The sequence below is a fragment of the Mycobacterium sp. 1274761.0 genome (assembly GCF_001668615.1).
Classification (GTDB): Bacteria; Actinomycetota; Actinomycetes; order Mycobacteriales; family Mycobacteriaceae; genus Mycobacterium.
This window is the reverse complement of sequence record NZ_LZMC01000109.1, coordinates 1-113,486: the sequence shown is the minus strand read 5'-3', so window position 1 is coordinate 113,486 and position 113,486 is coordinate 1. Positions and strand designations below refer to the sequence as shown.

The window sequence follows — 113,486 nt, the reverse complement described above, 5'->3', positions numbered from 1 at the left end:
CCGCGGCAGACCTGATCGCCCGCAGCGCACCGAACGCCAGGGTCACCGTGCAGCAGCTCGACCTGACATCGCTGGAGTCGATTCGCTCCGCGGCCGACGAGCTTCGCGCCACCTACGACTCCATCGACCTGTTGATCAACAACGCCGGGGTGATGATGACGCCGCGATCCACCACCAAGGACGGCTTCGAATTGCAGTTCGGCACCAACCATTTGGGCCACTTCGCGCTCACGGGCCTACTGCTCGACCGAGTGCTGGCCGCGCGCGGTGCGCGGGTAGTGACCGTCAGCAGCGTCGGCCACCGCTTCGCCCGGCACGGAATCCGGTTCGACGACCTCCAGTGGGAACAGACTTACAGCCGGGTCGGCGCCTACGGGCAGGCCAAGTTGGCTAATTTGATGTTCACCTACGAACTGCAGCGCCGGCTGCAGGGCACCGACACCATCGCCGCCGCAGCGCACCCCGGCGGCTCGCGCACCGAGTTGGCCCGGAACCTGCCGCCGCTGGTTCGTGCCGTCGAAGGCGTGCTCCAACCGCTCTTCCAGGGCGCCGAAATGGGTGCGCTGCCCACGCTGCGTGCAGCGACCGATCCCGGCGTGATCGGCGGGCAGTACTTCGGCCCCGACGGGGTCGGCGAGCAGCGCGGCTATCCAGTGGTGGTCGCCTCCAGCCGGGTCTCCCATGACGTCGCGGCGCAGCGTCGATTGTGGGCGGTTTCGGAGCAGCTGACCGGCATCACCTATCCCGTTCCCGCGCACGTCTGATGTGGCAGGGTGGGTAGGGATGTCACTCTGGGATCCCAGCAAGGTGCCGCCCTATCCACCGCCGCGCTACACGAAGAACGAGCCGGAGGTCAGCGCCTGGGCCCGCCGCGGTGACGAGCCCGCGGACTACGAGTCTTTCGGTTTGGTGAAGTACCACTACCTGGCCGACCAGCAGGCCACCGACGGCGACTACGGGCTCTACCGCGTCGAGATCGCACCCAACGGCGGCGGACCGGGCCCGCATTTCCACCGCGCGATGTCCGAGGCGTTCTACGTGTTGTCAGGCGCGGTGCGACTGTTCGACGGCCACGACTGGACCGACGGGCGTGTAGGCGACTTCCTCTACGTCCCGCCCGGCGGCATCCACGGCTTCCGCAACGAATCCGACGCACCGACGTCGCTATTGATGCTGTTTGCTCCCGGCGCCCCACGTGAGCACTACTTCGAGGGCCTGGCCCAGCTCGGCGACTTGGCCGAGGACGAGCGCCGGGAGTGGTTCATCGCCAACGACAATTTCTTCATCGACTGAGCGCGACACGGAGCCCTGCAGAGATGCAGACCCGTAATCCGTTGCGCTAGGCTGCTGTCCGATCAGTTGAGGAGTCTTTGGGTGCGGGCTAATGCAGCGCCCGACACCCAGGCTTTGCGGAGCTGGCAGCGTCGGGCATTGGTGCGGTATCTTGCCGCGCAGCCACGCGATTTTCTGGCGGTGGCCACCCCCGGGTCGGGTAAGACGGCGTTTGCCCTGCGCGTCGCCGGCGAGCTGCTGGCCGACGGCGTCGTCGAGCAGATCACGGTGGTGGTGCCCACCGAACACCTCAAGGCGCAGTGGGCGATGTCCGCCGCCCGCGTGGGCATCGCGCTCGACCCGAAGTTCAGTAACTCCGCTGCACACACGTCATCGGAGTACCACGGCGTCGTCGTCACCTACGCGCAAGTCGCCAGCCACCCGACGCGTCATCGCGTGCGCACCGAGAACCGGCGGACGCTGGTGATCTTCGACGAGATCCACCACGGCGGCGACGCCAAGAGTTGGGGCGACGCCATCCGCGAGGCGTTCGACGATGCCACCCGGCGCCTGGCGCTCACCGGGACTCCGTTTCGCAGTGACGACTCCGCGATCCCGTTCGTCACGTATGCCCCCGACAGCGATGGCCTGATGCGCTCGCAGGCCGACCACACCTATGGCTATGCCGAGGCGCTGGCAGACGGCGTGGTGCGACCGGTGGTGTTTTTGGCCTACTCGGGTGAGGCGCGGTGGCGCGAACGCGCCGGCCAGGAGGACGTTGTGCATGCGGTCCGCCTCGGCGAACCACTGAACGCCGAGCAGACGGCGCGGGCATGGCGCACCGTGCTCGACGCCAAGGGCGAGTGGATACCGGCGGTGTTGCAGGCCGCCGACACCAGGCTCACACAGCTGCGCAACGGCGGCGTGCCGGACGCGGGGGCGATGGTGATCGCCAGCGACCAGAAGGCGGCTCGCGCCTACGCGGCGGTGCTGACGAAGCTGACCGGCGAGGCGCCGACGCTCGTGCTGTCCGACGACCCGGGCTCGTCGGCGCGCATCGCCGAGTACGCGGCGGGAACCGGGCGGTGGCTGGTCGCGGTGCGGATGGTGTCCGAGGGCGTCGACGTGCCGCGGCTTGCGGTCGGCGTGTACGCCACCAGCGCGTCGACGCCGCTGTTCTTCGCCCAGGCGATCGGCCGGTATGTGCGCTCGCGGCGGCCCGGCGAGACGGCCAGCATCTTCCTGCCGTCGGTGCCGTCGCTGCTGGACCTCGCCAGCGAGATGGAGCGCGTGCGCGACCACGTGCTCGGCAAGCCGCACCGTGAGGCGCAGGGCTTCGACGACGAGGCGCTCATCGACGCGGAGCGCAAGAAGTCCGAGGCCGACGAGGACGCCGGGTTCGAGTCGCTGGGCGCCGACGCCGAGCTGGATCAGGTGATCTTCGACGGTTCGTCGTTCGGCACGGCCACGCCGGCGGGCAGCGACGAGGAGGCCGACTATCTCGGCATTCCCGGGCTGCTGGACGCCGATGCAATGCGGGACTTGTTGCGGCGCAGGCAGGAAGACCAGATCACTAAGCGCACCGCCTCCGGTGAGGTGCCGCGGCTGTCGACACACGGTCAGCTGCGCGAGCTACGCAACCAGCTCAACGCGCTCGTCTCGGTCGCCCATCACCGCACCGGCAAGCCGCACGGCTGGATCCATAAGGAGCTGCGCCGCATCTGCGGTGGACCGCCGATCGCGGCGGCCACCACCGAACAGCTCAAGGCCCGCATCGAGGCCGTCCGCGAGCTGCGGGCCTAACGCGCTTCGGCCAGCTCGGCCAGATTCTTCAGCGAGTTGTGCAGATGCTGGAGATCGAACGGCGGGAACTGGATGTCGCGCATCTGCGGCACCACCCCTGACCAGTCGTAGCTCAGCGTGACCTCGGTGCGGTCGTCCGCGAGCGGCGTGAGGTCATATCGCCAGATCCATCCTCCGAAGACGAGCTCGGAGTTGCCGCTGAGGTTCCCACGCTCGTCGGGTCCCTGGCCCGGCTGCCATGCGATGGCGTGCGGCGGCTCGAACACGTCGACCCGGTTCGCCATCTCGTAGTAGCCCTCCGGATGGTTGTCGTGGTGCATCCCCATCCGGAAGATCTGGCCGGCTTCGGTGATGGGTCCGCCGTCCAGCGACTCGCGCACCCAGCCGGTGCCGTCGATGGCCTGATGCGTCGTCGGGTCGGCCAGGATGGCGAATACCGCGTCGGCAGGAGCATTGATGGTGGCGCTGACGGCCACTTTTTCTTCGGTCATGCCGGTACAGACTGCCGTCGGCCCACAAACTCATCGAAACTGCACACAGATCGTCCTTCGAGCGCGAATCGCGATCTCTCAGCAGAGCCGGGGACTGGGTTTCACCGAGCCGCGCTACAGGCCAAGCACAGTCGGCAAGTCGGCGACCGAGTCGATGACGTGGTTGGGCTGCATCGCGAACTCGTCGGCGGCCCACCGGTCCAGGGTGTCCTGGCGGAACTTGCCGGTGCGCACCAGCACCCCCGTCATGCCGACCACCTGCGCGGCCAGCACGTCGTTGTTGAGGTCGTCGCCGATCATGTACATCTCGTCGGGATCGACGCCGAGACGTGCTGCGGCAGCGAGAAATCCGGCCGGTGCCGGCTTGCCGACGGCGGTCGCCTTGCGGCCGGACGTCTCCTCCATCCCGATCAGATACATGCCGGTGTCGATGCGCAGTCCCTCGGTGGTGGTCCAGGATGTGCTGCGGTGCATGGCGACCACCGGAACACCCTGGGCCATCCAGTCGTACACGCGGCTGAGCGTCAGGTGGTTGTACTCCGGCCCGGCGCCGCCGAGCAGCACCACGTCGGGGGTGTCGGGCCCGGGGTCGTCGGGGCCGTAATCGCCCGCGTAGACGATGTCGACGCCGGGCATGTCCTCGGCGATCTGCCCGCTGTTGACCAGAAAGCACCGTGCGTGGGGATACTCGCCGCGGACGTACTCCGCCGTCAACGCCGCGGCGGTGATCACCTCGTCGGCGGCCACCTCCATGCCCGCCTCGGTGAGCAGATCTGCGATCTGGCGGCGAGTCTTGGTCGTGGTGTTCGTCAGATATGACCGCGCAATCTGGTTGTCCGCCAGGACCCGAAGCGTCTCGGCGGCGCCCTCGATGGGCTGCCATGACGTCACCAAGACGCCATCGATGTCGAACAGCACGCCACCGACCGCCATGGTGGGAACAGTAAACGCCTCGCTAGCGTCGCGCCCACCGACTGTCGGCCACCCACGGCGATGCCTCACCGGCGATCGACCAGCTCAGCTCGGCAGGAACGTCGATCACCTGATAGTGCTTGGCCCCGGCTGCGGTCGCCACGACTAGCGTGGCCACCCCCGCCCGGCGCTGGAACAGGGTCTGCCGCACCGTCCAGCCGACGATGCCCTCGGCCGCAATGCAGTCCCGGCGGCGCTCCAGACTGCCAGTGCGCGCGACCAGCCAGCGCGCGTCGACGCGATGCCCGAGCGCGCGGGCGCGGTCGGCGGCCAGCAGCGCGCAGCACAGCGCCAGCACCGCCACCGCGAGCCACGCCCACACCGGCACCCGAACGAACGCCACCGCGACCGCCAACGCGACGGCCGTAACGGCGGGCACCGCGAGCCCGCGCGTCCAGCGTCGGCGTACCGCGGCGGGCCCGTGACCGCGGACCGGGCCGCCCACCGCGTTGACGTCGTCGATCAGCTCGGCGAGCACGGATTCAGCCTTAGCGACCGGGCACGGCGGCAGCAGCAGCGACGCCTCCCCCGCGCCGGCGACGCCCGTCATCACCGCGTCCAGCCGCGCGCCGCCGAGCAGCCGCACCAGCAGCGGCTGACGCAGCGAGCCGCCGCGCAGGCGTCGCATGTCGAAGGTGTGCGCGCGCTTGCGCAAAAGGCCGTGCTCGAGATGCAGCACTCCGCCTTTGTCAGCGTTCTCGCGCCGAGCCAGCGTGAGGTTGCCGAACGTCAGCAACGACCGCAGCACGGACAGGACAACCGACAGCACCACCACGGCAGCGACGACCGCGGCGATGCTGGCGGCCACCCCGAACCGCTGTGCCGCGTCGCGGCCCGACTCCGCGATCCGCGAATGTTCAAGCGCCGCACCAAGACCCGCCTGATACACCACACCAACAGCGGCGGCTACCATCGCCAATCCGGTGAAGCTCAGCGGGCTGTAGCGCAGCCACGACGGATGCCAGCGGGCCAGCACCCGCTGTTCTCCTTCGTCGTCGGGTGCGGCCAGCGAGTCGGTCAGCAGGATGGCGCGCAGCCGCGGCACCTCGTCGGTGCGCACCGCGTCGAGCGTGAACTCCGTCGCCTCCGACGCCTGCTGCCCGGTGCTGACCCGCAACACCGTCAACCCCAGCAGTTGGTGCAGCAGCCGTGCTTCGGTCTGTACCGACCGAATCCTGTTGCGTGGCACCGCAACCGTCTTGCGTTGGAGCACACCCGTACGCAATTGCACCTCATCGGGCTCGATGCGGTAGGTGGTGGTGAACCAGCGCAGGACGCCGAACCCGATCGTCACGCCGAGCGCGGCCACGGTCCACAACGCGTTACCCGTTGCCGAACCGACCACCACCGAACCCACCAGCAACGGGATTTGACGCAACACCTCATGAACAGGATGTACCAACAACATTCGTGGGCTCAGCCGTTGCCACACCGGTTCTGCGGTCATGTGGCGTCCTGCTCGCCGATCGCGGCGATGTCGGTGAGCTGCTCGACGATGCCGTCAGCGACATCGGCGTCCAGGGCGACAATGCGCACCGCGCCGGCCGATGACGCCGTCGTCACCGTGACGTTGGCCAGCCCGAACAGCCGGTCCAGCGGTCCCCGATAGGTGTCGACGGTCTGCACTCGCGAGATCGGCGCGATACGGCGCTCCTGCACGAACCAGCCGGAGCGGGTGTACACCGCCTGCGGGCTGATGTCCCACCGGTGCACGCGGTAGCGCCACAGCGGAACCACGCCGACGAAGACGGCCGCCCCGACGCCGGTGACGGCCGCTGCAGCGGCATGCAGCCAGACCGGCCGGCTGTCGACGAGGAACCACACCACCTGCGCAGCCGCCAGCACCAGCCACGGAATGGCGGCGCCGATCGCCCACACCAGCGGAGCCTTGCGGCTCGGCGGATTGGCCGGATCGACCAACGCCACCCGCGGTAGTTCCGACATGGAAACGACGGTAACCGCCCGTGGGTACTCTGCTGATCATGAGCCAGAAGTGGACGTCTGCCGATATCGGCAACCAGTCCGGCCGCATCGCCGTGATCACCGGCGCCAACTCCGGCCTCGGATATGACACCGCCGCCGTGCTCGCCGACAAGGGCGCGCACGTCGTGCTCGCGGTGCGCAACCTCGATAAGGGCCGGCAGGCCGCCGACCGCATCAAGGCCGCCACCCCCAACGCCGTCGTCGCCCTGCAGGAGCTCGACCTGACGTCGCTGGACAGCGTCCGCAAGGCGGCAGACGAACTGCGCGCCGCGCATCCCCGCATCGATCTGCTGATCAACAACGCCGGCGTCATGTACGTGCCGACCCGCGAGACCACCAAAGACGGCTTCGAGATGCAGTTCGGCACCAACCACCTCGGCCATTTCGCATTGACCGGCCTGCTGCTGGACAACCTGCTGGGGGTCGACGGTTCACGCGTGGTCACGGTCAGCAGCGTCGGCCACCGCATCATGGCCCGCATCCACTTCGACGACCTGCAATGGGAGCGCAGCTACAACCGCATCGCGGCGTACGGGCAGTCGAAGCTGGCCAACCTCCTGTTCACCTACGAATTGCAGCGGCGCCTGACGCAGAAGGCCGCACCGACCGTCGCGCTCGCGGCGCACCCTGGCTTCGCCGACACCGAGTTGATGCGCTACATGCCGGGCTTTCTCCCACGCTGGACGTGGAAAAGCCTTTTGCAGCCGGCCGATAAGGGGGCGCTGCCGACACTGCGGGCCGCCACCGACCCCGACGCGCAAGGCGGCCAGTACTACGGGCCCGACGGCATCGGCGAGATCAAGGGCCACCCGAAACTCGTTGGCTCCAGCGCACAATCGCGCGACGAGGCGCTGCAGCAGCGGCTGTGGGATGTGTCCGAAGAGCTGACCGGCGTGAAGTTTTCCGTCTGATGCGTTCCGTCGAGGAGCATCGGCGCGTCGTCGCCGCGTTGATAACGCCTCGCCCACCGGTTGCAGTGGCGCTGGCCGACGCGCTGGGGCTGGTGCTTGCCGAGGACGTGGTGGCGCCGCTGTCGTTGCCGGGATTCGACAATTCGGCGATGGACGGTTATGCGGTGCTGGCCGACGACGTCGCGGGGGCCAGCGACGACTCGCCGGTGCTGTTGCCCGTCGCCGAGGACATCCCCGCGGGTCGCACCGACCTCCTGACACTGAAACCCGGTACGGCACACCGCATCATGACCGGGGCACCCGTTCCTGCCGGCGCCACCGCCGTGGTGCCGGTGGAAATGACCGACGCCGCGACGGACACGGTCGCGATCCGGGCGACCGCGTCAGCGGGCCAGCACATCCGCCGCAAGGGCGAGGACGTCACCGCGGGTACGCCGGTGCTGCGAGCGGGCCAGGTCGTCACCCCCGCGGTGCTCGGTCTTGCTGCGGCGCTCGGCCTCGGAGCGCTGAATATTGTTCCGCAGCAACGGGTTCTGGTGATGTCGACCGGTGAGGAACTGGTCGCGCCCGGTCAGCCGCTGAAGCCGGGGCAGATCTATGAGTCGAATGCCGTCATGCTCGCCGCGGCCGTCCGTGAGGCGGGCGCCGAGGTAATCGCGTCGCCGATGGTAGGCGACAACGTCGAGGCGTTCCGCGCCGCGCTGCAGAGCCATATCGGCGACGCCGACCTGGTCATCACCACCGGCGGGGTCAGCGCGGGCGCGTACGAAGTCGTCAAGGACGCGTTCGGAGCCGGATCGCCGGCGACATCGGGCCTCGGAGCCGGATCGCCGGCGACATCGGGCCTCGGAGCCGGATCGCCGGCGACATCCGATCTCGGAGCCGGATCGCCGGCGACATCCGGCGTGAGCGGGGACATCGAGTTCGTCAAGGTAGCGATGCAGCCCGGCATGCCGCAGGGCGCGGGACGCCTGGGCGCAGGAACGGGCACGCCGATCATCACGCTGCCGGGCAATCCCGTCAGCGCGCTGGTGTCGTTCGAGGTGTTCGTCCGGACGCCGCTGCGCGCGGCCATGGGTCTGCCGCAGCCGGCACGCCCGCGGCTGACGGCGACGCTCGCGGACAGCCTGAAATCACCGCGCGGCAAGCGCCAGTTTCGGCGCGGCATTTTGGACGCCGGCGAGGTGACGAGCTACGGACCGCCGGCATCGCACCACCTGCGCTGGCTGGCGTCGGCCAACTGCCTGCTCGAGATCGACGAGGACGTCACCGAGCTGGCCGCCGGATCACCAGTCCAGGTTTGGGACATGTCGAGCGGGTAGCCACCCGTAGAATCGCGACACGATGGCCAGACGCCCCGACCTCAGATCAGGCCCCGCGCGACTGGTGGCCTTGGCGAAAACCACGATTCCCCCGATGCACCCGGCCGGCCTGCCGTTCGTCGGCGCAGGTCTTGCGCTCGCGGTGGCGGGTCGCCGCAACCGTTGGCTGCGCCGCGCCGGTCTGGTGGCCGCGGGAGCCAACGCCGCCTTCTTCCGTCATCCGCCCCGGGTGCCGCCGAACCGTCCCGGCGTCGTGGTGGCCCCCGCCGACGGGCTGATCTGCCTCGTCGAGGACGTGGTGCCGCCGGCCGAACTGAACCTGCCGCAGCGTCCGCTGCCGCGCATCAGCATCTTCCTGTCTATCTTCGACGCCCATGTGCAGCGCGTCCCGGTCAGCGGCGAGGTGGCCGCCGTCGTTCACCGGCCAGGGCTGTACCGATCCGCCGAGCTGGCCGCCGCCAGCCAGGACAACGAACGCAACTCCGTGCTGATCCGCACGCCCGACGGGCATGAGGTGGTGGCCGTGCAGATCGCGGGCCTGGTGGCGCGACGCATCGTGTGCGACATCAAGATTGGCGAGAAGGTGACGATCGGCGACACCTACGGCCTGATCCGGTACGGCTCGCGGTTGGACACCTACCTGCCGGAGGGTTCGCAGATTCTCGTGCTGCCGGGTCAGCGGGCGGTCGCCGGCGAGACCATCCTGGCGGAGCTGCCGCGATGAAGCCACGAGTCAAACGCCCTGTGCTCAGCGCGAGGATGCTGCCGAGCGCGATGACCGTCGCGGCTATCTGCCTTGGGCTGTCGGCGGTGAAGTTCGCGCTCGACGACCGGCCGACGGAATCGATGGCGTTCCTGGCGGTGGCCGCGATCCTCGACGCGCTCGACGGCCGCATCGCTCGCATGCTCAAGGCCACGTCGAAGATGGGCGAGGAGATCGACTCACTGGCAGACGCCGTAAACTTCGGTGTCGCACCGGCTTTCATCGTTTACGGCACGCTGCTGTCGCACTCGCGGGTCGGCTGGATCGTCGTACTGCTTTATGCCGTGTGCATTGTGTTGCGCCTCGCCCGCTACAACGCGATGCTGGCCGGCGACCAGCCCGCCTACACCAAGGAGTTCTTCGTCGGCATGCCCGCACCGGCAGGCGCGATCGGTGCGATCGGGCCGCTGGCGGCCAAGATGCAGTTCGGTGACGGTTGGTGGACGTCGGAGCCGGCCGTGGTGATCTGGATGATCGGCGTTTCGCTGTTGGTGGTCAGCACCATCCCGATGCGTAAGATCCATACCTTCGCGGTCTCGCAGAACATGGTCGTTCCGCTGTTGGCGCTGCTGGCGATCGGTGTCGCGGCGTCGATCCTGTACGGCTACATCGTGATCATGTTGATCATCGTGGGCTACGTGATCCACATCCCTTTCGCGGTGCGCACCGAGGCGTGGTTGAAGAAGCATCCCGAGGTGTGGGGCGACAAACCCAAGGAGCAACGGCAGGCGCGCCGGGCGATTCGCCGCGCCCACCCGCGCACCGCGCGCCGTTCGATGGCGCGCCTGGGCCTGCGTCGGCCGCCGGGTCCGTGACATGCCGGGGCCCCTGACATGACGGCGTTCGACGTCGCGGACCGTCCCGCGCCGCGGCACCAGCTTGCACTGACCGCACGGCTGAACACCTCCGCGCTGGACTCGCGACGCGGAGTCGTCCGCCTTCACCCGGAAGCCATTGCGGCGCTGGGCATTCGGGAGTGGGATGCGGTTTCGCTGACCGGTTCGCGGACCACCGCCGCGGTGGCCGGGGTGGCACCGGCCGGTACGCCGGCGGGCACCGCGCTGCTCGACGACGTAACGCTGTCCAACGCCGGCTTGCGGGAGGACGCCACTGTGCTCGTCGCGCCGGTGACGGTTTACGGCGCCCGGTCGGTGACCGTTCGCGGCTCTAACCTGGCCACCCAGTCGATCTCATCAGCGACGCTGCGTCAGGCGCTGCTGGGCAAGGTGATGACGGTCGGCGACACGGTGTCGCTGTTGCCGCGGGAGCTCGGCCCCGATATCCCGACGACCGCGGCGAGCAGCGCCTTGGCTTCGGCCGTCGGCATCACGTGGACGTCGGAGCTGCTGACCGTCACCGGTGTCGACCCGGCGGGACCGGTGAGTGTGCAACCGAATTCGGTTGTCAGCTGGGGAGACGCCGTAACTCCTTCGTCGACCGCTCCGTCGAACCAGTACACGGTGTCGGCGCCCGACAAGTCGGCGACGGTGAACATCGACGACCTCAAGGGCTCCCACGCCCAGGCGAGTCGGCTGACCGACTGGCTCAAGCTGGCACTCGACCAGCCGGAGCTACTGAAAACCCTTGGGGCGACGCCGAATCTCGGCGTGCTGGTGTCAGGACCCGCGGGCGTCGGAAAGGCCGCGCTGGTGCGCGCGGTATGCGCCGACCGGCGACTGGTCGAACTCGACGGCCCTGAGGTCGGCGCGCTGCGCGCCGAGGACCGACTCAAATCGGTGGCCTCGGCGGTGTCGTCGGTGCGCGACGGCGGCGGGGTGCTGCTGATCACCGATATCGACGCGCTGCTTCCGACGGCCGCCGACCCGGTGTCGACCCTGATCCTCACCGAGCTGCGCAACGCCGTCGCCACGCCGGGAGTTGCGTTCATCGCGACGTCGCAACGTCCCGACGACCTTGACCCCCGCCTGCGGGCGCCCGACCTGTGCGACCGTGAACTGGGTCTGAGCCTGCCCGACGCCGCGGTGCGCAAGCAGCTGCTCGAGGTGTTGTTGCGTGATGTTCCGGCGGGCGATCTGAATCTCGACGAAATCGCCGAGCGCACACCGGGTTTCGTCGTCGCAGATCTCAGCGCGCTGGTGCGGGAGGCGGCCCTGCGCGCGGCGGCGAGAGCCAGCGAGGACGACAAGCCGCCCGCGCTGACCCAGGACGACCTGACCGGGGCACTGAGCGTCATCCGGCCGCTGTCCCGAACGGCTGCAGAGGAATTGGCCGTCGGCTCGGTGACGCTCGACGACGTCGGTGACATGGCCGAGACGAAACAGTCGCTGACCGAGGCGGTGTTGTGGCCGCTGCAGCATCCGGAGACGTTCGAGCGGCTCGGCGTTGAGCCGCCGCGAGGCGTGCTGCTCTACGGGCCGCCGGGCTGCGGCAAGACGTTCGTGGTGCGGGCGCTGGCCAGCTCGGGCCGGCTGTCGGTGCACGCGGTCAAGGGCGCCGAGCTGATGGACAAGTGGGTCGGCGCGTCGGAGAAGGCGGTTCGCGACCTGTTCCGCAGGGCCCGCGAGTCCGCGCCGTCATTGATCTTCCTCGACGAGCTGGACGCGCTGGCGCCGCGGCGCGGACAGAGCTTCGACTCCGGGGTCACCGATCGCGTGGTCGCCGCGCTGCTGACCGAGCTCGACGGCATCGAGCCGCTGCGCAACGTCGTGGTGCTCGGCGCGACCAACCGCCCGGATTTGATCGATCCCGCGCTGCTGCGGCCGGGCCGGCTGGAGAAGCTGGTGTTCGTCGAGCCGCCCGACGCCGACGCCCGCCGCGAGATCCTGCGCACCGCAGGGAAATCCATTCCGCTCAGCGATGACGTCGACCTCGACGCATTGGCGGCCGACCTCGACGGTTACAGCGCCGCCGACTGTGTAGCGCTGCTACGGGAGGCGGCGCTGACGGCGATGCGGCGTTCGATCGACGCCGCTGACGTGACGGCCGCCGATGTCGCCAAGGCCCGCGAAACGGTACGCCCGTCGCTGGACCCGGCGCAGGTCGAGTCGCTGCGCGCGTTCAGCGCAGCGCGCTAGGTTGCGACGCGTTCTACGGCCTGGCCTCTAAGACGAGGTTGAACGGAGTCTCGGTAGCCCGCCGGAAGCGGGTGAAGCCTCCGCCGTCCACGACGATTTCACGCAGCCGCGCCTCGCCGGCCTGAGCCCCGAGCGCGGGTCCGTTGCGCGCTAACGAGACCGGCACGCAGATCTGGGTCGATGCGCCGTACATCACGCGACCCACCGGATTGAGGTTGTCCTGCAAGTCGTCGCTGGCGAACGGCTCGACGATCATCGCGGTGCCGTCGTCGCTGATCGCTTCGCGTGCGTGCCTGGAGACGCCGACGGGGTCAGCCATGTCGTGCAGACAGTCGAAGAATGCGATCAGGTCGAAGTTCTTGCCGGTGTAACCGACGGCGTCGGCCACCTCGAAGCGCGCATTGCCGGCACCGGCGGCAGCCGCTTTCTCGGTGGCGACCCTGATCGACTCATCGTGGTAGTCGTATCCGATGAATTCCGAGTCCGGGTAGGTGAGCGCCATCAGGATGGTGCTTGCGCCGTGTCCGCAACCGACGTCGGCAACCTTGGCTCCGCTTCGCAGTTTGTCGGCGACCCCGTCGAGGGAAGGCAGCCACGAACCAGTGAGGTGTGTGTTGTAGCCGGCCCGGAAGAATCGTTCCGTTCCCTCGAACAAGCAGGGGTGGTGGTCGCCCCACTCCATGCCGCGGCCGGATTTGAAGTTGTCGATCGTCTGCTCGAGAGCGTGAAACGTCGCCTCGACGATGTTGTAGGCGCCGGGCATATCGACCGGGCCGCGCGGATCAGCCAGGCACAACGCCTGTTCGGCGGTCATCGACCACTGATCGGATTGGGAATCGTATTGAACGTATCCACCGGCGGCCTGGTTTCCGAGCCACTCCCGCACGTAGCGCTCGTTGGTGCCGGTGCGTTGGGCCAGTTGGTCGGCGGTCATCGCGCCCTTCGCCAATTCCCGGTACAGGCCGAGGCGGTCGCCGACAAGCATCAGCGTCGCGCTGATCGCGGCTCCGAGGTCGCCGACCGCTTTGCCGAGGAACTCGTTCAGTTTGGCTTCATCGACAGGCATGGTCGTCCCCTTTCCCGGTCGGAACGCCGACCTCAATGATGCGACCGCCGACCACGCGTGGAGGCGGAAACAGACACAAGAGAAGGCATCTTGACAGTGACAAGTCAGTAGGGAATAGTGACTTTGAACTTGTCACTGTCAAGATTGAGGAGGAGGCCTCCCATGACCGCACCCGTTGTTGTCCGCGCCGGCGACCGCGAACGCGAACGGACCGCCGCCCAGCTCGGCTCAGCAATGGCCCAGGGCTATCTCGACGTCGACGAATACGACGCTCGCGTGAAAGGCGCATTCGCGGCCCACACCACCGAGCAGCTGCGCGAGCTCGTCGCCGACCTGCCGCTGGCGCAGCTCCGCCGCAATGACCCGCGACGCCGGGACGCCCGTCGCGCTGCCGCCCGCCGCGGCGTCCGCACCCACCTCGCGGGCTACCTCACGATGTGCGTGATCGTACTGACGGTGTGGCTCGCGGTCGGACTCACCGCGGGCGCCTGGTACTTCTGGCCGATCTGGCCCATCCTGGGCGCAGGGATCGGCGTCGTCGGCCACGCCCTGTCGACCCACCGCGCAGCGGGAAGGCGGCGATATCGGCCCACGTAGACTGGGCTGGACCAACGCCCCACTTGGCTGACGCGCCGTTGTTCCCCTGTGACGGCCGGCCACCCAGGATTCGGAGTTTCTTGCTCGTCGTCATCCTTGCCCACGCGGTGGCCACCGCGGCCGCGCCGCTGCTGGTGTACCGCTGGGGCAGACGGGCCTTCTACCCGCTGGCGCTCGTCCCATTGGCCTCGCTGGTCTGGGTGATATCGAACTGGCCCCGCCGTGGGCAATCGCACGACTTAACGCTGTCGTGGATTCCGGACCTGTCGCTGAACATCGCACTGCGGTTCGACGCACTCGCGGCGATCATGAGCGTGCTGGTGCTCGGCATCGGCGCGTTGGTGCTGTTCTACTGTGCCGACTACTTCCACCACCACGACGAGCACGCCGAAGAACGGCTACCCAGCTTCGCCGCCGAGCTGGTGGCCTTCGCCGGTGCGATGTTCGGCTTGGTCGTCAGCGACAACATGCTGATGCTCTACGTGTTCTGGGAAATCACCACCGTGCTGTCCTTCCTGCTGGTGGGTCACTACGCCGAACGTGTCGCCAGCAGAAAGGCCGCCGTGCAGGCGCTGCTGGTGACAACGGCCGGCGGGTTGGCGATGTTGGTCGGCATCGTGATCCTCGGCAGCATCTCGGGCACCTACCTGCTGTCCGAGCTGATTTCGGCGCCACCGTCGGGGGTGGCGGCGTCGGTGGCCATCGTGCTGGTTCTCATTGGGGCGCTTGCCAAGTCGGCGATCGTTCCGCTGCACTTCTGGCTGCCGGGCGCAATGGCCGCTCCGACGCCGGTGAGCGCCTACCTGCACGCCGCCGCAATGGTCAAGGCCGGTGTTTACCTCATCGCCCGCATGACACCGGGATTCGCTGACGCCCCGCCATGGCGCCCGCTGATCGTCACGCTCGGCGTGCTGACCGTGCTGCTGGCTGGTTGGCGCGCGGTCCGTGAATACGACCTGAAGCTGATCCTGGCCTTTGGCACGGTCAGCCAGCTCGGATTCATCTCGGTGATGGTGGGTGCGGGCGGTAGCGATCTGATGCTGGCCGGGCTCGCGCTGCTGTGCGCGCACGCGATGTTCAAGGCAGCGCTGTTCATGGTCGTCGGCATCATCGACCACTCCACCGGCACGCGAGACATCCGAAGACTGGCCTGGCTCGGACAACGGAACAAGCCGTTGCTGCTGATCGCCGGCGGTGCCACGGCGAGCATGGCGGCTCTGCCACCGTTTTTGGGCTTCGTCGCCAAGGAGGCCGATTTCGACACGCTTGCGCACAGCGCCTCGCTGGGCCCGTTCGGACCGGCGGTGCTGGCGGGAGTGGCTCTCGGATCGGTGTTCACCACCATCTACAGCTTGCGCTTCCTGTGGGGCGCGTTCGCACGCAAGGGCAGAGCCGAACCCAGCAAGCGCGTCGCCGAAATGCACGCGGTGCCTGCCACATTTCTTGCCGCTCCTGCATTCCTCTCGGCGGCAGGACTGCTGGCCGGGGTGTGGCCCGAACCGCTGGACAACGTGCTCAACGGCTACGCCGACGTGGTGCCCGGCGGATCGCACTACCACCTTGCGCTGTGGCATGGCGTCGGCCTCCCGCTGCTGCTGTCGGTCCTCGTGCTGGCGCTGGGCGCCGCCGCCTTCTTCGGCAGAACACGGTTGCGCCGCACGCGGCTGACCTATCTCCCGCTGGGCAATGCCGACCGCGTGTACGACGCGGTGATTCGCGGCGCCGACGTGCTGTCGGTTCGGCTCACCGGCGCCACGCAACGGGGTTCGATGCCCGCGACTCAGTCGATGATCCTGGCAACGCTTGCCGTGATACCGGTTGTGGCGCTTGGCCTCTGGGCCCGCGATCAACCCCAGTTCGTATTATGGGGTTCGCCGCTGCAGGTGATCGTCGGGCTGTTGATACTCGCGGCCGCGCTGGGGGCGGCGGTGATCCGTAACCGGTTGTCCTCGGTGCTGCTCGTCGGCGTGACCGGCTACGGCTGCGGGGTCATCTTCGCGCTCCACGGAGCGCCAGACCTGGCCTTGACCCAATTCCTGGTGGAAACCCTCACACTCGTCGTCTTCGTGCTGGTGTTGCGCACGCTGCCGGCGGAGTCCAGCAGCAACATGCGCAAACATCGGCTACCGCGGGCCGCGCTGGCCCTCGCCGTCGGTGCCAGCGTCACCACCCTTACCGCGTTCGCAATGGCCGCCCGCTCGGGCGTACCCATCGCCGCACTGCTGCCCGACGCCGCGTATCACCGCGGACACGGCGCCAACACCGTCAACGTCCTGCTAGTCGACATCCGCGCCTGGGACACCCTCGGTGAGATCTGCGTGTTGCTGGTTGCCGCCACCGGTGTGGCGTCAATGGTGTTCCGGCACAGACGATTCGGCGCCGCACCGCGCGTTGTCGACGCCGTCCAGGGCGACTTCGCGCACGGCCGTGCGTTCGCCAACAGCCCTGCCGCCGGCGAGATCACCTGGTTGCGGGGCAGCGAACTGCGTGACCCCGAGCACCGTTCACTGGTGCTGGAGGTCGCCACGCGGATGATCTTCCCGCTGATCATGACCCTGTCGGCATACTTCTTCATCGGCGGCCACAACACACCCGGCGGTGGCTTCGCAGGCGGGTTGATGGCGGGCCTTGCGCTCGTGCTGCGGTATCTGGCCGGTGGCCGCTACGAACTCGGTGAGACTCTGCCGCTGGACGCGGGCAAGATTCTCGGTGTCGGGCTGGGTCTTTCGGCGGGCACCGCGGTCGCCTCGCTGTTGGTCGGCGCGCCGGTGCTGTCGTCGGCGGTGCTGCAGTTCGATCTGCCCGTGCTCGGCCACGTCAAGCTCGTCACCGCGCTGTTCTTCGACCTCGGTGTCTATTTGATCGTCGTCGGCCTGGTGCTCGACGTCTTACGCAGCCTCGGCGCCAGGGTCGACGTCGACATCTCGCAGCGCCGAGCCCAGGCGGTGATGTCGCGATGACCACCTTCCTTGTACCCCTGCTGTTGGTCGGGGGACTCATCAGCGTCGGTGTCTACCTGCTGCTGGAGCGCAACCTGATACGAATGCTGTTGGGGCTTTTGCTTATCGGCAATGCCGTCAACCTGCTGATCCTGTCCGTCGGCGGTCCGTCCGGCAATCCGCCGGTGCGCGGAGCGGTCAGCGATGGGCAGACCGCAACCGCAGACCCGTTGGTGCAGGCCATGATCCTCACCGCGATCGTCATCAGCATGGGCATCGCGGCCTTCGTCTTGTCGCTGATCTACCGCACATATCGATTGACCACCGACGAGGAGGTCGAAAACGATCCAGAGGCCACGCGCGTCGCACAGATGACCGACGACGAGGCGGCCGCGGTGGACGAGGACCGGCCGGTTCCCGACAGCGCACGCGACACCGACGAGCCCGACGCACTCGACGCCTTGCCGGGTCTGGAGGGTTCGCGGTGAACCCCTCGGTGCTTATTCCGCTGCCCGTGCTAATCCCGATGCTGGGTGCGGCAGCCACGATGTTCGCCGGACGCCGGCCGCGGCTGCAACGGTCCATCACCCTGCTCGCGTTGTCGGCGGTCGTGACGGTCTGCGGCGTGCTGCTTTATCTCACCGATCGCCGCGGCACGCTGGCATTCCACGTCGGTGGCTGGGCGCAGAGCATCCCCGGGATGGGCCCACTGGGCATCACCCTTGTCGTGGACCGGCTTTCGGCGCTGATGTTGATGGTGTCGGCTATCGTCCTGCTCGCCGTCGTGCTCTTCGCGATCGGACAGGGCATCCGTGACGGCGACGAACGGCAGCCGGTCTCGATCTTCCTACCCACCTACCTCGTGCTGTCCGCGGGTGTGTGCAGCGCATTCATCGCCGGCGACCTGTTCAACCTCTATGTCAGCTTCGAGGTGCTGTTGGCGGCGAGCTTCGTGCTTCTCACGATCGGTGCGAGCACCGAACGGGTCCGCGTCGGAATCTATTACGTGATGGTGTCGATGGTGTCGTCGATGATCTTCTTGATCGGCATCGCGCTGGTGTACGCGGCGACCGGCACGCTCAACATGGCAGAGCTGGCGGTACGCCTCGACGGCATCTCACCGGGCACCCGTGCAGCGTTGTTCGCAGTCCTGCTTGTCGCTTTCGGCGTCAAGGCGGCGGTGTTTCCGCTGTCCACCTGGCTGCCCGACTCCTACCCCACCGCGCCGGCACCCGTCACCGCGGTATTTGCGGGCCTGCTCACCAAAGTCGGCGTGTACGCGATCATCCGAGCGCACACATTGCTGTTCCCGAGCAGTGGCCTCGACCGGATGCTGATGGTGGCCGCGCTTGCCACCATGCTGATCGGGATCCTCGGTGCCATCGCCCAGACCGACATCAAACGACTGTTGTCCTTCACGCTGGTCAGCCATATCGGCTACATGGTGTTCGGCGTCGCGTTGTCGAATCAGCTCGGGCTATCCGGCGCGATCTACTATGTGGCCCACCACATCCTGGTGCAGACGACGCTGTTTCTGGTCGTCGGGCTCATCGAGCGACAGGCGGGCGCCGCTTCTCTGCAGCGACTCGGCGGCCTGGCGGCGGTAAGCCCACTGCTGGCGTTCGTCTTCGTCGTGCCTGCCCTCAATCTCGGTGGTATTCCTCCGTTCTCGGGCTTCATCGGCAAGGTCGCCCTCCTGCAGGCCGGCGCCCAGGATGGCTCGATGCTGGCCTGGATCTTGGTCGCAGGAAGCGTGCTGACCAGTCTGCTGACGCTATACGTGGTGTCGCGCGTCTGGACACTGGCGTTCTGGCGGCCCCGCGCCGATGCTCCGGAAGGTGATCTGGCGGCTGCCGTCCCGTCAGCGTTGCTGGACGAAGCCAGGGACATCGCCGTGCTGGAACGCGAGGATGTCGGCCGGATGCCGATCGGCATGCTGGCCCCGACGGGGGCGCTCATCATCGTCGGCTTGATGCTCACGGTGCTGGCCGGACCGATCGTCTCCTACACCGACCGCGCCGCGGCCGAGGTGATGGACCGCGACCGCTACATCTCGGTTGTCCTGTCGGAGGTGCGGCCATGAGGCGTTACGCACTACGGGCGTGGGTGCTGTGCTGGCTGACGCTTGTCTGGGTGTTGTTGTGGGGCAGCATCTCTGCCGCCAATCTCATCGGCGGGCTAGCGGTCGCGGTGCTGATCACCGTGCTCCTGCCGCTTCCGGTGGTTCCTGTCGAGGGCCGGCTTCATCCACTGGCCCTCCTGCGGTTGGTCGCTGTCGTGAGCTACGAGCTGGTCGCCTCCTCTGTGCAGATGGCCTGGCTGGCGATCAGGCCCGGACCGCCGCCGCGCACCGCCGTGCTCCGCGCCGAGCTGACCATCGAGTCCGACCTGGTGCTCGCGCTGGCCGTCAACATCATCACCCTGATTCCGGGCTCGATCGTGTTGGAGATCGACCAGGAAAGACGGCTGATCGACGTGCACGTCATCGACGTCGATTCCCAGGAATCGGTGGCACGCTTCCACCGCAACGTCGCAAGGATCGAGCGACTGCTGGTGGCCACGTTCGCACACCGGGCGGGTAAACCCACGACTGCAAAGGAGGATGCATGACTTCCATTTGGATCATCGCCACGGTCATGCTCACCGCGTCCGCCGCCATCCTGATGTATCGGATCCTCGGCGGGCCCAGCACGCTGGACCGTATCGTCGCGCTCGACACATTGGTGGCGGTGGCGATGTGCAGCATCGGCACGTGGGCGGCCTACAGCTTGGACAGCACCGTGACCTACAGCCTGACCGCCCTCGCCTTGATCGGCTTCGTCGGCTCGGTGAGCATCGCCCGATTCCGGGTTCCCGACAAGAAGCGTCCCGAAAGCAGGTACAGGCGATGAGCATCGCCGACATCGCCACGGCCGTACTGGTGCTCGGCGGTTCGGCGCTGGCGTTGACCGCCGCGATCGGTGTCGTCCGCTTTCCCGACACGCTGTCTCGGGTACACGCCGCAACCAAGCCGCAGGTGTTGGGCCTGCTGCTGGTGCTGGCGGGTGCGGCCATCCGACTGCGCGGCCATGTGGACGTGGGCATGCTCATTCTCACCGGGATGTTCGCCGTGATCACCGCGCCCGTTGTCGCGAACCGCGTGGGACAGTTGGCTTACCGCGAGCAGTATGTACAGGAGCAAAGGCGGGACGAATGAACAGAACCGACGACGATTCGTGGGACATCACCGAAAGCGTCGGCGCGACCGCCCTCGGTATCGCGTGGGCGCGGTCGCAGGAGACGGCATCGGACTGCCCGCTGTTCACCGACCGATACGCGGAGATGTTCGTCGAAGAAGCCCTCGCCCGCGGCTGGGAGCGGCCACCGCGTCACGTGGCCGAGAGGATCCGGTCGATATCGGGATACGCGGCGTCGCGCACCAAGTGGTTCGATGAGTTCTTCATCGCCGCGGGCGCCAGCGGCATCGACCAGGCCGTGATCCTCGCCGCGGGGCTCGACGCCAGGGCTTGGCGGCTGCCGTGGAATGACGGCAGCGTGGTCTACGAGCTCGACCAGCCCAAGGTGCTGCAGTTCAAGAGCGAGGCGCTCGAGGCGCGCAACGTCAAACCCGCCGCACGCTATGTGGCGGTTCCCGTCGACCTGCGGCACGACTGGCCGAAAGCGTTGCGCGAGGCCGGATTCGACCCGACCGAACCGACGGCATGGGCCGCCGAGGGGCTGCTGCCCTATCTGTCGGCCGCCGACCAGGATCGGCTGTTTGATCGCATCACCGAGCTCAGCGCACGGGGCAGCCGTGTTGCCGTCGAGGCGTTCGGCGCGGACTTCTTCGACCCGGATCATCTCGCCGACCGCCGCGAGCGGGTACGGCGTCTGCGCGAGGAAGCCGGCGCTTCCGACGACGCACCCGACGTCGGCGATCTGTGGTACATCGAGGACCGCACCGACGTTGCCGACTGGTTCACGGCGCAGGGCTGGGGGGTGTCGGCGACCGAAGCCGCCGCGCTGCTGGAGCGCTACAACCGCACACCCGACGACGACACCACGCCGCGAACGGTTTTCGTCGAAGCGAGGCTTACCGGCTACTCGCCGGACAACTGAAACTCGACCAGTGCGCTGAGGGTCTCCACGGCGTCGCGGAGCGCCGCCAACCGCGCTGCGGCAGTCGGCGCCGCCAGCACCGAATAGCGGTCGGCCTGTCCGATCGGCAGCCGGGCCGTCAAGCCGTACAACCACATTGCCGCATCGGGTGCCGCGTCGGCGCCCGCCACGATGTCGCGACCGTCGACCTCCGCACCGCGGGCCCGGGCGATGCGCTCGAACAACGCGACGATGCTGTCCTCGACTTCGCGGATGGCCTCAGCACCGACCGCATCGCCCGGCTCGTCGGGCCACAGCTCGATCACCGCGCGGGGGTAGGGGTCGTCCGGCTGCCATTCCAGTACCCGAATCCGTTCAGCCATCACACAATTCAGCCGGTAACGGCCGTCGCCGAAGTCGGCCACCTCGGTGATGTGCGCCAGCGCGCCGACGTCGCTGCGGGTGTCGCCACCGCCCACCTCGCGGCCGGCCGCGATCAACACCACGCCGAACGCGGGGTCGTCCATCGCGAGGCAATCCGAGACCAAGGCGGAGTACCGCGGTTCGAAGATCCGCAGCGGCAGTTCCTCGCCGGGCAGCATCGTCCGCTCGAGCGGAAACATCGGAATGGTCGCCACGATCAGATGTCCAGCTCGCCTACCAACGCATCGACCACGGCCCGCAGGTCGCCGTCGTTGTCTTCAACGACGCGCCGCTGACGCTGATACGACGCACCCAGCCGGCAGATCTCCTCGATCTGGGCCAGCTCGTCGGTGCAGTGCAGCGACTTTGCCACCGGTTCCAGCCGGTTCAGCAGGTCGTCGAGGTCCTCGGTGACCAGGCGTTCATTGCTGTCGGAATCCAGGATGATCACCGCGTCCAAACCGTATCGCGCTGCGCGCCATTTGTTTTCCTGCACATGCCACGGCGGCATCGTCGGCAAATCTTCGCCGGCGTCCAGCCTGCGGTCCAGGTCGACGATCAGGCAGTGCGTCAGCGCGGTCAGCGCGCCGAGCTCACGCAGGTTGGACACGCCGTCGAAGATGCGGACCTCCACGGTGCCGAGATGCGGGGAAGGCCTGATGTCCCACCGGATCTCGTTCATGTGGTCGATGATGCCGGTCTTCTTCTGATCGTGGACGAAACCTTCCCACTGTGCCCAGGTCTGAAAATGGAAGGGCAGGCCGGCCGTCGGCAGCTGTTGAAACATCATCGCGCGATTGCTCGCGTAGCCGGTGTCCTCGCCGTCCCAGTAGGGAGATGACGACGACAACGCCAGCAGATGCGGGTACTGGTTGAGCAGCGACGTGATGATCGGCATCACCTTGTGCGCCGAGGAGACGCCGACGTGAACGTGCACACCCCAGATCAGCATCTGGCGGCCCCACCACTGGGTGCGTTTGATCAACTCGGCGTAGCGCGGTGCGTCGGTCAGCTTCTGGGCCGACCACTTCGCGAACGGATGGGTGCCCGCACAAAACAACTCCATGCCGCGGTCACGCACGATGCAGCGTGCGGGCACCAGCGTGGAGCGCAGATCCTCCATCGCCTGGCCGGCGTTGTCGCAGATGCCGGTGACGACCTCGACGGTGTTGCGCAGCAATTCCTTGTGCACGCGCGGGTTCTCACCGATCTCGGCGATCACCGCGGCCGCTTCGTTGCTCAGGTCGCGGGTCTGGGCGTCGACGAGGGCGAACTCCCATTCGACGCCAACGGTCGGCCGGGCCGAGCCGGCGAAATCTATCCGTGAGCTAGCCGGTACCGATAACACCGCACGCGACCCGCTTACCGGCGTCGCCCGTGGCCAGGGTGGCCGCATCGGGTGGCGGAGCGCCGTTGGTCTGCTGGTAACGCTCCGGCGGGATGTTGGCGAAGTTGTCGGCCTTCTCGTGGATGATGATCGCGGTCTTGGCGCCCGCCTGCAGATCCTCGGCGGTGAACGCGTCGGTGGTGGTCACCAGTTCGGCGGTGCCGTCCTCGCGCACTTGGAGCGAGGTGAGGTCGCCGCTGGCGGGATGCCCGTTGTGACCCGGCACCTGGAAATGTCCTCCGGCAGAGTTGAAGTCACCCGGTTCGCCGCCGGTGGGTGCCACCGAGTTGGCGTCGCACTTGCCGACCGAGTGGATGTGCATGCCGTGAAAGCCGGGCGACAGCTGGCCGGGGCCGGTGGTCTTGACCGAAATCGTCACGTAGCCGCTGGAAAATGCGAAGTCGGCGGTGGCGACCGGTGCCCCGCTGGGATTCTTGAGTTCTGCGGTCAGCTTCTGCTCAGCCGGTGGCGCTGGTTCGCGGCCCTCCACAGCGGGCGCGGCCGGCGCGGGCGAACCGGTCCACACTGACGGAGTGGTGCCCGGCTGCGACGTCGCGTGCTGGGGCGTACTGCAGGCGCTCATGGCGAGCGCAGGCACGGCGAACAGAGCAGCGACGGTTGCGGTTTTGTACGCACGCGAGGCAGGCATGCCGTGAGCCTATCCCGTCACCACCACGACGACGCCCGGTGGTTGGTCAGCCAAGCCCGGTGCCCTCGGCTCGACCGGAGCCTGCAGCAGCCGGCCCACCTCGTCGGCGGATTCCCGCTCGCCCGGCGCGTCGCTGAAGTACACCGTGGTCGCGGTCACACCTTCCAGGGTGAGATTGCCGGTGTCGGTGACGTTCCAGCCGGCGTCGCGCAGTTGGTTGGCGGTGTTCTCGGCGGCGCCCGCAGTCTCGGAGATGTTATAGACGCGCACGTCGGCCTTAGCAGCTGCGGGTTTCGCCGACGTCGCAGGCGTCGAGGTGGTGCTGACCGCGACCGGCGGGTCATCGGAGCCCGAGTCGTCCCCCGAGCCCATGGCCTGGAAACCGACCAGCAGAAAGACCACGCCCAAAAACAGCAGCACCATCACCATGGCGCGCAGGGGCAGCCCGGAGGAGTCGGAAGGGCGCTCGTTCATCAGGCCCACTGTATCGGCGTGTCGCGCGAACCCGCGAAAGGCTCAGGTCACGTCGAAGCCGAGGCGGCGCGCCGCCCGCGCCTTCTGCCTGCTGGCCCGCAGCCGCCGCAGCCGCTTGACCAGCATCGGATCGGCTGCCAGCGCCTCGGGCCGGTCCACCAACGCGTTGAGCACTTGGTAGTACCGCGTCGCCGACATCGAGAACAACTCCTTGATGGCGTCTTCCTTGGCTCCGGCGTACTTCCACCATTGGCGTTCGAACGCCAAGATGTCATGTTCGCGGCGGGTCAACCCATCGGTGAGCTCGGAGTCGTCCCCGGATTGCTCAGTCCGCGCCATGGCGCCGTCCGTGTTGCTCCCCATTACTCCCTGGCCCGTTTCCGCACTCGACCTCGCTAGCGATACGGCGAATATTGAACCACGGCTTCGGTTCATGGGCCGTGAGCCAACCGGGCGAGTCGGCTCACTTAAGCTTGCCAACCGTGGCAGTCGTTCCCATCCGAATTGTCGGAGACCCCGTCTTGCACACCGCGACCACACCGGTGCCGGTGGCCGACGATGGTTCGCTGCCCTCCGATCTCGCTGAGTTGATCACGGATCTATACGAGACGATGGACGCCGCGCACGGGGTTGGATTGGCCGCCAACCAGATCGGCGTGTCCAAGCGGGTATTCGTGTACGACTGCGCCGAAGACCGCGGCAAGACGGTGCGGCGCCGCGGCGTCATCGTGAACCCAGTGCTCGAAACCTCAGCGGTGCCCGAGACCATGCCCGACCCGGACAACGACGACGAGGGTTGCCTGTCGGTGCCGGGCGAATCGTTTCCCACCGGCCGCGCCGAATGGGCGCGGGTCACCGGGCTGGACGCCGACGGCACCCCGATCACGATCGAGGGCACCGGCTTGTTTGCGCGCATGCTGCAGCATGAAACCGGGCACCTGGACGGGTTCCTTTACCTGGACCGCTTGGTGGGCAGGCACGCGCGCAGCGCCAAGCGGGCGGTGAAGTCGCACGGCTGGGGCGTGCCGGGCCTGAGCTGGATGCCCGGTGAGGACCCCGACCCGTTCGGTCACTGACATGCCCGACGTGCCCGATCTGCCCGCGGTCGGCACCCGAGTCAGCCTGCGTTACCGCTTACCAGAAGGTTCGGTGCCGCCGCTGACCGACGTGATCGGTCATCTGCTCGGCGTCGGTTCTCACATCTCTGTGCGGACGAAAGCCGGTGCTGTGGTTGATATTCCGGCTGATGCGCTGGTAGCCGTGCGGGGGCTGACACCCGCGCCGGTCCGGACGTCTGCGATCCGCTCGACCGAGCACGCGGCCGCACTGGCCTGGCCGGGCACCGAACAGGAGTGGATCGGCGGCTGGCTGTGCCGAAGCGCCGGTGGGTACACACACAGGGCGAATTCGGCTGTGCCGCTTGAGATCGGCGCGAACACCTCCGCGGTGCCCGCCATCGTCGACTGGTATGCGCAGCGCGGCCAACCGCCGTGGCTGGCGGTGGCCGACCGCCTACTCGAACTACCCCGCCGAGCGGACAGCCACCTGGAGACCGTCGTGATGGTGCGCGACCTACCCTTAGGTCAGGCCGATGCGGCGGTGAAACTCGCGCCTCGGCCGGACGACCGGTGGCTGGCGCTCTACCAACGCCACGTTCCGGTCGAGGTGCTCACCGCCACCGTGGCCGGCGCGGTGGTGTTCGCCACCCGCGGCGACGCCGCGGTGGGCCGCGCCGCGGTGACGTCCGCACCGGACGGGCGCCGCTGGGCGGGTCTGTCGGCGGTTCGCGTCGCCGAGGGACACCGCAGGGCCGGGCATGCGCGTGCCCTGTGTTCGGCGCTGCTGGCATGGGCCAGCGAACAGGGCGCCGACAGTTGCTATGTGCAGGTGCTGGCCGACAACGCGGCCGCGATCGCGTTGTACGGACAGCTGGGTTTCGCCACGCAGCACGGGGCGCGCTACATCGACGGTGCGCACGTGAGGAGCGTTCTGGATCCGTAGCCTATAGGCCATGCGGCTGGCCACCTGGAACGTCAACTCGATCCGGGCCCGTGTCGACCGCGTCACCGACTGGCTGGAGCGCGCCGATGTCGACGTGCTGGCCATGCAGGAGACCAAGTGCTCGGACGTCCAGTTCCCGACGATGCCCTTCGCGGCCCTTGGCTACGACGTGGTGCACTGCGGCTTCAACCAATGGAACGGGGTGGCGATCGCGTCGCGGGTGGGCATCGACGACGTGCAGGTCGGCTTCGAAGGACAGCCGATGTGGAGCGACCGTCCCGACATCGAAGAGGCGGCCGAAGCGCGTGCGCTGGGCGCGACCTGTAACGGGGTGCGGGTGTGGAGCCTCTACATTCCGAACGGCCGCATCGTCGACTCACCGCACTATGGCTACAAGCTGGCTTGGCTTGCGGCGCTGCGGGATACCGCGCAGCGGTGGCTGGCCGACGAGCCGGACGCGCAGATCGCGTTGACCGGTGACTGGAACATCGCCCCTACCGACGAGGACGTGTGGAGCGTCGAGGCGTACCGAGGAAGCACGCATGTCACCGGACCCGAGCGGGCGGCGTTCAACGCGATCGTCGATGCCCAATTCACGGATGTGGTAAGGCCATTCACGCCTGGGCCAGCGGTGTACACGTACTGGGACTACACCCAGCTGAGGTTCCCGAAGAACCGCGGGATGCGCATCGACTTCATCCTCGCCTCACCGGCGGTGGCCGCCCGCGTGACACACGCCGAAATCGTCCGCGAGGAACGAAAGGGCAAGTCCCCCAGCGACCACGCACCGGTGCTCGTGCAGCTGGACTGACTTTCCGCTGTTTTGTCCAACAGCGACGCCGTGACGACCTACGCTGGGCGGGGGTGCTCAGGTGAAGCCCGAAGCCGAATTGCGCTTGGCACTGGTGTGCTACGGCGGTGTCTCGCTGGCCGTCTACATGCACGGTGTCACCAAAGAACTTCATAAATTGCTCTGTGCGGGAAGGGCGTTCGACGCCCATCCCGCCGACAACCCGTTCGGGGGCGGCACCGAGGCGGTCTACTTCGACGCGCTGACCGACATCGCCAGATCCGGGCCTCGTCTGATGGTGAGCGTCGACATCATCGGCGGTACCTCGGCCGGCGGAATCAATGGGATCGCGCTGAGCAAGGCCATCGCCTGCAACGCCGGCCTCGAGCCGCTGAAGAAGGTCTGGATCGACGAGGGCGACATCCGCAAGCTGCTCCGCGGTCCGCGGCTGTTCGGCCCGACCACACAGGTCCTCACCACCGTCGTGGGCCAGCTGGGCAGGCTGTTCGGCTCCTCGTCGCCGTTGCGCGGGGAGCACATGTCCAAGCTGTTGTTGAAGGCCATGAAGGATATGGACAACCAGCGGGGCGCCGAGGCGCCCTCGCTGCTTCCCGGCAAGGCGCCCGCGCTCGAGCTGTACGTGCCCACAACCGATCTCCGCGGCTTCGAGGTAGTTGTCCCATCCGGCGCCGGCGGTGCCAGCAATCGGGACCGCGACTACCGGCAGGTGCTGGTGTTTCACGGCGCCGGCGGCGAGCTGGAGCAGTTCGGGGCGGACTACACCGCCGATCTGGCGTTCGCCGGCCGGGCCAGCTCCAGCTTTCCCGGCGCGTTTGCACCCGTCAGCCAGTCGTCGTTCAAAGACGAGATCGGCAAACGGGACGCACAGGACGTTCGTCTGCACAACAGTGTGTTCCTCTGCCAATACGACGACGCCCGGTCCGAGGACGTCTACTTCGTCGACGGCGGCGTACTGGACAATGCGCCGTTCGATGTGGTGATCGACGCGATCGCCAGGCGGCGGGCGCAGTCGCGGGTGTACCGGCAGCTGGTCTACATCGAGCCGGACCCCGGGCAGGAACTCTATTCGGCCACGGCGAAACCGGTGAAAACCAAGAGGCGGTGGCTCAAGGACCTCGTCGCGGTCTCGACGGTGCGCAGCAGCCACCCGATCCTGACGGCGCTCGCCGAGCTACGCGACATGAACTGGCGGATCGAGGAGATCCGGGCGATCGCCGAAGAGCAGGAGAGCTACGTCGAAGATCGCACCAAAGACGTTCTGCGGCAGATGATATCGTCGGACAGTACCAAATCGGCTCGAAGCGCCGCGACCACGGCGGAACTCGTCGACGAGCTTGCCCCCGTAAATTCCGGTGTGCCGCCCGACGACGTGATCCGCGCCGTGTCCGACAAGGTGTACGAGAGCGCACGCAACGCGCTGGGTGCCACCTGGCCGACATATCAGCGGCTGAAGTTCGAGGCCGTGCTGACGCAACTCTCCGATCACATCGACGTGTGTCTCGGATATCCGAAGCCGTCGGCGAAGGCGGGCTTCGTCACAGCGACCTGGATCGCCTGGGCGCGTCAGCACGACGCGTGGAAGGCGGGCCGTACCCGGGCGCTCGGGGATCTGCTGCGCGACACCGACATGCCGTACCGCGAGCGGCGCCTGGTCTTCATCCTGGCGCGGATCAACGATCTGTACGACCTCGACGACGACAGGCCGCCCGCCGGCGACATCGATGCGCTGAAGTCCAAGGTGTGGTCGATGATCGCGGCGATCCGTCGCGGAACCCGCGCTGCGGTCGAGCAGCTCCCATTGGATCTTCTGCGCCTCAGCGATACGGACACGCTCGCCGATCCCGAGGTGTTCGCGCAAGATCACAGATCCGAACTGCAGACCATATTCGAACGCTACGCCGCCGGAGTGAAACCGTTATGCGGCGACAGCGCCGAACTATTCACGGCCTTCAAGACATACACCCAGGAGTGGGAGTCGGCACAGGCGCGCGACGCGTTGCTCAACCGCTACCTGGGGTTCGCGCTGTGGGACGGCATCCTGTTCCCGACGATCGCGTTGAGCGAGGTGCCGCAGCTCTCACCGATTCCGGTGGCGCAATTCAGCCCGCTGACCGCAAAGGCACTCACGCCGCCGGCCGACCGCAATGCCAAGCCGACCAAGCTGAAGGGCATCCCCGTCAAACACTTCGCGGCGTTCTTCAATGCGAAGTATCGCGAAAACGACTATCTGTGGGGCCGATTGGACGGCGCGGAGCTGATTCTGCGCATGCTGTCGGACGTGGCGGGCACCGGCGGTGAGACCTTCTCCCGCCACCTGCCGGACGTGCTGCAGGCCGTGCTCGACACCGAAATCGATCTGACCCGGGTCAAGGACCTTCGCGAGCATCTCGCACGTCAGGTGGAGGAGCTGCGACGGGACTAGCCGAACAGCGGAAGCGCGCGCTTGCGGGCCAGGGCATCCATCCCGCTCTGAATGCTCGCCTGGACCTCCGAGTATTTGCTCTCCACGTACTCCTGGTCGTCCGCACGGGCCGGGTCGTGGTCCAGTTCGACCGCCGGCATCAGGCGGGTTCTGATTTTGGCGGGCAACGGAAACTGCGGCAACGCTGCGGGAGCTATGCCCCACGGCAGCGACAGCGCCAGCGGAAAGACCTTGAGACGCAACATCTTGTCCAATCGCAGGGTCTTCGACAGCCGATCGCCGCGGATCAGCACCGGCATTGCGTCGGCGCCCCCGACAGTCGCGATCGGCACAATCGGAACGCCGCAGCGGATCGCCAGTTTCACGAACCCGCTGCGGCCCGCGAGGTTGGCCCTGTCCCGTTCATGCCAGGGGCGCAGCGAGTCGACCTCGCCGCCCGGCCACACCGCCACGTCGCGGCCCTCGGCGAGCGCGGTCGCCATCGAATCGGGCGCGGCGGGCAGCACGCCCATCGCGCGGAAGTAGCGTCCGATGCCGGGGATGGCCATCAACGCGTCGTGGGCGGTGCCATGCAGGAGACGGTCCTGGCCGAACCGCCGCCACCACTGCACGCCGACCGTCCAGGCATCCCAGACGAACGGCGCGCCTGAGTGGATTCCCACCAGAAGCACCGGCGGCTCGGGAAGGTTCTCCCAGCCGTCCATCTCCATCCGGAACCAGTAGTCGACGAGGAAGTTCCACAGGTACTTCTGGCGCTGCATCGTCGCCTCGTCGGGCCCCTGCAGATCCCACTGCCCGGCGCGCTCAGCCACCCAGGACGACAGTCCCCCGTCCTGCTCGCTGCGCCGAGCGGACATCTTGGCGCGCGCCTCGTCGGCGTGGCGCGCTGCTTGCTGACGGACCTCTTGGGTGCGGCGGTCGGTGCTTGTCATACCCGCCGGGTACCCAAAACGTCAGTCTTCGTCGACGCCTCCGTACCGGCCGGGATTGAACACCGAGGCGAGCGCGCCGATGACCATCATCACCGCCGCCGCGACGAACACCACGACCAGCCCGCTGTGGAACGGCTCGGTGATCAGGGTCGGGAAGAATGTCTTGCCGGTCAGGACCTCGGCGTTGACGCCGGGTTGCTGCAACGCGTTGTGGGGCGCGAGCAGCTCCTCGATCGGGTTGTACCCGAGGAACGCGGCGAACAGGCTGCCGACCGGCGGGGTGTTGGCCACCTCACCGGCGACGGCCGCCGAGACGCCCTGCCCTTGCAGGCCGTCGTGTAGCGCCGTCGGCAGCGTGTGGGCGAGCCCGACGATCATCAGCGAGAAGAAGATGCCGATCGACAGGGCCGAGCCCGCGTTGAAGAACACCGACCGCACGCCGGAGGCGGCGCCGCGTTCAGCGGCCGGGACACTCGACATGATCGCCGCGGTGTTGGGCGCGGTGAAGATGCCGCCGCCGAGGCCGTTGAAGAAGACCAGCACCGCGAATACCCAGTAGTCGAAATTCACCGGGATCATCACCAGCGCAATGAAGCACACCGCCATCAGCAGCATCCCGCCGACGGTGAAGTATCGGGCGCCGAACCGGTCGGCCAGCGACCCGGCCAGCGGCGCCGCGATCAGGAACCCGAACGTCGCCGGCAGCAGATAGATGCCGGCCCATAGCGGCGTGGACTCAAAGCTGTAGCCGTGCAACGGAAGCCAGATGCCCTGCAGCCAGATGATCAACATGAACTGCAGACCGCCACGGCCGCACGACGACATGAGCCCCGCGAGGTTGCCCATGCCGAACGACGTCGACCGGAAGAGCCGGATGTTGACCATCGGTTGCGGCACCCGTAACTCGATGAAGCAGAACGCAACCAACAGTGCCAGGCCGCCGATGATCGCCCCGAGCACCAACGGGTTGGTCCATCCGGTCGACGAATCGCCGTACGGCTGAATGCCGTAGGTGATGCCCACCAACAGTGCGGTCAGGCCGATTCCGAACGTCAGCGTGCCTGCCCAGTCCAGCCGGCCCGGGGTCCGCACGCCCAGCTCCCGCAGTGACCGGTAGCTCCACACCGTGCCGAGCACACCGATCGGCACGCCGACCCAGAAGATCGCCTGCCAGTGAATCTCGGCGAGCACGCCGCCGATCAGCAGGCCCAGGAACGAGCCGGCGACCGCGGCTGTCATGTTGACGCCCAACGCCATGCCGCGCTGGTTGGAGGGGAACGCGTCGGTGAGGATGGCGCCCGAGGAGGCCATCAGCATCGCGCCGCCGACGCCCTGGATCACGCGCCAGCCGATCAGCCACAGCGCACCTGCGTCGAGGTGGAAAGGGTCGAACGACAATGCGATGGCCGCGACGGTGAAGACCAAAAAGCCGAGGTTGTAGATGCGCACCCGGCCGAACATGTCGCCGAGGCGGCCGAAGAACACCACCAGTACGGCGGTGACGACCAGGTAGCCCATCAACATCCACAGCAGGTAGCTGACGTTGGCGGGGGCCAGCGGGTTCAACCCGATGCCGCGGAAGATCGCAGGCAGCGAGATCAGCACAATCGAGGCATTGATTGAGGCCAGCAGCATGCCCAGCGTCGTATTCGACAGCGCCACCCACTTGTAGAAGGGATGGTCGTGATCCATCCGCCTGCGCCTGCGGGCGATCTGCGCGGTGGCTCGGTTGGCATCCGCCACCACGGGGGGTTTTGTCATCTCGATCTCAGCAGTCATCAAGTTCGCTTACGTATCGTCGCGGCTTACGAAATGCATATATTAGCTATATAAACCAATGGCGGGCAATTTGTCTTCCATGCGCTAGCGTGGGGACGGCCTGAATACACCACGCGGGAGCGCGCTGGAAGTGCGCTGAGAGGACGGCTGGAGTGCCGTCGACCGTATGAACCTGACCGGGTAATGCCGGCGTAGGGAGATGCCATGAGTGCACCGTCGATCGACCCGTCCATCACCACCGGCCCCATCACGGGCAGCACGAAGATCTATCGCCACGGCGTGCCGTTCCGCCGGGTGAACCTGACGAACGGCGAGCATCTGGACCTGTACGACACCTCGGGTCCCTACACCGATCCGGACGCCCGCATCGACCTTGCCGCCGGACTGCCCCCGCGAGCCGGGGTGGTGACCGACCGGGGCACGCAGCTGCAGCGCGCGCGGGCGGGCGAGGTCACCGCGGAGATGGCGTTCGTCGCGCTGCGCGAAGGGCTTCCGGCCGAATTGGTCCGCGCCGAGGTGGCCGCGGGCCGTGCCGTGATTCCGGCCAACCACAACCACCCCGAATGCGAGCCGATGATCATCGGCAAGCGGTTCACGGTGAAGGTCAACGCCAACATCGGCAACTCGGCGGTGACCTCCTCCATCGGCGAAGAGGTGGACAAGATGGTGTGGGCGACCCGCTGGGGCGCCGACACCGTCATGGACCTGTCCACCGGTCGTGACATCCACACGACGCGCGAGTGGATCCTGCGCAATTCACCGGTTCCGGTCGGGACCGTGCCCATCTATCAGGCGCTGGAGAAGGCCAAGGGCGATCCCACGGCGCTCAGCTGGGACATCTACCGCGACACCGTGATCGAGCAGTGTGAGCAGGGTGTCGACTACATGACTGTGCACGCGGGAGTGCTGCTGCGCTACGTGCCGCTGACGGCGCGACGGGTGACCGGCATCGTGTCGCGCGGCGGGTCGATCATGGCGGCGTGGTGTCTGGCTCATCACGAAGAGTCGTTCCTCTACACCCATTTCGACGAGCTCTGCGAAATCCTGGCCAGCTACGACGTCACCTTTTCACTCGGTGACGGCCTACGGCCCGGTTCGATTGCCGACGCCAACGACGAAGCGCAGTTCGCCGAGTTGCGCACGCTCGGCGAGCTGACCGCAGTGGCGAAAAGCCATGGCGTGCAGTTGATGATCGAAGGCCCCGGTCATGTGCCCATGCACAAGATCGCCGAAAACGTGCGGCTGGAGGAAGAGCTGTGCGAGGAGGCGCCGTTCTACACGCTCGGCCCGCTGACCACCGACATAGCGCCGGCCTACGACCACATCACCTCGGCGATCGGCGCGGCGATGATCGCGTCCGCGGGCACAGCGATGCTGTGCTACGTCACACCGAAGGAGCACCTCGGCCTGCCCGACCGCGAAGACGTCAAGCAGGGCGTGATCGCCTACAAGATCGCCGCGCATGCCGCCGACCTCGCCAAGGGCCACCCGCAGGCCCAGCTTCGCGACGACGCGCTCTCGGCCGCCCGGTTTGAGTTCCGGTGGAATGACCAGTTCGCGCTGTCCCTCGACCCGGATACCGCGCGGGCGTTCCATGACGAGACCCTGCCCCACGAGCCGGCCAAGACTGCGCACTTCTGCTCGATGTGCGGCCCGAAGTTCTGCTCGATGCGGATCACCGCCGATCTGAAAGATGCCATCCGTGACGCGATGGCCGAGAAATCGGCCGAATTCGCAGAGGGCGGCAACCGCGTCTATCTACCGTTGACCGAATGAGCTTCCTTCCGCTGACACCCGGAGGCCAGACACCGCCACGGGTGATGACGATCGCGGGGTCCGATTCCGGCGGTGGCGCTGGGATCCAGGCCGACATGCGCACGTTCGCGTTGCTCGGCGTGCACGCGTGTGTCGCGGTGACCGCGGTGACAGTGCAGAACTCTATGGGCGTCAAGGGTTTTCACGAGATTCCGCTGGACGTCATCGCGGGCCAGATCGAGGCGGTGGTAGGTGACATCGGGATACAGGCGGCAAAGACCGGGATGCTGGCGTCGTCCGAGATCATCGCCACTGTCGCCGATAGCTGGCGGTCGCAGGGGCTGGGCGATGACGTGCCGCTCATCGTCGATCCGGTCTGCGCGTCGATGCACGGCGATCCGCTGCTGCACCCGAGCGCGCTGGATTCGCTTCGGGCCGAACTGTTTCCGCTCGCGACGCTGGTGACGCCCAACCTCGACGAGGTGCGTCTGCTCGTCGACATCGAGGTTATCGACGAGGCCTCGCAGCGTGACGCCGCTCGCGCACTGCACGCGCTGGGTCCGACATGGGCGCTGGTGAAGGGCGGGCACCTACGCTCGTCGCCGAACAGCCCCGACCTGTTGTACGACGGCACCGACTTTCACGAGTTCGGCGCCTCGCGTATCGACACCGGCGACGATCACGGAGCGGGTGACACGCTGGCAGCGGCCATGGCCAGCGCCATGGCCCACGGGTACACGGTGCCCGACGCGGTCGAGTTCGCCAAGTCGTGGGTGACCGAATGTCTGCGCGCCGCTTACCCGTTGGGACACGGACACGGCCCGGTCTCGCCGCTGTTCCGGCTGCACCCGTGAACCTCGACCATATCGCGGGCGTCGCGCACGAGCCGGCCACAACACCCAAGGGCGCCGCGGTGCTCACACACGGAGCGGGAGGCAGCCGGGAGTCGGCGCTGCTGAAGAAGATCTGCGACGAGTGGGCCCGTCGCGGCTGGCTCGCGGTGCGATACAACCTGCCGTACCGCAGGCGCAGGCCGAAGGGTCCGCCGTCAGGATCCGCGGCGACGGATCAGGCCGGCGTCGTCGACGCGATCGAGGCGGTTCGCGCGATGGTCAAGGGTCCCGTCATCGCGGGCGGTCACTCATACGGTGGCCGGATGACGTCCATGGTGGTCGCCGACGGCACGACGCGCGTCGATGCGCTGACGTTGTTCTCCTATCCGCTGCACCCCCCGGGAAAGCCAGAACGGCTCCGCACCGAACACCTGCCGCGGATCGAGACGCCGACGGTGTTCACTCACGGCACGTCGGATCCGTTCGGCTCCCTCGACGAGCTGCGCGCGGCAGCGGCGCTGATTCCGGCGCCTACCGAGGTCGTCGAGATCACCGGAGCCCGTCATGACCTCGGCTCGAAGACGCTCGATGTGCCAGTGCTGGCCGTCGATGCGGCGCTACGGTTGCTGTCGTGACCGTTCCGCCCGGTGGGTATCCGCCGCCCTACCACCCGCCACAGGGCGGCTATCCCCCACCCGGCTATCCACCACCGCCCGGCGGTTATCCGCCGCCGTACTACCCGCCGCAGCCGTATTACGCACCGCGCCCACCGGGCACCAACGGATGGGCGATCGCTTCGCTGATCTTCGGCCTGCTCGGCGGCGTTCTGCTGGGCGTTATCTGCGGTGTCGTCGGACTCAACCGGGCCAAACAGGGACAGGGCGGACGTGGGTTGGCGATCGCCGGGCTGGTGCTGTCCGCACTCTGGGCGCTCGGGATCGCCGTCGCGGTGGTCCTGCTGCTGGTCTTCGACGACGGCAGTGTCCGCGCCGCCGACGTGAAGGCGGGCGACTGCCTCAAGGAGCTGCCCGCCTCCGGGTTGGTACTCAGCGTCAACACGACACCGTGCACCGAGCCGCACACCGGCGAGGTCTTCTCGGTGATGACGATGCCCGATGGCGATTTCCCCGGCCAGTCCGCGATCGAGGCCTACCAGAACAAGTGCGGGCCCGAGCTCGTGGACTACTCTCCCGAGGCGGCCGAGGATCACGACGTCGGCCTGTTCGTGTTGTCACCCAGTGAGGACTCGTGGAGCCAGGGCGACCACGCTGTCACATGCGTCGCCACCACCGACTCGCCCCGAACGGGGACCCTCAAGAAGCAATGAGAGAAGCAATGAGAAAGGACTAGGCGTGCCGGAGAAGACTTCTACAGGATCCCGTTTCGTGTCACTCGCCGGCCTGGCGCTCGCGGGCGCCGGGGTTGCGCACTTCGTCAAACCGGAGGCGTTCGACGAGATCACCGGGCAGGCGTTCCCGAGCGACACCCGCACGCACGTCTACATCGATGGGGCCGCCGAGACCGCGATCGGCCTTGCCCTGGCCGTACCGAAGACCCGCAAGCTGGCCGTCGTCGGGCTGATCGGTTACGGCGCCTACCTCGGGGTCAATATCGCGCGCAACCGCTAGCGACCAGGCACATATCGGCCGAGTTCTGCTGGGAAAAACGCACAAAGGTCGCCGCAGCCGACGAACGGCCATTAACATAGTGGTCGGGTATCGGCTGGAACGGGGGTGCGGGTGTTGGGCGCGGTGCGTAAGGTGCTCAGCTACCGGGTCAGCATCGGTCAGCTGATCGTCGTCGCGATCGTGCTCGGCACCCCGTACCTCCTTGTGGGGGCTTTCTGGTCGATGACCCACACCGATCATCTGGCTCGGATGGGCGGCGCCGACCTGGTCGTGTCGTTTCTCGGCGCGATCGTGTCCTGGCCGGTACTGCTTTTCGCCGACGTCTGCATGACCTGAATACGGAAGGCACCACGTGCATCACCATCACCACCGCGCCTTTTACCTCGGCGTGCTGGGCGTCGTGCTGGTCGCGGTCGGCCTGCTGGCGTTGAACTTCCCTGTGTTCATCGACTCCTTTGACCAGTTCGGCTTCCAGATCAAGTGCGGCAACGGTTACTTCGCGAACCTTGCTCAGGCCACCGAGGCCGGCGGCGACCACGCCCACCAGTGCGAGACGGCGCTGCTCATGCGCCGACTCTGGACCATCCCGCTGATCGTCGTCGGAGCGGTCGTGCTCGGTGTGGTCGTGTTCATCGAGGCGACTATTTGGGGCCGCGAGTCGGCCTTCGGCGAGGACCCCGTCGCCTGACCTAATATCACCTCCGGTGAGCATGCCGGAGGATCCCGCGCTGCAACGACGGCTCGGCATCGCCGATGCCGTGATCATCGGGCTGGGCTCGATGATCGGCGCCGGGATCTTCGTCGCGCTGGCGCCCGCTGCCGCGGCCGCGGGCTCTCTTCTGTTGATCGGGTTGGCGATCGCCGCGGTCGTCGCGTACTGCAATGCCACGTCGTCAGCTCGCCTGGCCGCGCTGTATCCGCAATCCGGCGGCACCTACGTGTACGGCCGCGAACGGCTCAGCGAGTTCTGGGGCTACCTCGCCGGCTGGAGCTTCGTCGTCGGCAAGACGGCCTCGTGCGCGGCGATGGCCCTGACAGTCGGTGTCTATGCCTGGCCGGCCCACGCGCACGCCGTGGCCGTCACGGCGGTCGTCGTCCTGACCGCGGTCAACTACGCAGGCATCCAGAAGTCGGCATTTCTGACCCGCGCGATCGTCGCGGTCGTGCTGGCGGTCCTCGCCGCCGTCGTCATCGTGGTGCTGGGTTTCGGCGACGTCGAGGCCTCCCGGTTGATCGGTGGCGGTGCCGGGGTGAGCGGCGTGCTGCAGGCTGCGGGGCTGTTGTTCTTTGCGTTCGCCGGATACGCGCGCATCGCCACCCTGGGTGAGGAGGTGCGCGATCCGGGCCGCACCATCCCGCGGGCGATACCGATCGCGCTCGGCATCACGCTGGGGGTCTACGCGATCGTGGCGATGGCGGTGTTGGCGGAGCTTGGCACGGAGGGCCTCGCGGGGTCGTCGGCGCCGCTGGCCGACGCGGTGCGCGCGGCCGGCTACCCCGGCGTCGCGCCGGTGGTCCGGGCGGGTGCGGCCGTCGCCGCGCTGGGATCACTGCTGTCGCTGATCCTCGGGGTGTCGCGCACGACGCTGGCGATGGCCCGCGACCGACACCTGCCGTCCGGGCTGGCCGCCGTGCATCCGCGGTTCGCGGTCCCGCACCGGGCCGAGGTAGTCGTGGGCGTGGTGGTGGCGGTGATCGCTGCCGTGGCCGATGTGCGGGGTGCGATCGGTTTCTCGGCGTTCGCCGTGCTGGTGTACTACGCGATCGCCAACGCCTCGGCAATGACCTTGGGTCGCAGGGCTATTCCCGTTATTGGGCTAGCGGGGTGCGCGCTGCTTGCGGTGTCGCTGCCTGCCGCGTCGGTGCTGCTGGGCGGTGCGGTCACGTTGATCGGCGCGCTGGTCTACTGGGTGCGGCGCATGCCGTCTTAGCGCCGGATATCGATTGGGTCACCATCGCGCAACTATTCGCGGTGCCCCCTACGGATTTACGGCCCCCGCCGAGGAGACTTCGTGACGTGACCGAATCGCGGGGGGCCGGCATTGGCGCGTGAAATCTCCCGCCAGGCGTTTCTGCGGAGTGCCGCGGGAGCGTTGGCCGCAAGCGCTTTCCTGGGCTCGGCGCGAGCGCTCGCCGAGCCGGCCGCATCAGGCTGGGAGGCTCTATCGTCGACAATCGGTGGGCAACTCCTGCTTCCCGACAACGGCCAATTCGACTCGGCCAAAGCGGTTTTCAACACCAACTACAACGGCTTCTCGCCGGCGGCCATCGTGACGCCCACGTCGGTGGCCGACGTGCAGAAGGCCATGGCGTTCGCGGCTGCCAACAATCTGAAGGTCGCTCCGCGCAGCGGCGGGCACTCCTACACGGGTGCGTCGACGGCTAACGGCGCCCTGGTGTTCGACTTGCGTCAGCTGCCCGGGGATATCGCCTTCGACCCTGCCAGCGGGCGGGTGACGGCAACACCCGCGACCAGGCTCTGGGACATACACCAGGCATTGGCCGCGCAGGGTCGAGGCATCCCGACGGGCACCTGCCCGACGGTCGGTGTCGCTGGGCACGCCCTCGGTGGTGGTCTCGGCGCCCAGTCGCGGCATGCCGGGTTGCTCTCCGACGCGCTGACCGCGGCCACCGTCGTCTTGCCTGGCGGGCAGGCGGTCACCGCGTCGGCCGCCGAGAACCCGGATCTGTTCTGGGCGTTGCGCGGTGGCGGCGGCGGCAACTTCGGCGTGACGACCTCGCTGACATTGGCCACGTTTCCCACCGCCGACGCCGACGTCGTCAACCTGAACTACCCGCAAGAGGCATTCGCGCAGGTGCTTGTCGGCTGGCAGAACTGGCTGCGAGCCGCCGACCGCAGCCAGTGGGCACTGGCCGACAGCACCACCGACGCCACCGGTTCGCGCTGCCGCATCATGGCGACCGGCCCGGCGGGGTCGGCCGGCAGCATGACGAGCGCCATCACCGCGGCCGTCGGGATACAACCGGCCAGCAGCGACACGCACACGTTCAACTATCTGGATCTGGTGAAGTACTTGGCCGTCGACAACCTGAACCCCGCACCGGTCGGATATGTCGGTGGCTCCGACGTTTTCCCGGTAGTGAACGCGGGTGCGGCGCAGGGCATCGCCGCAGCGGTCAACGCTTTCCCGGCTGGGGCCGGCCGGTTGCTGGCCATCATGCACGCACTCGACGGCACCCTGGCTACGGTCGCGCCGGGGGCCACGGCGTTCCCCTGGCGTGGGCAGTCCGCACTTGTGCAGTGGTACGTGGAGAACAACGGTTCTCCCTCGGCGGCTGTCAACTGGCTCACCACGGCACACCAAGCGGTGCAACAGTATTCGGTCGGCGGTTACGTCAACTACCTCGAAGCCAACCAGCCGCCGTCACGGTACTTCGGCCCGAACCTGTCGCGGCTGTCCGCGGTCCGACAGAAGTACGACCCGGGCCGAGTCATGTTCTCCGGGTTGGACTTCTAGCGCCGGTTGCTGGCCGCGATTTTTTGTCGTACCCCGCTGTCATGATGGTGTTATGTCTTTGGTTGCAGCTCCGCTCACGGTTGATGACCGGTTGGAGGTGTTGTTCGAGGAGTTGGCGGAGTTGACCGGCCAGCGCAATGCGATCGATGCGCGCATTGTGCAGATCGTGGCCGAGATCGACGGCGATGGGTTGTGGGGTGGCACCGGTGCGCGCTCGATCGCCGCCTTGGTGGCATGGAAGACGGGTACCTCACCGACCAACGCCAACACGATCGCCACGGTCGCCGACCGGCTGGCGGAGTTCCCCCGCTGCGCGCAGGGCATGGCCGAGGGGTGGCTGTCGCTGGATCAGGTCGGGGTGATCGCCGCACGAGCCGGCGACGGGTCGGATACCCATTATGCGGAGTTGGCGCGCCACGCCTCGGTCACCCAGCTGCGCACCGCGGTCAGGCTGGAGCCGCGTGTGGAACCGGACCGCCGGCCCGACCCGCAACCGTTGGTTGCCAAGACTTTCAGCGATGATCAGTACACCTGTTGGCGGATCAAACTGCCCACTCTGGAGGCCGCGACGTTCGAAGCGGCGCTGAATTCCCATCGCGACGGGCTGATCGCGCAATGGAAACGCGACCACACCACCGACAGGGGCACTGACACCGACACGGGCACCGGTCCTGGGTCAGGGTTGTGGCCGGCGATACCCGGTGCCGCCGAGGCGTTCCTGAGTCTGGTCGAAGCGGGGTGGGACGCCGAGGCCTCGCGCCGACCCCACGATCACCACACCACGGTCGTCGTGCACGTCGATGTCGACAAGCCAATCGGGTCGCTGCATCTGGGTCCGCTGCTGAGCGACGCCGACCGGCGCTATGTCACCTGTGATGCCACCTGCGAGGTGTGGTTCGAGCGGGCCGGGCAACCCATCGGCGCCGGGCGCACAACGCGGGTGATCAACCGGCGACTGCGCCGTGCCCTCGAGCACCGCCACCCCACCTGTGCGGTGCCGGGGTGCGGGGCCACCCGCGGTCTGCACGCCCACCACTTGCGGCACTGGGAAGACGGCGGCCCCACCGAGTTGAACAACTTGGTGCTGCTGTGCCCGTTTCACCACCGGCTGCACCATCGCGGCGACATCACCATCACCGGACCCGCCGATAACCTGAGCGTCACCGACAGCGACGGCCAACCCCTCGACCCCGGATCCCTGGCACGCCCACCGACCAAACCCCCACCCGCCGTCGCCCCCTGCCACGGCTCCAGCGGCGAACGCGCCCAATGGTGGTGGTATGACCCCTTCGAACCCCAACCCCCACCGACGAACAACTGACAACCGCCTCAACTTCTAGCGCCGGTTACGGAAGTACTTCTTGTAGGCCTCGGCAGAAGCACGCAGTTCTGGGTCGGCATCGAACTTGGCCTCAAACTTCTCCCACGCCGCGGCCCGCTTGGCGGGCAGATACTCCGTGGGCCAGTACGGATGCTGCTGCGGCGAGTACTCGCGCAGCACACGCCGGGCGACGGTGGCCTTGTGTACCTCGTCGGCGCCGTCGGCCAGGCCCATCGTCGGCGCGCCGGCATACATCGCCTGCAGCGGCGTGAGGTCGGTAGTCCCGAGCGAACCGAGGATGTGCAGCGCGTTGAACGACACATCGCGCAGCACCTTGGCCATCGTGAACTTCACCGTCGCGATGTCCGTGCGCGCTTCCTTGGTGCTGGAATTGTCGATTTTCCAAGCAGTTTCGAGCACCAGCAGCCGCAGCATGCGGATGGCCGCGTACGAGTCAGCGATCTTCTCCTGCACCATCTGGTGCTCGGCGATCACCTTTCCGTGCGACTCCCGCGACAGCGCCCGCTCGCACATCATGTCGAACGCGAGCTTGCACTGCGCGATCGTGCGCATAGCGTGGTGAATCCGCCCGCCACCAAGCCGGCGCTGCGCCAATGTCTTCGCGCCATCCTCCGGCCCGAGCAGATGGTCGAGCGGCACACGAACGTCTCGGTAGATGATGTGGTTGTGGTTGCGGGGCTCCGGCTGGATCTCCACCCCCGGCGTCGTTCGCGGCACCACGAACATGCCGTTGGTGCACATGACGAACAGGATGTCGGCGACGCGGCCCGCGGAGGTGAACCACTTCTCGCCGTTGATAACCCACTCATCACCGTCGCGCACGGCGTGGGTCTTGAACAGGTTCGGGTCGGATCCGCCCTGCGGTTCGGTCATCGAGTACGCCGAGAAGATGTCCTGGTTCAGTAGCGGCTTCAGCCACCGCTCCTTTTGCTCCTCGGTACCGAATGCGGCGAGCATCTCGATGTTGCCGGTGTCGGGCGCCGCGGCCCCGAACATCTGTGGCGCGCCTTGGTAGCGGCCGATGATCTCGTTCAGCAATGCGAGCTTGAGCTGACCAAAACCGGGCCCGCCGAGATCAGCGTCGAGGAACAGCGCCCACAGCCCCTGGTCCTTGATCTGCTGCTGCAGCCCGCGGACGTACGCCTTCACCTTGGGGTCGGGTGAGCGGACCGCATACGGGAAGACGAACTCGAGCGGCTCGACTTCCTCCTTACAGAACTCCTCGACCCAGTCGAGTTTCTTCTGGAAATCTGGATCGGTCGAAAAGTCCCACGCCATGTCTTCCTATTCTGCCCCACCCGGATAGCGCTAGGGTGCGCGCCGGTGCCGCTGGTCGCGGGGTGGCACACCGTTTGCGCTCTCGATCGACTGCGCATAGGTGCCGACGGCGAACGCGACGCTGGGACCTGTCACCGCCAGCGCGTCACGGTTGACGTTGTCGACGGTGTCACCGGCCAGATGGTAGTTGCGGTCGAATGCGACTCCAGCCGTGCCGCCCCAGAGCCGCGCCTGCAGCTCGGTCTTCCGTTGCGCCCCACCGGTTGTCACGCCGCCGATCGGTACGCCCGCGGTGAGAAACGAACTGTAATCGCTGACCTTGCCCAGCGGCATATCCGCTGGCCGGACGCCGGCCAGGTTGAGGTAGCCGGCCAGCGTCCGCTCGATGCCCGCCGAGCCAGTCGGCACCGTGTCCGCCGGGACGGCCGGGTTGGCCTGACCGGACTGGTCGCCGTCGTAGGTGAAGTAGCCGGCGTTGGGTGAACCCAGCATGTCGAAGTTGAGGTATAGCGCGATGTCGTCCAGGTGGTCGCGGTCCAGCCCCGCAACGTATTTCGTCGACCCGGCGAGGCTGGCCTCCTCCGACCCCCAGAACGCGAAGCGCACGGCGTTGCTGACCTGCGGCTGAGATCCGAGCGCCGCAGCCGTCTCAAGCAGCGCCGCGATGCCGGTGCCGTCGTCGTTGATGCCGGGACTCGCGGCCACGGTGTCCAGATGCGCCCCCGCCATCACCACATTGCGGGTATCACCGGTCTTGGTCTGCGCCACAACATTTCGCGACTTCACCATTTGGGCCGTGGCGTCGAGCGTGAGCAGTACCGGCGCGCTGGTGCGACGCAGGGCGGCGTCGGCGTCGGCGTCGATCACCGCGACCGGCACCTTCAACGCCCGGTAGTAGCCCGTCGGGAGCAGGCCGCGCGGGCTACCGTCGGGGCCGGGCTTGCTCACGATGATGAGGCCGCGAGCTCCCTGCGCGACGGCGACGTTCTGCTTGTCGACAATCGAGCAACCGGTGTCGTCGACGACCGCGATCGCGTTGGTCATCCGCTGCGCGTAGTCCGCGGCCGAACAGCCGTCCGGGTTGTCCGGGCGCAGCGTGACCGCCCGCAGACCGCCTCTGGGCGTGGAGGTCAGCAGCGACGCCTGGTCGACGGGGAAGGCGCGGCCCGACACCGTCAGTGTCGGCTTGCCCGGCGATGGCTGCCCGAGGTGTTCGTACTCGGGCGTCTGCACGTCGAAGCCCTTGTCCCGCAGAGTTTTCGCGACGTAGTCGACGGTGGCGTCGTAGCCGGGCGTGCCTTCGGCACGGGAGTGATTGTTGGCGTCGGCGATCTCCTGCAGCTTGCGCAGGTGTGCGTACATGCCGTCGACGCCGACCTTCCCTGCGAGATCGCGCCCGAGGTCTTTCGGCGGTTGCGGCGCCGACGAGCACCCGGCGAGCAATGCGGCGACGAGGGTCACCGCGCCGAGGAGCGGCCTGGACATCATGACTCGGTCAGGATGTGGCGGGTGCGGTCGTCGCGGATCGGAACGCCGTTGCGGCCCCGCTGATCCTGGGCGTAGATGCCGACCACATAGGCGACGCCGCCGCCGTGGATCTCCAGCGCGTTGCTGTTGATCTGGTCGAGGGTGTCGGTCTTCTTGTGGTAGTTCGGGTCGAACGGCTCGTCGGCTCGTCCGTTCCACAGGTCGGCTTGCTCACGGGTCATCTTGTCCTCCGCTCCCGAGAACAGGCCGCCCGCAGGGACACCCGCCTTGGTGAAGCCGTCGTAGTCCGAGCGCCCTTCGAACGAGGTGTCCTGCGCCGTCTTGCCTGCGTCCGACAGATACGTGACGAAGTTGCGTTCGATTCCCGCCGACCCTTCGGGCACACGCGGGGTGGCCTCGCGAGGATTCGGCGGCGCCGACTGGTCGCCGTCATAGGTGAAGTAGCCCGGGTTCGGTGAGCCGAGCATGTCGAAGTTGAGGTACAGCGCGATGTCCTTGAGCTGATCGACGCTCAGCGACTGCACATAGTTGTTCGAGCCCTTCAGCCCGAGTTCCTCGGCGCCCCAGAAGCCGAACCGCACGGCGTTCTGCACCGGTGGCGCCGGGCCCATTTGCAGAGCGGTTTCCAGTGTCGCGGCCACACCCGATCCGTTGTCGTTGATGCCGGGCCCCTCCGGCACGCTGTCGAGATGCGCGCCGACCATCACCACGTCGGCGGTGGAGCCGGTCCGCGTCTGGGCGATGACGTTGCGGGTCTTCTCGACGCGCACACCGGCCTTCAATTTGAGCGTCGTCGGGCCCGGCCTGGCACGCAGCCGCTCCCCTAAATCCTTGGTGACGCTGACGACGGGGATCTTGGGTCTGAAGGTCTCGCCGAGCGTGCCGCCCATCTCGTCGCCTTCTTCGTTATTGGCGACGATCAGCGCCAGCGCGCCGCGCTCGGCGGCCGCCGACTGTTTCTCCGAGAACGGGCAGCTGCCGCGGTCCACCAGCACCACCGCGCCCTGCACCGGCAGGCCGTCGTAGTCCGCCGCGGTGCAGCCCGGGGTGTCCTCGGCGCGCGCAGCCACGAGCGGTCCTGACACGCCCTCGTCGGGCGTGCCGATGGTGAACTGCAGCGGCTTGGCCTCGAGCCTGGCGCCGCCGACGGTCAGCTCAGGATCTTCGGCAAAGGGCAGCCGCACCTCGAACTCGGGCGTCTGCACGTCGAATCCCTTGTCGCGCAGGGCGTTGGCTACGTAGTCGACGCTGGCGTCGTATCCGGCGGTGCCCAGCGCGCGGTTGCCGCCGTGGGCGTCGGCGATCTCCTGCAGTTTCGTCAGGTGCGCCATCATCGCGTCGACCTTGACGCGGTTCCGTAGTGCCACAGCGTAATCCGTGGCCGCACCCGATGCCGCGGGGGACGAGGGCGGCTTGGCCGCCTCCTTGGCGGGCCTGCCGCCACAGCCGCCGAGCGTCGCCACGACGCCCACCACGACGAGCACGGCGGCAACCCTTCGCAATGTGCGCCCCATCGGTCCCACGTTAGCGTTCCCTTCGCCTGGACTGCCGCTCGCCTTCGGGTCACGCGTCGCGTCGGTTGACGGTGACCAGCGCCGCAACGAAGACCACCGCCGACACCGCCGCGAAATAGACGATCGAGCCCAGCTCGCCCCACGGCATCGCGTACTCCGGGTAAAGCCATTGCACGCCTGTGAACCTGAACGCGTTGCCGAACGGCAGGTACGGGCCGATGTCGGGGCCGATGTTGGGCATGTTGCCCAGCAACGGTTCGACGACCAATGGCCACAGCAACAGCAGCGCAACGGCGCCCGCCGAGGCCCGGATCAACGCGCCGACGCCGACGGCGAGCACCGCCGCGAGCATCGCATACAGCGCGATCGCCCCAACCAAACGCCAGTTGCGGGGGTCGGACTGCGCGACCACGATCGCCGCCATCACCATGACGGCGGCATATGCGCCGGAGAAGACCGCCGCCACAACGGCTTTCGCCGCCAGCACCAGGCTGCGGTCGGGCACCGCCATGAACGTGGTGCGAATCATGCCGCTGCGGTACTCGTTGGTCACGCTGAGCGCCGACAGGATCATCAGCACCGGGATCCCGAACACAGCGACGCCCATCGCGGCCTTCTCGCCCTCCAGGGGCCCCGGCCCGTAGGCCGTCGACGCCTGCAGCGCGGCCAGGCCGATGCTGAGCACCGCCACCGCGATGACCGACCACAGCGACGAGCGCAGGCTCGACAGCTTGATGCGTTCGGCGTTGAGCACCGCGGCGGTGTTCATGTGGCCGCCCGCGGCCGTGTTCATGTGGCCGCCCGCGGCCGTGTTCATGTGGCCGCCCGCGGCCGTGTTCATGTGGCCGCCCGGTACTCGACGGCGTCCTCGGTGAGCTTCATGTAGGCGTCTTCCAGCGACTCCTGTTGTGATGCCAACTCGTGAAGCGTGATGCCGTTGCGGGCGGCCAGCTCGCCGACCACCTCGGCTGCCGCGCCCCGCACCACCAGCGCCGCGGCGCCGACGTCGTCGGCGACCTCGATGGCCGCCTCGGTGAGGACCTCCCGCAGCCGGTCCAGTTGCGGGCTGCGCACCCGCACGCTGACGGCTCGGCCGACGAAGTCGGTGACGGTCGTCGACGCCATCAGCTTGCCGCGGCCGATCACCACCAACCGGTCGGCGGTGGCCGACATCTCGGCCAGCAGATGACTGGACACGAACACCGTGCGCCCATCCGCGGCCAGCGTGCGCATCAGCGTACGCACCCAGCGGATGCCTTCGGGGTCCAGGCCGTTGACCGGCTCGTCGAACAGCAGCACCGGCGGGTCGCCGAGCAGCGCGGCCGCGATTCCGAGCCGCTGGCTCATGCCCAGCGACAGCGTGCCGGCCTTCTTGGCCGCCACCGCGGTCAACCCGACCATCTCGAGCACCTCGTCGACCCGGCTTTCGGGCAGCCGGTGCGTCGCGGCGATCCAGCGCAGGTGCGCGCGCGCCGACCGGTTCGGGTGGGTTTGCTTGGCGTCCAGCAGCGCCCCGACGTGGCGCAACGGGTCGACGAGCTCTCGGTAGGGCTTGCCGTCGATGGTCGCCACGCCCGACGTCGGGCGGTCCAGCCCGAGGATCATCCGCATCGTGGTGGTCTTGCCCGCGCCGTTCGGCCCGAGGAAACCCGTCACCACTCCCGGCTCGATGGTGCAGGTCAGGTCATCGACTGCGCGGGTCCGGCCAAATACCTTGGTAAGCCCGACCAATTCGATCATCGACCCCATACTGTCACGCGGGTGAGGCGAGCATCTCGACGATGAGGTCGGAGACCGCGCGCATGCCCGCCGCATTGGGATGCACCGGCGCGGGCCGGCCGGGCAGCAGGGGAAGGCCGAACCTCGTCGGCTTGGTGGTCCACGGCTCGGCCGACCACGCGTGGTGGTCGCGGCTGGCCTCGGCGGCCTGAACGAGGCCGCATCCGCTTTCCGCGGCGGCCTCGGCGGTCAACCGTTCGAGCGTTGCGGCGACCCGGCGGCCCAGGGCCGCGTCGGCACCGGACAGCGGCGAGGCGTCCTGTCCGGCGGGCGGCAACAGCGTCAGGTAGTCGACGAACAACACCCGCGCATGCGGTGCCCGCTGCCGGACCGTGCGCCCGACCGTCTTCAGTGACTCGCCAACCTGGACAAGCGCTCGGTCACGGGCGGTCGGGTCGAGCAACTCGCGTACTACGCCACCGACCACCGGCAGCCTGCGCACCGCGGCGGGCATGCCCGCGGCCGTCAGCAGCGGGACGTAGCCGACGTCGTTGCCGCCGATGGTGACCGTGACCAGCGCCTCGCTGCCGTCGAGCGCGTCGACCTGCGGCGGCTCACCGTTCTGCCGGTCGCTCAGCACGTGCGCCGTGGTGGCACGGGAGTACGTCACATCGACGAGATCCAGCCCTAGCCGTCGCGCCACCAGATGCGGGTAATTGACCGCAGACCGCCCGGCCGGCAGAGGCGCGGACGCGTCCCGCGGCCGGATGCCGGGCCCGGCAGCCATCGAACTGCCCAGCGCGACATAGCGTTTCGTCATAGAGGCGGGCTGGAGGGCTGCGCCCAGAACCGTTTCGGGATGCGGCCGGCCTGACGGGCGAGACGGCCGGCGGTGACGGCGGCGGCCATCGCGGCGGCCATCACCGGCGGATCGGCGGCCCTGGTCACCGCGCTGGCCAGAAGCACTGCGTCGCAACCCAATTCCATCGCCTGCGCGGCGTCGCTGGCGGTGCCGATGCCCGCGTCGAGGATGACGGGCACACCGGCCTGCTCGACGATCATCTCGATGTTGTGCGGGTTGGCGATGCCAAGACCGGTGCCGATCGGCGAGCCGAGCGGCATCACCGCTGCACAGCCGGTGTCCTCGAGCCGACGAGCCAGCACCGGGTCGTCGTTGGTGTAGGGCAGCACGACGAACCCGTCGTCGACCAATTGCTCTGCGGCGCGGACCAATTCGACGGCATCAGGCAGCAGGGTGCGCTCGTCGGCGATCACCTCGAGCTTGACCCAATGGGTCTGCAGCGCCTCGCGCGCCAGCTGCGCCGTCAGCACCGCCTCGGCCGCGCCGCGGCATCCCGCGGTGTTGGGTAGCGGCGTGATGTTCAGCTTGTTCAGCAGGCCGAGCACGCCGGTGCCGCCGTCGGCGTCCACCCGGCGCATCGCGACCGTCGTCAATTCGGTGCCGGACGCGACGAGTGCCTCCTCGAGGACCGCGAGGTTGGCTGCGCCGCCGGTGCCGAGGATCAGCCGCGACCCGAACTCGCGGCCGGCGATGGTCAGTTTGGAGTCAGCCACCTTGCACCGCCGTCACCACTTCGAGCTTGGCGCCGTCGGTCAACCTGCTCTGCCACTGCGAGCGGGGCAGCACCGAGAAGTCCAGCGCGACCGCGATGCCCTTCTCCGGAAAGCCCAGCTGCGCAAGCAGTCCCGCGACCGTGGTCGAATCGGCCACTTCCACGTCCTCATCGTTGACGATGACTTTCATCGAACCTCCAACAGGTCGGCGTCCGGCAGCGGGGCGCCGTTGAGTTCACCCGCAATCGCCTCGGCGGTCCACGGCGCCAGCAGAAAGCCGGACCGGCCGTGGCCCGCGGCCACCAGCGTGCGGTCGTCGAGGCGGCCGACGATGGGCAGGTTGTCGGGTGTCATCGGCCGCAAGCCCGCAGCGCACTCGGCGAGTTGGTATTCGCCGAGTGCGGGCACCACCGCGCACGCGTCGTCGAGCAGCTCGCGAACCCCGGTTACCGTCGGCGCGGTGTCGCGGCCGTGCTCATACTGGGTGGCGCCGACCACCACGCCGTCGGGACGCGGCACCAGATAGACCTGGCGGCCGTGGATGCGGGCCCGAATTACCCTCCGCGGCACCGGCATACAGCCGCGGCGCCACCGCAGCCGCAACACCTCACCCTTGACGGGGCGGATCGGCAGGCCCGGCCACAGCGTCGGCGCGTCGATACCGTTGGCGATCACCCGCACGTCGGAGTCCACCGTCGCCAGGTCGTGCACCGGCGGCGCCCACGCCACGCCGAGCCGTTCGCAGTGCGCGGCCAGCGCCAAGACCACCGCGCGGTTGTCCACGGCGAGCTCCGTCTCGGCCAGCAAGCCGTGCCGGATCCCCTGCGCGAGGAGGGGCTCGATATCGCGTGCCGTGGTGGTGGCCTTCACCGGATGGCCCTGCGCGGCAAGCCAGTCCCCGACGGTCTTGAGGTCGGCGACGTCAGCGCGGTCGACGGCCACGACCAGCGATTCACGGGCGGTGATCACGCTGTCCGGAAGCCCCGCCATGAAATCGTCGCGTCCCCCCCGATGCCACATAGCCAGCGACGCGAGGCCCAGCCGCAGCAGCCGCTCCTCGCGCGGCCAGCCCTCGCTGTGCGGGGCGAGCATGCCGCCCGCCACCCACGACGCGCATGGCCTTTCCTGTGCTTCCTGCGTGCGCGGGTCGGCGGCCCGGTGCACCCGCACCGACCAGCCATCCAACGCTGCGCGCCGCGCGACCGACAGGCCGATCACGCCGCCGCCGATGACGGCGAGTGTTGCCCGCGATCCCATGAGTTTCCCTCCCTTCGCCGGCATGACCCGGATCAGGTTCGACGGTAAGGGCAGGGGAAAACCCAGGTGAAAACCGCTGTGCCCACTCTCAGCCCGCTCTCCGGGCTCCCGTGTCGAGGTCCCACATTACTCTCGCGGTGTGCCGCAACAGCGTGATCTCGCTGCTCGCCTATCTGAAGCGCAGCTGTACCTGTGCACCGACGCCCGTCGCGGCCTCGGCGATCTCGCCGAGTTCGCCGAGGCCGCACTGGCGGGCGGCGTCGACATCATCCAGCTGCGCGATAAAGGCTCGCCGGGCGAGCAGCGGTTCGGGCCGCTAGAGGCCCGCGACGAACTCGCCGCGCTCGAGGTGCTGGCCGACGCCGCACGCCGTCACCATGCGCTGCTGGCTGTCAACGACCGCGCCGACATCGCCCGCGGGGCTGTCGCCGACGTCCTGCATCTCGGCCAGGACGATCTGCCGCTGGCCGTGGCGCGCGACATCGTCGGGGCCCAGACGCTGATCGGCCGGTCGACCCACGACCGCGACCAGGCCGCGGCGGCGGTCGCCGAACCCGTGGACTACTTCTGCGTCGGACCCTGCTGGCCCACGCCGACGAAGCCGGGCCGGCCCGCACCCGGCCTCGAGCTTGTCCGGTCCGTGGCCGAGTTCGGCACGGACAAGCCGTGGTTCGCGATCGGCGGCATCGACGAGCAGCGCTTGACCGAGGTGCTCGACGCGGGCGCGCGTCGCGTCGTCGTGGTACGCGCCATCACGACCGCCGACGATCCGGAAGCGGCGGCGCGGCGGCTCAAAGCTCGGCTTGCAGCAGCGGAATAGTCGCCGCAACGGCGCGAACCCGCGCCCAGCTGGCGGCGAAACCGGGATGCAGCGGCAGGGCGTCGACGTCGTCCTCGGGCACCCACCGCAACTCGGCGCTTTCCATGTTCGGCACGGTCGCCAGCTGCTCGAACGCGTCGGCGATTACCGTCGTATAGGTCCAGCGGGTTCCGCTGGAACCCGAGATCTCGGCGGTGACGACGGCGGCACGCACCACCAGCCGTTCGGTGGCAAGGCCAGCCTCCTCATACGCCTCGCGGACGGCGGCCTCTTCGGGCGTCTCGTGGCTGTCGCGCGCCCCGCCGGGCAGTCCCCAGGTGCCGCCCTGATGGCTCCACGGGGCGCGATGCTGCAGGAGGACGGCGGCCGCGCCGTCGGCGTGGGGCGCCCGCAGCAGCAGCCCCGCCGCGCCGTGCCTGCCCCAGTACGCCGCGCCGCTGTCGGAGATCACCCAGCCGTCACCGTCGCCACGCACGCATTCAGCTTAGGGAACACTCGCCGGGCCAGTGGGGGTCGAATGCCCGCACGTCACTCGGATAACTCTTAGAATTTGTTTATACAGTTCGCAAGTAGGTCGGAACAGCAGGCGGAAAGTAGCGAAAAGAATGAGGTTCGCGCACCGGTGACTGTGGAGCTGGCGCACCCGTCGACCGAGCCGCTCGCCTCGCGCTCGCCGACCACCCCGGCCCACCCACGGTGGTGGTTTCTGTGGACGACACCCGGCCGCATCCTGACCATCGGCGTCGTGCTGTCGGCTCTGGTGATCGCCAGCGCGTTCGCCAGCTCGACCACCGTCAACGACCGGCAGCAGGCACTGACGACCGTCCTCGACCACACCGAGCCGCTGGCGTTCGCGGCAGGCCAGCTCTACACCACGCTGTCGGTCGCCGATGCCGCCGCGGCGACGGCGTTCATCGCAGGCTCCGAACCGCGCGATGTCCGGCAGCGCTACGAGCAGGCGATCACCGACGCCGCCAGCGCCGTCACGCGGGCGTCCAGCGGGCTGACCGAGGAGCCGCTGATCCAGCTGCTGGGCCGCATCAACGCCAACCTCGCGATGTACACCGGGCTGGTGGAGACCGCCCGCACCAACAACCGGGCGGGCAATCCCGTCGGCTCGTCGTATCTGTCCGAGGCGTCGTCGCTGATGCAGCAGACGATCCTGCCCGACGCGCAACGACTCTACGAGGAGACCTCGGCGCGGGTCGACAAGGAGACGACGGCGTCGACGCACATACCGGCCCCGGTGATCCTGGTGGTGCTGGCGACGCTGCTGTTCGGCGTGTTCGCCAACCGCTGGCTGGCCCGCCGCACGCGCCGGCGTGTCAACATCGGCTTCGTCGCCGGCGGGATGGCCGTGTTGATCATGCTGATCTGGGTGTTCACGACGCTGGTCATCTCGACGATCGACAGCCGCAGCGCCAAGAACACCGCCGCGGAGTCGCTGAAGACCGTCACCAACCTGGCGATCACCGCGCAGCAGGCGCGGGCCGACGAGACGCTGTCGTTGATCCGGCGCGGCGACGAAAGCGTCCGCAAGCAGTCCTACTACCAGCGCATCGACACCATGCAGCAGCAGCTCTCCGACTACCTCGGCCGCGAAGACGCGATCGACAAGAGCGACCTGTCCGATGCCGAACAGCTGCTGCGTCGCTGGCGCGCCGCCGACGACCGGATCAGCTCCTACATCGCGGTCGGCAACTACCAGGCCGCCACACAGGTGGCGCTCGGCCGCAGCGAGGACGATTCGACGCCCTCCTTCGATCGGCTCGATGAGGCGCTGAACAAGGGCATCGCCGAAAGCCGCGAGCAGTTGCGCAGCGACATCCTCAACGCCAAGCGGGTGCTGTCGGGTGCGACGGTCGGCGCGGCGGTGCTGTCTGTCGTCGCGGCGATTGCGGTGGCGCTGGGACTGTGGCCACGATTGAGCGAGTACAGGTGATGGGTGTGCAGCGGGCCTGGGTCGTGGTCGTCACCGTGGTCGCCGTGGCGGCCGCGCTGGTTGCGTGCGGCCGCGCCGAGAGCGTGGCGCCGACGCCGACGCTCACGCTCGCCCCGCCCTCGCCGGCAGGCATGCAGGAGCTACCGCCGAAACTCGTGCCCGTGCCCAAGGACACCGACGACGAGTGCGACGTAACCGCGAGCCTGCGGCCGTTCCCGACGCGGGCGCAGGCCGAGGATGCCGTCGAGAAGATCAAGGCCCGCGGACGGTTGATCGTCGGGCTGGACATCGGCAGCAACCTGTTCAGCTTCCGCGACCCGATCACCGGGGAGATCACCGGATTCGACGTCGACATCGCCGGCGAGGTGGCGCGCGACATCTTCGGCACCCCGTCGCAGGTCGAGTACCGCATCCTGACCTCAGCCGACCGCATGACCGCACTGCAGAACGATCAGGTCGACATCGTCGTCAAGACCATGAGCATCACGTGCGAACGCAGGAAGCTGGTCAACTTCTCGACGGTGTATCTGATTGCCCACCAACGCATTCTCGCTCCGCGCGACTCTCCGATCTCGCGGGCGAGCGATCTGTCGGGCAGGCGGGTGTGCGCAGTGACGGGCACGACGAGCCAGCAGCGGATCCAGGAGATCAGCCCGTCGCCGATCGTCATCGAGGTGGTGACGTGGGCCGACTGCCTGGTGGCGTTGCAGCAGCGTCAGGTCGACGCGGTCAGCACCGACGACTCGATCCTCGCCGGGCTGGTGGCGCAGGACCCGTACCTGCACATCGTCGGGCCAAGCATGAACGAAGAGCCCTACGGAATCGGCATCAACCGGGACAACACCGGGCTGGTCCGGTTCGTGAACGGCACGCTGGAACGCATCCGCAACGACGGAACCTGGAGCACGCTGTACCGCAAGTGGTTATCGGTGCTCGGTCCGCCACCGGCTCCCCCCGTCCCGAGGTACTCGGACTGATGTCGACAGCTTCCGAGAACCCAGACGACTTCGAGGGTCCGGGCACTCAACCCGCGAGCCTCGACGAACTCGACATGGACTCCATGTCGACGATGCGGCCGATGGCCACCCAGGCCGTCTTCCGTCCACACCTCGACGACTCCGATGCCGTCTCGGTGGGCACCGCCGAGACCGAGCCCGAGGACGGGTCGTCGCTGACACGCGCGTTGTCGCCGACGCGGCGGCTCGGCGGCGGCCTGGTCGAGATCCCGCGGGTGCGCGAGATCGACCCGCTGTCGGCGTTGATGACCAACCCCGTTGTGGCCGAGGCGAAGCGGTTCTGCTGGAACTGCGGCAAACCCGTCGGCCGGTCATCGTCGGACGGCCGGGCGCTGTCGGAGGGCTGGTGCCCGCACTGCGGCAGCCCGTATTCCTTCCTGCCGCAACTGGTGGCCGGCGACATGGTGGCCGACCAGTACGAGATCAAGGGCTGCATCGCCCACGGCGGGCTCGGTTGGGTATACCTGGCGTTCGACCACAACGTCAACGAACGACCGGTGGTGCTCAAAGGCCTGGTGCATTCCGGCGACGCCGAGGCGCAGAAGATCGCGATGGCCGAGCGGCAGTTCCTCGCCGAGGTGACGCACCCCGGAATCGTCAAGATCTACAACTTCGTCGAGCATCCCGACCAGCACGGCAACCCCGTCGGCTACATCGTGATGGAGTACGTCGGCGGAAAGTCGCTCAAGCAGGCCAGGACCAAGAAGCTGCCAGTCGCCGAGGCCATCGGCTACATGCTCGAGATCCTGCCCGCACTGGGGTACCTACATTCGAACGGGCTGGCCTACAACGACCTCAAACCCGAGAACATCATGATCACCGAGGAGCAGCTCAAGCTCATCGACCTCGGCGCGGTGTCGCGGATCAACTCGTTCGGATACCTGTACGGCACACCGGGTTACCAGGCGCCCGAGATCGTGCGCACGGGACCGACGGTGGCCACCGACATCTACACCGTCGGCCGCACCCTGGCGGCGCTCACGCTGAACCTGCGCACCTACAAGGGCCGCTTCGTCGACGGCCTGCCCGAGGACGATCCGGTGCTGACCGAATACGACTCGTTCGGCCGGTTGCTGCGCCGGGCCATTGATCCCGATCCGCGCCGCAGGTTCGTCAGCGCCGACGAGATGGCCGGCCAGCTGCTCGGCGTGCTGCGCGAGGTCGTCGCCCAGGACACCGGCACGCCGCGGCCGGGTCTGTCGACCGTGTTCAGCCCGACGCGGTCGACGTTCGGAATCGATCTGCTCGTCGCCCACACCGACGTGTATCTCGACGGACAGGTGCACTCGGAGAAGCTGACGGCCCAGGAGATCGTCAGGGCGCTGCCGGTGCCCCTTGTCGATCCGACCGATGTCGGCGCCCCGGTGCTGTCGGCAAGCGTGCTGAGCCAGCCGGTGCAGACGCTGGACCAGCTGCGCGCGGCGCGGCACGGTGCACTGGACTCTGAGGGCATCGACCTGTCGGAATCGGTGGAGCTGCCGCTGATGGAAGTGCGCGCCCTGCTCGATCTCGGCGACGTCGCCAAGGCCACCCGCAAGCTCGACGACCTGGCCGGCCGGGTGGGCTGGAAAGCATCCCCCCGCGAGGTGTCACATCAATGGCGGCTAACTTGGTTCCGCGCTGTATCGGAGATGCTGACCGCCGACCTTGCCTCGGCCGCAAAGCATTTCAAGGAGGTGCTGAACACCCTGCCCGGTGAGCTGGCGCCCAAGTTGGCGTTGGCGGCGACGGCCGAACTGGCCGGTGACGCCGACGAGCGCAAGTTCTACAACACGGTGTGGTCCACCGACAACGGCATCATCTCGGCGGGCTTCGGCCTGGCGCGCGCGCAGTCGGCGGCCGGTGACCGCGACGCCGCCGTCAAGACGCTGGACCGGGTGCCCGCCACCTCACGCCACTTCACCACGGCACGGCTGACCAGCGCGGTGACGCTGCTGTCGGGCCGGTCGATGAACGAGATCACCGAGCAGCACATCCGAGACGCCGCCCGGCGCGTGGAGGCGCTGCCCGACTCCGAGCCGCGGGTGCTGCAGATCCGGGCGCTGGTACTGGGCACCGCGATGGACTGGCTGGCCGACAACACCGCCAGCACAAACCACATCCTCGGGTTCCCGTTCACCGAACACGGCCTGCAATTGGGCGTGGAGGCGTCGCTGCGCGGGCTGGCACGGGTGGCGCCGACGCAAGCGCACCGCTATGCGCTGGTCGATCTCGCCAACAGCGTGCGACCGACCAGCACGTTCTAGACTCGCCGCCGTGAAGAGCGGCGATAGTGCAACCATGGCGCTGAATGTGTATCAGCGTCGGGATTGTGGATGAATTCCCGCCCTGGACGCACACTCGATCAAACGTGTCGGCTTGCGGGATCACTGTTCGCCTATGGACATGCCCTTCATCGGCAGCGAAGCCTTGGCCAGCGGATCTCTGAACCGCCACCAGCTGCGAACGCGATTCACTGCGCTCTGCCCCGACGTGTACTTCTCGAGCCAAGCTTCACCGGTGCTCCGCGACCGGATCACCGCGGCGTGGCTGTGGTCACGGCGCACCGGAGTGGTGGCCGGTCTGTCGGCCGCCGCACTGCACGGGGCGAAGTGGATCGCAGACGACGCGCCGGTCGAGCTGGTCTGCAGCAATCCTCGGCCGCCGCACGGCGTAATCACGCGACGTTGCCGACTTCTCACCGGCGAGTCCCAGCTCGTGTCCGGGCTACCCGTGACGACCGCGGCGCGCACTGCGTTCGACGTCGGCCGTCAAGGCCGGGTGGACAAGACGGTCGCCCGAATCGACGCGCTGATGCAGGCGACGAACGTCACCGTCGCGGAGATCACCGAGCTCGCGGCACGGCATCCCGGGGTGCGTGGATTTCGGCAGCTCGAAGTCGTGCTCGAGCTCGCCGACAGCGGTTCTCAGAGCCCGCGCGAGACATCATTGCGGCTCTTGCTGATGCGCAACGGGTTCCCAAGGCCGCAAACACAAATACCCGTACTGGCCCAGGACGGGCGGCCGCTGGCGTACCTCGACATGGGCTGGCCCGAGCTCATGGTCGCCGTGGAGTACGACGGCGACCACCATCGCAGCGACCGGCGGCAATATGTGAGTGACATTCGGCGTTACGAGCTCTTGGAGAAGATGGGCTGGATCGTGGTGCGGGTCGTCGCCGAGGACCATCCGGCTGACATCCTGCGACGGGTGCGCGATGCCGTCGCGGTCAGGCGATCGTGAGCCGGACCTCCGTACACTCACCCGTGTGGAGACGTTCAAGCGCTACCTGATGTTTCAGGGAATGATGTTCGTCTTCGGGATCGTCGGGCCGATCTTTCTGATCGGTTACTTCGCGTCGCAGCCGGATCCGTCACTGAAGTGGATGTACTGGTGGGGTCTGGTCATCACGTTCATCGATATCTTGATCGCGCTCGAGCTCACGAAGAGCTCGAAATAACCGACGCGCACGCGCGTGCGATGGCGAGCTCTTCGTCGGTCGGAACAACCAGCACCGTGATCCGCGACGTGTCGGCGGAGATGCGACGAGCGTTTCGGTCGTCGCTTTCGTTGCGTTGCTCGTCGACCTCGATGCCCAGCGTCGTCAGGCCGGCCAGCGCGTCGCGGCGCACCGCCGCGTCGTTCTCGCCAACGCCGGCGGTGAACGTGATGACGTCAGTGCTGCCGAGCAGCGCGAGGTAGGCGCCGATGTATTTGCGCAGCCGGTGGATGTAGACGTCGTAGGCCAATTGCGCTGCCGCATTGCCCGATTCGATGCGCTGGTGCAGCACGCGGAAGTCGATTTCACCGCCGAGGCCGCGGACACCGGAGCGCTTGTTGAGCATGGTCTCGATGTCGTCGACGCTCATATGGGCGGTGCGAGACAGATACGTGATGACGCCGGGATCGACGTCGCCGCCGCGGGTGCCCATTACCAGGCCCTCCAGCGGGGTTAGCCCCATCGACGTGTCGACGGGCTTACCTCCCGCGATCGCCGACGCTGATGCACCGTTGCCCAGGTGCAGCACGATCTGGTTCAGCGAATCCAGCGGACGGTCGAGGAAAGCCGCGACCTGCTGGCTGACGAACTCGTGCGATGTCCCGTGGAAGCCGTAGCGTCGAATCTGCCACCGCTGCGCCACATCCCGGTCGATCGCATACGTCGCCGCGGCGGCGGGCAGGTCGTGGAAGAACGCCGTATCGAATACCGCCACGTGCGGCAGGTCGGGCAGCGCTTCGCGGGCGACCTTGATGCCGAGCAGGGCGGGCGGGTTGTGCAGAGGCGCCAGCGGCGAGAGCTCTTCGAGCTTGGCGATCAGTGCGTCGTCGACCAGCGTCGGCTCGTAGAGGTCAGGGCCGCCGTGCACGACGCGGTGGCCGACCGCCATCAGCCCGAGGCTGTCGAGCGGCCGGCCCGATTTGGCGAGTTGTCTGAACGCCTGCTGCAACGCCTGTGCATGGTCGCCGACCGGTCCGTCGCCGATGCGCTCGACGATCCCGTCGGCGACCATTTCTCCTGAGTCTGGCTCCACAACAGCGTATTTCAGCGACGATGAGCCTGAGTTGATGACGAGGACGGTCATCGCTGACCCTGTGCCTGGATGGCGGTGATCGCCACGGTGTTGACGATGTCTTCGATGAGCGCACCGCGCGACAGGTCGTTGACGGGTTTCTTCAACCCCTGCAGCACCGGGCCGATGGCGATGGCGCCGGCACTGCGCTGGACGGCCTTATAGGTGTTGTTGCCGGTGTTGAGGTCGGGGAAGATCAGCACGGTCGCCCTGCCCGCGACCAGCGAATCGGGCATCTTGGCAGCCGCCGTGGTCGGGTCGACGGCAGCGTCGTACTGGATGGGCCCGTCGACCAGCAGATCCGGTTCACGTTCGCGCACGAGTTCCGTTGCCGCCCTGACCTTGTCGACATCGGCGCCGGTGCCAGACGTACCGGTCGAATAGGACAGCATGGCCACCCGCGGGTCGATACCGAACTGCGCAGCCGTACGCGCCGATGAGATCGCGATGTCGGCCAGCTGCTCCGACGTCGGGTCCGGCACGATCGCGCAGTCGCCGTAGGCCAGCACGCGATCGGAGAGGCACATCAGGAAGATGCTCGACACGGTGGTGATGCCGGGTTCGGTCTTGATGATCTCGAACGCGGGGCGCACGGTGTGCGCGGTCGTGTGCATCGCACCGGAGACCATGCCGTCGACCATGCCGTTGTACACCAGCATGGTGCCGAAGTAGGACATGTCGTGGATGATCTCGCGGCCCTGCTCGACGGTGATGCCCTTGTGCTTGCGCAGCTCGGCGTACTGCTCGGCGAACTGGTCACACAGTTCGCTGGTCTTCGGGTTCAGCACCGTGGCCGCCGACAGGTCGACGCCGAGTTCTGCTGAGCGGGATCGGATCTGCGGCTCATCACCGAGAATGGTCAGCTCCGCGACGTTGCGTTGCAGCAGCCGGCCGGCCGCCTTCAAGATCCGGTCGTCCTCGCCTTCCGGCAGCACGATGTGTTTGCGGTCGCCGCGTGCCCGGTCGAGCAATTGGTAGGTGAACATCTGCGGTGTGACGACCGTGGGGATCGGAATCGCCAACTGCGCCAAGAGATCTGTGGTGTCGACGTGGGCATCCATCAGCTCGATGGCGGTGTCGATCTTGCGCTGCGACGTCACGGTGACGCGGCCCCGGGTGGCGGCGACCTTGCTGGCCGTCTCGAACGTGCCGAGGTCCGTTGCGATGATCGGCAGCCGCTGATTGAGTCCACTCACCAGCTTGCCGATCGACGGGTGCAGCTCCAACCCACCGTTGAGGATGATGCACGACAGCGACGGAAAACCTTCTGCCGCATGCGCACTCACCACTGCGAGCACGACATCGGAGCGGTCGCCCGGCGTAACGACCGCGACGCCGTCGGTGAGACGTTCGAGCACGTGCTCGGCCGTCATGCCCGCTACCAGCACGCCCATCACCTCACGCCGGAGCAGCTCTTCGTCGCCGCTGACCTGAGTGCCACCAACGGCAGCTAGGAGGTCGCCGACGGCCGGTGCGACCAGCAGCGGCTCCTCGGGAATCACATAGGATTTCGGCTCGAAGCGCTTCAATGCATCGGCGACCTCGGTCATCTGCACCGGGTCACACCGGTTGGCAACCACGGCGGCGGTGTGCGCGTGCTGGCCGGAGATTTCGATCAGGCACAGCTCGACCACCTGGGCCACCTCGGTGGGCGTACGGTCTTTCGCCTTGACCGCCAGCACCACCGGCGCCCCGAGGTTGGCGGCGATGCGGGCATTGGTGTCCAGCTCGCTGGGCGTTGTCACGTCGGTGTAGTCGCTGCCGACGATCACCACGGCGTCGCACTGGTCAGCCACCTCGTGGTAGCGGTCGACGATATCCGCGATGGCCGCGTCCGGATCGTCGTGCAGTTGCTGGTAGCTGACCCCGACGCATTGGTCGTAGCTCAGGCCCGCGGTGGTGTGGTTCAGCAGCAGATCCAGGATGTAATCGCGGTCTTCACCCAACCTGGTGATCGGCCGGAACACCCCCACCCTGGCGACGGTGGCCGTCAGCCGGTGCAGGATGCCGAGCGCGATTGTCGACTTGCCGGTATCGCCCTCTGGCGAAGCTATGTAGATCGCGCTGGGCACGCGGCCAAGGTATCAGCTACAGGCGGCGCAGCCGCGGTTCCAGATCGTTCTTGAACAGCTCGAGGAACCGGCGCTGGTCGTGGCCCGGCGCGTGGAACACCAAGTGGTTGAGGCCCCATTCGACGTACTGGCCGACCTTTTCGACGGCCTCGTCGGGATCCGAGGCGACGATCCACCGCTTGGCGACCTGTTCGATGGGCAGTTCGTTGGCGGCCTTCTCCATCTCCAGCGGATCGTGGATGTTGGTCTTCTGTTCAGCCGTCAGCGACAACGGCGCCCAGAACCGGGTGTTCTCCAGTGCCAGTTCGGGATCGGTGTCGTAAGAGATCTTGATCTCGATCATCTTGTCGATGTCGTCGGGGTTCTTGCCCGCGGCCTCGGCACCCTCTTTGACGGCTGGGATCAGCTTGTCCTTGTAGAGCTCCTCACCCTTACCCGAGGTGCAGATGAAGCCGTCACCGGCGCGGCCCGCGTACTTGGCGACCTGCGGTCCGCCCGCAGCGATGTAGACCGGGATGCCGCCCTCGGGCACGTCGTAAATCGACGCGCCCTTGGTGTGGTAGTACTCGCCGGAGAAGTCGACGCGATCGCCCAGCCACAGTTCACGCATCAGCCGCACCGATTCGCGCAACCGCGCGTAGCGCTCCTTGAACTCCGGCCATTCGCCCTCGTAGCCGGTGGCGATCTCGTTGAGCGACTCGCCGGTGCCGACGCCGAGGAAGATCCGGTCCGGGTAGAGGCAGCCCATGGTCGCGAAGGCCTGCGCGATGACGGCGGGGTTGTAGCGGAAGGTCGGGGTCAGCACCGAGGTGCCGAGGATCAACCGCTTGGTGCGTTCGCCCACCGCGGTCATCCAGGCCAGCGAGAACGGCGCGTGGCCGCCCTCGTGTCGCCATGGCTGGAAGTGGTCGCTGACGGTGGCACTGTCCATGCCGTGCTCTTCGGCCGTCACGGCCAGCTCGACGAGTTCGCGCGGCGCGAACTGCTCCGCCGACGCCTTGTATCCCAGTTTCAACTGCACGATCCTTTTCTACTCCCCCGCCTACACTCGCGGGATGGCAGCAGCCCTGACCGCCCTCACGGACAAGGTGCATTTCGCGCACACCGAGCTGGTCAACTGGACGCTGGTGGCCGATGACAGCGGCGTCATCCTGATCGACACCGGCTTTCCTGGCGATCGCGACGACGTGCTGGCATCTCTGCGTGAACTCGGGTTCGGCGTCGACGATCTCCGCGCGATCCTGCTGACCCACGCCCACATCGACCACTTCGGTTCGGCGATCTGGTTCGCGAAAACCCATGGCACGCCGGTGTATTCCCACCGCGACGAGGTCGGGCACGCCAAACGGGAGTACCTCGAACAGGCTTCGCCGGTCGACGTAGCGACCCATGCGTGGCGGCCCCGCTGGCTGAAGTGGTCGGTGGCGATCAGCCGCAAGGGTGCGTTCACCCACGACGGCATCCCGACCGCCCAGGCGCTGACCGAGGACGTGGCCGCCGTGCTGCCGGGTTCGCCGATGGCCATTCCCAGCCCCGGCCACACCGGTGGGCACTGCTCATTTGTCGTCGACGGCGTTCTGGTCAGCGGTGACGCGCTGGTGACCGGGCACCCGGTCTCCTCGCGCCGCGGGCCGCAGCTGCTGCACAAGGTGTTCAACCACGACCAGGCGGGCTGCTTGCGCAGCCTCTCGGCGCTGGCGATGCTCGACACCGAGGTGCTGGCCCCCGGCCACGGCCAGGTATGGCGCGGCCCGATACGCGAGGCGAGCCAGGAGGCGTTGGCTCAGGCGAGCGCTTCGTAGCCCAGCAGGAAGATTGCGGTCAGGCACAGCCCGCTGCACAGCACGAACGTGGGCATCAGGATCTTGTCGTCGAGGTCGGCCTCATCGACGGTGTCGCGACGGCCCAGCAGCGCCCGCAGCGTGAGCCCGAGGACCAGGGTCAATCCCGCTGCGGCAAAGAGCAGCCACCCTACGGTCGTCTGCGATATCTGCACTCGGCAACACCCCCGTCGCCGTCTCTCGACGGTCGCCGCCCACCCTATATCCCGAGGTGGTCACGCAGTTTGTGGCCACGGTATTCGGTGCGGAACGTCCCGCGCTCCTGCAGCAACGGCACCACCCGGTCGACGAACTCGTCGAGGCCGTGCGGGGTCAGATGCGGTACCAGGATGAACCCGTCGCACGCGTCGGACTGGACGTGCAGGTCGATCTCGGCGGCGATGTCGGCGGGTGTGCCGACGAACTGCTGGCGGCTGGTGACCGCGATGACGAGCTCGCGGATGCTGAGCTTCTCGGCCTGCGCACGCTCGCGCCAGCGCGCCGCGACGGCCTTGGGATCGCCATGGCGGACCCGGCCCTGCGTGATGGTCGGATCGTCGGCGGGTTCGACATCGGGAAGCGGCCCGTCGGGGTCGTAGTCGGACAGGTCGCGCTGCCATACCTGCTCGAGCATCGCGATCGCAGTCGGACCGCTGACCTGTTGGTAGCGGATGTGCCTGGCCCGGTCGGCAGCCTCGGCAGCGGTGTCGCCCAGCACATAGGTCGCGGCGGGAAACACCTTGAGCCTGTCCGGGTTCCGGCCCGCGGCGGCCGCGCGCTGCTTGACGTCGCTGTAGTAGCGCTGGCCTGCCTCCAGCGCAGAGTGCAGCGTGAACAATGCATCGGCGTACTCGGCGCCGAACGCCCTGCCGTCCGAAGAGTCACCTGCCTGCAGGAGCACCGGGTGACGCTGCGGGCTGACGGGCAGCGTGGCCACCCCACGGACGTCGAATTGGGAGCCGTGAAATTCGACGGGCTTGATGCGCTGCGGGTCGACGTAGATTCCTGTTTCCGCGTCGGCGCGCACCGCGTCGTCGTCCCAGCTGTCCCAGAACGCGCGTGCGACAGTAACGAACTCGGCGGCGCGCTTGTATCTGTCGGCGTGGTCGAGGAATCCACCGCGGCGGAAGTTCTCACCGGTGAACGCATCCGATGACGTCACCATGTTCCAGCCGGCCCGGCCGTCGGACAAGTGGTCGAGCGTGGCGAATTGCCGTGCGACTTCGAACGGTTCATTGAACGTCGTGTTAATGGTGCCGACGAGTCCGAGGCGGTCGGTGACTGCGGCCAGCGCGGCCAGCACGGTGAACGTGTCGGGTCTGCCCACGACGTCGAGGTCGTGGATGCGGCCGCGGTGTTCACGCAGCCGCAGACCCTCGGCGAGGAAGAAGAAGTCGAACAACCCGCGCTCTGCTGTCCGGGCGAGGTGGACGAACGAGTCGAACTCGATTTGACTGCCGGACTCGGGGTCGGTCCACACCGTGGTGTTGTTGACGCCGGGGAAATGCGCGGCCAGATGAATAAGCTTGCGGTTCTTGCCTTCTCGGGTCGTGGTCATCCGGTCAAGCCCCAGCGCTTGGCGATCAACTCGTGGGAGCGCAGTCGATCGGAATGCCGGTGGGTCACCGAGGTGATGACGAGCTCGTCGGCTCCCGTGACCCGCTGCAGCGTCGCCAGCTTGTCGGCCACCTCGTCGGCGTCACCCACGAATTGCGTTGCCGTACGGTCCTTCACCACCGCGTGCTGCTCTTCGGTCAGCGGTGCGGCCGTGTCGGGGTCGGGATAGGGTGCTGCGCCGCCACCCCTGCGGATCGCGTAGACCCAGTGGCCGTACGTGGACGCCAAATGCCGGGCGGTTGCGCTGTCGCCTGCGGCGACGACGTCGGCCGAAACCACGACGTAGGGCTCGGTGAGCACCGCCGACGGCTGGAACGCGGCCCGGTAGGCGTCGATCGCCTCCAACGTGGTGGCGGGGGTGATGTGGTAGCTGGCAACGAACGGCAGCCCGCGTGCGCCGGCGACCTGTGCGCTCTGCCCCTTACTGCTGCCGAATATCCAGGGCCGCAAGCTAGTTCGCTCACCGGGTACAACCTGCAGAGGGTGTCCGTCGGGGCGGTAACAGCCGCCAAGCATGGCGAGGATGTCGTCGACCTGGTCGGCGAAGTCCGGCGACACCGCCTCGGGCTGTTGGAGGACCGACATCTGCGCACGCAGGCGGTCGGTGATGATCGAGCGCATGTCGAACGGCGGTGGCACGGTCAGGCCGTCGACGGTGCGCCACTCGGTGCTCGGCGCGGGTTTCAGTGCTGACGGCTTAGAGGCTGCCTCACGGCGCCGCTGCCCGGACCGACCGACACCGAGGTCGATGCGTCCCGGGTAGAACGCGTCAAGCATGGCGAAGCTCTCGACGACCGCCAGCGCCGTGGTGTACCCCAACTGAACTGCGCCCGTGCCGACGTGAATAGTGTTGGTAGCCGCGGCGATCTGGCCGATCAGTACCGCCGGCGATGAACTGGCCACCGCGACGAAGTGATGTTCGGCGACCCAATAGCGCTTGTAGCCCCACTGCTCGGCGTGCTGGGCGAGGTCGACAGTGTTGCGCAGCGCGCTCGCCGCGTCGCTGCCCTCGGTGATCGGCGAAAGGTCGAGGATCGACAGCGGGACGGTCATGACGGCTCACCCACCCTGACATAACGGTTTTCGGCGACAGGCAGGCCGAGCCGCGACCGCAGGTGCTCGCCGTCGCAGTAGGCGCTGCGGAACACACCGGCGCGTTGGAGCAGCGGCACAACCTCGTCGATGATGGCCGGAAGGTCGGTGGTGTGCACCGCGGGCCGCAGCCGGAAACCGTCAACCCCCAACCGATGCCACCGGATCAGTAGATCCACCAGCTCGGCGGGTGCACCGTTGAAGACGACGGCGTCCGAGCGGTGATCGACAGTCCCGGAGAACGTGACGTAGACGTCGGCGTAGACCTTCAGGTCGTCGCCTCCGACCCGCCGGATCTCACCGAGGATGGAAGCGACGGACTCGTCATCCTGCGGGGTGATGAAGACCAGATCGGTGCTGCGCGAGGCGAATTCGTAGACGGGCAGTTGATGCGCCAGGGCGGTGACGACGGGTTGGCCCTGCGGCGGCCGCGGGGTGATCGACGGCCCCTTCACCGAGAAGTACTTACCGGTGAAGTCGATGTAGTGCAGCTTGTCGCGGTCGACGAACCGGCCGCTGGCGACGTCGCGGATCACCGCGTCGTCCTCCCAGCTGTCCCACAGACGTCGGACCACCTCGACGGCGTCGCCGGCTTCGTCGAACAGGTCGACACCTGTGATGTCCCTGCGACCGAACAGCTGTGCTTCGTGGGCTGAACTGCTGACCCGCACCTGCCAGCCGGCGCGGCCATGGGAGATGAAGTCAAGCGTGGCAATCGCTTTGGAGACGTGGAAGGGTTCGGTGTGGTTGACGGTGGCGACGGGAACGAGCCCGATGTGGCGGGTCGCGGGTGCCACTCTGGATGCCACAAGGACGGCGTCGGGCCGGCCCGCCAGCCAGCGCGGCTCGATCTCCGCGCGGCGGCGCCGCTGCGGGGTGAGCGCATCGTCGAAGGTCACGAAATCCAGCAGCCCACGTTCGGCCGTCACGGCAAGGTCGGACCAATAGCGGCCGCTGGTCACCGGTTCGGCGTCGACCGACTGGCGCCACGCCTCGGGGTGCCAGCCGTACCCGTCGAGGGCGACGGCCAGATGCAGGTGTTCGGTCACGAGGCCAGCACTTTCAGGAACGCCAGCGGGTAGACCTCGCCCTCGGCGGGCAGCGGTTCGGCGAGGCGGTGGTACCCCGTCGACAGGTACAGCTCTTCGGCCTCGGGCTGCTTGTCGCCCGTCGTCAGATAGATGCGGCGGTAGCCGCGGCCGGCGATCTGGCGCTCCAGTTCGGTCAGCAAGGCTTTTGCGAAGCCCCGACGCCGGTAGCGGCTGTCGGTCCAGATGCGTTTCAGCTCGGCGGTGTCGGCGTCGAACCGCCGGAACGCGCCGCCAGTCACCGGCTGGCTGTTGTGCAGGCCGATCAGCATGGCGCCGTTCGGGGCCGAGAATTCGTCGGCTGGATAACTGCGAAGCCATTCGGCCACCGCGTCCACACGTGCGCGGTACCGACTCGCATACTCCAGAGCCAGTTGGGTCAGCAGCGGCTCGGCCAGCGGGTCACCCTGGTCGACCGCGTGAAAGCGGAGCTGATCAATGGCGTGTGCGGACATCACCTAACTGTCTAACGCAGTCCGCGCTAGCGCATTCCATGACCGGAGTTCAGGTCAGGGTGATCGAAAATCCTCGCTGGTCGCTATTACGGGTGATTGTCGATACGGCAGTTCTGGAGGAACCCAACCGGGTCGCAATAGACCCCCATCGGCGGCGCCGGCCTCGGCGGAGGATTCTCCCCATCCCAGATCAGGCTGGAGACGTTGCCCATTCCCGGCCAGAGGAAGTAGTAGGTGTGGCAGACATTCCAGTCCCAGTTCAGTGGATCGGTGATGTGATTGCCGGTTGTGGGGACCGGTTGCTCGCCAGGGCACCAGTGATGCGGTGGTCCCCAGCCGCCGTCGTCAGCCTGCGCGGTTCCTGTGCCGACGGCTGAACCGGCGGACACTAGTGCGGCGGCCGCGGCCAGCCCAGCGGCGATTCGTCTCACGTGTTCCATGTCGTCTCCTGCGATTCGGTTGGGCCGTCGTCGGCCATGGCAGCAATTCAACAGCGGCGTGCGGCTACCGATCCCAAGAATTGCGAAAACGCGTCATCAGCTGAAACGGCGGGTTCGTTGCGTTCGGCCGCCTTGGTTCGCATAAGGACGGGTACAGATACTCGCTGCCCGGATAGGTCATGTGGGTGTGGCTGGTCGGGCTGGTCCAGATGACGCTGCCGTCGGGCCGTTGTCGGTCCCGTCCTTTCCCGGTTCCACAACGTCTTCAGCAGATGATGAAAACGGCGGAGACACTTCCGGTTTGACGGATTCGTCAGGCCGAGCGGGTAGACCACAGTGGTCGAGGTCGCAGTACTGATCGGGTTTGTCACACATCTCGGGAAGACTCGGCCATCACCGCCAACTTGCCCGCACACGCCGCGTTCTCCGCTAGTTCCCACCCCCGGCTCAGCATCGGTTATCTCGGCGCTTGTCAACTCCAACAGCTCGTCGATCCGGGGAATCAATAACAATGACCGCCCTGCCGTAACGGCAAGGCGGCCATTGTTCGGATGACTACGTCACCAGTGATTCACCCAACCCGGATTGACGGGTCCCCAATGCCCCGGCGGCGGCACTAACGGCAGCTGCTGCAAGTGCCCGGGCGGCGGCAGAATCCCGGGTCCCGGCGGATCGGGCAGCCATGGGATGTGCGGATCTGCGCTGGCGGTTCCGGCGCCTGCCAGCACCCCGGCGGTCAATGCGGCTGCCATCAGAGCGCCGGCGGCGATCCTCTTGAGGATTGTCATGTCGTCCTCCTTGATTTCTCGCTTCGGTGCAATCTGCACCCGGTCGGCGACCCCCTCGACAAGCAACGGGATACCCACCGCTGGTATTCGCGACACGCCTTCCCACCAAAATTTGACACCTGTAAAGTTTGGCCGCATGGACAACATCAGCGGCAAAACCATCGCGATCACCGGCGCCGCGAGGGGCATCGGTTTCGCCACCGCCAAGGCGTTGCTGGCCCGCGGCGCGCGGGTGGTCATCGGCGACCGTGAGGTGGCATTTCAGGAGTCGGCTGTCGCCGACCTCACCAAGCTCGGGCCGGTGTCGGGTTACCCGCTCGACGTGACCGACCGCGAATCCTTCGCCACGTTCCTCGACAAGGCCCGCACCGACGGGGGCGGCCACATCGACGGGCTGATCAACAACGCCGGTGTGATGCCGATCGGCCCGTTTCTCGACCAGAGCGAACAGTCGATTCGGTCGTCCATCGAGGTGAACCTCTACGGCGTGATCACCGGATGCCAACTGGCCCTGCCCGACATGATCGCCCGCCGCCGCGGTCACATCATCAACATCGCGTCGCTGTCGGGCCTGATCCCGGTGCCGGGCCAGGTGGTCTACGTCGGCGCCAAGTTCGGGGTCGTTGGCCTGTCCGCCGCGCTCGCCGACGAGGTCGCACCCCACGGCGTCGACGTGTCGGTCATCATGCCGCCGTTCACCAACACCGAGCTCATCTCGGGCACCGAATCCGGCGGCGCCATCAAGCCGGTGGAGCCGGAGGACATCGCCGCGGCGATCGTCAAGACGTTGAACAAGCCGAAAACCCATGTCTCCGTGCCTGCCCCGCTGCGATTCACCGCACAGGCCGCCCAAATGCTCGGCCCGCGCGGCCGCCGCTGGCTCAACAAGCGTCTCGGCCTCGACTCGGTGTTCATGACCTTCGACCACGACAAGCGCCGCAGTTATGAGCAGCGAGCGCAGGCATCTCAGGGCGTGGTGGAGAGCTCGGCGGAGAACTGATCGCGCCGACCCCGGAATACGTGATATGTCACCTATGTTGCACGGTGCGTCAAAGCAACATATCGGCGACAAGGGGAACCACGATGGGGCAATTGGACGGCAAGACAGCGTTGGTCACGGGTGGCACCTCCGGCATTGGACTGGCGACCGCACGGCGACTTGCGGCCGAGGGAGCGCACGTCTTTCTGACGGGCCGCCGCCGGGAAGCGCTCGATGAGGCGATCGCCTCGATCGGGGCGTCGGCGACCGGGATATGCAGCGATGTATCGCGGCCCGAGGAGATCGACGCCGTGGTCGACGCTGTCCACGACCGTGGTCAGGGGCTCGACGTGGTGTTCGCGAACGCCGGCGGCGGAAGTTTCGCCGCGCTCGCCGATATCACCGCCGATGACTTCACCGACACGTTCGCCACCAACGTCGGCGGCACACTGTTCACCGTGCAGAAGGTACTGCCACTGCTGCGCGCCGGCGCCTCGATCATCCTTACGGGCTCGACGGCCGCATTCAACGGGACACCGGCGTTCGGCGTCTACGCCGCCACCAAAGCGGCCATCCAATCGTTCGGACGGACGTGGGCCGCGGAACTGGCCGACCGGGGCATCCGGGTCAACACCCTCGTCCCCGGACCGGTCGAGACACCGGGTCTGAAGGGTTTGGCCCCAGCCGGTGCGGCCCAGCAGTTGCTTGACGCGGAAGCGGCCAAGGTGCTGATGCAGCGAGTCGGGCACCCGGACGAGGTTGCCGCGGCCGTGCTCTTCCTGGCGTCCGATCAGAGCAGTTTCATCACCGGCACCGAACTGTCCGTCCACGGCGGCTTGGCATGAGTCACTCGGCCGCGGTCACCCGAGGACCGAAGTCAGGCCGCGGAAGCGTGCCCCGGTCGAGGATCGACTCGTAGACCGCGGTCAGGATGTCGGCAAGTTGCCGCTGCTGTTCACGGTCGATGCCGGAGAAGACGAGATGCCGCACCCACTCCGCGTGGCGAGGGGCAGCCTCGGCGAGTTGGGCCGCACCCTCCTTGGTGAGCAGGACGTCCGTGCCGCGGCCGTCGCTGGCGGATCGCATCCGAGCGACGAGACCGCGCCGGCTCATGCGCTGCAGATGGTGCGAGAGCCGGCTGCGTTCCCAGCCGATCACTGTCGCGAGACTCGATAGCTGGGCACGGTATCCGGGCGCGTTCGACAAGGCGTTCAACACCGTGTAGTCGCTCAGCGACAAGCCGCAGTCCTGCTGGAGTTGGCGGTTCATCTCGTATTCGAGGCGGTGATACACCCGCATGTAGCTCAGCCACGCTTCCTGCTGCAGCCGGCTCATGCGACCCGGGTCCGACGACGAGCTGCTCACTGCTCCAGTGTGACGGCCTATTGCGCCGACTCGAAGTCCGGCGTGGGATCCCCTTGCCGGTAGCCCTCGATCGTTTCGAGGTTCTCCAGCAGAGACTCGGCGCTGAAGATGTAGTCGATCGACGTCGCATCGCCGCCGGCGAAGATGACGTGCCAGGAGTCCTCATCGTCGGCGCGCAGCCAGATACGGGTCACCGATTCGACTGTGTCATCGTCGATTTCGATGGCTGATGGGGCGTAGTACCACGTCGCGAGGTCATCGGTGGAATTGTCGACGTCGAATTCCCATCCGCGGTCGGTGAGCACCTCGTCGACGCCCTCGACGCTCAACAGGTCATGCAGGATCTCACCGACCAGCCGACGGTGCTCGCGGGCGTTCTGCCGCTTGCGCCGACGCGCCTTCTTCTTCTCGGACTGTCGAGACACCTAGCCCAGCGCCTGGTCGAGGTCGTTGAGCAGATCCTCGGTTCCCTCCAGCCCCACCGAGATCCGCACCACGCCGTCACCGAGGCCGATCGCCGCGCGGCCCTCCGGGCCAATCGCGCGGTGTGTGGTGGTGGCCGGATGAGTGATCAATGACTTGGAGTCGCCGAGGTTGTTAGAGATGTCGACGATGTTCAGCTTGTCGAGGAACTCGAACGCGCGCTCTTTGGCCGCGACTCGATTGCCGGCACCGCCGGCGTCCTTGAGTTCGAACGTGACAACCGTTCCGCCGCCGGTCATTTGGCGCTTGGCCAGATCGTATTGCGGATGCGAATCCAGGAACGGGTAGCGCACCCAGCTGACGGCGGGATGGTCCTCGAGGAACTGTGCGACACGCATCGCCGAGTCGTTGCTGTACTGCACCCGCACGGCCAGCGTCTCCAGTCCCTTCAACAACACCCATGCGTTGAACGGGCTCAGCGCGGGACCGGTGTGGCGCATCAGCTTCTGCACCGGCTCGTCGATATATGTCTTGTCGCCGAGGATCGCCCCGCCGAGCACGCGGCCCTGCCCGTCGATGTGTTTGGTGCCCGAATACACCACCACGTCGACTCCGAGCGGGAAGCCCTGCTGCAGGATCGGGGTGGCAAAGACGTTGTCCAGCACGACCTTTGCGCCCGCTTCATGTGCCATCTCGCTGACCGCGGCGATGTCGACCAGCGATTGCATCGGGTTCGACGGTGTCTCGAAAAAGACGGCCTGCGTCGGCTTCGACAGCGCCTCTTCCCACTGCGACAGATCGTCGCCGTCGACGAACACCGTCTCAACGCCCCAGCGCGGCAGGATCTCGTTGCACACCACGAAGCAGGAACCGAAAAGGCTGCGAGCGGCGACCAGCCGGTCACCGGCGGCCAGCAACGCTCCCAGCGACGTGAACACCGCCGCCATGCCGGTGGCGGTCGCGAACGCCGCGGGCGCGCCCTCGATGAGCCGCAGCCGCTCTTCGAACATCGAAATCGTCGGGTTGCCGTAGCGGGAGTACACGAACCGGTCGATCTCGCCGGTGAAGGCCTTTTCCGCATCGGCGGCGCTGGCGTACACATAGCCCGACGTCGGATAGATGGCCTCGGCGGTCTCTTCGAAGCCCGACCGCAACAGCCCACCGCGCACGCCGATCGTGGCCTGGCTCACGCCCTCTGGCAGTTCGGCGGGCTGACGAAGGGAAGGCGTATCGCTCACGACTGCTTCCACGGCAGGCCGACGGCCTTCCAACCGGTCGACCCGCGATGCTTGTTCTCGTCGAGGTCGCCCTCGAATCCGTCGAGGATGTTGTACGACGGCGCGATGCCGGCCTCGGTGGCCGCCTTGGCCGCACCGATGGACCGATTACCCGAGCGACACAAAAAGACCACCGGGCGATCACCGGGTTCGACGCCCGCCGCGCGCAGGTCGTCGACGAAGTTCTCATTCCTGCTGCCGTCGACGCGGTTCCACTCGACGTAGACGACGTCGCGACCGAGGCCCGTCAGGTCGGGCACACCGACGAAACGCCATTCCGCGTCGGTGCGGCAGTCGACGAGCACGGCCTGCGGGTCGTCGTTGAGAATCTTCCACGCCTCTTGCGGCGTGATATCTCCCGCATAGCTCACGGTCGCGAGTGTCCCACACCTAGCTGGGACCGGTCGAACAGACCTTCCAGGCGTCGCCCTCCCGCGCGAACGTCATCGGAACAGGCGTCTTCTCGTCGGGCGACTTGTCGAAATGGTAGGTCACGGTCGCTGTCGCACGGTCGCCGTCGATCTTCACGTCGGTTACGTCGTCGACGAACCGGGCGCCCCGCTTGGCCACCGAATCTTTCTGCCGCGCAATCACATCCGCTTCCGATCCGCGGTTCTTCTCACACGTGTAGCGGACGAAATCCGAGAAGTTCTGCCGCTGCAGCGCGTCGTTCTGGCCGACGACCGCGGTGCCGATCCGCTGTTCCTGCGGCGTGCGGTCACCGCCGAATACGTTGAGCAACCAGATAGCGATCACGACGACCACAATGATTGCCAGTGCCCCGAGGAAGGGGGCCACCGTCGGCCGTACCGGGTCGTCGGCGTCGCCGTCCCGCGGCACGGTCACCAGAGCTTGCGTAGGACGCCGGTGACCCGGCGCACCCTGTCGCGCGCGGTGGTCACCTCCGGCGCGGTGGCCAGCGCCAGTCCGAGGCGACGCCGCGGTTCGGTCTCGTCGGGCCGGTTGAACAGCCGGGCATCGCTCTCGGCGACCGCCAAGGCGTCGGCCAGCACCGCACTGGCGGTCTCCGGCGCGATGTCGACCGGCACCGACTCCGCGCCCGCGTACGTCACCTCCGCCGCGCCCGGCGAGATCATGATGGTGTCAACCTGCAGTCCGAGGATGGCCCGCGCATGCAGCTCGAACTCCGAAAGCCGTTGCGAACGAAGGGTTACCAGGCCGCTGTCATGAGGTCCCGTGCGGATGTCGGAGAAGTAGACCTCGTCGCCGCGAACCAGCAGCTCGACGCCGAACAGGCCCCGCCCGCCCAGCGCGTTGACGATGCGTGCAGCGATCGACTTGGCCGCATCGAGCGCCGCCGCCGACATCTGCTGCGGCTGCCACGCCTCGAGCGCGTCCTCGTCGGCGTCGCGGTGGCCGATCGGTTCGCAGAAGTGCAACGCCGGTCCCGTCGGCCCGGTGGTGCGGACCGTGATCAGGGTGACCTCGTAGTCCACCTCGACGACCGTCTCGGCCAGCACCCGGTTGTTGGGAACCCGGCCCGCAGCGACCGCGCGTTGCCACGCCGCCTCGACGTCTTCGGTGCGCAGCAGCACGGACTCGCCTTCCCGCGGCACGCCCGCCACCGGCTTCACCACCAGCGGGAAGCCGGCGTGATCGGCCACGGCGGTCAGCTCCTCGAGCGATCCGGCGAACCAGAACGGCGCGGTCGGCAGACCCAGCTCGTCGGCGGCCAGCCTGCGCATGCCTTCGCGGTCCTGGGCCATCCGGACGCTGCGGGGAGTGGGGAAGACCTCGCGGCCGCGCTCAGCGGCGGCGACGAGTGCATCCACTGCAATGACACCGGACTCGGCGACGACGTACAGCGGGTCCTCGCGGTCGATGATCGCGGTCAGGGCTTCCGCGTCGTTCATCTTGACCACTGCGGAGCGATCGGCCACACCGTGGGCGGGCGCATTGGCGTACCGGTCGACGGCGATCACCGCACGGCCCAACCGCTGAAACGCCCACGCCAACTCGCGGCTCAGCTCGCCGGAACCGAGAAGCATCACCGCTTTCCGGTGGTTGCGCTGCGCAATCGGTTCGCTGGCGGTCGACTCGTCGTCGAGATCGTCCCCGGGCTCGGGAGACTCCGTGGTTTCAGTCATCGCCCGTCAAGCCTGCCAGATCTTCACCCGAGCCGGACGTCGATGTAGCACCATCGCCAGTCCTCCCCCGGCTCGATCGACCGCATGACCGGATGACCGGTCTGCCGAAAGTGTTCGCTGGCGTGTTGGTGCGGGCTCGAGTCACAGCAGCCAACATGGCCGCACGTCATGCACATCCGCAGATGTGCCCAGGTGCGCTCGCCCAAATCGGCGCAGCCCTGGCACTGTCCGGGAGTAACCGGTTCGGGTGATGAGGTTGCAGCCAAGAGATGCTCACACGAGCGCGGAGCACGGGGCACCCTCGTACCGCGTGGGCGCGATCTCTTCAGCATGCTGACCAAGGTATAGGCACGTTCCAAGGAGGTGCGGCCGTGCAAGGCTCATTGCTCGCGGCGCTGGTGGTGTCGGTGCTGGTGACGGCGGTGGCGCGACGGTTCGACGTATCGGCCCCGCTGGCGCTGGTGGTCGCTGGGCTCGCCGGCAGCGCGATTCCCGGGTTGCAGCACGTCGACCTCGATCCGGAGGTCGTGCTGTACGTGCTGCTGCCGCCGCTGCTGTGGTCGGCCGGCCTGGAGAGCAGCTACGTCAGGATGAGGAAGAACCTGCGACCGATCGGGCTGCTGGCGATCGGCCTGCCGCTGGCGACGACGTTCGCGGTCGGCTACGTCGCGTACAAGACTGTGCCCGAGGTGACGCTAGTTGCCGGGTTGACGCTCGGCGCGATCGTGGCGCCGCCCGATGCGGTGTCGGCGACGGCTGTCGGGCGCAGGCTCGGGCTGCCGCGCCGCATCATGACGCTGCTCGGCGGCGAGAGCCTGCTCAACGATGCGACGGCGCTGACCGCCTACAAGGTCGCACTGGCCGCGGCGATCGGGACGGCCGCGACGTGGCCCCAGGGGCTCGGTATCTTCCTGCTCGCGGCGGCGGGCGGGGTCGTCGTGGGGGTCATGCTGGGCTCGGTGATCGCGTTCATCCGATCGCGCCTCGACGACCCGCTGGTGGAAAGCGGCGTCGGCCTGGTGGCCCCGTTCGTGATCTACCTGACCGCGGAAGAGGTACACGGCTCCGGAGTGCTCGCCGTGGTCGTCGCGGCGCTGATCCTGGGGCAGCGGTTCGTCCACGCGGGCTACGAAACCCGGCTCCAGGACGTCGCGGTGTGGAAAGCCCTGCAGCTGCTGCTGGAATCATTCGCATTTCTCATGATCGGGCTGCAGTTGCCCGGCGTCGTCGACGAGATCCGCGGCATGCCGTTCACCCGGATGGCGTTCTACTCCATCGCCGTTCTGGCCACCGTCATCGTCGTGCGGATCGTCTGGGTGTACGCGTTCGCCTATCTGCCGGGCGTGCTCTCGACCCGCATCCGCGAACGCGAACCGCCGCCGAGACCGTCGTACGTATTCATCGTCGCGTGGGCCGGCATGCGCGGTGTGGTGTCGCTGGCCGCGGCGTTCGCCGTGCCGCTGACGACGCTGTCGGGTGCGCCTTTCCCTGGACGGTCCCACATCGTCTTCCTCACCTTCGTCGTCGTCATCGGCACGCTGCTGTTGCACGGCCTGACGCTGCCGTGGCTGATCCGGCGGCTCGGCGTGGAAGGCGACGAGGCGCGCACCGACGCGATCGCTGCGGCCGCCGCACAGGAGAAGGCGGCCATCGCGGCGGCCGAGCGGTTGGACGAACTGCTGGCCGAATCCGACACCCAAGAAGTAGAGCGGGCCGCAGAAGTATTGCGCGCGTGGAACACTCGGCGCCGCAACTCGGCATGGGAGCGGCTCGGCCGCCCCGAGGAAGAGCTCGGCGAGAGCCCTACGTCGGCGTTCCGCCGGCTGCGGCTGGAGATGCTCGGGGCCGAACGCGCAACGTTCATCGACGAACGCGACAAGGGACACATCGATGACGAGGTGCTGCGGTCGGTGCTGCACGGACTCGATCTCGAGGAAGCGACGCTCAACCGGACCTGACAGCGGGAGCCGTATTTCCTTCCCACTTCAACTTATAACGCACCCGGGGTCTTGCGGCAAGACCCCTGGGATGCCCCAGAATCGCTGTCCATGCGAATTGTGTTGTGGACATGGGGTTCCCGTGGGGACGTCGAACCGATCATGGCGCTGGCGGTCGCACTGCGCGAACTCGGCGCCGAACCGCAGGTGATCGCACCGCCTGACTTCGCCGACCTCGCGGCCAGGGCCGGCGTCGAACTGGTTGCGATCGGGCAGTCCCTGCGCGAACTGCTGCACGGCGAGAAGCCGCTGACGCCCAAGGACGCACCTGCCACGGCGGCCCACCTGGTCGCCATGCAGTTCGACACCCTGGCCCCGGTCGCCGAGGGATGTGATGCGGTGGTGGCGTCGGGCTTGATGCCGGCAGGTGTGCGCACGATCGCCGAAATGCACGGCGTTTTATACATACTTGCCGCGCTGCACCCGTGCCCCATTCCATCACCACATCACGCGCCGCTGCCCCGGCCGGGCAAGCCGTTCCCGCCCGGAGCGGACAACCGGCTGCTGTGGGAGGTGGACGCCGAGCGCGTCCAGGCGCTCTACGGTGACCCGCTCAACACGCGTCGGGCCGCGCTGGGATTACCGCCCGTGCACAACGTGCGCGACCACGTGTTCACCCACAGCCCGTGGCTGGCCGCGGACCCGATCCTGGCGCCGTGGCCGGGATCGCCGTGGTTCGACGTGGTGCGGACCGGCGCCTGGTTCCTGCCCGACGAGCGGCCGCTGCCCGACGACGTCGCGGGCTTCCTCACCGCGGGTCCGCCTCCGGTGTACGTGAGCATGGGTAGTGTGCGGGCGCCCGCGGATGTCGCGCGGGTGGCCATCGGCGCGATACGCGAACACGGTCATCGTGTCCTCGTCGGCCGCGGGTGGGCCGATCTGGGTGTCGTCGACGACGGGAACGACTGCCTGGCGGTAGGTGAAGTGAACCACCAAAAGTTGTTCGGTCGGGTCGCGGCGGTCGTGCATCACGGCGGGGCGGGCACCACGACGACGGCCGCGCGCGCGGGCGTGCCGCAGGTTGTGGTGCCGCAGTTCGCCGATCAACCGTACTGGGCGGCCCGGGTGGCCGATCTCGGCATCGGCGCCGCGCACGACGGCCCGGAACCGACGGTCGCGTCGCTGTCGGCGGCGCTTGAGATCGCGCTGGCGCCCGAAACCAAGAAGCGCGCTCGGGCGGTGGCCACGCGGATCCGTACCGACGGCGCGGCACTGGCGGCTCAGCGTCTGGTCGACCGGATCACGGCTCGCTAAACGCTCCGCAGCGCCAGGCAGAACGCCGTACTGATCGGCAATGCAGCTTATTACGCAGTCGGCTCAGCCGAACACATCGTTAAGAGTGACGGTCGTCAGGTTGCGCTGATGAATGAGCTCGAGCAGTTGTCCGTAGCAGCCGGTGATCGTCGGCAGGTTGGCGTGCGCTAGCACGATCTGTTGCGGCTGAAACGATCTGGCGGCCGCCGCGACCAGATCAGGCGCGCTGATCGGACGCGAATCGCCAACCGTTCCGCTCCACAAAGTGATGGTGTGGTAGCCGAGGTCGGCAGCCACCCGGTCGGTGTCGGGAGTGTGCAGTCCGTAGGGCGGCCGGAAGAACGGCGTGCCGTCGGCGCCGTAAGTGTTGCGCAGAAAGTCGGCGTTGCGCTTGATCTGGTCGGCGACATCGGTTAACGAAAGCTTGGTGATGTAGGGATGTGACCAGGTGTGATTGGCCACCTGGATCTGCCCGGAGTCGACCATGGGGCGCAGAGCGGCGGCGTTGACCGTCCAGGATGGTTTGGCGCCGTTGACGAAGAAGGTCAGCCGGGTGCCGCTGTCGCGGCAGAATTGCGCGTAGGCCGCGACTACCTCGGTGCTGGCGCCGTCGTCGACGGTCAACGCGAGGTCGGTGCCGCCGCCGGGCAGGCTGGTCACCACCCCGTTGGGTGCGGGGATCCGTGCTGTGCCGGGGTCGGCGGCGGCGCGAGGAAGCGCGGCCGTGGCCACAGCCGCAGCGATACCGACCAGCAGTGTGCGGCGGTCGAACGTGTGCACGCATTGAGGCTACGCCCAGCCCTAGGCGTCGCCCAGTGTTGAATCACCAAGACCTTGTTGACAATTGCCTTTACGACGCCTGTCAGCAGCGCTCCAGCCAACCCACAGTGACGTGCCAGCACCAGCGACAGCCGCGCCCAAAGGTCGGCATCGACTAAGTGGTCTGCATCGCAAGGGCGGGCGGGAACGCTGCAAAGCCGGCAACGGCAGCACGGTAGTCGGTCACCCGGCCCGGAATGGTGCTGAGCACCGCGACCGTGCGACCCTCTTTGCCATATGCCGCAACGAATTCGCGGCCGATACTCCCCTCGATGATGTCCACCGAGTCGTATCCCAGTGGCACACCTAGCAATTGGAGTTTCACGTCGTACTGATCGGACCAGAAGTACGGCACCGCATCGTATTCCTGCGCCTCGTCGGGACCCACCAGAAGGTTACGCGCCGCGGTGATTCCCTGCCGCGACGCCTGGTCCCAGTGCTCGATCCGCAGATGTTGTTGGTAGCGCGGATGCCACCACCGCGCCACATCACCTGCGGCGAAGACACCGGTGGCACCCTCGGCGGCGCCGGTCGCATCGCAGACCACACCGTCGTCGACGGTGATGCCGGACCCTTGCAGCCAATCGGTGGCGGGGTCGACGCCGAGGCCGATCACCACCAGATCAGCGCTCACGGTCGACCCGTCGCCGAGCCGCACGCCCGTAACGCGGTCCTCACCGAGGAAACCGTCGACCGTGATACCGACGCGGACGTCGACGCCGTGCCGGCGATGCAAATCCGTCCAGCAGCTCCCGATCTGCTCGCCGAGTGCGGAGTGCAGCAGGGTGTCGGCACGCGACAGCAGCGTCACGTCCAACCCGATGGACCTCAGGCTCGCGGCGACTTCGGTACCGATGAACCCGCCGCCGATGACCACAACTCGGCTGCGCGCGGCCAGGCTCTCGCGGATGGCCAGGCAATCGTCGACCGTTCGCAGTGGCAGTACACCGTCAGGTGTCGGCCCGCCCGGCCATTGGCGGACGTCGGCGCCGGTGGCGATGATGAGGCCGTCGTAGTTCACCACGCGCTCCCCGTCACCGTCTCTCACCTGCAGAGTGCGCGATGCAGTGTCGAGTCGCAGCGCCGTCGCCTCTCGCAGCACACGCGCGTCGAAAGGGAATTGTGGTGCCATGTCTATGCCGGCCCGGTGTACTTCGCCGGTGAGCAGCTTCTTGGACAGCGCGGGCCGGTGATAGGGGTGGTGCCGTTCGGCGCCGACAACGGTTAGCTCACCGTCGAAGCCCTGCACCCGCAGGGTCTGCGCCGCCATCTGGCCTGCGACGCCGTCGCCGACCACGACCACCCGCTCGAGCCGCTGTTGTGACGCCATGGGTCAGTCCTTCACCGTGATAGCGCCGGTGGGACAGGACACCTGCGCCCCAACGAGTTTGGCCCGCAGCTCTTCGGGCGGATCTTCCTGGAGCAGATGAAGACCGTCCTCCCGGATGTCGAACATCTCCCGGCAGATGCTCATGCACACGCCGTTGCCGTCGCAGGTATCGAAATCCACCACAACCTTCATCGCCCCTCCTAGTTGTGTGCCGCTTGCAGTGCCGCTGATCGTTCGTGCGCCTGCGCGCGCTCGCGGGCGTCACGTGCCGCCGGCGAGTAAGCGAGATAGTCCAGCGCCGCCTGTGTGTCGGCCTCCGGTCCGGGATGGTGGCCGGGGCGCATGTACCGCAGCGGCACCGCCACCAGGAAGTTCCACGGGTCGGGCAACAACTCTTTGCGAGCGGCCCGGCGCCAGTACCGCCAGCGCCATTTGGCGTCGGTCGACGCGTCCTGAGACATCAGGTAGCGGGCGCCGACGACCCACCAGCCGATGAACAGCGGCGCGGTCATCATCATCGAAAAGGCCCTGATGGCATAGCTTCCGCTCACGTGCTGGTAAACGTCGAAGACCAAGGACCGGTGCTCGACCTCCTCGGCGCCGTGCCAGCGCAGCAGGTCGAGCATCACCGGGTCGGCGCCTGCTTTCTCGAGCCCCTTGTTCTGCAGCACCCACTGGCCGAGCACCGCAGTGAAATGTTCGAGCGCCGCCACGTCAGCCAGCCGCCGGTACAGCCACCACCGCTTCAGCGCCGGGGGAAAGAACTTCGGCGGATCACCCAGGGTGATCGACAAGGTCCGGCCGAGGCGGTTGGTGTATGCGGCGGTGTCGATGCCTTGTTCGGCGAGCCGATCGAGCACGACCTGGTGTGCCCAGGCGTGCCAGGACTCCTGCTGGATGAACGGCTTGATGGCCGCTTCCAGTTCTGGGTCGTCGACGAGTGACGACGCCTCGAGCACGGCCTTGATGAAGTGGCGCTCCCCTTCGGGCAGCAGTAGGTGCAGCACGTTGACCATGTGCGTGACGAAGGGGTTGTCCGGTACCCAATGCACAGGCAGGTTGGTCCAATCGAACCGAACCTGGCGGCGGTAGGCGGGGTGTCCGTCGTGATGGAGTTGCGCTTCAGGCATCGGCTGGCTCCCTCTGATCCGCTGCGTGTGTGGGTTGTTGTCGACAGCAGCCACGACAGTGACTTCTGCGCCATAATCCTAGGTAGACAGACGGGTCTGTACTTAAACCTGTCTGGTGCCGCCTGTTGGAGGAGAGGACGTCGTATGGGGGAAGCACCCAGTGCACGGGAGCGGATCATCGACACCTGCTACGACCTGTTCACCCGTCGCGGCGTCGGCGATGTCGGCGTCGACGAGATCGTCGCGAAGGCCGACGTTGCGAAGGCGACCCTGTACCGCCACTTTCCGTCGAAGGACGACATGGTGCTCGCGTTCATGGACCGGCGCGCCGAGGTCTGGACGAACGAAGTGATCGACCGGCAGCCCCGCGAGCGCTCCGACGACCCGAAAGGCCAGCTGCTCGCGCTGTTCGACGTGCTCGACGAGTGGTTCCACCAACGCTCCGACTACGAGGCATGCTCGTTCATCAAGACACTGTTCGAGGTCGGCCCCGAGGGCCGCGTCGGGCAGGCCTGCATCTCCCACCTCGATCGGATCCGCGACATTCTGCGTGCGCGGGCCGCCGCTGCAGGCCTGCGCGATCCCGAAGGTCTGGCCTGGCAGCTGAACATCCTGCTGAAAGGCAGCATCGTCTGCGCCGCCGAAGGCGACGCCGACGCGGCACGGCGCGCGAAGCCGCTCGTGGCGTGGCTCATCCAAGAGCACACTCCCGCGCGGTAGTTGGCCCGCTACTTCTGGCGCGACCCTTACCGGTTCACGCGCGGACGGTGACCTCCGCGAGCACGCGGTCCAAGGTATTGATCGCGCGCACCGCGGCACGCACAGGGCCGGGCCGGATTTCCGAGACGCCCACCATGTCGAAAAGCACCATGTCGCTTCGTTTCTCGTCGGCGTCGGCGGCTTCGCCGGCCAGCATCCGCCGGATGGCGGCAATGGTGGCGTGGGCACGGGTGGCAGCGTGGCCCATCGCTCCGGCGGTATCCGGCGGCGGCTTGGAGTCCGCATCGGCCCGCGAGGCTAAGACACCTGCCCGCGCAAGCGCGTGTGCCGACCGATTGCCGATCTGCAATCCCCGCAACAACCTTCGGACCCCGTGACGCAGGTCCGCCCGCGGCCCCATCTGCAACGGCTTGCCCCGCGGTGACGGCGCTTTGCAGCCGCGGCCAGCGTCACCGCGCCCAGCGACGGGAGGCTCATCAGCAGCGTGGTGATGTTGCGGCGGCGCTGATCGCGGTCCTTCACTGCCGCTGAGGACTGCATGGCCACCACGGCGCCGAACATCGCAACGGTGACCGGTTCACCGGTGGGGCGGGTGATAGCGAGCATCGCGGCGATGGCAACCACCAGCGATGCCGTCGTAGCCCCGCCGAGCGAAGCCGGACCCACGTCCCCGATTGTCCGACATCGCACAGGCGCGTGGTCGTGGCGCTCCCCGCATCGCGGGCGGCGCGCTAGCGTCGTATCCATGGCTCGAACCGATGCCGCGCCCCACGGCGAAGCGCAGCAGCTGCCGCCGCTTCACATGCGCCGCGACGGGTTCAGCCCGATCGCGGCGCTCGGCGAGATCCGCGAGAGCGTAGGCGTGCGCCAGGTCACCAACGCTCTCGGAATGCAGGTCTATCTGATCACCCGGCACGACGACATCAAGGCCGTGCTGGCCGACCATGAACGCTTCTCCAACCAGCGGCCGCCAGGCTTCCCGATGCCCGCCGGAGCGCAGCTGTCCGAACAGGAGCTGGCCGCCGTCCGCGCCGGCAATCTGCTCGGCCTCGACCCGCCAGAGCACGCCCGGTTGCGCCGCATGCTGACACCCGAGTTCACCATCAGACGCATGAAGCGTCTCGAGCCGCGCATCGTGGAGATCGTCGACGCGCAACTCGATGCGATGGAATCCGCCGGTGCGCCAATCGATTTGGTCGAGAACTTCGCGCTGCCGATCCCGTCGCTGGTGATCTGCGAACTGCTCGGCGTGCCCTCCGACGACCGGGAGGACTTCCAGCGCCGCAGCGCGCGCCAGCTGGACTTCTCGGTGCCGATACCCGAGCGGATGAAGTTGCAACAGCAGGGCCGGGCATACATGACCACGCTGGTGGCACGTGCGCGTCGCCAACCGGGCGACGACATCCTCGGCATGCTGGTACGCCAGCACGGTCACGAGTTGACCGACGACGAACTCATCGGCGTGGCCGGCCTTCTGCTGCTCGCCGGCCACGAGACCACGTCGAACATGCTGGGCCTCGGCGTACTGGCGCTGTTGCGCCACCCCGGACAACTCGCCGCGGTGCGCGACGATCCCGAGGCCGTCGGTCCGGCGGTGGAGGAACTGTTGCGCTGGCTGTCTATCGTGCAGACCGCGATACCCCGGATCACCACGACCGACGTCGAGGTCGCCGGTGTGCCGATCCCGGCGGGCCGGCTGGTTTTCGCGTCGCTGCCGTCGGGCAACCGCGACGCGGATTTCATTGAAGACCCGGAGATCCTCGACGTCGGCCGCGGTGCACCGGGCCACCTCGCGTTCGGGCACGGTATCCATCACTGCCTCGGCGCCCCGCTGGCCCGGATGGAGATGCGCATTGCGTTCCCTGCCCTGCTGCGTCGGTTCCCGCACATCGCCTTGGCAGAGGAGTTCACCGATGTGCAATTCCGCACCTGGAATTTCATCTATGGGCTCCGATCATTGGAGGTGAGCTGGTGAGAGTGCATGCCGACCGCGACCTCTGCATCCAGGCCGGTAACTGTGTCATGGTGGCGGACAACCTCTTTGACCAGGACGACGACGGCATCGTGGTGATGCTCGTCGACGACATACCCGCCGGTGAAGAGGATAAGGCGCGCGAGGCGGTCAAGCTCTGCCCGTCGCAGGCCTTGAAGATCGTCGACTAGCTCACGGCTGACCCGGCAGCAGCCGGATCATCAGCCCGTTGGCCTCGGCCAACAGATTGCCGTCCGGGTCGCGCAGTTCGGCGTTGACGAACGCCTTGCGGCCCTCGGTCGCTCTCACCCATCCCCTCATCGACAGCGGGGTGTTGATCGGTGTGACCTTGCGGTAGTCGACATGCAGGAAACCGGTGCGGCTGATGGGCCGTCCGGAGGCGTGGATCACCATGCCGAACATCGAGTCGAACATCAGCGGCAGCACACCCCCGTGCACCGCATAGTTGCCGCCGACGTGATAGCGGCTGAAGCTCACGGTCAACTCGACGGCTTCGGCGTCGAATTTCGACACCCGGTACGGCGGCATCAGCAGGCTGCCCGAGCCGGGCAACTCCGGAACCCTGTTCGCCGGGCCCACCCCTTCGGGCGCCTCGAACGGCTCGAGCAGACCCACCAATTCTTCGGCGCGGTCGGCCGCTTTCTCCCAGGTATCGCTGTCGGGGTCGGCCGACACCGCGAGATCCTGCGCCTTGCGCATCGCGGCGAGGAACCGGCCGAATCCCGGACCCGGTTGGGCCGCTTCGAAATTCGGGAACCCGCCGTGTCTGTCGTACTCGGGGTCGACGAGCCGTGGATCGCCGGGGCCACTCACGAGGTGGCCAGAATGTCGCGGCGCACAATCGTCTGGTCCCGGCTAGGGCCGACGCCGATGCATGAGATATGCGCGCCCGCAAGCTCTTCCAGCCGTAACACGTAGTCGCGAGCCTTGGCCGGCAGGTCGTCGAACTCCCGCGCTCCCGAGATGTCCTCCCACCAGCCGGGCATCTCCTCGTAGATCGGCTGCGCGTGGGCGATGTGGCTCTGTGTCATCGGCATGTCGTCGGTCCGCTTGCCGTCGACGGTGTATCCGACGCAGATCGGCACCGTCTCAAGGCTGGACAGCACGTCGAGCTTGGTCAGGAAGTAGTCGGTGATGCCGTTGACCCGGGTGGCGTAGCGCGCGATCACCGCGTCGAACCAGCCGCAGCGGCGCCGCCGGCCGGTCGTCACGCCGAACTCCCCGCCGGTCTTCGACAGGTATTCGCCCATCTCGTCGAACAATTCGGTGGGGAACGGGCCCGATCCCACCCGGGTGGTGTACGCCTTGAGAATGCCCAGCACCGTGGTGATACGGGTCGGGCCGATTCCGGAGCCGACGGCCGCGCCGCCCGCGGTCGGGTTCGACGACGTCACGAACGGATAGGTGCCGTGGTCGACGTCGAGCAGCGTGCCCTGCGAGCCTTCCAGCAGTACAGTCTCGCCGTTGTCGAGCGCGACGTTGAGCAGCCGCCGGGCGTCGGCGATGCGGTGCTTGAAGCCCTCGGCCTGCGTCAGCAGGTTGTGCAGCACCTCGTCGGGCTCCAGCGCCTTGCGGTTGTAGATCTTGACCAGCACCTGATTCTTGAATTCCAATGCGGCTTCGATCTTTTGGGCCAGCTGCGCCTCGTCGAGCACGTCGGCGACGCGGATCCCGATGCGGGCGATCTTGTCCTGGTAGCAGGGGCCAATGCCGCGGCCGGTGGTGCCGATCTTCTTGCTGCCCGCATACCGCTCGACCACCTTGTCGATGGCGACGTGGTAGGGCATCAACAGATGCGCGTCGGCGGAGATCAGCAGCCGTTCGGTGTCGACGCCGCGATCGTTGAGACCCTTGAGCTCGTCGAGCAGCACGCCCGGATCGACTACGACGCCGTTGCCGATCACGTTGGTCACGCCGGGGGTCAGGATGCCCGACGGGATCAGGTGCAGCGCGAAGTTCTCACCCGTCGGCAGCACGACGGTATGGCCGGCATTGTTGCCGCCCTGGTACCGCACGACCCATTGGACGCGGCCCCCGAGCAGATCGGTGGCCTTCCCCTTGCCCTCGTCGCCCCACTGAGCGCCGATGAGCACGATTGCCGGCATGGCGTTTCTCCCGCGTTGATTTTCCGCCCCGGATCGTAGATGTTAGCCGTCGAGGGCAGGTGCGAGAGAACGCTCGGGGCTTTGCGCCCCGATCAGCAGCCCCAGCAGTAGTGATAACAGTGCACGCCGCCGCACCAGGTCGTTGCCGACGGCCCGTCAGCGACCGCGACCGGCTTGACGCGCCACGTCGTTTCGATGGCGTTCTCATCCGGGACCGCTGCGCTGTCGATCACGGCGCAGTGCAGTGCCCGGCGCGGCTTGTCACATGTCTCCATCAGGTCTTTGTCGTCAGAGATGCCGAGCTGGTTGCGGATAAGCCGCACGCCAAACCGGTCCATCTTGCCGCGCTCCCGCAACCGTTCGGCGAATCCGGCGAGGACTTCTTCGTCGTGCGGACCCAGCGGTGCGGCGGGTCCGAAGTCCGCCGGCCCCGCGAATTCCATTCCCACAAGGCCGATACCGGAAGTCACCGTCGAATCGAAGCGCAAGGAGGTCGGCTGAAGCCCGGTGGTTGAGAAGGCCGCCCGGTCGATGAGCGTGGTGTGGGTCTGCGGCGGCCGGGCGATCGCTCGCTCGACGAAGACTTCACCCGGCTCGGGCAGGAAATGCTTGTGCAGGAGCCACACCGCAAAGCGGTCCCACCCACCGCTGGCGACCAGATAGTCACCGAGCTCCTCGATGGTCTCGCGGTCGTCGACGGTCAGCACGCCAACATCGCTGGCGTCCATGTCGGCTAGTTGTTCGTAATCCTCGACATCGTGATCCCGGAGAGTCAGCATATTGGTGTCCTAACGTGCTGATGCGGCCCTGCCTGGGCCTTTGATACGCGGGACGCTAGCACCTAGAAAATGGCCCGAGAGCAATTTTGCAGTTCTCCGTCAATATTCTCGGATTTGCTCAGCAGTCGCGATGACAGCGGGATGATTGGCCGGCATGGAGGTGCGGCTACACGGAACAGTGGACGACTTCCGTGATGTCGCCGTGCCCATATATCGGCGCGACCCCGTGTCGGCGACGGTGGAACTCATGGTGCTCAGCGACCGCATGGTCGATCGCAATCCGGCGCCGCTGCTCGCGACGGTATGGAACGGGGCATCAGCGGTCGGTGCGGCGTTTCAGACGTTGCGCTCGCCGTTGTTGTGCGCGGGAGTGCCCGAGCCCGTGGTGGGCACGGTGGTCACCGAGCTGGCCGAACGCTGTCCCGACCTCAACGGCGTCCACGGGCCGGTCGGCACGACGACGGCGTTCGCCGAAGGATGGTGCGCGCTCACCGGCAGCTTCGCCACAGTACGCAACAACGAGCGGCTGCACCGATTGGACGCGTTGCTGCCACCGACATCGGTCGCGGGTAGTCCACGGCATGCAGATGCAGCCGACCAGAATCTGATTAACTTGTGGTTCAATGGGTTTCGCGCTGAGGCGCTGGGTCTGCCGGTGGACGCAGATGTCGACCGCCGCAATGTTCGTACCGCCAAGGGTCCGCCCGACGAGATAGTCCTGTGGACGCTGGACGGTATGCCGGTGAGCATGGCGGGCGTGCGGTCGCCGGTCGCCGACGTGTCCCGCATCGGACCGGTCTACACGCCGCCGGATCGCCGCGGGCAGGGCTACGGCGCCGCCGTCACCGCTGCGGCGACGCAATGGGCGCTCAGCCGGGGCGCCACCGACGTGGTGCTGTTCACCGACGTGACCAAACCCGCCGTCAACGCCGTCTACCAGCGTATCGGGTTCCGGCCCGTCACTGATTTCCTGCGCATCGACTTCGGAAGGCCTCGGTAGTGGACGCTGCGCGACGCCGCTCAGTCGGTGGCGCCGACCATGCTGCTCGGTGATCTCAACATGATGGTCAACACCGGTGGCAGGCAGCGGACGCGGGCGGAGTTCGAAAGGCTCTGCCGCTCAGCGGGTTTCACTGTTCATTCGGTGAAGCCGCTTCCACCTCCGGTGGCGTCGTCGGTGCTGGAGGCGACGCCGGCGCCCTGACCTGTCCGTTCACGAGTGCGAACAGGGCGTCGCTCGAGCGGCTCACCAACTCGCCCACCATATCGTCGGATGCGGGTGCCTCCAGCAGACCGTCGGCGACAGCGCACCGCAATTCAATGACATCGCCCGTACCAGCCACGGCATCGAGAGCTGGCAGCTGCCGCGCCGCGCCGATGCCCGACAGAATCGCTCGCGCCGACGTGACATCTTGCATGGCAAGGCCTTTCAGCTCTTTCAGTAGCGTCGTGCCCTCTGCCAGAGTGCGCCGTAAGCGGGCGGTCTCGCGCGCATACAGGTCGAGGTACAGATGCCGAGTCGAGCCGTCCGGGACTGGGTTCGGGTCGAGGAGGTCGAGCAGCGAGAGCAGCCACTGAGTCAGTTTCTGGCCGGTGGTACCCAGTGTGGTCCGGCATTGTGGCTGCGTCATCAGCTGCGTCGCGAGAAAACGGGCACGCGTGCGCGCGCGGTGGCTGGGGGTCATCCCCCCGGCAGGGCCGAAGGTCGCCTCGAGTTCGGGGCCCCGTCGTTCGGCGACGGCGCTGAGCAGCGCAAGGTGCACGTAGACGTGGAAGGCGGCCAATGCTCGCCAGGTGTTCCACCGGTTGGCGCCGACGAGGTTCGAGGGATTCCACGGGATGACGAGGAAGCGGTCGGCGTTCGCCATGAACATGTCTGCGCCGAACAGGTCATAGAGCTTCAGGTGCGCCGACTCGTGCAGCAGGCTCTCGGCAATCACCCACGGCCCGGGCGCGTTCCGGCCCACAAGGGCCATCCCGCCGAGATCGGGGCGGGAACTCGACCCGAACGACCGTGACTCCGGAACGCACGCAACCACCCGGCAATGGTGTAAAGCGCTGGGGGCCAACACCGGAACAAGCTCAGCGAGAAGCCGCTCCCCGCTTTGCAGCAGCTCGACCGAGCGGGCGTCAGGCGACGGCGGCGGCATGCCGTAGCGGGCGGCGACGATCTGCCGGAAGGCGTGACCGTACGCATCGTCACGATCGTCGTCGCGCCAGATCCAGCCGTGCTGGGGTGCCGTACCCAAGGCCACCAGCGAGCCGTCCTGCAGTGGTGTATCAGCCCCGCCTTGTCGCACGTAGCGCGCCGCGGAGTAAAAGACCGCGCAACAATCGTCCAGCGGCAGCAACCGGGGGCCACCGACTGGGTTGGAGAACAGCTGCCTGTGCGCGTGGCCGATTGCCGCACGCAGGGTCGGCTCGGTGAAGAGCCGGTGATCCCGCGGGCCGCTTGCCACCGCGTCGAGCAATTCTTCAGCAGGCGACAGTCGGGAGGCGACGTCGGCGAGCGCACCGACGAGACGGTCGCGGCTGAGGCCGAGGATGTGCCGGTCGTCTCCGTAGACGGCATGGCCGGCCAGAGACCGCTCGACCGATTCACAGGGGTCCATCGTCATTCACTCGAAGATCAACACGTTGGGCAGGGAGTCGTCGAGCTGTCGTAACAGGGTATATCCGATGCAGCTGGACGACACAGGAACGCTTCTGCTACGCACTCCACTGGCGGGTCGGCGATGTCGTGGGCCTGGACTTGAGCCGAGGAGACGCGGTGACCACCAGCATCGTGGTGTTGCTGTTCAGCGGTCGACGGCAGCCGCGGCCGCTCGTTGGTTTGGAGACGCTGACGTCGGCCGGGCCGGACGACATCGACGCCGCCGCCGAGCGGTGCGGGCGACTGATTGTCGTAGGCTCGGACGCCGACCTCGCCGCAGTGTTGACTCGCCTGTTACACACCGACCGGCTCGACGTCGAGGTCGCTCACGTCACCGGGTGGTGGACGGCGCGGCGGGCGCGGCGGGCCATCGCGCGGCGGGTCCCGCTGATCCGCGACGAGACCGGCCGCGTCATCGTCGGCGCCGCCGAGTGGCGCGGGGTCGACGGCGCCCCTCTGCACGGCGAGGCCGTCGTCGACGACGCCCAGTTGTTCGACGGCGACGTGGCCGGGGTCCAGATCGAACCCACCCGCTCCATGCCCGGACTGCGCGCGGCAGTCAGTGGCGGGATCCGCCGGCGCTGGGTGGCCGGCCGGGCGGCTCAGCTCGGCACGACAGGGGCGACGGTGCTGCGCGACGGGACGGCCGATGGCAAAGTTGTGCGCCGATCGACTTTTTACCGCCACACTCAGGGCTGGCTGCTGGTCGAATAACGCGCGTGCGGATCATCGTCACCGGTGGCAACAGTGGCGTTGGCAAGGAAGCGGTCGAGCTGACCGCATGCGACTGCCCGCACTGACCGGCACTTGACCGGTAGCTTCGTGACGTGAACGTTCCAGTCGTGGCGGGGTCGGTGCGCCCGAGCCCGATCTTTTTGGCCATCGTGGCGATCACCGCGGGAGGCGGCGTGGCGGCGTGGCAGGCCGCCCGCGACGTGGCGCCGCTGGCCTACGTCGGCGTCTTCACCTTCGTCATCGCGGGCTGGCTGGTGTCGCTGTGTGTCCACGAGTTCGCGCACGCGTTCCTCGCCTGGCGGTTCGGCGACCACGGCGTCGCGATGCGGGGTTACCTGACACTCAATCCGTTCAAATACACCCATCCGGTGCTGTCGCTGGTATTGCCGATCGTGTTCATCGCGCTCGGCGGAATCGGTGTGCCCGGCGGCGCGGTGTACGTGCGGACCGATTTCATGACCAAGTGGCAGAAGACGATCGTCAGCCTCTCGGGCCCCTTCACCAACGTGGCCTTCGCGGTGATCCTGCTCGCGCTGACGGCCGTGTTCTATGACCCCGCGCACGGCGTCTTCTGGGCGGGCATGGCCTTTTCGGGCTTTCTTCAGGTGACTGCCGTCGTGTTGAACCTGTTGCCGGTGCCGGGGCTCGACGGCTACAGCGCGCTGGAGCCACACCTGAGCGCCGACACTGCGCGGGCGCTGGCACCGGTCAAGCAGTGGGGCCTGTTCATCCTGCTGTTCCTGTTCATCGGCACCCCGTTGAGCCAGTACTTCTTCTCGGTCGTGACGTGGTTCGTTGACCTCTTCGGCGTGTCCCGGTCACTGGTCGGCGCGGGCAGCGCGCTCACCCGGTTCTGGTCAGCCTGGTTCTAGACACCGCCTTGCGACATATGCGTTGCTACGCATAAATTGAAGGGATGGGTGCGGGCCATGACCACGGCGGTGCCGACACCCGCGTCAGCCGGATGATCCTCGCCGCGGTCATCCTCTCCGTCTTCTTCATCGTCGAGCTGACGACCGCGCTGCTAATCGACTCGATTGCGCTGCTGGCCGACGCGGGGCACATGCTGACCGACCTGGTCGCCATGTTCATGGGCCTGACGGCGGTGCTGCTGGCCCGCCACGGCAGCGCATCGCCGAAGCGCACCTACGGCTGGCACCGCGCCGAGGTGTTCACCGCCGTGGCGAACGCGGTGCTCTTGCTGTTCGTCGCGGGCTTCATCCTCTACGAGGCGGTGGAGAGGCTCGGTGACGCGCCCGACGTGCCAGGTGTGCCGATGATCGTCGTCGCGCTGGCCGGTCTGATTGCCAACGCGGTCGTGGTGCTGCTGCTGCGGTCGCAGTCCGAGGAGAGCCTCGCTGTCAAGGGCGCCTACATGGAGGTCGTCGCCGACACCGTCGGCAGCATCGGCGTGCTGATTGCCGGCATCGTCACCGTCACCACGCACTGGCCCTACGCCGACGTGGTGGTCGCGGTGTTCGTCGCGTTGTGGGTGCTGCCGCGGGCGTTCTCGCTCGCGCGGGCGGCGCTGCGCATCCTGTCGGAGTCGTCGCCGAGCCACATCGACGTCGAGGAACTGCGCACCGCGCTGTGCGCGGTGCGCGGCGTTACCGAGGTACATGACCTGCACGTGTGGACGCTGGTGCCCGGCAAGGACATGGTGACCGCGCACCTGACGTCGACCGCAGACTCGGCCTCCGTGCTGGACGAAGCCAAGGCGGTGCTCACCGCTCGCGGGTTGGAGCACGCCACAGTTCAGGTCGAACCGCCCGAGGCGGCGGGAGACTGCAACTGCGAGGCGAGCTGGTAGCTAGAGCCCCAACGCGCCGCGCGCCGCCGGATCGCAGTCGTCGAGCAGATCCAGACAGCGCGCGTGCTCGTCGGACTCGCCGATGGCGTCGGCGGCCTTGGCGAGCGCCGCCACACACCTCAGGAAGCCACGGTTGGGCTCGTGCGAATACGGCACGGGCCCAAAGCCCTTCCAACCGTTGCGCCGCAGCTGGTCCAGGCCGCGGTGATAACCGGTGCGGGCGTAGGCGTATGCGGTGATGACCTGTTCGTCGGCCAACGCGTTCTCGGCGAGCGCGGCCCAGGCGACCGACGCGGTGGGATGCGCCGCAGCGACGATCGCAGGGTTCTCGTCGGCCTCGAGCTCCGCCTCGGCCGCGCTGTCGCCCGGTAGCAGGATCGGATTCGGTCCCAGGAGATCACCCATACGCGTCATAGGCCTATTGTGCTCCTGCGCGAATTAAGCTCGTGCATAGAGCCGACCAAGGAATAGGACCAGCTGCAGGGATGTCGAACCCATCGGGGCCCGACCAGGGCCATGAGCCGGCCGACAGCGCCCCCACCGAAGCGGCCCCCGCCATCGGTGACGACGCGGCCGAGCGGCGGTACACCGCGCCGTCGGCGATGGATTCGTCGGCGACGAAGTTCATCGAACGGACGCCCGACCCGGCGACCGAGATCATCTCCACCCCGACCGAACCGATCAATTCGGGTAAACCGATTGCGCCGCAGACGATTCCGCCGCGCGGAGACACGCCGAAGGTGCCGGGTCGCCGCCGCAGCTGGGGATGGGTGGTGGCGCTGATCCTGGTGATCGCAGCGCTGGCCGCCGTGGCGATACTGGGCACGTTGCTGCTGACCCGTGACGCGGACTCGAGCGCGTCACAGGAGGACAGGGTCCGTTCGACGATCGAAACTTTCGACGCGGCAGTGCAGAAGGGTGACCTGGCCACACTGCGCACGATCACCTGCGGGGCGACGCGGGACAGCTACGTCGCCTACAACGATCAGGCCTGGGCCGACACCCACGCCCGGGTGGCGGCGGCCAAGCAGTATCCGGTGGTGGCGAGCATCGACCAGGTGGTCGTCAACGGCGACCACGCCGAGGCCAACGTCACGACATTCATGGCCTACGCCCCGCAAACCCGGTCTTCCCGCAGCTTCGACCTGCAGTTCCGCGACGACCAATGGAAAATCTGCCAGACGCCTGGCGCCTAGCCGGCGGGACTCGATTGCCGGCTCAGCCGGCGGGACTCGATTGCCGGCTCAGCCGGCGGGACTCGATTGCCGGCTCAGCCGGCTGACACACTCCGGCCCGCACTGTGCAGGTCGTTGCACGCCTCGACGACACGCTCGGCCATGGCGGCCTCGGCCTTCTTCATGTAGCTGCGCGGGTCGTAAACCTTCTTGTTGCCGACTTCGCCGTCGACCTTGAGCACCCCGTCGTAATTGCTGAACATATGGCCCGCGACTGGGCGGGTGAACGCGTACTGCGTGTCGGTGTCGACGTTCATCTTGACCACGCCGTAGCTCAGCGACTCCTCGATCTCCGACTTCAGCGATCCCGAGCCGCCGTGGAAAACGAAGTCGAAAGGCTTTGCGTCATCGGATAATCCGAGCTTGGCGGCCGCCACCTTCTGGCCTTGGGCCAGGATGTCGGGACGGAGTTTGACGTTGCCCGGCTTGTACACCCCGTGCACGTTGCCGAACGTCGCTGCGAGCAGATAATGGCCGTGTTCGCCCGCACCTAGCGCCTCGATCGTCTTCTCGAAATCCTCCGGTGTGGTGTAAAGCTTTTCGTTGATCTCGGCCTCGACGCCGTCCTCCTCGCCACCCACGACACCGATCTCGATCTCCAAAACGATCTTGGCCGCGGCCGCATCGGCCAACAGTTCCTTGGCGATGGACAGGTTCTCGTCGATGGGCACCGCCGAGCCATCCCACATGTGCGACTGGATGAGCGGGTTGCCGCCGTCGGCCACCCGCTTCTGCGAGATCGCCAGCAGTGGCCGCACGTAGGTGTCGAGTTTGCCCTTCGGACAGTGGTCGGTGTGCAGCGCAACCGTTATCGGGTAACGCTCTGCGACGACGTGGGCGAACTCGGCCAGGGCCACCGCCCCGGTGACCATGTCCTTGACGCCCAGGCCCGAGCCGAATTCCGCGCCGCCGGTCGAGAACTGGATGATTCCGTCGCTACCCGCGTCGGCGAATCCCTTCAGCGCGGCATTGATTGTCTCCGACGACGTGCAGTTGATCGCGGGAAAGGCATACGAGTGCGCCTTGGCGCGGGCCAGCATCTCGGCATAGACCTCGGGGGTGGCGACGGGCATGGGCCTGTCCTCTCGCTGTTCGGGCTCCATCTGCAGTATCTCAAGAGCAGACGCGCTCAGCAGCGTCTCGAGGGCCCGCCGGTATCTTGGGGAGCCATGACCACCACCACGACGGTGATGTTGATGCCGGAGTTCCTTGACCCGATCAAGCTCATCGGCTACTTCGGGGCCTGGGCACTGATCGGCGTGCTGGTGGTGATCTTCATCGAATCCGGTGTGCTGTTCCCCGTGCTGCCCGGCGACACGCTGCTGTTTGTGGCGGGCATGCTGGCCGCGGGGACGGCGGCGGCCGGCGAGGCCGATTTTCAACTGTGGCAACTGCTGGTCTTCGTCCCGATCGCCGCTGTCCTCGGCGGGCAGGTGGGCTACTTCATCGGCCGGTACGTCGGCACGCACATGTTCAGGCCCAGCGCTCGCATCCTCAAACAGCGCTACCTGGACGAGGCACACGCCTTCTTCGAACAGCGGGGGCCGTTTGCAATCGTGATCGCCCGCTTCGTGCCGATCGTGCGGACGCTGGCTCCCATCACCGCGGGCGCCGCCCGGATGGGCTACGCGGTCTTCACCCTGTTCAATGTCGTCGGCGCGCTCGTGTGGGGCGTCGGCCTGATCCTGCTCGGGTACGGGCTGGGCCAGTTCGAGATCATCCAGAAACTGCTCGAGCCGATCTTCATCCTCATCGCGCTCGCCTCGATCACCCCGATGATCGTCGAGTGGTACAAGCGACGGAAGGCCGCCCGCGCCGCGGATGCTCACCCGGTGGCGCCGGCCGAGGATTAACGGCGTTCAGAGGCCGTGAGGGTGCGTCCGTACCTCCGCCCGCATCTTATTGTTACCACAAGTTTCTCTTAACTTTCTTAAGATTGAGGTACGGTCGCGTCTCGTGTGGAAACAGACGGTGCCTGTCGGCTCGGAACGATGAGGGGCCGCGGCAACGCTGGTTTCCCGACGATCCATCTCATGGACAGGACGGTGGAAATGCTTGACATCATGTATCGCCAGGCGCGGACCCGGGTCGCCGGGCTGGCCGCGACACTATGCGACGAGCAGCTGCAGGCCCCCGTACCCGCAACGCCCCGATGGACCGCGCATGAACTGCTGGCACATCTAGTGGGTTGTAGCGCCGATGCCGCCAGCGGACGGGTGGACGGAGCTCCCGGTGAACAGTGGACGGCGCGTCATGTCGCTGAACGACGGCATCGCCCGGTGGGTGAGCTGCTCGACGAGTGGGAACGCATCGGCCCGGCGGCGGAGTCCACTCTGACCGAAGAACAGATCTTCGGACCCAACATCGCCGCAGATGTCATCTGCCACGAGTCAGACCTGCACGAGGCTTTCGGACTTGCGCGTGTCGACCGCGAGCACTGGAATCCGTTACTCGATGCCATGACGCTTTTCCTCCGGAAACGGCTCCACCGCAGCAGCACTCTGTTAATCCGCGATGACGAAGGACAGCAGTGGAATTTCGGTTCAGGGGAACCAACGACAGTACTTCGAGTCGACGGGTACGAACTACTTCGCGCCATGCATAGTCGTCGTTCACGGCGCCAGATCGCCGCATGGGATTGGTCACCCGTGCCGGTCGAGCACGTGGTCGAGCGTCTCGGCTTCTTCGGCCCACGCGACGATGACCAGCCCATCCCACCCGCTTGAGTATGACGTCGCCGGTGTATCCGGCTCAAAAGGCCAAGCGCCCCACACGAGTGAAGAAGACAACTCGACCGCAATGCCGGCCGCATCAAAAGGAGTGCGCGACACCGATTCCGCTCGAGATCCTCCGCGGTTGACTCCTCATCGCCGAGAGCGCCGAGACCGTGGAACCAGGCGGCCAGTTATCTTGACGTTGCACGCGTTTCGGCAACGCGTGCCGCTGCGCGTGTGGCGATGCGGATGGCGACGGGCCCGAATATCTGGGTTCCCGGTATGCGTGTGCAGAAGCGTATGTCGGTTGAAAGCCGGCTACCCACTCCTTCGGGTTCAATAGTGACCTCGCCGATGTAGTCGCGAAATGGCAATCCAGACAGCAGGCGGTAGCGCAGACGCCGAGGTGGGTCGAATTCGATGACCTCCTCACGAGTGGGCGGCCCGAACAGGTGCAGCGAACGAATCGCGCCGACCCCATTTGGGTGTGGTGTACCCGGCTTTTCAAGTATGGCTTTGCGGAACGGCGTCCATTGCGCCATTCCGGTGTGGTCGGAGACGACCTTCCAGACGGTGTCGGGCGTCGCTTCGACGTGTCGGGACACGACGTAGTGGTAGAGCCTGCTCATTGCCTCTGAGTCTCACTGATCAACCGGGCCAGCGGCCACCTTTGTGGTGGATGCGGCCGTCGACCTCATTGAGTGGGCGGCCGCCGCCGCCCCAGCGCCTGGCGATGATCTCTGCGGCGATCGACACCGCGGTCTCCTCGGGGGTGCGGGCGCCGAGATCCAGACCGATGGGGCTCGCGAGCCGGGCCAGTTCGGAATCCGTGACGCCGGCCCCGCGCAACCTGGCCATCCGGTCGGTGTGCGTGCGGCGTGATCCCATCGCACCGACGTAGCCGACCTCGGGCAGCCGCAGCGCCACCTCCAACAGCGGAACGTCGAACTTCGGGTCGTGGGTGAGCACGCAGATCACCGTGCGGCCGTCGATCTCACCGGCCTCGCTCTGGGCGGCCAGATACCGGTTCGGCCATTCGACGACGACCTCATCGGCGGTCGGGAACCGGGCCCGCGTCGCGAACACCGGCCGGGCGTCGCACACCGTGACCCGGAAGCCGAGCAGCGACCCCTGCTTAGCCAGCGCTGCCGCGAAATCGATGGCGCCAAAGATCAGCATGCGCGGCCGCGGCGCGTAGCTGGCCACGAACACCTCCATGCCCACACCGCGACGTTGACCGTCGGGCCCGTAGGTCAGCACTTCGCTCTCCCCCACGGCCAACAAGCCAGCGGCGTCGTCCGCGACGGCGGCATCTGCGCGCGCCGAACCCAAAGTCCCTCGCGGCGAACCGGATCCGACGATCAGCCGGCGCCCCACCCGGTCGGCATCGGGATGGGCGATGACGGTGGCCACCGCGGCCGCGCGGTGGTTGGTGATGTCGTCGGCGACGGCGCCGAGTTCCGGAAATGTCGTGCGTGAGACCGGTTCGACGAAGACGTCGAGGATGCCGCCGCAGGTGAGCCCGACGGCGAAGGCGTCGTCGTCAGAGACGCCATAGCGTTCCAGCCTCGGGATGCCTTCGCGCACAACGTCATTGGCCAGCTCATAGACGGCGCCCTCGACGCAGCCCCCCGACACCGATCCGCTCGCCGCGCCGTCGGGCGCCACCACCATCGCAGCACCGGGCGGCCTGGGCGCCGACCGGAAGGTGCGCACGACTGTGCCGAGGCCCGCGGTGCCACCGGCTTCCCACACGGCCATCAACTCGGCCAGTACGTCACGCATGTCGGCCCTCCAGGGCACGGATCAGGCTGGCGGCGTCCCACGGCCCCTTGTGCCGCTTGCCGTTGACGAAGAACGTCGGTGTCGAGTTGAGGTCCATCACCTCGGCGTCCTGCGCGTCGTCCTGCACATGGTGTAGCACCTTGGCGGCGTGCACGCGTACGTCCTTGTCGAACCGTTCGATGTCGAGACCGATGCTGACCGCGTAGCGGTACATGTCCGACCACTCCAGATCCTCGGAATGGGCGAACAGCGCCCGTGACATCTCCCAGAACTTCCCTTGCAGTGCGGCCGCCTCGCTGGCGCGGGCCGCGTCGAATGCGCGCGGGTGCACCCGTTCCAGCGGCAGATGCCGCCACACATAGCGCAATTGGTCGCCGAAATGTTCGCGAACTTGATCGATCGACCCCGTGGCGCGGCTGCAGAACGGGCACTCGAAATCGCCGTACTCGACGAGGGTCAGCGGCGCGTCGACATCTCCGCGGATGTGGTCGCGGTCCGGGTCGATCGGCCGAACCAGGGTGAGCCCCACCGGTTCCGGCGGGCTGATCCAATCGGTGACCGTGAAGATGGCCCAGCCCAGCGCGAACGCTAGAAGCGAAGCGGCCAGCACACCGACTCGCGCCTCGTCGGCGATCAGTGGATCGTCGATCGCGATGTCGATGATGAAAAGCGAGATGGTGAAACCGATTCCGGACAGCGCCGCGCCGCCTGCGATCCGTCGCAGCGTCAGGCCGGGCGCCAACTGACCCCAGCCAAGGCGCGACACCAGCCAGGTGGCGCCCGTGATCCCGATGAACTTCCCACCGACGAGGCCGCCGATGATGCCCCATGTCAGCGGTGACCGGATGGCCGCCGACATGGTTTCGGGGGTCAACCGGACACCGGCGTTGACCAACGCGAACAGCGGCAGCACGACGAACGAGATGTAGGGACCGAATTCGGTTTGCAGCCGCTCGTTGATCGAAATGGACTCGCGCAGCCCACGGCTCGCCGCGCGGGCGTACTCGGAATTCGGCGACTGGCGGAACGCCCGGATCAACTCGACGGTCTGCTCCACCTGCCTGCGTTCCGGGGTGAACACCGGAATCAGCAGCGCGATCGCCACGCCGGCCAGCGTCGGGTGCACGCCGCCCATGTACAGCGCCACCCAGAGCGCGAACCCGGCCACAGCGTATGCGGGGCCGCGGCCCGCCGGCAGATAACGCACCAGCGCGATCGCCGCGATCAGCGCCGCGGCGGCCAGCAGCGGCCCGATCCGCAGGTTCTGCGAATAGAACAGCGCGATGACCGAGAGCGCACCGATATCGTCGACGACGGCCAACGTCAGCAGGAAAAGTCGCAGCCGCGCAGGAAATTTCGGATTGATGATGGCCAGCGCGCCGATCAGGAACGCGGTGTCGGTGGAGATCACCACGCCCCATGCGCTCGCGTTGTCACTCGACGCGTTGATCAGCAGAAAGATCAGTGCAGGTACGACGAGACCGGCGACCGCCGCGAGCACCGGCACCATCGCCCGGCTGCGGTCGGTGAGTTGCCCGATGGTGAACTCGCCCATCACCTCCAGCCCGACGACGAAGAAGAAAAACGTCATCAACCCGTCGTTGATCAGGTGCTGGACCGTCAGCTCCAGATGCGCGTCGCCGAAGCTGAGCCCGATGTGGGTGTCCAGCAGCGTCCAATAGCTCTGAGCCCACGGCGAATTCGCCCACGCGATCGCGATGACGGCGGCCAGCAGCAGCAGGCCCGCTGCGCCGTTTTCGCCTGAGCGGCTGGTCTTCGAGTCCCGGCTGAAGCGGGAGGGCAGCATCCGAACGATGCGCGGGAAGCCGCTGACGCTCGAGTCTCCCGCGTCGACGCTCACGTCCGCGTATGCTCCGCGAAGACGGCAAGCATGTCGGGCTTGTCGACGGCGCTCGGCGACACCACGTCGGCAGGCTTGGCGCCCAACAGAATCCGCTTGATCGGAATCTCGAGGCGCTTACCGGTCATCGTGCGCGGAATGCCGGGGACGGCCACAATGTCGTCGGGCACGTGACGCGACGACGCGCCGTGGCGGATCGCCGTGTTGATCTTGTCGCGCATCGCGTCGTCGAGCTCGGCGTCGTCGGCGAGGTGAACGAACAGCGGCATCCAATACCCGCCGTCGGTCTGCTCGACGCCCACCACCAGACAATCCTGCACCTCGGCGAGCGCTTCGACCGCGTTGTAGATCTCCGCGCTGCCCATCCGAACACCCTGACGGTTCAGAGTTGCGTCCGAACGACCGTGCACCATAACCGAATCGCGGTCGGTGATGGTGATCCAGTCGCCGTGGCACCATACGCCTGGATACTTGTCGAAGTAGGCGCTGCGGTAGCGGCTGCCGTCGGGGTCGTTCCAGAAGAACACCGGCATCGACGGCATCGGCTGAGTGATAACCAGCTCGCCCGCCTCGCCCACCACCGGGGTGTCGGCGGCCGTCCACGCCTGGATGTCGGCGCCGAGGCAGATCACGTTCAGCTCGCCGGCGCGGATGGGGACCAGCGGACACCCGCCGATGAACGCGGTCACCACGTCGGTGCCGCCGCTCATCGAAATGACGGGCACCGGCCGGCCGACGCCATCCTGGATCCAGCGAAAACCTGAGGCGGGCAACGGAGAACCGGTGGATCCGATCGCGCGCACCGAATCGAGCTGATAGTCCTTGCCCGGCTGCAGCTCCGCCTTCGCACATCCCAGGAAGTAACCGGCGCCCGCGCCGAACAGCTCGACGCGGTGATCGGCGACCACCTTCCACAGCCCGTCGGTCTGCGGATAGGTCGGGCTGCCGTCGTAGCACACCACGGTGGCGCCCACCAGCAGCCCGGACACCAGTAGGTTCCACATCATCCAGCTGGTCGTCGAATACCAGCAGAACCGTTCGCCGGGTTTGAGGTCGGCCTGCAGGCTCAGGTACTTGAGATGCTCGAGCACCACGCCGCCGTGGCCGTGCACGATGCCCTTCGGCGTTCCCGTGGTGCCAGAGGAAAACAACACCCACAGCGGATGCGCGAACGGCACGGCGGTGATCTCCAGCGGCGCATCAAGCGCGAGCACCTCCGACCACGGCGTCACGTCGGGTGCAGACTCGCTGCCGAGCCGCGGCACCAACACCGTCGCCTTCAAAGTCGGTAGCTTGGACCGGATTTCGGCGAGCTCGCGGCTGCGGTCATGGCGCTTGCCTGCATAGACCGAGCCGTCACTGGCCACAAGGACCGCCGGTTCGAGCTGGCCGAGCCGGGCGACGACGCCGTCGACGGCCAGGTCGGGATTGCAGACCGCCCACGTCGCCCCCACACTCGCCGCCCCGAGGAAGGCGGCGACAGCTTCACCGATGTTGGGCAGGTATCCGACGACCCGGTCGCCCGGCTTGACGCCAAGCCTGCGCAGATAGTTCGCGAACGCCGCGGTCTCTTGCCGCAGTCGCGCCCACGACCATTCCGTCGAACCGTCCTCGCCGACCACCACGAGCGCCGGGTATTCGTCGGTCTCGTGCCGGAACGCCTCGACCGCGTAGTTCAGCGTCGCGCCCGGAAACCACTGCGCCCCAGGCATTTCCCTGCTGGCGAGCACGGTCTCGGCTGGGGTCGATGCGCGGATGTCGAAGAAGTGCCACACCGCGTCCCAAAACCATGCGATGTCGTCGAGCGACTTCGCAAGCAGCTGCGGGTAGTCGGCGAACTCGCCGCGGCCGGTGTCGGCCAGCCACCGCATGAAGCGGGTGAGGTTCGCGCGCTCGGCGGTCTCGTCGTCCGGTGTCCAGCCCCCGGGCTCGGTTTGTTCTGTGCTCCTCGCGTGCGCGGTTTTTTCTGTGCTCCTCGCGTGCGCGGTTTTTTCTGTGCTCCTCGCGTGCGCGGTCATGCCGGTGTGTCCTCCTGTGTGATCGCGTGCGCCGCCTCCATCAGCATCCAACCCGACAGCTGCACCGACAGGTCGCGCTCGGGCATCGCCGATGAGTTGACCGCTCCTTCGACGAACTGGGCCTCCGCTCCGCCCGCTTTCGGCAACTCGGCGTTGCGGTCCCAGAACGGCCCGAACAGCGGCAGGCCCTCGACCGTCTGCCGGTAATCCCACGCCGACTGTGCGGAGGCCAGCACGATCCTGCGGGCGGTGTCTTTGGCGGCGGCGTCGTCCGGCGACTTCTCCGGCAGCGAGGTGACCACCAACGCCAGATACCGCGCCAGGATGCCGTTGAACAGCCCTCCGTCACCGCCGCCGGCGCCCTTGATCACCCCGCCGGGCGCCATTTCCTTGTCGACGGCGGCGACCAGCCGGTGCACCCGCTGCGCGTGGTCGTCGTCCTGGGTGCGCGCGGCGAGCTCGGTCTCGAGGCCGATGACCACGCCCTGGCAGTAGGTGTACTGCGCGCGCACCATCGATCCGGCCTTAATGCCGTCGAACACCAGATGCGTCTCGGGATCGATCAGGGTTTCGTCGATCCAGTCGGCCATCTGCTGAGCTCGCCGCAGCCGGTCGTCATAGCGCGCCAAGAAGATGGCCGCCGGCCCGTTGGCCGGCGCATTGAAGAACTGGTCCTGCTTGCGCCACGGGATGCCGCCGCCGTCCTCGGGCACCCAGGCGTTGACGAACTGGTCGCACAGTTTCTCCAATGCGCCGGGCTTCTCGACGCCGGCGAGCCTGCCCGCGCGTTCAATGGCCAGCGCCAGCCAGGCCATATCGTCGTAGTAGCTGTTGACCCAGGAAAAGTTGTTACGCAGGCGGTGTGACCGGATCTGCCGTTTGATCTTCGTCAGGCGCTCCGGCTGCGGATCACGCAGCTGCGCGTCGACAAGGTTGTCCAGCAGGTGCGCCTGCCACCAGTAATGCCAGGTCCCGAAGAAGAGGTCCCTGCGGGTGGCGGGCCAGCCGACCATGCCCAGCTGAGTGCCGGGCAACCCCCACAGCCGTCTCAGATGGCGCTTGGCGACGGCGGCTTCGGCGCTCGCCGCCCGGTTCGCCCATAGCTGATCCATGTGGTCGATCCTGCCCTACCAGGCCAGCGCGATGTCGGCGCTCCCGCGCATTACCATGCGCGGGACAGATCGGCCCAGTGAACGATCCAGGTGTGCATCGCGATGCCCGCGGCCACACCGGCGTTGATGCTGCGTGTCGACCCGAACTGCGCGATCGACACCGTCAGCGCCGCACCGGCCTTGGCGGCGTCGGTGATGCCGGGCCCCTCCTGCCCGAACACCAGCAGGCACTCCCTCGGCAGCGTGGTCTGCTCGAGGCGCTGCGCGCCGGGGATGTTGTCCACGGCGACGACCGTCAGCCCGGCCTCGGCCGCGAACGCCAACAGGCCGGCGGTCGTCTCGTGATGGCGCAGCCGCTGATAGCGGTCGGTCACCATGGCACCGCGGCGGTTCCACCGGCGGCGGCCGACGATGTGGACGGTGTCGACGGCGAACGCGTTGGCGGTCCGCACGACAGCGCCGATGTTGGCGTCGTTGCCGAAGTTCTCGATCGCCACGTGCAGCGCGTGGCGGCGGCCGTCGATGTCGGCGATGATCGCCTCGCGGGTCCAGTAACGGTAGGCGTCGACGACGTTGCGGGTGTCGCCGTCGCGCAACAGCGCCGGGTCGTAGCGGGGATCGTCGGGCGGCGGGCCCTGCCACGGTCCGACCCCCGGTGATTCACCCCATTCGGTCGGCCCCGGCGTGTCAGCCATCGGTGGTCCACAAACCGGCGTGCGTGCCGACCAGCGACACCGACGCGTACAGCAGCGCGGCGTTCATCTCACCCTGCGTGCACAAAGACGCCCGGACAGACACCGCATCCAGCGCGGCGTCGGGCAGCACCAGCATCGACGCACCGTAGATGTCGCACTCATGCGAGATCCCCGGCGCAGGCATGCTCGGCGCGACGAGCACCATCAGCGGACCTCCGCGCTTGGCGGAATCGTCGCGGTATCGTGCTGCGGCACCGTTGATTTCGAGGCCCAGCAGCATGTAACCCTTGCCGTTGAACGCGTTCGGATCACCGAGCGCGGTCGGGTCCAGTTGGGCACCGTCGGCCCGGAAGCCCTCCGCGCTCGTCGTGGCGATCGACAGGCCCGTGTCGCTGTCGGTGGTCTGCGGGACGCCGACGGGGTAGGCCGCGCCGTAACTGACGGTGGTGCCCGCCATCCGGTCCTTCGGCGAATACACGTAGATGCCGCGCACCTGCGAGTGATCGCGCATCGGGCCGATGCACGCCGTGCCCGACAGCCGGTTCGGCGTCGGAGCCGCCGCCGGCTGAATCGCTAGGTCGGTGACATCGCGGCAGCCGCCGATTGCGTTGGCCTCCAACGGATGTGCCAATGCGCCGTAGAGGCCGAAGCGGATGTCGGCGGGGTCGGCGTGCGGGCCGTCGGGCTGGGTGGGCGACGCGTCGATGTCGAAGAGGACATAGTCGCCGTCGAAGCGGAGGTTGGCCAGCGACATGTTCCAGCCGAGAACCGCCAGCGATTCGCCGACCTTGGCGGCCTGGACCGCATACGGGTGCGCGTCCGCATCGTCACCAGAGCATGCCGACGTCACGAGCAGGAGGGCCGCCGACAGCAGGGCGATTAGCGCGCGCACCAGGACTCAGGTGCGGCCACGGCCCTTGGCCACCGTCTTGTTGATGCGCCGCACCAGGTTTCGCGGCACCAGCCGCCCCGCCGTGGTGAGCGCCTTGTACTGAATGCCGGGGACGATGACGACGTTGTCCTTGGCGACGTCGGCCAGGCAGTCGCGCACGACGTCGTCGACCTCGAGCCACAGGATCGACGGGGTGCCGTCCATCTCGATCCCCGCCCGCTCGTGGAATTCGGTGCGTACGAAACCGGGACACAACGCATGCACGCCGACGCCTGTGCCGACCAGACCGTTGGCCAGCCCCTCGGTGAACGACACCACCCATGCCTTGGACGCGGAGTACGTCGAGCCGCGGCCGGGCAACAGGCCCGCGACGCTGGCGACGTTGATGATGGTGCCTGCGGCCGCGTCCAGCATCGACGGCAGCGCGGCGTGGGTCAGCTGCATGACCGCGGTGACGTTGACGTCCAACTGCGACTTCAGCACGGAAAAGTCCGTCGCCCAGAACTCGCCGGAGGTGCCGAAGCCGGCGTTGTTGACCAGCACCTGCACGCCGGCGCTCAGCCGGTCGGCGACCTTGGCGCGGTCGGCGGCGGCGGCCAGGTCAGCGGGTATCACCTCGACGGCGGCGCCCGCCTCATCGCGCAGTTCGGCGGCAAGCCGTTCCAGGCGGTCGACGTCGCGGGCCACCAGCACGAGGTCGTAGCCATCGATGGCGTAGCGCCGGGCAAAACCCGTCCCAAGCCCGGATGTCGGTCCGGTGATCAAAGCGACGGGACGCGGCATGCAGGACAGGTTACTTACCGCTGATAGTGCGGTGACTGGCGGCCGTTTCGCGGTGGTGGCGGACCAGGTTGGGTGTAGCGGGGCTCCGCGGGGGCGGGCTTGACCGGACGCCCGGGGGCGGCGGCTCGCCGCGGCTGCTTGGAAGCCGTCGCCCCCTGCGGGATCGGGGGCAGCACCCGCAGCAGGTCGTTGTACTGACGCACGGTGCGCAGGCCTTCATCCCATTGGGCCCGCGTGCTGGTGACGGGCATGGACACCAGCGTCCAGTTCTGCTCGTTCCACATGATCTCGGCGCAGTCGGGCGCGGTATGGGCGAACGTCACCATGCGCCGGTCGCAGGCGCGCCGGGCGGCGTCAAGGTTGGTGGAGTAGACCATCCGCGGGCCGATGGCACCGAGCAGCCAGATGTCGTTCTCGCGCGGCTCCTTGATGCCCTTGAGCCGCAGGTCGACGACAACGTTCGTGCCGACCTTGCGGTGCAGCGCGATGACGGTCGCGACGTCCTCGATGTCGAAGATGAACACGGCCTCGCCGCGGATCTGGCCAAGCACGACGTTTTTGGCGGTGACGTCGCCGACGGTCGAGATGACCCCGCGCTTCCAGCGCTTGATCAGGTCTTCGGATTCGTACTCGTAGTCGAAGCCGTGCGACTTGGCCCACGACTTGCGGCGGCGGCCGAGGCCGCGTCGACGATCGATGTCGACGTACAGAAGCACGGCCGCGCCTGTGAAACAGAGTGCGGACAGCGTGAACCAAAGCGGAACCATTACCCCTAGCCTACTGGCAGCGCGGCCTTATTCCAGAACTCAACCGCATCACAACCGCGTCACATAGCGTCTGGCCATGCTCAATGACGAGGCCTATGACGACTACCGGCTGCTGCACATCGCCCTGTCGGGCGGGATCTGCCGGGCGACGATCGACCACCCGCCGATCAACCTGCTCGATGTGCCGTTGATCGACGAAATCGGCCGGTTGACCGCGCAGGTCGCAGCCGACGACGACGTGCGGGTGCTGATCCTCGATTCCGCGGATCCGGAGTTCTTCATCGCCCACGCCGACGTGGAGCTGATCATGGGCCTGCCTACCGACGACATTTCGCTGCACGATTCGCTGTCGGTGTTTCACGGGATGACCGAGCAGGTGCGGACGCTGCCCAAGGCCACGATCGCCGTCATCGAAGGGGTCTGCCGCGGCGGCGGCAGCGAACTCGCGATGGCGTTCGACATGCGGTATGCGGCGCTGGAGACGGCACGCTTCGGACAGCCCGAGGTCGCGGTCGGAATCATCCCCGGCGGCGGCGGGACGCAGCGCCTGCCCCGGCTGGTCGGCCGGGGCAGGGCGTTGGAAATCATCTTGAGTGGGTCCGACGTGGACGCCGCGACCGCTGCTGCGTGGGGGTATGTCGACCGGGCCTTGCCGACCGACCAGCTGCCTGCCTTCGTCGACAAGCTGGCGGCCCGTATTGCGTCGGCACCCCCGTCGGCCATCGCCTGCGCCAAACGGGCGGTCGACGCGGCGCTCGGCGATGTCGCGACGGGCCTGCGCGTCGAGGACCAGCTGTTCAGGCAGGCCCTCGCGCAGCCTGCAGCCCGCGAACTGCTGCAGGCCATCATCGACGCCGGCGCCCAGACCCGCGAATTCGAGCTGGGCGAGATACGGCCCTGACAGCCCTTAGCCCAAGACGAGCGAGTCGCCGTCGGCGCTGACGTTGACCGGTACGACGTCGCCGTCGTGGATCTCGCCGGCCAGCAGCATCTTGGCGAGCTGGTCGCCGATGCTCTGCTGGATGAGCCGCCGCAGCGGCCGTGCGCCGTAGAGCGGGTCGAACCCGCGCTGGGCCAGCCACTGCTTGGCCGGCAGCGACACCTCGAGGGTGAGCCGCCGCTGAGCCAGCCGCTTGGACAGCTGCTGCAGCTGGATGTCGACGATCTCGACGAGCTCACCGGGTTCGAGGCCGTCGAAGATGATGACGTCGTCGAGCCGGTTGATGAACTCCGGCTTGAACGCCGACCGCACCGCGGCCATCACCATCTCCTCCGACCCGCCGGCGCCGAGGTTGGACGTCAGGATCAGGATCGTGTTGCGGAAGTCGACCGTGCGGCCCTGACCGTCGGTCAACCGGCCCTCGTCGAGCACCTGCAGCAGCACGTCGAACACGTCGGGATGGGCCTTTTCGATCTCGTCGAACAGGATCACCGTGTACGGCCGCCGTCGCACCGCCTCGGTCAGCTGACCGCCCTGGTCGTAGCCGACGTATCCGGGAGGCGCACCGACCAGGCGGGCCACCGAGTGCTTTTCGCCGTACTCGCTCATGTCGATGCGGACCATCGCGCGCTCGTCGTCAAACAGGAACTCCGCCAACGCCTTTGCCAGCTCAGTCTTACCGACACCGGTGGGGCCGAGGAACATGAACGAGCCCGTCGGCCGGTTGGGATCAGCGACACCGGCGCGCGACCGGCGCACCGCATCGGACACCGCCTGCACGGCCTTGCGCTGGCCGACGACGCGCTTGCCGAGCTCGGATTCCATCCGCAGCAGCTTGGCGGTCTCGCCTTCGAGCATGCGCCCGGCGGGAATGCCGGTCCACGCTGACACCACGTCGGCGATGTCGTCGGGCCCGACCTCTTCTTTGAGCATTTGAGCTTCTTGGGCTTGAGCGGTCGGCAGTGCCGCGTCGAGCTTCTTCTCGGCTTCGGGGATTCGGCCGTAACGCAGCTCGGCGGCCTTCTCCAGGTCGCCGTCGCGCTCGGCGCGGTCGGCCTCGCCGCGCAGCTGCTCGAGCTGTTCCTTGAGCTCGCGGACCACGTCGATGGCGTTCTTCTCGTTCTGCCAGCGCGTGGTGAGTTCTGCCAGCTTCTCCTTGTAGTCGGCCAATTCGGCGCGCAGCTTCTCCAGCCTGTCGACGGACGCTGCGTCTGTTTCTTTGGCGAGCGCCATCTCCTCGATCTCCAGCCGCCGCACCAGCCGTTCGACTTCGTCGATCTCGACGGGCCGCGAGTCGATCTCCATTCGCAAGCGGCTGGCGGCCTCGTCGACCAGGTCGATGGCCTTGTCCGGCAGGAAACGGGACGTGATGTAGCGGTCACTCAGCGTGGCCGCCGCGACCAGCGCGGAGTCGGTGATGCGCACGCCGTGGTGCACTTCATAGCGGTCCTTGAGGCCACGCAGGATGCCGACGGTGTCCTCGACCGACGGCTCGCCGACGAACACCTGCTGGAAGCGGCGCTCCAGCGCGGCGTCCTTCTCGATGTACTTGCGGTACTCGTCCAGCGTGGTGGCGCCGACCAGGCGCAGCTCGCCGCGGGCAAGCATCGGCTTGATCATGTTGCCCGCATCCATCGACGAATCACCGGTCGCGCCGGCGCCGACGATGGTGTGCAGCTCGTCGATGAACGTGATGATCTGCCCGGCGGAGTTCTTGATGTCGTCGAGGACGGCCTTGAGCCGTTCCTCGAACTCGCCGCGGTACTTGCTGCCCGCGACCATTGAGCCGAGGTCCAACGAGACGACGGTCTTGTCGCGCAGGCTCTCGGGCACGTCGCCGGCGATGATGCGCTGGGCCAGGCCCTCGACGATCGCCGTCTTGCCGACGCCGGGCTCGCCGATCAACACCGGGTTGTTCTTGGTGCGGCGGCTCAATACCTGCACGACGCGCCGAATCTCGTTGTCGCGCCCGATGACCGGGTCGAGCTTGCCTTCGCGCGCCCGCGCGGTCAGGTCGGTGGAGTACTTCTCCAGCGCCTGATAGCTGCCCTCGGGATCGGGGTTTGTGACGCGGGCGCTGCCGCGCACCTTGACGAACGCCTCGCGCAGCGCCTGCGGCGATGCGCCATGGCCGGTGAGCAGCTTGGCGACGTCGGAGTCGGCTGCGGCGGCCGAGCCGCCTAGTCCCCCGGCCAGGCCGACCATCAGGTGCTCGGTCGAGACGTACTCGTCGTCCATCTCGGTAGCCAGGTTCTGCGCAGCGCTGATCGCGGCGATCGATTCGCGCGACAGCTGCGGCTGGCTGCTGGCGCCGCTGGCGCTGGGCAGCCGGTCGAGAAGCCGTTGCGTCTCGGTGCGAACAGTCGCGGGTTCGACGCCGACGGCCTCCAGCAAGGGGGCGGCAATGCCATCGTTTTGTGTCAGCAGTGCCATCAACAGGTGGGCAGGCATGATCTGCGGGTTGCCGGCGGTGGTCGCCGCCTGCAACGCCGCGGTCAGCGCAGCCTGAGTCTTGGTCGTCGGGTTGAACGAATCCACGACTACCTCCGTTTCCGTCTTCAGGTCTGGAAGAAAATGCTTGTCGTAAGGCTCAACGTCGTCAAGGTTGAGTCTGTTCCGCTCAACTTTACCTTTTTTCGGCGGCTGGGTCCGTCGCCACCCCTACCCCATCCTTCGCCGACTCTGCGCAGAGATCACGAAATCACCCCAAATCGCGATCTGTGCGCAGATTCGACGCGCGGGGGCGGTGCTGAACGAGCTGAACGGGCAAATCGCGCAGGAGGTGTCAATTACCCGCGGTCGCGGGGCCGACTGGATAGAGTCGGCGGCGTCGGCGCGCACACCCGGCGTTTGGCCTTCCATCGCCAGAAGGGTCTTTGACGTGGACATCAACACCGTCACCGAGGTCGTCCGCCGACCCGCCGAGCAGCCGGGCAGCGACTGGCGCGAGGGCGACGCGTGGCTGGCGGGCGGCACCTGGCTGTTTTCCGATCAGCAACCTGACGTTTGTCGTCTCATCGACCTGATGCCGCTCGGCTGGGACGGGTTGCACGCCACCAACGCAGGTCTGGAAATCGGCGCGATGTGCACGGTGGCTGACCTCTACCAGTTTCAGCCGCCCGGCGACTGGCTCGCGGCGCCGCTGCTTCAGACCAGCTGCGAGGCCTTCCTGGCGTCGTTCAAGGTCTGGAACAGCGCCACCGTCGGCGGCAACATCTGCATGTCGCTGCCCGCCGGCCCGATGATCACCGTGACGGTGGCCCTCGAAGCCACCTACACGCTGCAGGCCACCGACGGATCCGAACGTTCGGTCGACGCGGCCGACTTCGTCACCGGAAACCACCAGAACGTCCTGGCGCCGGGCGAACTTCTGCGGACGGTGACCATCCCGGCCAGCGCGTTGCGGAAACCCAACGCCCACAGGCGATTCAGCCTGACACATCTGGGCCGGTCCACCATCTTCATGATCGGGACACAGGGCGAACGCGACCTCCTGCTGACCATCACCGCGGGTACGACGCGGCCCGTCCGGCTGGCCTTCGATTCCGTGCCCGACGCCGACACGCTTGCCCGTCACATCGATGCGATTCCCGCCGACGTGTGGTTCGACGACCCGAACGGCACACCCGCCCACCGCCGGCATCTGGCCAGCCATTTCGCCGAGCAGATCAGGGAGCAGCTGGCATGACCTATACCGTCAACGGCAGGGCGTTCGACGAGCAGCCACGCCCGGGCCAGTGCCTGCGCACATTCGTCCGCGCACTCGGTTGGTACGGCGTCAAAAAGGGTTGCGACGCAGGCGATTGCGGCGCCTGCACGGTATGGCTCGACGGCGTCCCCGTGCACAGCTGCATCACCCCCGCTTTCCGCGCCGAGGGCCGCGAAATCACCACGATCGAAGGCCTCGGAACACCGCAGAACTTGCACCCGCTGCAGCGACAGTTCCGCGACGCCCCCGGCTTCCAGTGCGGCTTCTGCACCGCGGGCATGATCATGACCTCGGCGACGTTCACCGACGAGCAGAAGCGCGACCTGCCCCGGGCGCTCAAGGGAAACCTCTGCCGATGCACGGGATACCGCGCGATCGAAGACGCCATCAACGGCGTGGCAGAGATCGCCGAAGCCGCTCCGGGCGAGGCGGTGGGCACCAGCGTCGCCGCCCCGGCCGGCACCGACGTCGTCACCGGTCGCGCCGAGTACACCATGGACACCGACATGCCGGGCACGCTGCATCTCAAGGTGCTGCACTCACTGCACGCGCACGCGCGGATCGTCTCGATCGACAAGGCCGCCGCGCTTGCGGTGCCGGGCGTACACCGCGTCTACACGTGGAAGGACGTGCCGCAGAAGCGCTTCAACACGGCATGTCACACCGACCATCTGGTGGACCCGGACGACACGAGGATCCTCGACGACGTCGTGCGGTTCGTTGGCCAGCGTGTCGTCGCGGTGGTCGCCGATTCGGTGGCGGCCGCCGAGGAGGGGTGCCGACGCGTCGAGGTCACCTACGACGTGCTGCCCGCCGTTTTCGATCCTGAGGAGGCGATGAAGGACGGCGCTCCGCAGCTGCACGGCACCCACGACCCGTTCATCCATGATCCCGAACACAACATCCTGATCGAGCTGCACGGCGAGATCGGCGACGCCGCAGCTGGTTTCGCCGAGGCCGACGTGATCCACGAGGGCACCTACTTCTCGCCCCGTGTTCAGCACGCCCACCTCGAGACGCACGGGTCGATCGCGTGGATGGAGGACGGCCGGCTCAACGTCCGCACCAGCTCACAGTCGCCGTCGATCTGCAAGCTGAAGCTCTCGCACCTGTTCGACCTGCGCCCCGATCAACTGCGGGTGTTCTGCAAGCGTGTCGGCGGCGGCTTCGGCGGCAAGCAGGAAGTGATCTCCGAAGACCTCGTCTCGCTGGCGACGATCGACCTCGGACGGCCGGTCTGCTGGGAGTACACCCGTGAGGAGGAGTTCACCACCGCCTCGCCACGACACTCCATGAAGATCACCGTCAAGCTCGGCGCCAAGGCCGACGGCACGCTGACCGCACTGCAGTTCCGGAACGTCTCGAACACGGGCGCCTACGGCAACCACGGCGGCGAGACGTTGTTCGCCGGCGGCGCGGCGGTGATGCAATACCGGTGCCCCAACAAGAAGTTCGACGGCTACTCGGTCTACACGAACACCGTGCCGGGCGGCGCGTTGCGCGGGTACGGCATGACGCAGCCGACCTTCGCCGTCGAATCCGCGATGACCGAGCTCGCACTGGCGCTGAATCTCGACCCGATGGAGTTGCGCCGGCGCAACGTGATCCGCCCGGGCGATGCGCTACTGGCCATCGGTGAACACCCCGACGACGTCACGTTCACCGAGGACGGGTTGACCGCATGCATCGACATGGTGGACGCAGCCATGCAACGCAGCGCCAACGGGCACGCGCTGGATGACGAGTGGCTGATCGGCACGGGCACCGCCAGCTCCATCCATGAGACCGCACCGCCGACCGAGCACATCTCCGATGCCTGGGCGTCGCTGCGTGACGACGGCTCGTACGAGGTCGCCGTCGGCACAGTCGAATTCGGCGAGGGGACGTCCACGGCCCACGTGCAGATCGCGGCGACCGTGCTGGGGACGACGCCGGCGCGGGTGCACCTGGTGCAGTCCGACACGGACAAGACCGGCTTCGACACCGGCGCGTTCGCCAGCGCAGGGCTGTTCGTTTCGGGAAACGCTGTACAGCGGGCCGCCACTGCGTTGCGCGACGCCATCGTGCGCTTCGCGGCCAGCCACACCGGCGTCGCCGTAACGGAGTGCACTTTGGGTCACGACGCCGTCCAGTGCGGCGATATCACCGTGCCGCTGGCGGAATTGCTCGCGGCGGCGCGGGACCGCGGCCGGCGGTTCTCGGTGTCGCGCAAGGCATACGGATCACCGCGTAGCGTGACGTCCAACGCCCACGGGTTCCGTATCGCCGTGCATCGGGTGACCGGCGAGATCCGCATTCTCTACAGCGTGCACGCCACCGACGCCGGCATTGTCATCAATCCGGCTCAGGTGCGGGGCCAGATCGAGGGCGGGGTGGCCCAAGCCATCGGGTTCGCCCTCACCGAAAACTTCCACGTCGACGACACCGGCACGATGATCAACCCGAACCTGCGCAACTACCGCATCCCCACCTTCGCCGACATCCCCCGCACCGAGGTGCTGGTCGTCGAGACGACCGACTCGGTAGGGCCCATGGGCGCCAAGGGAATTGCCGAGTCGAACGTCAACCCGGTGGCGCCGGCTCTGGCCAATGCGCTGCACGACGCCACCGGCGTGCGCTATCGCGAACTGCCCCTGACCCCCGAGCGGATCTACAGCAGGCTCTGCGGAGTACAAGCCGACAAACTGATTCCGGTGACCTGATGGAAATCGGCAACTCCACCGGCGTTTCGCGGCTGACCGCTGCCACCATCATCATCGGGCAGAAGGTCCATTCCGGTTCTGAGCAGGCCTTCGAGGAATGGCAAAAAGACCTCAACCGCGAGGCGTCCAAGTATCCGGGTTTCCTTGGCGCGGAGATCAATCCGCCGACCACGGTGCAGCCCGAATGGGTGGTGGTGTACCGCTTCGACTCCGTGCCCCATGTCATGGCCTGGCTCAACAGCGCCACCCGCCAGGAGCGACTAGCCGCAGGGCAGCAGTACTTCGACGGCCCGGGCACCCAGCAGATCCTCGGCGGTGGGGCGCAGAACCCCGACCCGCTGGTGACGGTGGCGGTGAGCCACCGCGTGGCTCCCGACGATGTCGGTGAGTTCCTCGCGTGGCAGGACCGACTCCGCCTGGCGGAGAGCAGATTTCCCGGATTCCGCGGCTCCGAGCTGTTCCGCCCGGTCGCCGGGCTACAGGAGGAGTGGACCGCGCTGTACCGTTATGACAGCGCCGCCGACCTCGACCGGTGGCTGGTCTCCGATGAGCGCAAACACCTGCTCGCCGAGGGCGCGAAGTTCGCCGACTTCCACTCGCGCACCATCGACAACTCGTTCGGCAGCTGGTTCGCCTTCGCCGACGGCAACCAGGAGTCGCCGCCGTCACCCACCAAGACGTCGATCGCGGTATGGGTGGGCCTCTACCCGACGGTGGTGCTTCTGTCGCTGCTGTTTTGGCCGTTGAAGATGCCACTGTGGCTCAATCTGCTCGTCGGAAACCTCTGCTCCAGCTTCGTCATGACCTTTGTCACCATGCCGTACTACGTCAACCCGCTGCTCAAGCGCTGGCTGCGGCCGCCGCCGAATGTGCCTGCCGCCAAGAACAACTGGCGAGGGATCGGCATCGTCGCCGCCGCGTTGGCGTTTTGGGTGATGGTGTTTTACCTCGTCACCAGGGTTTTCTGGCACCTGCCCTAGCGACCGGCCAGTGGTGCGGCCGCCGCGATGCTTCCCAGCGCCGGAAGCGTCGCCACCTGCTTCGGCGCGACGGTCGCGACGTCCAGCACGGTCTACGGGGCCGATCTCCTGGTGGCCGGGGTGACCCCCGGCGGCGCGG

General features: G+C 67.4%; 117 protein-coding genes and 2 riboswitches (1 of these 119 running past the window's edge). Of the genes, 56 read left to right on the top strand and 61 right to left on the bottom strand.

The window, feature by feature from the left end; genetic code table 11:
• The 3 genes from A5651_RS22560 to A5651_RS22550 all read left to right on the top strand — a co-directional run.
• Positions 1-764 carry the 3' portion of an SDR family NAD(P)-dependent oxidoreductase gene (locus A5651_RS22560; protein ID WP_066986308.1) on the top strand. Its footprint begins 157 nt before the window's first position, so the window shows 764 of its 921 coding nt (coding positions 158-921); its start codon lies beyond the left edge, outside the window; its stop codon occupies positions 762-764.
• A gap of 19 nt (positions 765-783) precedes the next feature.
• A complete protein-coding gene (locus A5651_RS22555; protein WP_066986306.1) occupies positions 784-1,293 on the top strand; it encodes a cupin domain-containing protein in 510 nt (169 codons plus the stop codon).
• A gap of 81 nt (positions 1,294-1,374) precedes the next feature.
• On the top strand, positions 1,375-3,075 hold the full coding sequence (locus tag A5651_RS22550) for a DEAD/DEAH box helicase (RefSeq protein ID WP_066986303.1): 1,701 nt from the start codon (positions 1,375-1,377) through the stop codon (positions 3,073-3,075).
• On the opposite strand, the gene A5651_RS22545 is transcribed toward A5651_RS22550, so the two are convergent.
• The 4 genes from A5651_RS22545 to A5651_RS22530 all read right to left on the bottom strand — a co-directional run bounded on the left by A5651_RS22545 (position 3,072) and on the right by A5651_RS22530 (position 6,482).
• The gene (locus tag A5651_RS22545) at positions 3,072-3,566 is read right to left on the bottom strand and encodes an SRPBCC family protein (RefSeq protein WP_066986300.1); all 495 of its coding nucleotides are present in this window, start codon (positions 3,564-3,566) and stop codon (positions 3,072-3,074) included. The genes A5651_RS22550 and A5651_RS22545 overlap by 4 nt on opposite strands.
• A 114-nt stretch (positions 3,567-3,680) precedes the next feature.
• Positions 3,681-4,499, bottom strand: coding sequence for an HAD-IIA family hydrolase (locus A5651_RS22540; protein ID WP_066986298.1), 819 nt, complete (start codon positions 4,497-4,499; stop codon positions 3,681-3,683).
• Positions 4,500-4,521: 22 nt separating this feature from the next.
• Entirely contained in the window at positions 4,522-5,985 is a 1,464-nt protein-coding gene (locus A5651_RS22535; RefSeq protein WP_066986295.1) for a PH domain-containing protein, read from the bottom strand.
• The gene (locus A5651_RS22530; RefSeq protein ID WP_156663117.1) at positions 5,982-6,482 is read right to left on the bottom strand and encodes a PH domain-containing protein; all 501 of its coding nucleotides are present in this window, start codon (positions 6,480-6,482) and stop codon (positions 5,982-5,984) included. The genes A5651_RS22535 and A5651_RS22530 overlap by 4 nt, the downstream gene beginning before the upstream one ends.
• Positions 6,483-6,520: 38 nt before the next feature.
• Between A5651_RS22530 and A5651_RS22525 the strand changes: the two genes are divergently transcribed.
• The 5 genes from A5651_RS22525 to A5651_RS22505 are packed head-to-tail and all read left to right on the top strand — an operon-like array spanning position 6,521 to position 12,552.
• Complete coding sequence (locus A5651_RS22525; protein ID WP_066986632.1) at positions 6,521-7,432, top strand: SDR family NAD(P)-dependent oxidoreductase; 912 nt, start codon at positions 6,521-6,523, stop codon at positions 7,430-7,432.
• Entirely contained in the window at positions 7,432-8,754 is a 1,323-nt protein-coding gene (gene glp, locus A5651_RS22520; protein ID WP_066986292.1) for a gephyrin-like molybdotransferase Glp, read from the top strand. The genes A5651_RS22525 and glp overlap by 1 nt, the downstream gene beginning before the upstream one ends.
• 22 nt (positions 8,755-8,776) lie before the next feature.
• Entirely contained in the window at positions 8,777-9,478 is a 702-nt protein-coding gene (locus A5651_RS22515; RefSeq protein WP_066986287.1) for a phosphatidylserine decarboxylase, read from the top strand.
• Complete coding sequence (pssA, locus tag A5651_RS22510; protein ID WP_066986284.1) at positions 9,475-10,332, top strand: CDP-diacylglycerol--serine O-phosphatidyltransferase; 858 nt, start codon at positions 9,475-9,477, stop codon at positions 10,330-10,332. The genes A5651_RS22515 and pssA overlap by 4 nt, the downstream gene beginning before the upstream one ends.
• 18 nt (positions 10,333-10,350) lie before the next feature.
• Positions 10,351-12,552, top strand: coding sequence for an AAA family ATPase (locus tag A5651_RS22505; RefSeq protein WP_066986281.1), 2,202 nt, complete (start codon positions 10,351-10,353; stop codon positions 12,550-12,552).
• 13 nt (positions 12,553-12,565) lie between these two features.
• On the opposite strand, the gene A5651_RS22500 is transcribed toward A5651_RS22505, so the two are convergent.
• Entirely contained in the window at positions 12,566-13,618 is a 1,053-nt protein-coding gene (locus tag A5651_RS22500; RefSeq protein WP_066986278.1) for a methyltransferase domain-containing protein, read from the bottom strand.
• 162 nt (positions 13,619-13,780) lie between these two features.
• Between A5651_RS22500 and A5651_RS22495 the strand changes: the two genes are divergently transcribed.
• From A5651_RS22495 to A5651_RS22460, 8 genes are all read left to right on the top strand, one after another.
• The gene (locus A5651_RS22495; RefSeq protein ID WP_066986275.1) at positions 13,781-14,215 is read left to right on the top strand and encodes a DUF1707 domain-containing protein; all 435 of its coding nucleotides are present in this window, start codon (positions 13,781-13,783) and stop codon (positions 14,213-14,215) included.
• Positions 14,216-14,295: 80 nt separating this feature from the next.
• The gene (locus tag A5651_RS22490) at positions 14,296-17,175 is read left to right on the top strand and encodes a Na+/H+ antiporter subunit A (RefSeq protein WP_066986272.1); all 2,880 of its coding nucleotides are present in this window, start codon (positions 14,296-14,298) and stop codon (positions 17,173-17,175) included.
• On the top strand, positions 17,172-17,642 hold the full coding sequence (locus A5651_RS22485) for a Na(+)/H(+) antiporter subunit C (protein ID WP_066986268.1): 471 nt from the start codon (positions 17,172-17,174) through the stop codon (positions 17,640-17,642). The genes A5651_RS22490 and A5651_RS22485 overlap by 4 nt, the downstream gene beginning before the upstream one ends.
• A complete protein-coding gene (locus tag A5651_RS22480) occupies positions 17,639-19,237 on the top strand; it encodes a Na+/H+ antiporter subunit D (protein WP_082943921.1) in 1,599 nt (532 codons plus the stop codon). Before A5651_RS22485 ends, A5651_RS22480 begins: the two co-directional genes overlap by 4 nt.
• Positions 19,234-19,764, top strand: coding sequence for a Na+/H+ antiporter subunit E (locus A5651_RS22475; RefSeq protein WP_066986265.1), 531 nt, complete (start codon positions 19,234-19,236; stop codon positions 19,762-19,764). Before A5651_RS22480 ends, A5651_RS22475 begins: the two co-directional genes overlap by 4 nt.
• Positions 19,761-20,045, top strand: coding sequence for a monovalent cation/H+ antiporter complex subunit F (locus tag A5651_RS22470; protein WP_066986262.1), 285 nt, complete (start codon positions 19,761-19,763; stop codon positions 20,043-20,045). Before A5651_RS22475 ends, A5651_RS22470 begins: the two co-directional genes overlap by 4 nt.
• Complete coding sequence (mnhG, locus tag A5651_RS22465) at positions 20,042-20,350, top strand: monovalent cation/H(+) antiporter subunit G (RefSeq protein WP_066986259.1); 309 nt, start codon at positions 20,042-20,044, stop codon at positions 20,348-20,350. The genes A5651_RS22470 and mnhG overlap by 4 nt, the downstream gene beginning before the upstream one ends.
• Complete coding sequence (locus tag A5651_RS22460) at positions 20,347-21,252, top strand: SAM-dependent methyltransferase (RefSeq protein ID WP_066986256.1); 906 nt, start codon at positions 20,347-20,349, stop codon at positions 21,250-21,252. The genes mnhG and A5651_RS22460 overlap by 4 nt, the downstream gene beginning before the upstream one ends.
• Here A5651_RS22460 and A5651_RS22455 read toward each other — a convergent pair.
• From A5651_RS22455 to A5651_RS22435, 5 genes are read right to left on the bottom strand one after another with little or no spacing between them, the layout of a single operon-like run.
• Complete coding sequence (locus tag A5651_RS22455; RefSeq protein WP_066986253.1) at positions 21,234-21,869, bottom strand: LON peptidase substrate-binding domain-containing protein; 636 nt, start codon at positions 21,867-21,869, stop codon at positions 21,234-21,236. The two genes, A5651_RS22460 and A5651_RS22455, sit on opposite strands and share 19 nt — an antisense overlap.
• 2 nt (positions 21,870-21,871) lie before the next feature.
• On the bottom strand, positions 21,872-23,002 hold the full coding sequence (locus A5651_RS22450; protein ID WP_066986250.1) for a glutamate--cysteine ligase: 1,131 nt from the start codon (positions 23,000-23,002) through the stop codon (positions 21,872-21,874).
• A complete protein-coding gene (locus A5651_RS22445) occupies positions 22,983-23,690 on the bottom strand; it encodes a superoxide dismutase family protein (RefSeq protein WP_066986247.1) in 708 nt (235 codons plus the stop codon). The genes A5651_RS22450 and A5651_RS22445 overlap by 20 nt, the downstream gene beginning before the upstream one ends.
• Before the next feature lie 9 nt (positions 23,691-23,699).
• Complete coding sequence (locus A5651_RS22440; RefSeq protein ID WP_066986244.1) at positions 23,700-24,164, bottom strand: LytR C-terminal domain-containing protein; 465 nt, start codon at positions 24,162-24,164, stop codon at positions 23,700-23,702.
• Positions 24,165-24,206: 42 nt separating this feature from the next.
• The gene (locus tag A5651_RS22435) at positions 24,207-24,527 is read right to left on the bottom strand and encodes a DUF3263 domain-containing protein (protein WP_066986241.1); all 321 of its coding nucleotides are present in this window, start codon (positions 24,525-24,527) and stop codon (positions 24,207-24,209) included.
• A gap of 119 nt (positions 24,528-24,646) precedes the next feature.
• Between A5651_RS22435 and A5651_RS22430 the strand changes: the two genes are divergently transcribed.
• The 4 genes from A5651_RS22430 to A5651_RS22415 all read left to right on the top strand — a co-directional run bounded on the left by A5651_RS22430 (position 24,647) and on the right by A5651_RS22415 (position 29,398).
• Positions 24,647-25,240, top strand: coding sequence for a peptide deformylase (locus tag A5651_RS22430; protein ID WP_066986238.1), 594 nt, complete (start codon positions 24,647-24,649; stop codon positions 25,238-25,240).
• Position 25,241: 1 nt separating this feature from the next.
• Entirely contained in the window at positions 25,242-26,165 is a 924-nt protein-coding gene (locus A5651_RS22425) for a GNAT family N-acetyltransferase (RefSeq protein ID WP_369803991.1), read from the top strand.
• A 10-nt stretch (positions 26,166-26,175) separates the two neighbouring features.
• Complete coding sequence (locus tag A5651_RS22420) at positions 26,176-26,976, top strand: exodeoxyribonuclease III (protein ID WP_066986235.1); 801 nt, start codon at positions 26,176-26,178, stop codon at positions 26,974-26,976.
• A 61-nt stretch (positions 26,977-27,037) separates the two neighbouring features.
• Entirely contained in the window at positions 27,038-29,398 is a 2,361-nt protein-coding gene (locus tag A5651_RS22415) for a patatin-like protein (RefSeq protein WP_066986232.1), read from the top strand.
• On the opposite strand, the gene A5651_RS22410 is transcribed toward A5651_RS22415, so the two are convergent.
• Complete coding sequence (locus A5651_RS22410) at positions 29,395-30,330, bottom strand: lysophospholipid acyltransferase family protein (protein WP_066986229.1); 936 nt, start codon at positions 30,328-30,330, stop codon at positions 29,395-29,397. The genes A5651_RS22415 and A5651_RS22410 overlap by 4 nt on opposite strands.
• Positions 30,331-30,351: 21 nt before the next feature.
• Positions 30,352-32,109, bottom strand: a complete 1,758-nt coding sequence (locus A5651_RS22405; protein WP_197496736.1) for an MFS transporter — start codon at positions 32,107-32,109, stop codon at positions 30,352-30,354.
• A gap of 103 nt (positions 32,110-32,212) precedes the next feature.
• Positions 32,213-32,324, top strand: a riboswitch (TPP riboswitch).
• On the opposite strand from A5651_RS22405, the gene thiC reads away from it, so the two are divergent.
• The 10 genes from thiC (at position 32,314) to A5651_RS22355 (ending at position 41,125) form a co-directional block, all read left to right on the top strand.
• Positions 32,314-33,885, top strand: a complete 1,572-nt coding sequence (gene thiC, locus A5651_RS22400) for a phosphomethylpyrimidine synthase ThiC (RefSeq protein ID WP_066986226.1) — start codon at positions 32,314-32,316, stop codon at positions 33,883-33,885. (Overlaps the previous riboswitch by 11 nt.)
• The gene (gene thiD / locus A5651_RS22395) at positions 33,882-34,718 is read left to right on the top strand and encodes a bifunctional hydroxymethylpyrimidine kinase/phosphomethylpyrimidine kinase (RefSeq protein WP_066986223.1); all 837 of its coding nucleotides are present in this window, start codon (positions 33,882-33,884) and stop codon (positions 34,716-34,718) included. Before thiC ends, thiD begins: the two co-directional genes overlap by 4 nt.
• Entirely contained in the window at positions 34,715-35,332 is a 618-nt protein-coding gene (locus tag A5651_RS22390) for an alpha/beta family hydrolase (protein ID WP_066986220.1), read from the top strand. Before thiD ends, A5651_RS22390 begins: the two co-directional genes overlap by 4 nt.
• The gene (locus A5651_RS22385; RefSeq protein ID WP_066986217.1) at positions 35,329-36,024 is read left to right on the top strand and encodes a DUF4190 domain-containing protein; all 696 of its coding nucleotides are present in this window, start codon (positions 35,329-35,331) and stop codon (positions 36,022-36,024) included. Before A5651_RS22390 ends, A5651_RS22385 begins: the two co-directional genes overlap by 4 nt.
• 58 nt (positions 36,025-36,082) lie before the next feature.
• Positions 36,083-36,325, top strand: a complete 243-nt coding sequence (locus A5651_RS22380; RefSeq protein WP_231988791.1) for a hypothetical protein — start codon at positions 36,083-36,085, stop codon at positions 36,323-36,325.
• Positions 36,326-36,436: 111 nt separating this feature from the next.
• Positions 36,437-36,661: a hypothetical protein gene (locus A5651_RS22375; RefSeq protein WP_066986620.1), complete on the top strand. Its 225-nt coding sequence runs from the start codon at positions 36,437-36,439 to the stop codon at positions 36,659-36,661.
• Between the two features lie 16 nt (positions 36,662-36,677).
• On the top strand, positions 36,678-37,013 hold the full coding sequence (locus A5651_RS22370) for a hypothetical protein (protein ID WP_066986211.1): 336 nt from the start codon (positions 36,678-36,680) through the stop codon (positions 37,011-37,013).
• 22 nt (positions 37,014-37,035) lie between these two features.
• Positions 37,036-38,256 (top strand): APC family permease, encoded by a 1,221-nt coding sequence (locus A5651_RS22365; RefSeq protein WP_197496739.1) that lies wholly within the window; start codon positions 37,036-37,038, stop codon positions 38,254-38,256.
• A 111-nt stretch (positions 38,257-38,367) separates the two neighbouring features.
• Entirely contained in the window at positions 38,368-39,804 is a 1,437-nt protein-coding gene (locus A5651_RS22360) for an FAD-dependent oxidoreductase (RefSeq protein ID WP_066986206.1), read from the top strand.
• 52 nt (positions 39,805-39,856) lie between these two features.
• Positions 39,857-41,125 (top strand): HNH endonuclease signature motif containing protein, encoded by a 1,269-nt coding sequence (locus tag A5651_RS22355; protein WP_066986203.1) that lies wholly within the window; start codon positions 39,857-39,859, stop codon positions 41,123-41,125.
• 15 nt (positions 41,126-41,140) lie between these two features.
• On the opposite strand, the gene A5651_RS22350 is transcribed toward A5651_RS22355, so the two are convergent.
• The 9 genes from A5651_RS22350 to thiO form a co-directional block, all read right to left on the bottom strand.
• Positions 41,141-42,424 carry an acyl-CoA dehydrogenase family protein gene (locus A5651_RS22350; RefSeq protein WP_066986200.1) on the bottom strand — a complete coding sequence of 428 codons (1,284 nt, stop codon included), beginning with the start codon at positions 42,422-42,424 and terminating at the stop codon, positions 41,141-41,143.
• A gap of 30 nt (positions 42,425-42,454) precedes the next feature.
• Positions 42,455-43,909, bottom strand: a complete 1,455-nt coding sequence (locus tag A5651_RS22345) for a M20/M25/M40 family metallo-hydrolase (RefSeq protein WP_066986197.1) — start codon at positions 43,907-43,909, stop codon at positions 42,455-42,457.
• A complete protein-coding gene (locus tag A5651_RS22340; protein ID WP_066986194.1) occupies positions 43,909-45,426 on the bottom strand; it encodes a M28 family metallopeptidase in 1,518 nt (505 codons plus the stop codon). The genes A5651_RS22345 and A5651_RS22340 overlap by 1 nt, the downstream gene beginning before the upstream one ends.
• Positions 45,427-45,475: 49 nt before the next feature.
• Positions 45,476-46,195: an ABC transporter permease gene (locus tag A5651_RS22335; protein ID WP_066986616.1), complete on the bottom strand. Its 720-nt coding sequence runs from the start codon at positions 46,193-46,195 to the stop codon at positions 45,476-45,478.
• 68 nt (positions 46,196-46,263) lie between these two features.
• On the bottom strand, positions 46,264-47,166 hold the full coding sequence (locus A5651_RS22330; protein ID WP_066986614.1) for an ABC transporter ATP-binding protein: 903 nt from the start codon (positions 47,164-47,166) through the stop codon (positions 46,264-46,266).
• A 13-nt stretch (positions 47,167-47,179) separates the two neighbouring features.
• Positions 47,180-47,965, bottom strand: coding sequence for an SGNH/GDSL hydrolase family protein (locus A5651_RS22325; RefSeq protein WP_066986191.1), 786 nt, complete (start codon positions 47,963-47,965; stop codon positions 47,180-47,182).
• Positions 47,962-48,720: a thiazole synthase gene (locus A5651_RS22320; protein WP_066986188.1), complete on the bottom strand. Its 759-nt coding sequence runs from the start codon at positions 48,718-48,720 to the stop codon at positions 47,962-47,964. Before A5651_RS22320 ends, A5651_RS22325 begins: the two co-directional genes overlap by 4 nt.
• Complete coding sequence (gene thiS, locus A5651_RS22315) at positions 48,713-48,910, bottom strand: sulfur carrier protein ThiS (protein ID WP_066986185.1); 198 nt, start codon at positions 48,908-48,910, stop codon at positions 48,713-48,715. The genes A5651_RS22320 and thiS overlap by 8 nt, the downstream gene beginning before the upstream one ends.
• Positions 48,907-49,977: a glycine oxidase ThiO gene (gene thiO, locus A5651_RS22310; RefSeq protein WP_066986183.1), complete on the bottom strand. Its 1,071-nt coding sequence runs from the start codon at positions 49,975-49,977 to the stop codon at positions 48,907-48,909. Before thiO ends, thiS begins: the two co-directional genes overlap by 4 nt.
• Positions 49,970-50,099: riboswitch (TPP riboswitch) on the bottom strand. It overlaps the preceding gene by 8 nt.
• A gap of 17 nt (positions 50,100-50,116) precedes the next feature.
• Here thiO and thiE point away from each other — a divergent pair.
• Positions 50,117-50,797, top strand: coding sequence for a thiamine phosphate synthase (gene thiE / locus A5651_RS22305; protein WP_066986180.1), 681 nt, complete (start codon positions 50,117-50,119; stop codon positions 50,795-50,797).
• Here thiE and A5651_RS22300 read toward each other — a convergent pair.
• Positions 50,769-51,272: an NUDIX hydrolase gene (locus tag A5651_RS22300; protein ID WP_066986177.1), complete on the bottom strand. Its 504-nt coding sequence runs from the start codon at positions 51,270-51,272 to the stop codon at positions 50,769-50,771. The genes thiE and A5651_RS22300 overlap by 29 nt on opposite strands.
• A gap of 147 nt (positions 51,273-51,419) precedes the next feature.
• Here A5651_RS22300 and glnX point away from each other — a divergent pair, with 147 nt between their 5' ends.
• From glnX to A5651_RS22275, 5 genes are all read left to right on the top strand, one after another.
• The gene (glnX, locus tag A5651_RS22295; protein ID WP_066986175.1) at positions 51,420-52,739 is read left to right on the top strand and encodes a protein kinase G-activating protein GlnX; all 1,320 of its coding nucleotides are present in this window, start codon (positions 51,420-51,422) and stop codon (positions 52,737-52,739) included.
• Entirely contained in the window at positions 52,739-53,716 is a 978-nt protein-coding gene (locus tag A5651_RS22290) for a glutamate ABC transporter substrate-binding protein (RefSeq protein ID WP_082943917.1), read from the top strand. The genes glnX and A5651_RS22290 overlap by 1 nt, the downstream gene beginning before the upstream one ends.
• Positions 53,716-56,001, top strand: coding sequence for a serine/threonine-protein kinase PknG (locus tag A5651_RS22285; protein ID WP_066986173.1), 2,286 nt, complete (start codon positions 53,716-53,718; stop codon positions 55,999-56,001). The genes A5651_RS22290 and A5651_RS22285 overlap by 1 nt, the downstream gene beginning before the upstream one ends.
• Before the next feature lie 139 nt (positions 56,002-56,140).
• Positions 56,141-56,977, top strand: a complete 837-nt coding sequence (locus A5651_RS22280; protein ID WP_066986608.1) for a hypothetical protein — start codon at positions 56,141-56,143, stop codon at positions 56,975-56,977.
• 25 nt (positions 56,978-57,002) lie between these two features.
• On the top strand, positions 57,003-57,194 hold the full coding sequence (locus A5651_RS22275) for a hypothetical protein (RefSeq protein ID WP_066986171.1): 192 nt from the start codon (positions 57,003-57,005) through the stop codon (positions 57,192-57,194).
• Here A5651_RS22275 and A5651_RS22270 read toward each other — a convergent pair.
• From A5651_RS22270 to fgd, 3 genes are read right to left on the bottom strand one after another with little or no spacing between them, the layout of a single operon-like run.
• Positions 57,175-58,317, bottom strand: a complete 1,143-nt coding sequence (locus A5651_RS22270) for an acetate kinase (protein ID WP_066986169.1) — start codon at positions 58,315-58,317, stop codon at positions 57,175-57,177. The genes A5651_RS22275 and A5651_RS22270 overlap by 20 nt on opposite strands.
• A complete protein-coding gene (pta, locus tag A5651_RS22265; protein ID WP_066986167.1) occupies positions 58,314-60,377 on the bottom strand; it encodes a phosphate acetyltransferase in 2,064 nt (687 codons plus the stop codon). The genes A5651_RS22270 and pta overlap by 4 nt, the downstream gene beginning before the upstream one ends.
• A gap of 16 nt (positions 60,378-60,393) precedes the next feature.
• Positions 60,394-61,401, bottom strand: a complete 1,008-nt coding sequence (gene fgd / locus A5651_RS22260; protein WP_066986164.1) for a glucose-6-phosphate dehydrogenase (coenzyme-F420) — start codon at positions 61,399-61,401, stop codon at positions 60,394-60,396.
• 31 nt (positions 61,402-61,432) lie between these two features.
• Here fgd and A5651_RS22255 point away from each other — a divergent pair, with 31 nt between their 5' ends.
• Positions 61,433-62,179: an MBL fold metallo-hydrolase gene (locus A5651_RS22255; protein ID WP_066986161.1), complete on the top strand. Its 747-nt coding sequence runs from the start codon at positions 61,433-61,435 to the stop codon at positions 62,177-62,179.
• Here A5651_RS22255 and A5651_RS22250 read toward each other — a convergent pair.
• The 7 genes from A5651_RS22250 to A5651_RS26120 all read right to left on the bottom strand — a co-directional run bounded on the left by A5651_RS22250 (position 62,161) and on the right by A5651_RS26120 (position 67,773).
• A complete protein-coding gene (locus A5651_RS22250) occupies positions 62,161-62,373 on the bottom strand; it encodes a hypothetical protein (RefSeq protein WP_066986158.1) in 213 nt (70 codons plus the stop codon). The two genes, A5651_RS22255 and A5651_RS22250, sit on opposite strands and share 19 nt — an antisense overlap.
• A gap of 44 nt (positions 62,374-62,417) precedes the next feature.
• On the bottom strand, positions 62,418-63,755 hold the full coding sequence (locus A5651_RS22245) for an NtaA/DmoA family FMN-dependent monooxygenase (protein WP_066986155.1): 1,338 nt from the start codon (positions 63,753-63,755) through the stop codon (positions 62,418-62,420).
• Entirely contained in the window at positions 63,752-64,867 is a 1,116-nt protein-coding gene (locus A5651_RS22240; protein WP_066986152.1) for an LLM class flavin-dependent oxidoreductase, read from the bottom strand. The genes A5651_RS22245 and A5651_RS22240 overlap by 4 nt, the downstream gene beginning before the upstream one ends.
• Entirely contained in the window at positions 64,864-65,955 is a 1,092-nt protein-coding gene (locus tag A5651_RS22235; RefSeq protein WP_066986149.1) for an LLM class flavin-dependent oxidoreductase, read from the bottom strand. Before A5651_RS22235 ends, A5651_RS22240 begins: the two co-directional genes overlap by 4 nt.
• The gene (locus A5651_RS22230; protein ID WP_066986146.1) at positions 65,952-66,449 is read right to left on the bottom strand and encodes a GNAT family N-acetyltransferase; all 498 of its coding nucleotides are present in this window, start codon (positions 66,447-66,449) and stop codon (positions 65,952-65,954) included. The genes A5651_RS22235 and A5651_RS22230 overlap by 4 nt, the downstream gene beginning before the upstream one ends.
• An 86-nt stretch (positions 66,450-66,535) precedes the next feature.
• Positions 66,536-66,889 carry a hypothetical protein gene (locus tag A5651_RS22225; RefSeq protein ID WP_066986143.1) on the bottom strand — a complete coding sequence of 118 codons (354 nt, stop codon included), beginning with the start codon at positions 66,887-66,889 and terminating at the stop codon, positions 66,536-66,538.
• Between the two features lie 560 nt (positions 66,890-67,449).
• Positions 67,450-67,773: a hypothetical protein gene (locus A5651_RS26120; RefSeq protein WP_231988790.1), complete on the bottom strand. Its 324-nt coding sequence runs from the start codon at positions 67,771-67,773 to the stop codon at positions 67,450-67,452.
• Positions 67,774-67,813: 40 nt separating this feature from the next.
• Here A5651_RS26120 and A5651_RS22215 point away from each other — a divergent pair, with 40 nt between their 5' ends.
• Positions 67,814-68,677 (top strand): SDR family oxidoreductase, encoded by an 864-nt coding sequence (locus A5651_RS22215; RefSeq protein ID WP_066986140.1) that lies wholly within the window; start codon positions 67,814-67,816, stop codon positions 68,675-68,677.
• A gap of 83 nt (positions 68,678-68,760) precedes the next feature.
• Entirely contained in the window at positions 68,761-69,501 is a 741-nt protein-coding gene (locus A5651_RS22210; RefSeq protein WP_066986137.1) for an SDR family NAD(P)-dependent oxidoreductase, read from the top strand.
• Position 69,502: 1 nt separating this feature from the next.
• Here the strand turns inward: A5651_RS22210 and A5651_RS22205 are convergent, their stop codons facing one another.
• From A5651_RS22205 to A5651_RS25075, 7 genes are read right to left on the bottom strand one after another with little or no spacing between them, the layout of a single operon-like run.
• On the bottom strand, positions 69,503-70,021 hold the full coding sequence (locus A5651_RS22205) for a MarR family winged helix-turn-helix transcriptional regulator (protein ID WP_231988789.1): 519 nt from the start codon (positions 70,019-70,021) through the stop codon (positions 69,503-69,505).
• 17 nt (positions 70,022-70,038) lie between these two features.
• A complete protein-coding gene (locus A5651_RS22200; protein ID WP_066986132.1) occupies positions 70,039-70,446 on the bottom strand; it encodes a hypothetical protein in 408 nt (135 codons plus the stop codon).
• Positions 70,447-71,682 carry an O-succinylhomoserine sulfhydrylase gene (locus A5651_RS22195; protein ID WP_066986602.1) on the bottom strand — a complete coding sequence of 412 codons (1,236 nt, stop codon included), beginning with the start codon at positions 71,680-71,682 and terminating at the stop codon, positions 70,447-70,449.
• Positions 71,679-72,092, bottom strand: a complete 414-nt coding sequence (locus A5651_RS22190) for a rhodanese-like domain-containing protein (RefSeq protein ID WP_066986129.1) — start codon at positions 72,090-72,092, stop codon at positions 71,679-71,681. The genes A5651_RS22195 and A5651_RS22190 overlap by 4 nt, the downstream gene beginning before the upstream one ends.
• Positions 72,093-72,111: 19 nt before the next feature.
• Positions 72,112-72,567: a lumazine-binding protein gene (locus A5651_RS22185; RefSeq protein ID WP_231988788.1), complete on the bottom strand. Its 456-nt coding sequence runs from the start codon at positions 72,565-72,567 to the stop codon at positions 72,112-72,114.
• The gene (purT, locus tag A5651_RS22180; protein WP_066986126.1) at positions 72,564-73,829 is read right to left on the bottom strand and encodes a formate-dependent phosphoribosylglycinamide formyltransferase; all 1,266 of its coding nucleotides are present in this window, start codon (positions 73,827-73,829) and stop codon (positions 72,564-72,566) included. The genes A5651_RS22185 and purT overlap by 4 nt, the downstream gene beginning before the upstream one ends.
• A 23-nt stretch (positions 73,830-73,852) precedes the next feature.
• Entirely contained in the window at positions 73,853-74,158 is a 306-nt protein-coding gene (locus A5651_RS25075) for a UBP-type zinc finger domain-containing protein (protein ID WP_369803990.1), read from the bottom strand.
• A gap of 42 nt (positions 74,159-74,200) precedes the next feature.
• On the opposite strand from A5651_RS25075, the gene A5651_RS22175 reads away from it, so the two are divergent.
• Positions 74,201-75,787 (top strand): Na+/H+ antiporter, encoded by a 1,587-nt coding sequence (locus A5651_RS22175; protein WP_066986124.1) that lies wholly within the window; start codon positions 74,201-74,203, stop codon positions 75,785-75,787.
• A 90-nt stretch (positions 75,788-75,877) separates the two neighbouring features.
• Positions 75,878-77,080 (top strand): glycosyltransferase, encoded by a 1,203-nt coding sequence (locus A5651_RS22170; RefSeq protein ID WP_066986121.1) that lies wholly within the window; start codon positions 75,878-75,880, stop codon positions 77,078-77,080.
• A gap of 63 nt (positions 77,081-77,143) precedes the next feature.
• On the opposite strand, the gene A5651_RS22165 is transcribed toward A5651_RS22170, so the two are convergent.
• From A5651_RS22165 to A5651_RS22150, 4 genes are all read right to left on the bottom strand, one after another.
• Entirely contained in the window at positions 77,144-77,860 is a 717-nt protein-coding gene (locus A5651_RS22165; RefSeq protein ID WP_066986118.1) for a polysaccharide deacetylase family protein, read from the bottom strand.
• A 154-nt stretch (positions 77,861-78,014) separates the two neighbouring features.
• The gene (locus A5651_RS22160; protein WP_066986115.1) at positions 78,015-79,229 is read right to left on the bottom strand and encodes an NAD(P)/FAD-dependent oxidoreductase; all 1,215 of its coding nucleotides are present in this window, start codon (positions 79,227-79,229) and stop codon (positions 78,015-78,017) included.
• 3 nt (positions 79,230-79,232) lie between these two features.
• Positions 79,233-79,421, bottom strand: a complete 189-nt coding sequence (locus tag A5651_RS22155) for a ferredoxin (RefSeq protein ID WP_066986112.1) — start codon at positions 79,419-79,421, stop codon at positions 79,233-79,235.
• 8 nt (positions 79,422-79,429) lie between these two features.
• On the bottom strand, positions 79,430-80,359 hold the full coding sequence (locus A5651_RS22150; RefSeq protein WP_066986110.1) for a metal-dependent hydrolase: 930 nt from the start codon (positions 80,357-80,359) through the stop codon (positions 79,430-79,432).
• A gap of 144 nt (positions 80,360-80,503) precedes the next feature.
• Here A5651_RS22150 and A5651_RS22145 point away from each other — a divergent pair, with 144 nt between their 5' ends.
• Positions 80,504-81,079, top strand: coding sequence for a TetR/AcrR family transcriptional regulator (locus tag A5651_RS22145; RefSeq protein ID WP_066986108.1), 576 nt, complete (start codon positions 80,504-80,506; stop codon positions 81,077-81,079).
• 34 nt (positions 81,080-81,113) lie between these two features.
• On the opposite strand, the gene A5651_RS22140 is transcribed toward A5651_RS22145, so the two are convergent.
• Both A5651_RS22140 and A5651_RS22135 read right to left on the bottom strand, forming a co-directional pair.
• Positions 81,114-81,326, bottom strand: a complete 213-nt coding sequence (locus A5651_RS22140; RefSeq protein WP_066986106.1) for a hypothetical protein — start codon at positions 81,324-81,326, stop codon at positions 81,114-81,116.
• 50 nt (positions 81,327-81,376) lie between these two features.
• The gene (locus A5651_RS22135) at positions 81,377-81,745 is read right to left on the bottom strand and encodes a hypothetical protein (RefSeq protein ID WP_156663114.1); all 369 of its coding nucleotides are present in this window, start codon (positions 81,743-81,745) and stop codon (positions 81,377-81,379) included.
• A 79-nt stretch (positions 81,746-81,824) separates the two neighbouring features.
• Here A5651_RS22135 and A5651_RS22130 point away from each other — a divergent pair, with 79 nt between their 5' ends.
• Both A5651_RS22130 and A5651_RS22125 read left to right on the top strand, forming a co-directional pair.
• On the top strand, positions 81,825-83,054 hold the full coding sequence (locus A5651_RS22130; protein WP_066986102.1) for a cytochrome P450: 1,230 nt from the start codon (positions 81,825-81,827) through the stop codon (positions 83,052-83,054).
• The gene (locus tag A5651_RS22125) at positions 83,051-83,242 is read left to right on the top strand and encodes a ferredoxin (protein ID WP_066986100.1); all 192 of its coding nucleotides are present in this window, start codon (positions 83,051-83,053) and stop codon (positions 83,240-83,242) included. Before A5651_RS22130 ends, A5651_RS22125 begins: the two co-directional genes overlap by 4 nt.
• 1 nt (position 83,243) lies before the next feature.
• Here the strand turns inward: A5651_RS22125 and A5651_RS22120 are convergent, their stop codons facing one another.
• The 3 genes from A5651_RS22120 to A5651_RS22110 form a co-directional block, all read right to left on the bottom strand.
• Positions 83,244-83,885 (bottom strand): PaaI family thioesterase, encoded by a 642-nt coding sequence (locus A5651_RS22120; protein ID WP_066986097.1) that lies wholly within the window; start codon positions 83,883-83,885, stop codon positions 83,244-83,246.
• Complete coding sequence (locus A5651_RS22115) at positions 83,882-85,177, bottom strand: adenylosuccinate synthase (RefSeq protein WP_066986095.1); 1,296 nt, start codon at positions 85,175-85,177, stop codon at positions 83,882-83,884. The genes A5651_RS22120 and A5651_RS22115 overlap by 4 nt, the downstream gene beginning before the upstream one ends.
• Before the next feature lie 92 nt (positions 85,178-85,269).
• A complete protein-coding gene (locus tag A5651_RS22110; protein ID WP_066986092.1) occupies positions 85,270-85,956 on the bottom strand; it encodes a hypothetical protein in 687 nt (228 codons plus the stop codon).
• Positions 85,957-86,110: 154 nt separating this feature from the next.
• Here A5651_RS22110 and A5651_RS22105 point away from each other — a divergent pair, with 154 nt between their 5' ends.
• Positions 86,111-86,956: a GNAT family N-acetyltransferase gene (locus tag A5651_RS22105; RefSeq protein ID WP_066986088.1), complete on the top strand. Its 846-nt coding sequence runs from the start codon at positions 86,111-86,113 to the stop codon at positions 86,954-86,956.
• 39 nt (positions 86,957-86,995) lie between these two features.
• Entirely contained in the window at positions 86,996-87,160 is a 165-nt protein-coding gene (locus A5651_RS26480) for a methyltransferase (RefSeq protein ID WP_156663123.1), read from the top strand.
• Here A5651_RS26480 and A5651_RS22100 read toward each other — a convergent pair.
• Positions 87,087-88,574, bottom strand: a complete 1,488-nt coding sequence (locus A5651_RS22100; RefSeq protein WP_066986085.1) for a hypothetical protein — start codon at positions 88,572-88,574, stop codon at positions 87,087-87,089. The two genes, A5651_RS26480 and A5651_RS22100, sit on opposite strands and share 74 nt — an antisense overlap.
• A 152-nt stretch (positions 88,575-88,726) precedes the next feature.
• Between A5651_RS22100 and A5651_RS22095 the strand changes: the two genes are divergently transcribed.
• The 3 genes from A5651_RS22095 (at position 88,727) to A5651_RS22085 (ending at position 91,154) form a co-directional block, all read left to right on the top strand.
• Positions 88,727-89,323 carry a peptidase M50 gene (locus A5651_RS22095; RefSeq protein ID WP_066986596.1) on the top strand — a complete coding sequence of 199 codons (597 nt, stop codon included), beginning with the start codon at positions 88,727-88,729 and terminating at the stop codon, positions 89,321-89,323.
• Between the two features lie 113 nt (positions 89,324-89,436).
• Positions 89,437-90,216, top strand: coding sequence for a site-2 protease family protein (locus A5651_RS22090; RefSeq protein ID WP_066986082.1), 780 nt, complete (start codon positions 89,437-89,439; stop codon positions 90,214-90,216).
• A gap of 44 nt (positions 90,217-90,260) precedes the next feature.
• On the top strand, positions 90,261-91,154 hold the full coding sequence (locus A5651_RS22085) for a cation diffusion facilitator family transporter (RefSeq protein ID WP_066986079.1): 894 nt from the start codon (positions 90,261-90,263) through the stop codon (positions 91,152-91,154).
• Here the strand turns inward: A5651_RS22085 and A5651_RS22080 are convergent, their stop codons facing one another.
• Positions 91,155-91,568, bottom strand: coding sequence for a DUF3151 domain-containing protein (locus A5651_RS22080; RefSeq protein WP_066986077.1), 414 nt, complete (start codon positions 91,566-91,568; stop codon positions 91,155-91,157).
• Positions 91,569-91,639: 71 nt separating this feature from the next.
• On the opposite strand from A5651_RS22080, the gene A5651_RS22075 reads away from it, so the two are divergent.
• Positions 91,640-92,350: a DUF4878 domain-containing protein gene (locus A5651_RS22075; protein ID WP_066986074.1), complete on the top strand. Its 711-nt coding sequence runs from the start codon at positions 91,640-91,642 to the stop codon at positions 92,348-92,350.
• Between the two features lie 74 nt (positions 92,351-92,424).
• Here the strand turns inward: A5651_RS22075 and fbaA are convergent, their stop codons facing one another.
• A complete protein-coding gene (fbaA, locus tag A5651_RS22070; RefSeq protein WP_066986593.1) occupies positions 92,425-93,462 on the bottom strand; it encodes a class II fructose-bisphosphate aldolase in 1,038 nt (345 codons plus the stop codon).
• Between the two features lie 96 nt (positions 93,463-93,558).
• Here fbaA and A5651_RS22065 point away from each other — a divergent pair, with 96 nt between their 5' ends.
• The gene (locus A5651_RS22065; RefSeq protein ID WP_066986071.1) at positions 93,559-94,242 is read left to right on the top strand and encodes a VTT domain-containing protein; all 684 of its coding nucleotides are present in this window, start codon (positions 93,559-93,561) and stop codon (positions 94,240-94,242) included.
• A 180-nt stretch (positions 94,243-94,422) separates the two neighbouring features.
• The gene (locus A5651_RS22060) at positions 94,423-95,115 is read left to right on the top strand and encodes a maleylpyruvate isomerase family mycothiol-dependent enzyme (protein WP_231988787.1); all 693 of its coding nucleotides are present in this window, start codon (positions 94,423-94,425) and stop codon (positions 95,113-95,115) included.
• Between the two features lie 179 nt (positions 95,116-95,294).
• Here the strand turns inward: A5651_RS22060 and A5651_RS22055 are convergent, their stop codons facing one another.
• Genes A5651_RS22055 through ttfA form a run of 9 tightly spaced genes read right to left on the bottom strand, consistent with a single transcriptional unit; the run spans position 95,295 to position 105,016 of the window.
• On the bottom strand, positions 95,295-95,732 hold the full coding sequence (locus A5651_RS22055; protein WP_066986068.1) for an SRPBCC family protein: 438 nt from the start codon (positions 95,730-95,732) through the stop codon (positions 95,295-95,297).
• A gap of 19 nt (positions 95,733-95,751) precedes the next feature.
• Positions 95,752-96,888 carry an XdhC family protein gene (locus tag A5651_RS22050; RefSeq protein ID WP_066986065.1) on the bottom strand — a complete coding sequence of 379 codons (1,137 nt, stop codon included), beginning with the start codon at positions 96,886-96,888 and terminating at the stop codon, positions 95,752-95,754.
• Positions 96,881-98,695, bottom strand: a complete 1,815-nt coding sequence (nhaA, locus tag A5651_RS22045) for a Na+/H+ antiporter NhaA (RefSeq protein WP_066986587.1) — start codon at positions 98,693-98,695, stop codon at positions 96,881-96,883. Before nhaA ends, A5651_RS22050 begins: the two co-directional genes overlap by 8 nt.
• Positions 98,696-98,745: 50 nt before the next feature.
• Positions 98,746-100,767 (bottom strand): acetoacetate--CoA ligase, encoded by a 2,022-nt coding sequence (locus A5651_RS22040; RefSeq protein WP_082943915.1) that lies wholly within the window; start codon positions 100,765-100,767, stop codon positions 98,746-98,748.
• Entirely contained in the window at positions 100,764-101,879 is a 1,116-nt protein-coding gene (locus A5651_RS22035; RefSeq protein ID WP_066986062.1) for a glycoside hydrolase family 76 protein, read from the bottom strand. Before A5651_RS22035 ends, A5651_RS22040 begins: the two co-directional genes overlap by 4 nt.
• 50 nt (positions 101,880-101,929) lie before the next feature.
• Complete coding sequence (locus A5651_RS22030) at positions 101,930-102,574, bottom strand: RNA methyltransferase (protein WP_066986060.1); 645 nt, start codon at positions 102,572-102,574, stop codon at positions 101,930-101,932.
• The gene (locus A5651_RS22025) at positions 102,567-103,466 is read right to left on the bottom strand and encodes a hypothetical protein (RefSeq protein WP_066986057.1); all 900 of its coding nucleotides are present in this window, start codon (positions 103,464-103,466) and stop codon (positions 102,567-102,569) included. Before A5651_RS22025 ends, A5651_RS22030 begins: the two co-directional genes overlap by 8 nt.
• 6 nt (positions 103,467-103,472) lie before the next feature.
• Positions 103,473-104,249 (bottom strand): SDR family oxidoreductase, encoded by a 777-nt coding sequence (locus tag A5651_RS22020; RefSeq protein ID WP_066986054.1) that lies wholly within the window; start codon positions 104,247-104,249, stop codon positions 103,473-103,475.
• 14 nt (positions 104,250-104,263) lie between these two features.
• Complete coding sequence (gene ttfA, locus A5651_RS22015; protein ID WP_066986052.1) at positions 104,264-105,016, bottom strand: trehalose monomycolate transport factor TtfA; 753 nt, start codon at positions 105,014-105,016, stop codon at positions 104,264-104,266.
• Between the two features lie 76 nt (positions 105,017-105,092).
• Here ttfA and A5651_RS22010 point away from each other — a divergent pair, with 76 nt between their 5' ends.
• Positions 105,093-105,917 (top strand): enoyl-CoA hydratase/isomerase family protein, encoded by an 825-nt coding sequence (locus A5651_RS22010; protein WP_066986049.1) that lies wholly within the window; start codon positions 105,093-105,095, stop codon positions 105,915-105,917.
• Between the two features lie 6 nt (positions 105,918-105,923).
• Here the strand turns inward: A5651_RS22010 and clpB are convergent, their stop codons facing one another.
• Positions 105,924-108,494 carry an ATP-dependent chaperone ClpB gene (gene clpB / locus A5651_RS22005; RefSeq protein WP_066986047.1) on the bottom strand — a complete coding sequence of 857 codons (2,571 nt, stop codon included), beginning with the start codon at positions 108,492-108,494 and terminating at the stop codon, positions 105,924-105,926.
• Between the two features lie 343 nt (positions 108,495-108,837).
• Here clpB and A5651_RS22000 point away from each other — a divergent pair, with 343 nt between their 5' ends.
• From A5651_RS22000 to A5651_RS21990, 3 genes are read left to right on the top strand one after another with little or no spacing between them, the layout of a single operon-like run.
• Positions 108,838-109,644: a xanthine dehydrogenase family protein subunit M gene (locus A5651_RS22000; RefSeq protein ID WP_066986584.1), complete on the top strand. Its 807-nt coding sequence runs from the start codon at positions 108,838-108,840 to the stop codon at positions 109,642-109,644.
• Positions 109,641-112,367, top strand: a complete 2,727-nt coding sequence (locus A5651_RS21995) for a molybdopterin-dependent oxidoreductase (protein ID WP_066986044.1) — start codon at positions 109,641-109,643, stop codon at positions 112,365-112,367. Before A5651_RS22000 ends, A5651_RS21995 begins: the two co-directional genes overlap by 4 nt.
• Entirely contained in the window at positions 112,367-113,347 is a 981-nt protein-coding gene (locus tag A5651_RS21990; protein WP_066986041.1) for an antibiotic biosynthesis monooxygenase, read from the top strand. The genes A5651_RS21995 and A5651_RS21990 overlap by 1 nt, the downstream gene beginning before the upstream one ends.
• Positions 113,348-113,486: the final 139 nt, after the last annotated feature.

Coding starts and splice junctions, on each gene's coding strand:
- A5651_RS22405 (WP_197496736.1), bottom strand. CDS start 32,109: ATGACTGCTGAGATCGAGATGACAAAACCCCCCGTGGTGGCGGATGCC.
- A5651_RS22110 (WP_066986092.1), bottom strand. CDS start 85,956: ATGCTGACTCTCCGGGATCACGATGTCGAGGATTACGAACAACTAGCC.
- A5651_RS22505 (WP_066986281.1), top strand. CDS start 10,351: ATGACGGCGTTCGACGTCGCGGACCGTCCCGCGCCGCGGCACCAGCTT.
- A5651_RS22215 (WP_066986140.1), top strand. CDS start 67,814: ATGGACAACATCAGCGGCAAAACCATCGCGATCACCGGCGCCGCGAGG.
- A5651_RS22145 (WP_066986108.1), top strand. CDS start 80,504: ATGGGGGAAGCACCCAGTGCACGGGAGCGGATCATCGACACCTGCTAC.
- A5651_RS22020 (WP_066986054.1), bottom strand. CDS start 104,249: ATGCCGCGTCCCGTCGCTTTGATCACCGGACCGACATCCGGGCTTGGG.
- A5651_RS22515 (WP_066986287.1), top strand. CDS start 8,777: ATGGCCAGACGCCCCGACCTCAGATCAGGCCCCGCGCGACTGGTGGCC.
- A5651_RS22130 (WP_066986102.1), top strand. CDS start 81,825: ATGGCTCGAACCGATGCCGCGCCCCACGGCGAAGCGCAGCAGCTGCCG.
- A5651_RS22545 (WP_066986300.1), bottom strand. CDS start 3,566: ATGACCGAAGAAAAAGTGGCCGTCAGCGCCACCATCAATGCTCCTGCC.
- A5651_RS22535 (WP_066986295.1), bottom strand. CDS start 5,985: ATGACCGCAGAACCGGTGTGGCAACGGCTGAGCCCACGAATGTTGTTG.
- A5651_RS22475 (WP_066986265.1), top strand. CDS start 19,234: ATGAGGCGTTACGCACTACGGGCGTGGGTGCTGTGCTGGCTGACGCTT.
- A5651_RS22255 (WP_066986161.1), top strand. CDS start 61,433: ATGGCAGCAGCCCTGACCGCCCTCACGGACAAGGTGCATTTCGCGCAC.
- A5651_RS22340 (WP_066986194.1), bottom strand. CDS start 45,426: ATGGGGCGCACATTGCGAAGGGTTGCCGCCGTGCTCGTCGTGGTGGGC.
- A5651_RS22280 (WP_066986608.1), top strand. CDS start 56,141: ATGCCCTTCATCGGCAGCGAAGCCTTGGCCAGCGGATCTCTGAACCGC.
- A5651_RS22355 (WP_066986203.1), top strand. CDS start 39,857: ATGTCTTTGGTTGCAGCTCCGCTCACGGTTGATGACCGGTTGGAGGTG.
- A5651_RS22525 (WP_066986632.1), top strand. CDS start 6,521: ATGAGCCAGAAGTGGACGTCTGCCGATATCGGCAACCAGTCCGGCCGC.
- glp (WP_066986292.1), top strand. CDS start 7,432: ATGCGTTCCGTCGAGGAGCATCGGCGCGTCGTCGCCGCGTTGATAACG.
- A5651_RS22290 (WP_082943917.1), top strand. CDS start 52,739: ATGGGTGTGCAGCGGGCCTGGGTCGTGGTCGTCACCGTGGTCGCCGTG.
- A5651_RS22105 (WP_066986088.1), top strand. CDS start 86,111: ATGGAGGTGCGGCTACACGGAACAGTGGACGACTTCCGTGATGTCGCC.
- thiC (WP_066986226.1), top strand. CDS start 32,314: ATGAGTGCACCGTCGATCGACCCGTCCATCACCACCGGCCCCATCACG.
- A5651_RS22470 (WP_066986262.1), top strand. CDS start 19,761: ATGACTTCCATTTGGATCATCGCCACGGTCATGCTCACCGCGTCCGCC.
- nhaA (WP_066986587.1), bottom strand. CDS start 98,695: ATGCTGCCCTCCCGCTTCAGCCGGGACTCGAAGACCAGCCGCTCAGGC.
- A5651_RS22080 (WP_066986077.1), bottom strand. CDS start 91,568: ATGACGCGTATGGGTGATCTCCTGGGACCGAATCCGATCCTGCTACCG.
- A5651_RS22160 (WP_066986115.1), bottom strand. CDS start 79,229: ATGGCGTCACAACAGCGGCTCGAGCGGGTGGTCGTGGTCGGCGACGGC.
- A5651_RS22445 (WP_066986247.1), bottom strand. CDS start 23,690: ATGCCTGCCTCGCGTGCGTACAAAACCGCAACCGTCGCTGCTCTGTTC.
- A5651_RS22225 (WP_066986143.1), bottom strand. CDS start 66,889: ATGGAACACGTGAGACGAATCGCCGCTGGGCTGGCCGCGGCCGCCGCA.
- A5651_RS22495 (WP_066986275.1), top strand. CDS start 13,781: ATGACCGCACCCGTTGTTGTCCGCGCCGGCGACCGCGAACGCGAACGG.
- A5651_RS22115 (WP_066986095.1), bottom strand. CDS start 85,177: ATGCCGGCAATCGTGCTCATCGGCGCTCAGTGGGGCGACGAGGGCAAG.
- A5651_RS22085 (WP_066986079.1), top strand. CDS start 90,261: ATGGGTGCGGGCCATGACCACGGCGGTGCCGACACCCGCGTCAGCCGG.
- fbaA (WP_066986593.1), bottom strand. CDS start 93,462: ATGCCCGTCGCCACCCCCGAGGTCTATGCCGAGATGCTGGCCCGCGCC.
- A5651_RS22410 (WP_066986229.1), bottom strand. CDS start 30,330: ATGACAAGCACCGACCGCCGCACCCAAGAGGTCCGTCAGCAAGCAGCG.
- A5651_RS22365 (WP_197496739.1), top strand. CDS start 37,036: ATGCCGGAGGATCCCGCGCTGCAACGACGGCTCGGCATCGCCGATGCC.
- A5651_RS22555 (WP_066986306.1), top strand. CDS start 784: ATGTCACTCTGGGATCCCAGCAAGGTGCCGCCCTATCCACCGCCGCGC.
- pssA (WP_066986284.1), top strand. CDS start 9,475: ATGAAGCCACGAGTCAAACGCCCTGTGCTCAGCGCGAGGATGCTGCCG.
- A5651_RS22435 (WP_066986241.1), bottom strand. CDS start 24,527: ATGGGGAGCAACACGGACGGCGCCATGGCGCGGACTGAGCAATCCGGG.
- A5651_RS22075 (WP_066986074.1), top strand. CDS start 91,640: ATGTCGAACCCATCGGGGCCCGACCAGGGCCATGAGCCGGCCGACAGC.
- A5651_RS21995 (WP_066986044.1), top strand. CDS start 109,641: ATGACCTATACCGTCAACGGCAGGGCGTTCGACGAGCAGCCACGCCCG.
- purT (WP_066986126.1), bottom strand. CDS start 73,829: ATGACTGAAACCACGGAGTCTCCCGAGCCCGGGGACGATCTCGACGAC.
- ttfA (WP_066986052.1), bottom strand. CDS start 105,016: ATGGTTCCGCTTTGGTTCACGCTGTCCGCACTCTGTTTCACAGGCGCG.
- A5651_RS22155 (WP_066986112.1), bottom strand. CDS start 79,421: ATGAAGGTTGTGGTGGATTTCGATACCTGCGACGGCAACGGCGTGTGC.
- A5651_RS22065 (WP_066986071.1), top strand. CDS start 93,559: ATGACCACCACCACGACGGTGATGTTGATGCCGGAGTTCCTTGACCCG.
- A5651_RS22050 (WP_066986065.1), bottom strand. CDS start 96,888: ATGCGTGACGTACTGGCCGAGTTGATGGCCGTGTGGGAAGCCGGTGGC.
- A5651_RS22150 (WP_066986110.1), bottom strand. CDS start 80,359: ATGCCTGAAGCGCAACTCCATCACGACGGACACCCCGCCTACCGCCGC.
- A5651_RS22500 (WP_066986278.1), bottom strand. CDS start 13,618: ATGCCTGTCGATGAAGCCAAACTGAACGAGTTCCTCGGCAAAGCGGTC.
- A5651_RS22485 (WP_066986268.1), top strand. CDS start 17,172: ATGACCACCTTCCTTGTACCCCTGCTGTTGGTCGGGGGACTCATCAGC.
- A5651_RS22420 (WP_066986235.1), top strand. CDS start 26,176: ATGCGGCTGGCCACCTGGAACGTCAACTCGATCCGGGCCCGTGTCGAC.
- A5651_RS22270 (WP_066986169.1), bottom strand. CDS start 58,317: ATGACCGTCCTCGTCATCAACTCAGGCTCATCGTCGCTGAAATACGCT.
- A5651_RS22460 (WP_066986256.1), top strand. CDS start 20,347: ATGAACAGAACCGACGACGATTCGTGGGACATCACCGAAAGCGTCGGC.
- A5651_RS22230 (WP_066986146.1), bottom strand. CDS start 66,449: ATGTCCGCACACGCCATTGATCAGCTCCGCTTTCACGCGGTCGACCAG.
- A5651_RS22035 (WP_066986062.1), bottom strand. CDS start 101,879: ATGGATCAGCTATGGGCGAACCGGGCGGCGAGCGCCGAAGCCGCCGTC.
- thiS (WP_066986185.1), bottom strand. CDS start 48,910: ATGAAAGTCATCGTCAACGATGAGGACGTGGAAGTGGCCGATTCGACC.
- A5651_RS22440 (WP_066986244.1), bottom strand. CDS start 24,164: ATGAACGAGCGCCCTTCCGACTCCTCCGGGCTGCCCCTGCGCGCCATG.
- A5651_RS22540 (WP_066986298.1), bottom strand. CDS start 4,499: ATGGCGGTCGGTGGCGTGCTGTTCGACATCGATGGCGTCTTGGTGACG.
- A5651_RS22285 (WP_066986173.1), top strand. CDS start 53,716: ATGTCGACAGCTTCCGAGAACCCAGACGACTTCGAGGGTCCGGGCACT.
- thiD (WP_066986223.1), top strand. CDS start 33,882: ATGAGCTTCCTTCCGCTGACACCCGGAGGCCAGACACCGCCACGGGTG.
- A5651_RS22170 (WP_066986121.1), top strand. CDS start 75,878: ATGCGAATTGTGTTGTGGACATGGGGTTCCCGTGGGGACGTCGAACCG.
- A5651_RS22345 (WP_066986197.1), bottom strand. CDS start 43,909: ATGTCCAGGCCGCTCCTCGGCGCGGTGACCCTCGTCGCCGCATTGCTC.
- A5651_RS22335 (WP_066986616.1), bottom strand. CDS start 46,195: ATGAACACCGCCGCGGTGCTCAACGCCGAACGCATCAAGCTGTCGAGC.
- A5651_RS22060 (WP_231988787.1), top strand. CDS start 94,423: ATGGACAGGACGGTGGAAATGCTTGACATCATGTATCGCCAGGCGCGG.
- A5651_RS22140 (WP_066986106.1), bottom strand. CDS start 81,326: ATGGGCCACGCTGCCACCCGTGCCCACGCCACCATTGCCGCCATCCGG.
- A5651_RS22240 (WP_066986152.1), bottom strand. CDS start 64,867: ATGACCGTCCCGCTGTCGATCCTCGACCTTTCGCCGATCACCGAGGGC.
- A5651_RS22425 (WP_369803991.1), top strand. CDS start 25,242: ATGCCCGACGTGCCCGATCTGCCCGCGGTCGGCACCCGAGTCAGCCTG.
- A5651_RS22210 (WP_066986137.1), top strand. CDS start 68,761: ATGGGGCAATTGGACGGCAAGACAGCGTTGGTCACGGGTGGCACCTCC.
- A5651_RS21990 (WP_066986041.1), top strand. CDS start 112,367: ATGGAAATCGGCAACTCCACCGGCGTTTCGCGGCTGACCGCTGCCACC.
- A5651_RS22530 (WP_156663117.1), bottom strand. CDS start 6,482: ATGTCGGAACTACCGCGGGTGGCGTTGGTCGATCCGGCCAATCCGCCG.
- A5651_RS22055 (WP_066986068.1), bottom strand. CDS start 95,732: ATGAGCAGGCTCTACCACTACGTCGTGTCCCGACACGTCGAAGCGACG.
- A5651_RS22350 (WP_066986200.1), bottom strand. CDS start 42,424: ATGGCGTGGGACTTTTCGACCGATCCAGATTTCCAGAAGAAACTCGAC.
- A5651_RS22325 (WP_066986191.1), bottom strand. CDS start 47,965: ATGACGAAACGCTATGTCGCGCTGGGCAGTTCGATGGCTGCCGGGCCC.
- A5651_RS22245 (WP_066986155.1), bottom strand. CDS start 63,755: ATGACCACGACCCGAGAAGGCAAGAACCGCAAGCTTATTCATCTGGCC.
- A5651_RS22030 (WP_066986060.1), bottom strand. CDS start 102,574: ATGGCTGACACGCCGGGGCCGACCGAATGGGGTGAATCACCGGGGGTC.
- mnhG (WP_066986259.1), top strand. CDS start 20,042: ATGAGCATCGCCGACATCGCCACGGCCGTACTGGTGCTCGGCGGTTCG.
- A5651_RS22330 (WP_066986614.1), bottom strand. CDS start 47,166: ATGATCGAATTGGTCGGGCTTACCAAGGTATTTGGCCGGACCCGCGCA.
- A5651_RS22010 (WP_066986049.1), top strand. CDS start 105,093: ATGCTCAATGACGAGGCCTATGACGACTACCGGCTGCTGCACATCGCC.
- A5651_RS26480 (WP_156663123.1), top strand. CDS start 86,996: ATGCTGCTCGGTGATCTCAACATGATGGTCAACACCGGTGGCAGGCAG.
- thiO (WP_066986183.1), bottom strand. CDS start 49,977: ATGGGATCGCGGGCAACACTCGCCGTCATCGGCGGCGGCGTGATCGGC.
- A5651_RS22040 (WP_082943915.1), bottom strand. CDS start 100,767: ATGACCGCGCACGCGAGGAGCACAGAAAAAACCGCGCACGCGAGGAGC.
- A5651_RS22100 (WP_066986085.1), bottom strand. CDS start 88,574: ATGACGATGGACCCCTGTGAATCGGTCGAGCGGTCTCTGGCCGGCCAT.